This window comes from Clostridium sp. AF19-22AC, assembly GCF_003479085.1.
Taxonomy (GTDB): Bacteria; Bacillota; Clostridia; order Lachnospirales; family Lachnospiraceae; genus Faecalicatena_A; species Faecalicatena_A orotica.
The window spans coordinates 315,605-430,947 of sequence record NZ_QUGN01000002.1; the positions used below are offsets into that span (position 1 = coordinate 315,605).

The 115,343-nt window shown below is 47.0% G+C and carries 103 protein-coding genes (1 of these 103 cut by a window edge); 13 read left to right on the top strand and 90 right to left on the bottom strand.

The features are described 5' to 3' along the window. Positions 1-441, bottom strand: the 5' portion of a protein-coding gene (locus DWX43_RS03485) for a DUF4317 family protein (RefSeq protein ID WP_330582216.1). Its footprint begins 210 nt before the window's first position; 441 of the gene's 651 nt are visible here — the first part of the coding sequence; the start codon lies at positions 439-441; the stop codon falls past the left edge of the window. 284 nt (positions 442-725) lie between these two features. Here DWX43_RS03485 and DWX43_RS03490 point away from each other — a divergent pair, with 284 nt between their 5' ends. Beyond that, the gene (locus DWX43_RS03490) at positions 726-2,978 is read left to right on the top strand and encodes an excinuclease ABC subunit UvrA (RefSeq protein WP_118618798.1); all 2,253 of its coding nucleotides are present in this window, start codon (positions 726-728) and stop codon (positions 2,976-2,978) included. 23 nt (positions 2,979-3,001) lie between these two features. On the opposite strand, the gene DWX43_RS03495 is transcribed toward DWX43_RS03490, so the two are convergent. Genes DWX43_RS03495 through DWX43_RS03505 form a run of 3 tightly spaced genes read right to left on the bottom strand, consistent with a single transcriptional unit; the run spans position 3,002 to position 10,239 of the window. After that, positions 3,002-7,300, bottom strand: coding sequence for a DEAD/DEAH box helicase (locus tag DWX43_RS03495; protein WP_118618929.1), 4,299 nt, complete (start codon positions 7,298-7,300; stop codon positions 3,002-3,004). Between the two features lie 10 nt (positions 7,301-7,310). Next, a complete protein-coding gene (locus tag DWX43_RS03500) occupies positions 7,311-9,356 on the bottom strand; it encodes a methyl-accepting chemotaxis protein (protein WP_118618800.1) in 2,046 nt (681 codons plus the stop codon). Positions 9,357-9,396: 40 nt separating this feature from the next. Then, entirely contained in the window at positions 9,397-10,239 is an 843-nt protein-coding gene (locus tag DWX43_RS03505; RefSeq protein WP_118618802.1) for a hypothetical protein, read from the bottom strand. Between the two features lie 293 nt (positions 10,240-10,532). Between DWX43_RS03505 and DWX43_RS03510 the strand changes: the two genes are divergently transcribed. Next, positions 10,533-11,267: an ATP-binding protein gene (locus DWX43_RS03510; RefSeq protein WP_109730370.1), complete on the top strand. Its 735-nt coding sequence runs from the start codon at positions 10,533-10,535 to the stop codon at positions 11,265-11,267. Between the two features lie 72 nt (positions 11,268-11,339). Here DWX43_RS03510 and DWX43_RS03515 read toward each other — a convergent pair whose 3' ends face one another. The 7 genes from DWX43_RS03515 to DWX43_RS03545 form a co-directional block, all read right to left on the bottom strand. Beyond that, positions 11,340-11,987: a cytidylate kinase-like family protein gene (locus DWX43_RS03515; protein ID WP_118618804.1), complete on the bottom strand. Its 648-nt coding sequence runs from the start codon at positions 11,985-11,987 to the stop codon at positions 11,340-11,342. A 156-nt stretch (positions 11,988-12,143) separates the two neighbouring features. Beyond that, positions 12,144-13,052 carry an RluA family pseudouridine synthase gene (locus DWX43_RS03520; RefSeq protein ID WP_109730372.1) on the bottom strand — a complete coding sequence of 303 codons (909 nt, stop codon included), beginning with the start codon at positions 13,050-13,052 and terminating at the stop codon, positions 12,144-12,146. A 1-nt stretch (position 13,053) separates the two neighbouring features. Then, the gene (gene lspA / locus DWX43_RS03525; protein ID WP_118618806.1) at positions 13,054-13,578 is read right to left on the bottom strand and encodes a signal peptidase II; all 525 of its coding nucleotides are present in this window, start codon (positions 13,576-13,578) and stop codon (positions 13,054-13,056) included. Between the two features lie 11 nt (positions 13,579-13,589). Further along, positions 13,590-14,390, bottom strand: coding sequence for a YlmH/Sll1252 family protein (locus tag DWX43_RS03530; RefSeq protein ID WP_118618808.1), 801 nt, complete (start codon positions 14,388-14,390; stop codon positions 13,590-13,592). 38 nt (positions 14,391-14,428) lie between these two features. Beyond that, the gene (locus tag DWX43_RS03535) at positions 14,429-14,959 is read right to left on the bottom strand and encodes a cell division protein SepF (protein ID WP_109730375.1); all 531 of its coding nucleotides are present in this window, start codon (positions 14,957-14,959) and stop codon (positions 14,429-14,431) included. Positions 14,960-15,034: 75 nt separating this feature from the next. Continuing rightward, a complete protein-coding gene (locus DWX43_RS03540; protein ID WP_109730376.1) occupies positions 15,035-15,727 on the bottom strand; it encodes a YggS family pyridoxal phosphate-dependent enzyme in 693 nt (230 codons plus the stop codon). A gap of 49 nt (positions 15,728-15,776) precedes the next feature. Further along, positions 15,777-17,159, bottom strand: a complete 1,383-nt coding sequence (locus DWX43_RS03545) for an HlyD family efflux transporter periplasmic adaptor subunit (protein WP_181368608.1) — start codon at positions 17,157-17,159, stop codon at positions 15,777-15,779. 119 nt (positions 17,160-17,278) lie between these two features. Between DWX43_RS03545 and DWX43_RS03550 the strand changes: the two genes are divergently transcribed. Continuing rightward, positions 17,279-17,482 carry a DUF378 domain-containing protein gene (locus DWX43_RS03550; RefSeq protein ID WP_109730377.1) on the top strand — a complete coding sequence of 68 codons (204 nt, stop codon included), beginning with the start codon at positions 17,279-17,281 and terminating at the stop codon, positions 17,480-17,482. Between the two features lie 66 nt (positions 17,483-17,548). On the opposite strand, the gene DWX43_RS03555 is transcribed toward DWX43_RS03550, so the two are convergent. From DWX43_RS03555 to DWX43_RS03685, 27 genes are all read right to left on the bottom strand, one after another. Continuing rightward, a complete protein-coding gene (locus tag DWX43_RS03555) occupies positions 17,549-18,547 on the bottom strand; it encodes a hypothetical protein (protein ID WP_330582217.1) in 999 nt (332 codons plus the stop codon). Then, on the bottom strand, positions 18,522-18,926 hold the full coding sequence (locus DWX43_RS03560; protein WP_109730379.1) for a methylglyoxal synthase: 405 nt from the start codon (positions 18,924-18,926) through the stop codon (positions 18,522-18,524). The genes DWX43_RS03555 and DWX43_RS03560 overlap by 26 nt, the downstream gene beginning before the upstream one ends. A gap of 15 nt (positions 18,927-18,941) precedes the next feature. After that, positions 18,942-20,084 (bottom strand): FtsW/RodA/SpoVE family cell cycle protein, encoded by a 1,143-nt coding sequence (locus DWX43_RS03565; RefSeq protein ID WP_330405276.1) that lies wholly within the window; start codon positions 20,082-20,084, stop codon positions 18,942-18,944. Beyond that, positions 20,081-20,290 (bottom strand): cell division topological specificity factor MinE, encoded by a 210-nt coding sequence (locus tag DWX43_RS03570; RefSeq protein WP_109730380.1) that lies wholly within the window; start codon positions 20,288-20,290, stop codon positions 20,081-20,083. The genes DWX43_RS03565 and DWX43_RS03570 overlap by 4 nt, the downstream gene beginning before the upstream one ends. Before the next feature lie 13 nt (positions 20,291-20,303). Beyond that, on the bottom strand, positions 20,304-21,095 hold the full coding sequence (gene minD / locus DWX43_RS03575) for a septum site-determining protein MinD (protein ID WP_109730381.1): 792 nt from the start codon (positions 21,093-21,095) through the stop codon (positions 20,304-20,306). Positions 21,096-21,130: 35 nt separating this feature from the next. Beyond that, positions 21,131-21,775, bottom strand: coding sequence for a septum site-determining protein MinC (locus DWX43_RS03580; RefSeq protein WP_109730382.1), 645 nt, complete (start codon positions 21,773-21,775; stop codon positions 21,131-21,133). A gap of 40 nt (positions 21,776-21,815) precedes the next feature. After that, positions 21,816-24,677: a penicillin-binding transpeptidase domain-containing protein gene (locus DWX43_RS03585; RefSeq protein ID WP_118618812.1), complete on the bottom strand. Its 2,862-nt coding sequence runs from the start codon at positions 24,675-24,677 to the stop codon at positions 21,816-21,818. Further along, positions 24,670-25,194 (bottom strand): rod shape-determining protein MreD, encoded by a 525-nt coding sequence (gene mreD, locus DWX43_RS03590; protein WP_330405302.1) that lies wholly within the window; start codon positions 25,192-25,194, stop codon positions 24,670-24,672. The genes DWX43_RS03585 and mreD overlap by 8 nt, the downstream gene beginning before the upstream one ends. Positions 25,195-25,241: 47 nt before the next feature. Continuing rightward, positions 25,242-26,114, bottom strand: coding sequence for a rod shape-determining protein MreC (gene mreC / locus DWX43_RS03595; protein WP_109730385.1), 873 nt, complete (start codon positions 26,112-26,114; stop codon positions 25,242-25,244). Position 26,115: 1 nt separating this feature from the next. Next, positions 26,116-27,138, bottom strand: a complete 1,023-nt coding sequence (locus tag DWX43_RS03600; RefSeq protein ID WP_109730386.1) for a rod shape-determining protein — start codon at positions 27,136-27,138, stop codon at positions 26,116-26,118. A gap of 38 nt (positions 27,139-27,176) precedes the next feature. Then, a complete protein-coding gene (radC, locus tag DWX43_RS03605; protein ID WP_330582218.1) occupies positions 27,177-27,854 on the bottom strand; it encodes a DNA repair protein RadC in 678 nt (225 codons plus the stop codon). 119 nt (positions 27,855-27,973) lie between these two features. Continuing rightward, positions 27,974-29,578 (bottom strand): FAD-dependent protein, encoded by a 1,605-nt coding sequence (locus tag DWX43_RS03610; protein ID WP_118618816.1) that lies wholly within the window; start codon positions 29,576-29,578, stop codon positions 27,974-27,976. Beyond that, positions 29,565-30,791 carry an NAD(P)/FAD-dependent oxidoreductase gene (locus DWX43_RS03615; RefSeq protein ID WP_109730389.1) on the bottom strand — a complete coding sequence of 409 codons (1,227 nt, stop codon included), beginning with the start codon at positions 30,789-30,791 and terminating at the stop codon, positions 29,565-29,567. Before DWX43_RS03615 ends, DWX43_RS03610 begins: the two co-directional genes overlap by 14 nt. A gap of 33 nt (positions 30,792-30,824) precedes the next feature. After that, positions 30,825-31,490 carry a hypothetical protein gene (locus tag DWX43_RS03620; protein WP_118618818.1) on the bottom strand — a complete coding sequence of 222 codons (666 nt, stop codon included), beginning with the start codon at positions 31,488-31,490 and terminating at the stop codon, positions 30,825-30,827. Positions 31,491-31,615: 125 nt separating this feature from the next. Beyond that, positions 31,616-32,917, bottom strand: a complete 1,302-nt coding sequence (locus tag DWX43_RS03625) for a methionine gamma-lyase family protein (protein WP_118618820.1) — start codon at positions 32,915-32,917, stop codon at positions 31,616-31,618. Positions 32,918-32,977: 60 nt separating this feature from the next. Beyond that, positions 32,978-33,922 (bottom strand): tRNA (adenosine(37)-N6)-dimethylallyltransferase MiaA, encoded by a 945-nt coding sequence (gene miaA / locus DWX43_RS03630; protein ID WP_118618822.1) that lies wholly within the window; start codon positions 33,920-33,922, stop codon positions 32,978-32,980. Between the two features lie 18 nt (positions 33,923-33,940). Then, a complete protein-coding gene (gene mutL / locus DWX43_RS03635) occupies positions 33,941-36,028 on the bottom strand; it encodes a DNA mismatch repair endonuclease MutL (RefSeq protein ID WP_118618824.1) in 2,088 nt (695 codons plus the stop codon). Between the two features lie 115 nt (positions 36,029-36,143). Next, entirely contained in the window at positions 36,144-38,795 is a 2,652-nt protein-coding gene (gene mutS, locus DWX43_RS03640) for a DNA mismatch repair protein MutS (protein ID WP_330582219.1), read from the bottom strand. Positions 38,796-38,901: 106 nt separating this feature from the next. Then, positions 38,902-39,318, bottom strand: a complete 417-nt coding sequence (locus tag DWX43_RS03645) for a hypothetical protein (RefSeq protein ID WP_109730394.1) — start codon at positions 39,316-39,318, stop codon at positions 38,902-38,904. A 122-nt stretch (positions 39,319-39,440) separates the two neighbouring features. Beyond that, entirely contained in the window at positions 39,441-40,895 is a 1,455-nt protein-coding gene (gene miaB, locus DWX43_RS03650) for a tRNA (N6-isopentenyl adenosine(37)-C2)-methylthiotransferase MiaB (protein ID WP_182440607.1), read from the bottom strand. A 50-nt stretch (positions 40,896-40,945) separates the two neighbouring features. Further along, complete coding sequence (locus tag DWX43_RS03655; RefSeq protein ID WP_118618828.1) at positions 40,946-41,128, bottom strand: DUF4250 domain-containing protein; 183 nt, start codon at positions 41,126-41,128, stop codon at positions 40,946-40,948. Then, the gene (locus DWX43_RS03660; RefSeq protein ID WP_182440608.1) at positions 41,122-41,700 is read right to left on the bottom strand and encodes a 5-formyltetrahydrofolate cyclo-ligase; all 579 of its coding nucleotides are present in this window, start codon (positions 41,698-41,700) and stop codon (positions 41,122-41,124) included. Before DWX43_RS03660 ends, DWX43_RS03655 begins: the two co-directional genes overlap by 7 nt. Further along, entirely contained in the window at positions 41,678-41,899 is a 222-nt protein-coding gene (locus DWX43_RS03665) for a DUF896 domain-containing protein (protein ID WP_118618832.1), read from the bottom strand. Before DWX43_RS03665 ends, DWX43_RS03660 begins: the two co-directional genes overlap by 23 nt. Positions 41,900-41,961: 62 nt before the next feature. Continuing rightward, positions 41,962-42,330: a hypothetical protein gene (locus DWX43_RS03670; RefSeq protein ID WP_109730398.1), complete on the bottom strand. Its 369-nt coding sequence runs from the start codon at positions 42,328-42,330 to the stop codon at positions 41,962-41,964. Positions 42,331-42,402: 72 nt separating this feature from the next. Beyond that, the gene (locus DWX43_RS03675; protein WP_109730399.1) at positions 42,403-44,082 is read right to left on the bottom strand and encodes a polysaccharide biosynthesis protein; all 1,680 of its coding nucleotides are present in this window, start codon (positions 44,080-44,082) and stop codon (positions 42,403-42,405) included. A gap of 20 nt (positions 44,083-44,102) precedes the next feature. Further along, complete coding sequence (gene ybeY, locus DWX43_RS03680) at positions 44,103-44,588, bottom strand: rRNA maturation RNase YbeY (protein ID WP_347559295.1); 486 nt, start codon at positions 44,586-44,588, stop codon at positions 44,103-44,105. Positions 44,589-44,599: 11 nt separating this feature from the next. Beyond that, positions 44,600-45,610, bottom strand: a complete 1,011-nt coding sequence (locus DWX43_RS03685) for a PhoH family protein (RefSeq protein ID WP_109730401.1) — start codon at positions 45,608-45,610, stop codon at positions 44,600-44,602. 416 nt (positions 45,611-46,026) lie between these two features. On the opposite strand from DWX43_RS03685, the gene DWX43_RS03690 reads away from it, so the two are divergent. Then, entirely contained in the window at positions 46,027-46,512 is a 486-nt protein-coding gene (locus tag DWX43_RS03690; protein WP_118618834.1) for a hypothetical protein, read from the top strand. Between the two features lie 70 nt (positions 46,513-46,582). Here DWX43_RS03690 and DWX43_RS03695 read toward each other — a convergent pair whose 3' ends face one another. From DWX43_RS03695 to DWX43_RS03835, 29 genes are all read right to left on the bottom strand, one after another. Next, positions 46,583-46,939 carry a molecular chaperone Hsp90 gene (locus DWX43_RS03695; protein WP_118618836.1) on the bottom strand — a complete coding sequence of 119 codons (357 nt, stop codon included), beginning with the start codon at positions 46,937-46,939 and terminating at the stop codon, positions 46,583-46,585. A gap of 148 nt (positions 46,940-47,087) precedes the next feature. Beyond that, complete coding sequence (locus DWX43_RS03700; protein WP_182440609.1) at positions 47,088-48,407, bottom strand: sporulation protein YqfD; 1,320 nt, start codon at positions 48,405-48,407, stop codon at positions 47,088-47,090. Positions 48,408-48,420: 13 nt separating this feature from the next. After that, positions 48,421-48,705: a YabP/YqfC family sporulation protein gene (locus tag DWX43_RS03705; RefSeq protein ID WP_109730404.1), complete on the bottom strand. Its 285-nt coding sequence runs from the start codon at positions 48,703-48,705 to the stop codon at positions 48,421-48,423. A gap of 71 nt (positions 48,706-48,776) precedes the next feature. Then, positions 48,777-49,394: a hypothetical protein gene (locus DWX43_RS03710; RefSeq protein ID WP_118618838.1), complete on the bottom strand. Its 618-nt coding sequence runs from the start codon at positions 49,392-49,394 to the stop codon at positions 48,777-48,779. Then, positions 49,351-50,586, bottom strand: a complete 1,236-nt coding sequence (locus DWX43_RS03715; RefSeq protein ID WP_109730406.1) for an ABC transporter permease — start codon at positions 50,584-50,586, stop codon at positions 49,351-49,353. The genes DWX43_RS03710 and DWX43_RS03715 overlap by 44 nt, the downstream gene beginning before the upstream one ends. Continuing rightward, positions 50,586-51,464, bottom strand: a complete 879-nt coding sequence (locus tag DWX43_RS03720; RefSeq protein ID WP_118618840.1) for an ABC transporter ATP-binding protein — start codon at positions 51,462-51,464, stop codon at positions 50,586-50,588. Before DWX43_RS03720 ends, DWX43_RS03715 begins: the two co-directional genes overlap by 1 nt. A 141-nt stretch (positions 51,465-51,605) precedes the next feature. Next, on the bottom strand, positions 51,606-52,850 hold the full coding sequence (locus tag DWX43_RS03725; RefSeq protein WP_118618842.1) for a HAMP domain-containing sensor histidine kinase: 1,245 nt from the start codon (positions 52,848-52,850) through the stop codon (positions 51,606-51,608). Then, positions 52,838-53,509 carry a response regulator transcription factor gene (locus DWX43_RS03730; protein WP_118618844.1) on the bottom strand — a complete coding sequence of 224 codons (672 nt, stop codon included), beginning with the start codon at positions 53,507-53,509 and terminating at the stop codon, positions 52,838-52,840. Before DWX43_RS03730 ends, DWX43_RS03725 begins: the two co-directional genes overlap by 13 nt. Positions 53,510-53,598: 89 nt before the next feature. Further along, a complete protein-coding gene (locus tag DWX43_RS03735; RefSeq protein ID WP_243099239.1) occupies positions 53,599-54,066 on the bottom strand; it encodes an NAD(P)H-dependent oxidoreductase subunit E in 468 nt (155 codons plus the stop codon). Between the two features lie 169 nt (positions 54,067-54,235). Then, a complete protein-coding gene (locus DWX43_RS03740) occupies positions 54,236-55,297 on the bottom strand; it encodes an endonuclease/exonuclease/phosphatase family protein (RefSeq protein ID WP_182440610.1) in 1,062 nt (353 codons plus the stop codon). Positions 55,298-55,402: 105 nt separating this feature from the next. Then, positions 55,403-56,470 carry a helix-turn-helix transcriptional regulator gene (locus DWX43_RS03745; protein ID WP_118618848.1) on the bottom strand — a complete coding sequence of 356 codons (1,068 nt, stop codon included), beginning with the start codon at positions 56,468-56,470 and terminating at the stop codon, positions 55,403-55,405. Positions 56,471-56,586: 116 nt separating this feature from the next. Further along, positions 56,587-57,618: a sensor histidine kinase gene (locus tag DWX43_RS03750; protein WP_118618850.1), complete on the bottom strand. Its 1,032-nt coding sequence runs from the start codon at positions 57,616-57,618 to the stop codon at positions 56,587-56,589. Continuing rightward, positions 57,587-58,297, bottom strand: a complete 711-nt coding sequence (locus DWX43_RS03755; RefSeq protein WP_118618852.1) for a response regulator transcription factor — start codon at positions 58,295-58,297, stop codon at positions 57,587-57,589. Before DWX43_RS03755 ends, DWX43_RS03750 begins: the two co-directional genes overlap by 32 nt. Before the next feature lie 9 nt (positions 58,298-58,306). Beyond that, on the bottom strand, positions 58,307-60,379 hold the full coding sequence (locus tag DWX43_RS03760; RefSeq protein ID WP_118618854.1) for an ABC transporter permease: 2,073 nt from the start codon (positions 60,377-60,379) through the stop codon (positions 58,307-58,309). After that, positions 60,369-61,145 (bottom strand): ABC transporter ATP-binding protein, encoded by a 777-nt coding sequence (locus tag DWX43_RS03765; RefSeq protein ID WP_109730415.1) that lies wholly within the window; start codon positions 61,143-61,145, stop codon positions 60,369-60,371. Before DWX43_RS03765 ends, DWX43_RS03760 begins: the two co-directional genes overlap by 11 nt. Positions 61,146-61,442: 297 nt before the next feature. Next, complete coding sequence (locus DWX43_RS03770; protein WP_118618856.1) at positions 61,443-62,348, bottom strand: CAP domain-containing protein; 906 nt, start codon at positions 62,346-62,348, stop codon at positions 61,443-61,445. Positions 62,349-62,474: 126 nt separating this feature from the next. Then, positions 62,475-63,530, bottom strand: a complete 1,056-nt coding sequence (gene rsmH / locus DWX43_RS03775; RefSeq protein ID WP_118618858.1) for a 16S rRNA (cytosine(1402)-N(4))-methyltransferase RsmH — start codon at positions 63,528-63,530, stop codon at positions 62,475-62,477. Between the two features lie 91 nt (positions 63,531-63,621). Next, on the bottom strand, positions 63,622-64,101 hold the full coding sequence (gene rlmH, locus DWX43_RS03780) for a 23S rRNA (pseudouridine(1915)-N(3))-methyltransferase RlmH (RefSeq protein WP_118618860.1): 480 nt from the start codon (positions 64,099-64,101) through the stop codon (positions 63,622-63,624). Positions 64,102-64,118: 17 nt separating this feature from the next. Continuing rightward, positions 64,119-64,532 carry a C-GCAxxG-C-C family protein gene (locus tag DWX43_RS03785; protein WP_118618862.1) on the bottom strand — a complete coding sequence of 138 codons (414 nt, stop codon included), beginning with the start codon at positions 64,530-64,532 and terminating at the stop codon, positions 64,119-64,121. A 78-nt stretch (positions 64,533-64,610) separates the two neighbouring features. Then, the gene (gene gltA, locus DWX43_RS03790) at positions 64,611-65,999 is read right to left on the bottom strand and encodes an NADPH-dependent glutamate synthase (RefSeq protein WP_109730420.1); all 1,389 of its coding nucleotides are present in this window, start codon (positions 65,997-65,999) and stop codon (positions 64,611-64,613) included. Then, positions 65,999-66,889 (bottom strand): sulfide/dihydroorotate dehydrogenase-like FAD/NAD-binding protein, encoded by an 891-nt coding sequence (locus tag DWX43_RS03795; protein ID WP_109730421.1) that lies wholly within the window; start codon positions 66,887-66,889, stop codon positions 65,999-66,001. The genes gltA and DWX43_RS03795 overlap by 1 nt, the downstream gene beginning before the upstream one ends. 218 nt (positions 66,890-67,107) lie before the next feature. Further along, positions 67,108-68,289: an iron-containing alcohol dehydrogenase gene (locus DWX43_RS03800; protein WP_109730422.1), complete on the bottom strand. Its 1,182-nt coding sequence runs from the start codon at positions 68,287-68,289 to the stop codon at positions 67,108-67,110. Between the two features lie 182 nt (positions 68,290-68,471). After that, positions 68,472-69,893 carry a chitobiase/beta-hexosaminidase C-terminal domain-containing protein gene (locus DWX43_RS03805; RefSeq protein WP_118618864.1) on the bottom strand — a complete coding sequence of 474 codons (1,422 nt, stop codon included), beginning with the start codon at positions 69,891-69,893 and terminating at the stop codon, positions 68,472-68,474. Between the two features lie 11 nt (positions 69,894-69,904). Then, on the bottom strand, positions 69,905-70,744 hold the full coding sequence (gene folD / locus DWX43_RS03810) for a bifunctional methylenetetrahydrofolate dehydrogenase/methenyltetrahydrofolate cyclohydrolase FolD (protein WP_118618866.1): 840 nt from the start codon (positions 70,742-70,744) through the stop codon (positions 69,905-69,907). 76 nt (positions 70,745-70,820) lie between these two features. Continuing rightward, positions 70,821-72,491, bottom strand: a complete 1,671-nt coding sequence (locus DWX43_RS03815; protein WP_118618868.1) for a formate--tetrahydrofolate ligase — start codon at positions 72,489-72,491, stop codon at positions 70,821-70,823. A gap of 55 nt (positions 72,492-72,546) precedes the next feature. Then, the gene (locus tag DWX43_RS03820) at positions 72,547-75,009 is read right to left on the bottom strand and encodes a DNA translocase FtsK (protein ID WP_109730426.1); all 2,463 of its coding nucleotides are present in this window, start codon (positions 75,007-75,009) and stop codon (positions 72,547-72,549) included. Between the two features lie 79 nt (positions 75,010-75,088). Further along, a complete protein-coding gene (locus DWX43_RS03825) occupies positions 75,089-75,847 on the bottom strand; it encodes an ATP-dependent Clp protease proteolytic subunit (protein WP_330405281.1) in 759 nt (252 codons plus the stop codon). Between the two features lie 192 nt (positions 75,848-76,039). Continuing rightward, on the bottom strand, positions 76,040-77,314 hold the full coding sequence (locus DWX43_RS03830) for an O-acetylhomoserine aminocarboxypropyltransferase/cysteine synthase family protein (protein ID WP_118618870.1): 1,275 nt from the start codon (positions 77,312-77,314) through the stop codon (positions 76,040-76,042). A gap of 11 nt (positions 77,315-77,325) precedes the next feature. Continuing rightward, positions 77,326-78,081: a CFI-box-CTERM domain-containing protein gene (locus DWX43_RS03835; RefSeq protein WP_109730428.1), complete on the bottom strand. Its 756-nt coding sequence runs from the start codon at positions 78,079-78,081 to the stop codon at positions 77,326-77,328. Positions 78,082-78,316: 235 nt separating this feature from the next. On the opposite strand from DWX43_RS03835, the gene DWX43_RS03840 reads away from it, so the two are divergent. The 3 genes from DWX43_RS03840 to DWX43_RS27525 all read left to right on the top strand — a co-directional run bounded on the left by DWX43_RS03840 (position 78,317) and on the right by DWX43_RS27525 (position 79,150). Beyond that, the gene (locus DWX43_RS03840) at positions 78,317-78,544 is read left to right on the top strand and encodes a helix-turn-helix transcriptional regulator (RefSeq protein ID WP_118618872.1); all 228 of its coding nucleotides are present in this window, start codon (positions 78,317-78,319) and stop codon (positions 78,542-78,544) included. Then, positions 78,544-78,855, top strand: coding sequence for a hypothetical protein (locus DWX43_RS03845; protein ID WP_118618874.1), 312 nt, complete (start codon positions 78,544-78,546; stop codon positions 78,853-78,855). The genes DWX43_RS03840 and DWX43_RS03845 overlap by 1 nt, the downstream gene beginning before the upstream one ends. Positions 78,856-79,015: 160 nt before the next feature. Then, entirely contained in the window at positions 79,016-79,150 is a 135-nt protein-coding gene (locus DWX43_RS27525) for a hypothetical protein (RefSeq protein ID WP_279220777.1), read from the top strand. A gap of 163 nt (positions 79,151-79,313) precedes the next feature. On the opposite strand, the gene DWX43_RS03850 is transcribed toward DWX43_RS27525, so the two are convergent. The 5 genes from DWX43_RS03850 to DWX43_RS03870 all read right to left on the bottom strand — a co-directional run bounded on the left by DWX43_RS03850 (position 79,314) and on the right by DWX43_RS03870 (position 84,260). After that, entirely contained in the window at positions 79,314-80,045 is a 732-nt protein-coding gene (locus DWX43_RS03850) for a YebC/PmpR family DNA-binding transcriptional regulator (RefSeq protein ID WP_109730429.1), read from the bottom strand. Positions 80,046-80,250: 205 nt separating this feature from the next. Next, on the bottom strand, positions 80,251-80,598 hold the full coding sequence (locus DWX43_RS03855; protein ID WP_109730430.1) for a type II toxin-antitoxin system PemK/MazF family toxin: 348 nt from the start codon (positions 80,596-80,598) through the stop codon (positions 80,251-80,253). Between the two features lie 219 nt (positions 80,599-80,817). Continuing rightward, the gene (alr, locus tag DWX43_RS03860) at positions 80,818-81,984 is read right to left on the bottom strand and encodes an alanine racemase (protein ID WP_118618876.1); all 1,167 of its coding nucleotides are present in this window, start codon (positions 81,982-81,984) and stop codon (positions 80,818-80,820) included. Further along, on the bottom strand, positions 81,981-83,486 hold the full coding sequence (locus tag DWX43_RS03865) for an NAD(P)H-hydrate dehydratase (protein WP_118618878.1): 1,506 nt from the start codon (positions 83,484-83,486) through the stop codon (positions 81,981-81,983). The genes alr and DWX43_RS03865 overlap by 4 nt, the downstream gene beginning before the upstream one ends. Positions 83,487-83,609: 123 nt before the next feature. Then, a complete protein-coding gene (locus DWX43_RS03870; RefSeq protein ID WP_109730433.1) occupies positions 83,610-84,260 on the bottom strand; it encodes a redox-sensing transcriptional repressor Rex in 651 nt (216 codons plus the stop codon). Positions 84,261-84,501: 241 nt separating this feature from the next. Here DWX43_RS03870 and DWX43_RS03875 point away from each other — a divergent pair, with 241 nt between their 5' ends. Next, positions 84,502-86,445, top strand: a complete 1,944-nt coding sequence (locus tag DWX43_RS03875) for an ABC-F family ATP-binding cassette domain-containing protein (protein WP_118618880.1) — start codon at positions 84,502-84,504, stop codon at positions 86,443-86,445. A 69-nt stretch (positions 86,446-86,514) separates the two neighbouring features. Here DWX43_RS03875 and DWX43_RS03880 read toward each other — a convergent pair whose 3' ends face one another. The 8 genes from DWX43_RS03880 to leuB form a co-directional block, all read right to left on the bottom strand. Then, a complete protein-coding gene (locus DWX43_RS03880; RefSeq protein ID WP_109730435.1) occupies positions 86,515-87,711 on the bottom strand; it encodes an NADP-dependent isocitrate dehydrogenase in 1,197 nt (398 codons plus the stop codon). 1 nt (position 87,712) lies between these two features. Further along, a complete protein-coding gene (locus tag DWX43_RS03885) occupies positions 87,713-88,393 on the bottom strand; it encodes a GntR family transcriptional regulator (protein ID WP_109730436.1) in 681 nt (226 codons plus the stop codon). Positions 88,394-88,415: 22 nt separating this feature from the next. Next, a complete protein-coding gene (locus tag DWX43_RS03890) occupies positions 88,416-89,804 on the bottom strand; it encodes a 2-isopropylmalate synthase (RefSeq protein ID WP_118618882.1) in 1,389 nt (462 codons plus the stop codon). Positions 89,805-90,067: 263 nt separating this feature from the next. After that, positions 90,068-91,231 carry a phosphoglycerate dehydrogenase gene (locus tag DWX43_RS03895; RefSeq protein ID WP_109730438.1) on the bottom strand — a complete coding sequence of 388 codons (1,164 nt, stop codon included), beginning with the start codon at positions 91,229-91,231 and terminating at the stop codon, positions 90,068-90,070. A gap of 1 nt (position 91,232) precedes the next feature. Continuing rightward, entirely contained in the window at positions 91,233-92,315 is a 1,083-nt protein-coding gene (gene serC / locus DWX43_RS03900) for a 3-phosphoserine/phosphohydroxythreonine transaminase (RefSeq protein WP_118618884.1), read from the bottom strand. A gap of 69 nt (positions 92,316-92,384) precedes the next feature. Continuing rightward, positions 92,385-94,067 (bottom strand): biosynthetic-type acetolactate synthase large subunit, encoded by a 1,683-nt coding sequence (gene ilvB, locus DWX43_RS03905; protein WP_109730440.1) that lies wholly within the window; start codon positions 94,065-94,067, stop codon positions 92,385-92,387. Between the two features lie 12 nt (positions 94,068-94,079). Further along, positions 94,080-95,753 (bottom strand): dihydroxy-acid dehydratase, encoded by a 1,674-nt coding sequence (gene ilvD / locus DWX43_RS03910; protein WP_109730441.1) that lies wholly within the window; start codon positions 95,751-95,753, stop codon positions 94,080-94,082. A gap of 108 nt (positions 95,754-95,861) precedes the next feature. After that, positions 95,862-96,947 carry a 3-isopropylmalate dehydrogenase gene (leuB, locus tag DWX43_RS03915; RefSeq protein WP_118618886.1) on the bottom strand — a complete coding sequence of 362 codons (1,086 nt, stop codon included), beginning with the start codon at positions 96,945-96,947 and terminating at the stop codon, positions 95,862-95,864. Positions 96,948-97,484: 537 nt separating this feature from the next. On the opposite strand from leuB, the gene DWX43_RS26880 reads away from it, so the two are divergent. Then, complete coding sequence (locus DWX43_RS26880; RefSeq protein WP_182440611.1) at positions 97,485-97,634, top strand: hypothetical protein; 150 nt, start codon at positions 97,485-97,487, stop codon at positions 97,632-97,634. Between the two features lie 150 nt (positions 97,635-97,784). Here the strand turns inward: DWX43_RS26880 and yajC are convergent, their stop codons facing one another. The 3 genes from yajC to DWX43_RS03930 all read right to left on the bottom strand — a co-directional run bounded on the left by yajC (position 97,785) and on the right by DWX43_RS03930 (position 101,132). Next, positions 97,785-98,090, bottom strand: coding sequence for a preprotein translocase subunit YajC (gene yajC / locus DWX43_RS03920; RefSeq protein ID WP_025657375.1), 306 nt, complete (start codon positions 98,088-98,090; stop codon positions 97,785-97,787). A 105-nt stretch (positions 98,091-98,195) separates the two neighbouring features. Next, a complete protein-coding gene (gene tgt, locus DWX43_RS03925) occupies positions 98,196-99,332 on the bottom strand; it encodes a tRNA guanosine(34) transglycosylase Tgt (RefSeq protein WP_109730443.1) in 1,137 nt (378 codons plus the stop codon). A gap of 27 nt (positions 99,333-99,359) precedes the next feature. Then, entirely contained in the window at positions 99,360-101,132 is a 1,773-nt protein-coding gene (locus DWX43_RS03930; protein WP_242995973.1) for a L,D-transpeptidase family protein, read from the bottom strand. A gap of 163 nt (positions 101,133-101,295) precedes the next feature. Here DWX43_RS03930 and aroC point away from each other — a divergent pair, with 163 nt between their 5' ends. Genes aroC through DWX43_RS03950 form a run of 4 tightly spaced genes read left to right on the top strand, consistent with a single transcriptional unit; the run spans position 101,296 to position 106,159 of the window. Further along, positions 101,296-102,399: a chorismate synthase gene (gene aroC, locus DWX43_RS03935; protein WP_109730444.1), complete on the top strand. Its 1,104-nt coding sequence runs from the start codon at positions 101,296-101,298 to the stop codon at positions 102,397-102,399. Position 102,400: 1 nt separating this feature from the next. Next, positions 102,401-103,474, top strand: a complete 1,074-nt coding sequence (locus DWX43_RS03940; protein ID WP_109730445.1) for an ABC transporter ATP-binding protein — start codon at positions 102,401-102,403, stop codon at positions 103,472-103,474. Beyond that, entirely contained in the window at positions 103,458-104,279 is an 822-nt protein-coding gene (locus tag DWX43_RS03945; RefSeq protein ID WP_347559294.1) for an ABC transporter permease, read from the top strand. The genes DWX43_RS03940 and DWX43_RS03945 overlap by 17 nt, the downstream gene beginning before the upstream one ends. Further along, on the top strand, positions 104,276-106,159 hold the full coding sequence (locus DWX43_RS03950) for an extracellular solute-binding protein (RefSeq protein WP_118618890.1): 1,884 nt from the start codon (positions 104,276-104,278) through the stop codon (positions 106,157-106,159). Before DWX43_RS03945 ends, DWX43_RS03950 begins: the two co-directional genes overlap by 4 nt. 72 nt (positions 106,160-106,231) lie before the next feature. Here DWX43_RS03950 and DWX43_RS03955 read toward each other — a convergent pair whose 3' ends face one another. From DWX43_RS03955 to pap, 7 genes are all read right to left on the bottom strand, one after another. Beyond that, positions 106,232-107,902, bottom strand: a complete 1,671-nt coding sequence (locus tag DWX43_RS03955; RefSeq protein WP_118618937.1) for a nucleoside kinase — start codon at positions 107,900-107,902, stop codon at positions 106,232-106,234. A gap of 114 nt (positions 107,903-108,016) precedes the next feature. After that, on the bottom strand, positions 108,017-108,799 hold the full coding sequence (locus tag DWX43_RS03960; RefSeq protein WP_109730449.1) for a Nif3-like dinuclear metal center hexameric protein: 783 nt from the start codon (positions 108,797-108,799) through the stop codon (positions 108,017-108,019). Further along, positions 108,789-109,514 (bottom strand): class I SAM-dependent methyltransferase, encoded by a 726-nt coding sequence (locus tag DWX43_RS03965; protein ID WP_109730450.1) that lies wholly within the window; start codon positions 109,512-109,514, stop codon positions 108,789-108,791. Before DWX43_RS03965 ends, DWX43_RS03960 begins: the two co-directional genes overlap by 11 nt. 4 nt (positions 109,515-109,518) lie before the next feature. Beyond that, entirely contained in the window at positions 109,519-110,628 is a 1,110-nt protein-coding gene (rpoD, locus tag DWX43_RS03970) for an RNA polymerase sigma factor RpoD (RefSeq protein WP_109730451.1), read from the bottom strand. A gap of 59 nt (positions 110,629-110,687) precedes the next feature. Then, positions 110,688-112,463, bottom strand: coding sequence for a DNA primase (gene dnaG, locus DWX43_RS03975; RefSeq protein ID WP_118618892.1), 1,776 nt, complete (start codon positions 112,461-112,463; stop codon positions 110,688-110,690). Between the two features lie 273 nt (positions 112,464-112,736). Next, entirely contained in the window at positions 112,737-113,738 is a 1,002-nt protein-coding gene (locus tag DWX43_RS03980) for a deoxyguanosinetriphosphate triphosphohydrolase (protein WP_109730453.1), read from the bottom strand. A 63-nt stretch (positions 113,739-113,801) separates the two neighbouring features. Then, positions 113,802-115,343, bottom strand: coding sequence for a polyphosphate:AMP phosphotransferase (pap, locus tag DWX43_RS03985; protein ID WP_118618894.1), 1,542 nt, complete (start codon positions 115,341-115,343; stop codon positions 113,802-113,804).

A 115,343-nucleotide genomic window follows, 5' to 3' on the forward strand; every position in this document is an offset into this window, starting at 1 on the left:
GTCTGCTGCCTTGGCCGGGATATCATACCGGTCGTGGAACACAAAAACTGCATACTCATGATCTGACTGGTAGGATTCAGCTATCAGTTCATAGAAGGTTTCCATCAGCGCATCATTTTTCAGTCCGCAGGTTTTCATACCCATAAGAAGCTGCCACATGCTGCCCGGTTTCATGGCGCGATCGGGAAATCGATACCTTTTCAGATTAACATTTGTTTCCGAAAAGGGAATTGCCTTGGCAATCTTAAGGTTTTTTCCCTTTTCCTGCGGAGAAAGTTTCAGGAAATTTGTATTAAATGTCCCGTCGATTTCTCCATCCTGATCCATATAGCTCCCCGCAATTCTCGTAACAGAGGATCTTGCCTGTGTCATGCGCCGGGTTAAAGCCAGCATATCCTCCCTGTTTATCATCTCGTTGTTAATCACGTTCATTACCTCCATAGTTCTTGGTGCCTGCCCGGCACATTTATTCGAATATTGCCGCTGTATCGTATATTATCTCATATCTCCCCTCCTCTTTGCAATTCCCTGAACAATAAATTCTTAACAGTATTGGGAAATTTACGTGATGGTAACTTGACTCTCCCACTGGGGGAGGGTGTATCCTGAACATAGCAGTCCGGCGGGAGTCTTCACGCTCCTGACCTGAGAAAGCAGAGAAAGTCAGGTTATTTTTTCTATGTACTGCTATAATGAACTACAATTTACAGAAAGAAGGGAATAACATGTCTTATCAGGATCACATTATCATCAAAGGGTTAAAGCAAAATAATCTAAAAAATGTATCTTTAAAGATTCCGAAAGGAAAAATCATAGTTTTTACAGGTGTTTCAGGCTCCGGAAAATCGAGTATCGTATTTGATACGATCGCTGCGGAAAGCCAGCGTCAGATGAACGAAACCTATTCCGCGTTCATCAGGGGGAGACTTCCGAAATATAAGAAACCAAGGGTCGATTTTATAGATAATCTTTCCGCTTCTGTCATCATTGACCAGTCAAGGCTGGGTGGCAATGCTCGTTCTACTGTGGGGACCATCAGTGATATGTATTCCGCAATGCGGCTGCTGTACTCACGCATTGGGAAGCCTTATGTGGGAACTGCATCTTACTTTTCCTTTAATGATCCGAACGGAATGTGTCCGGAATGCTCGGGTATCGGTAAGATTCTGGATCTGGACATGGACCAGGTGCTGGCGCAGGATAAAAGCTGGAATGAAGGTATGGTGCAGCTTCCGGCTTTCAGTGTCAATAACTGGTATTGGAAACAGTATACACAGACAGGTCTTTTTGATCTTGATAAAAAGTGGGCGGATTATTCAGAGAGGGAAAAGAATCTTCTGTTATACGGAGCTTATGAACGCGGCGGGAAGCAGGTAAACAAGAAAATAGAAGGAATCTACAATCACCTGAACCGGCTGCTCATTAAGCGTGATTTATCGTCATCCAGCGACCGATCCCTGATGCGCCTGAATAAGCTGGTGAAAGAACGGGAATGCCCTGTATGCCGTGGGAAGCGTCTGAATGAAGCAGCACTCTCCTGCCGGGTAAACGGGTACAGTATTGATGAGATGTGTGAGATGGAATTCACCAGACTATATTCTGTCCTGAGTGAGGTCAGAGACCCGCGGGGAGAAGCAATCACAGGCAGCCTGACGGCGTCCCTGAAGCGCATGATCGAGATCGGGCTTCCGTATCTGAGCATGAACCGGGAGTCTACGACTTTATCAGGTGGTGAGGCACAACGTCTGAAACTGGTGCGTTATATGGGGAGTTCCCTCACGAATATGATCTATATCTTTGATGAGCCCAGTACGGGAATGCACCCGAGAGATGTGCACCGTATGACCGGGCTGCTAAAGAGCCTGCGCAGTAAAGGAAATACGGTCCTTGTAGTGGAGCATGACAAAGACGTCATATCAATTGCAGACGAAGTGATCGATGTCGGTCCCATGGCAGGCCGCAATGGAGGCCGGATTCTCTACCAGGGGAGTTATGAAGGACTTTTAGATTCTGGCACCCTTACGGGAAATGCCATGAAAGAATATATTCCGGTCAAAGAGTACCCGAGGAAGGCGGAGCATTTTCTGCCCGTGCGCGGGGCGGCCCTTCATAATCTGAAAAATGTATCCGTGGATATTCCGACAAATGTGCTGACTGTTGTGACAGGGGTAGCAGGTTCGGGTAAATCCAGCCTGATCCGTGATGTTTTTGCCCGGGAATATGAAGACCGGGTGGTACTTGTAGACCAGTCTCCGATTACTGCTACCGGGCGATCTACTCCAGCTACATTTTTGGGCTTTTTCGACCACATACGTAAGCTGCTTGCAGATGAAAACGGTGTGGAGGCTTCCCTCTTCTCTTTCAACAGCAGGGGCGCCTGCCCGGCCTGCAAGGGAAGGGGTGTTGTCATTACGGAGCTGGTGTTTATGGATCCGGTGACTACCGTATGTGAAGCCTGCGATGGCAGCCGGTATAGTGATGAAGCCTTATCCTACAGATATAAAGGGAAGAACATGATTGATATCTTAAACATGACAGCGGAAGAAGCGGCAGAATTCTTCAGTGACAGCAAAAAAATCCATAAGCAGCTTCAGGCAATGATCGATGCAGGTCTCTCCTATCTGACACTCGGACAGCCGCTTTCCACCCTCTCCGGTGGTGAAAGGCAGCGGGTAAAGCTTGCAAAGTATCTGGATAAGAAGGGGAATATCTACCTGCTTGATGAGCCCACCACAGGCCTGCATGCTTCAGATGTTAAAAATATCATGAAACTTTTAGATGGTTTTGTAAGGCGGGGAAATACAGTCATTGTAATAGAACATAATCTGGATGTAATGAAGCAGGCAGATTATATCATTGATATCGGTCCTGACGGCGGAACAAACGGGGGAGAGGTCGTATTTACCGGCACCCCTCAGGAAATGGCTGATAACGCGGATACGATCACAGCCAGATACCTGAGAAAATCTTTGGAGTAAATCACTGCCTCTGCTGGAAAATCCTAACGGTAAAGCACATAATTCATAATCTCCCGGCTGAAACCTGCATTAATTAGTACATCTTTCATTTCATCGGGATATTCCCGGACAGTGATTCGGTTCTTTTCGGGAAAGATGGCTTTCGTCCTGAAAGTATAGACGAACTCTTTTAGTACCTGTCCGGCATCTTTTGTATCAAAGACCCTGAGCACCTTTCCCTGCCGTTCCAGTACCATGACTGGTCTTCCTCCATGCAGGGCGACTGCGGTCCCCGGTATATTCAGAAAGGAGCAGCCCTCCCTGTGTTCCAGGACCTTCCCCCATATCTGAACCGGGTCCGCGGCATTCAGCCAGATGATCTCTTCTCCGGGACGCCCGAGTGCCCGGATAGTCCCTTCATAGTCCTCTTTTCTTATAAACTGTGCCCCTGACAGCCCTTTTATGAAATATCCTCTGCGGACACGGCCGGTAATCTCCCATATCCGCAGCAGTTCCAGTGCATTGCCCCAGTCTGCGGGGCATCCTCCGGCTGTCTGCACCATATTCTGGCGCTGGAGGAGTGAACGCCGGAAGGTTTCCCTGCACAGGACGATATTTTCCTGAAAGAATGATTCCAGCAGTTCTTCCATGCTTTCTTTTTTCCGGGGCCGGATGATATCCCATCGTCCTGCGGAGAGTGCGGCGATCCTTGCATTGACCCGCGCTCTGGGGCCAGCCTTTTTGAGTTTGTCCTGATTGAGCCACTGCCTTACCGGGACGAAACTGTCGGCACATACAAGCCCCTTCTCGGCGAGATGGATGAGAAGTTCGCGGATATCTCCTGTTACCGGAAGTTTTGATAATGCTTTCAGGAAACTTGCACCGCGCCGCCGTAATTCCCGGTAGACAATTTCTTCTTCCTCTTCCAATGTCCTGTGGCTGACGGAATCTTCAACTGTCTGCGGATCTTCCCAGTCAATGTCCTCGTACCGGCAGAAAGAAAGGGTTTTATCGGGAGACATTTTCCAGAAATAATCCCCTTCTGTGAGAAGCCTATCTAAAAGCCCCTCCCGGTATTCATGGACTCTCCTCGGAAACACGATACTCTCCCAGTATGCTGCGGGAAGAGACTGTCCGCAGAACATTTCCGCGGTCTGCTTTAACTGGTCTGTGGAGGGTGCGTTGATCCTGACCCGGTCGGCCATCAGGGCTGCATAATGTGCAGGGGGCTGTGTCACGGCCTCTGTGCGGAGATTACGCAGGGTTGCTTTTCTTGCCCGGTCGTAAAGCTTTGCATGATAATAAAGTCCTTCCGCCTCTACGATTTCCCCGTGTGCACACAGCATTTCCAGCCAATTGTCTATACAATCAGCCTGGTCCGGAATGTAGCGTTTCTGAATCTGTTCTGCGGAGAACGGGCCACGGTAATAAAGCAGCCGCCGTATCATGTGCGTGCCGGATTCCGGGTCCTGATCTGTCATGGCTTTGGCATATTCCTTGTTCTGTTCGGCTGCGATCCAGAGTCCGGGCTCGATATATTCTGCCAGCCCCCGTGCAGCCAGCTCTTCCAGCCAGCCTGATACTTCTGCGGTGACGGTGGCTGAAATGCCGGAATGACTGGGAGTTTCATACAGCTTACCTAGTTCCGGTGCAGAAATATCGCCTTCAATCATCAGGAGCGTATGGAGTTCTTCCGCGCTTGCAGGTACTTTTTTCCTTTCCCGGACACGCTTCAGTTCCTCAGCGGAAGGCTTCAGTTTTTCCATCTCGTTCAGCTCGTCATATACAGCCTGGCGAATCCCCGGCGTTGTGGGAGTATATTCATACATCTCGGCCGCTTCCACGCGCCACTGCATTGGCAGGGACATGGGGGAAGGAAGGTCCAGATATAATTCCCGCACTGCGATCCGGCCGCTTCGTACCCCGTTTAAGACCTCCAGAAGCCCGTTTATATCCCATTGGTCTTCCAGACATTCCCTCGTGGTTTCGCGCATCAGGGGGTGGTCAGGCTCACGGACCAGTGTCTCAAGCATCTCTGTACTTCTAAGTCTCTGCATCCACAGGGGCTGCCTTCCGTTTTGCCGCATCCCCATCATCAGTGCCCTTGCAGCATTATAACGGAAAGTCATGTTAAATACCGGTGTGACAGGCAGTATCGTGCGAAGTATTTCTCTGACAGTATCCGGATCGATGGAAAAAAGAATATCTTCAGGCACGGTTTCCTCCCCGTAAGAGTACAGAAGAATGCCGTCTTCCTCATCTACACAGCCGATATTGCATCCCAGAGACTTTCGGACCGCATCCTGCATAAGAAGTGAAAGCGGGGCATTGATGCGTCTTCCAAACAGTGCATGTATCATTGCCTGATGACTGCCTGTTGAATCTTTAAAATGTTCGATGACGATGGTGCGGTCATCCGGCAGTACCCCTGCGGCCTTACGCTGTCTTTCCAGAAATCCTGCGGTATTTTCCTGTGCCGCTTCATCCATCCCGAGATGCTTGAGCTCATCCTTCAATGTCCCACGCTTATCTGCGTCAGAAAGAGTCCGCATAATCCGGCCGAAGGACAGACTGGTCTTTAAATCCCTTCCCTTGAGTTCCCCTTTCCAGAATGGCAGCCGTGCCCCTTCCGCATTTGTCTGGGTCACAACCACGGTATCTTTATCCAGACTCACGATCTTCCATGCAAACGCACCCAGAATAAAACGGTCCCCGCGCTGGGATTCGTAGACGAACTCCTCATCCAGTTCTCCCACCTTGACCCCATCCTCGGTCTTAGCCGTATATAATCCCTTGTCGGGAATTGTACCGCCTGCAGCTACGGAAAGCATTCTGCTGTACGAATCGGCGAAAACACGGTCATGCAGCCTGTCATACAGGATCCTCGGGCGAACCGGGATCTCCCGTTTATGTTCATAATCTCCTGCCAGCATTTTCAGGATGGATATGACATCCTGCCTTGTCACTTCCCTGAAAGAATAGGTGCGCGCAAGGATATCCATCACCTCATCCACTGTATAGGCGGTGCCCGCAGGGGTCTTCCCAGTCGTTTCGGAGTCCTTTGTCTTGCCGGCGTCTGTATCAGAGACTGCCGCCATAGAAACCAGATGCTGGGCGAGCACATCCAGACAGAGCCTTGGCGGCCTGGCCAGTTCCACACCGCCCTCCCTTGCAATCTGGGCCGTCATGCCACAGAAGAGCGTCTCGGGTGACGTACGCGGGTACATGTACATCACACTGACTCGGCCCGGACTGTGCCCGGCTCTCCCGAGACGCTGCATGGTGCTGGAGATGGTACGGGGACAGCCGATCTGGAGGACCTGGTCAATATCTCCTACATCGATTCCGAGTTCCATAGATGAGGTGGCGCACAAAAGGCGCAGCGTACCGCTTCGCAGGGCATCCTCTGCCTCACGGCGCTGTTCTTTTGACATGCTGCCGTGGTGTACGCGTGCAAAATCTTCTCCAGCCAGCTGATTCACATAGTATGCCAGTTTTTCCGCATACCTCCGCCCTTCTGAAAATGCGATAACGCTTCTGCACTGCAGGCATCGCTCATAAACCTTTCCGGCAAGCTCTTCCCAGACAGGATCTTTCTTCCGGCCGGCAGAAGGGGTGAGGCCGTCCACTTCAATCAGGACCTCCTTGCGCATGGAAGGGGAAATGATATCAGCCGGCTCTGTAGATAAATAGGAAGCCGCGGTTTGAAGAGGCTCTATGGTTGCCGAGAGACCGATTCTTTGGAGGGGCACTTTGCAGAGATGGTCCAGTCTGGCGGCGGAAAGCATCAAATGGGCCCCGCGTTTTGTGTCAATCAATGCGTGAAGCTCATCAATAATCAGGGCTTTTGCCGTCCGAAGGACGTTTCTCCCGGTCCTGCTTGTCAGCATGAGGAACAGAGACTCCGGAGTGATGATCAGGATATGGGGCGGATGCTTGATCATCCGCTGACGGTCTTTCTGGGGCGTATCGCCTGTTCGTATTCCCACACGTATCTTCCCTGCGCCCTCCCCGCCCGGCGTGTTAGTGATACCATCCAGTGGAGTATTCAGATTCTCACGGATATCTCCGGCCAGAGACTTTAAGGGGGATACATAGATCAGATACAATTCATCCTTCAGTTCATCTTTCGAGGCAAGATCCTGCATGCGGTCAATAAATACAAGAAATGCAGATAACGTCTTCCCTGTCCCTGTCGGTGCACTGATCAGGACCGGCCTGCCGGATGCTATGGCAGGCCATGATTCCTGCTGGACTTTTGTTGGGCTGCCGAATCGCCCCTGAAACCAGGAGGCAGTCGGCGGAGAAAATAATTCCATACTGCACTTACTGTCTTTTTTCATCTTTACTACCTCAATTATCCTGCATTTCGAATTTTGCAATCAATTCTTCCAGAAGGACCGCCTGGGCGGAAAGTTCTTCGCTGGCAGCGGCACTTTCCTCTGCAGTAGCGGAATTCCCCTGTATGACGTTAGAGATCTGGGAAATTGCCCGTGTGATATGTTCGACAGAATCTGCCTGTTCACTGGAAGCTCTGGTGATTTCAGCCAGTGCTTCTGCAACTTCCCCGGCCCCTTCTTTGACATTCTGAAGGGACATGGCTGTTTCGTCTGCTATCTGTACACCGTTTTCCACGATATCCAGAGAACTGTCAATCAGCGTGCCTGTAGTTTTTGCTGCCTCAGAACTCTTGGCAGCCAGATTTCTGACCTCTCCGGCCACTACGGAGAATCCTTTTCCTGCATCACCCGCCCTGGCAGCTTCGACAGCAGCGTTTAGAGAAAGAATATTTGTCTGGAAAGCGATATCTTCGATGACTTTCAGGATGCTTCCTATCTTGAGTGAACTCTCCTGAATCTCCTTCATTGCTTTGAGCATCTCCTGCATCCGCCGGTCACTCTCCACGGCTTCCATTCCAACAGCGGCCGCCTTTTTGCTGGCGGTATCTGAATGATCGGCATTTGAACTGACCTTGCGGGATATCTCATGTATACTAGCCGCGAGTTCTTCCACAGTCCCAGCCTGTTCAGAAGCGCCCTGGGCAAGTGACTGAGCACCGTCGGAAACCTGTTCAGAACCAACTGAAACCTGTTCGGCAGCTCCCCTGATCTGTTTCAGAGTTGTATTTAGAGATTCAATAATTTGCTCGAGGGCATTCCTGATATCCTGAAAATCTCCGACATAATTCCCCTTCACAGCAACATCCAGATTTCCGTGTGAAATCTCCCCGAGTATGTAGGAAATATCCTGAATCATCTCCTTTAATGAATGGATTGCAGACCGGGTGCTGTCCGCCAGAAGTCCGATCTCATCATTGCGCATGGTCTTAAGCTCCACATTCAGATTCCCCCTTGCAAACTCCTGCATTCCTCCGCTGATCTCCGATAAAGGTTTTGTAATCCTACGGATAATCGTAATGATGATAAACACCAGCAGTGCAAGCACTACAATGGCCAGAACAGCAAGAATAGATATGAGGTGGTTGCGTGTCGCATTCATCTCAGAAACCGGCAGCGTGGCAATAGCCAGCCAGCCGGTTGTTTTACTGTCTCTGAACACAGAGGTGTACTGGTTACCCTGGTAAGTGAAATGATAGTTACCATTATAGTTTTCTTTTACCTTTTGTTTATATTCATCCGTGATATCAAGCTCGTCTACATTTTTATTTACAGCTGAAGGGTCATTGCTGTATACATATACATCATTATTTGAAATCAGTTCCATATATCCATGTTCTCCGACATGGATACCGGATATCAGTTCACTCAGGCTGTCCAGTGTTACATCCAGACCCATGAAGCCTGCTATTTCAGAATTATAATATACAGGTGTTACGATCGTAACAACGGTTTTTCCTGTTATTCCGTCAACATAAGGGTTGGAGATTGCTGTTTTCTTTTCCGACAGGGCCAGATGATACCATTCCAGGTCATCTAAACCGGCCTTTCCGTATTCGCCGGAAGGGATGACGTAGCAGTCTGTTCTTTCATCGGCGATCCATGCCTGGAGCACCTGCTCGTCCTCAGTTGCCGCCATAATATTGTTCAATTCCTGTGTAACATCACTTAGATATTCATAGTTTCCGATATCATCGGGGGTTGAAACGGCATGAAAATATTTGCCGAAAATACTGTCATTTTCATAAAGGCTGACTATGGAAATCTTTCCGCTGAAGAAATCATCGACAACAGAAACGGCATAATCAGTCTGTGCGTCTATCAGTTTAGTATTTAAGCCCGATATGGAGCCTGAAGCCATAAGGCCGGCAATGGTGATCATACCAATCAGTGCCGGTACAAGAACAGCAAGCAGACTCCAGCTGATTTTCCGGCTGATGCTGCTATGCTTCCCAGCTGTCTTCTTCGCAGGTATTTTTTTTGATTTTCTGTGACTGGACATATTTATGAACCTCTTCTTCTTTTTTGTATAGTGTGCACACTTATTTTGTCAGGAAACCGTATTCCACAGTTCCGTTCTCCCATGTGCCTGTGATGCGGTATACATACCCGGAGAGGGCATCTTTTATCACAAATCCTTCGCTGTCTTTTGTAACGGTTACCATTTCACTGCCGGGAACCTCGTCACCGTCCTGATAGGTATCCATAAGTCCGGACGGCCATCTCTCGGCCGTGATACTCTCCGGCTCTGCTGAAAAACATAATGTCAGGTCTGTACCGTGTTCCGGATCCAGCGTCATGTCGGCTATATTCTTCCAACTGAGGATAAATGCAGAATCCGTTGTAACAGACTGGGTCTGCCCGTTCTCATCTGTATACGTCCATTGAAAGCCGCCCTCCGTTATATAGGTGTAAACATTCATGGTGTCTGTCCTATATTCGATACCAAGATGCGGCCTTTCAGATGGATCCGGCTCCTGATAGATCTGGTCCACGATGTTCTGATACTGGTCGGCATCGGAAGGCTTCCCCCGTTTTGTCACTTCTATCTTCGTGACACCCGGGTACTGGCCCGGATAAGATTCCAGCATGATGCCGTTCCCGTAAATGGTCAGCAGATCCCCTTTTTTCAAGTCTGATTCCGTAATCCGGCTCCCATCGGTATCATAGATATCCTCGGGCATCGTTACACAAAAGACACTGCCCGTGTCCTGATCTACCATAACATGGGAATTTTCGCCGAAAGGAACATACATGACAAGATTCTTATTCGTTCCGGTAGTTTCAGCCCCCCTGTGAGTATGCTGCCATATTAAGATGCCTGCGGCTGCCAGCAAGGCAAACACAGCAATTCCTGCGGTCAGCCATTTTTGTTTTCGATGCATATTTATCTTCCCCCTTTCCTGAAAATCCATCCTGATTCATGCAGTATAATAGATTCATTATAGCATACAATAATCGGCCGGCACAGGCCCCAAAACAGTTTTCTTTTGTATCTTTTTGTCAGTATAATCATATGTAAATGAGATCATAGAGTTATCATTCAGACCAGATAGGCGGAAGAAGCCCGCACTTATGCAAAATAAGTATTGTATTTCGATGGCAGGGAATTTATAATAGAAAAGTCGTACAGGATTTATCTAACACGCTCCAATACATAAGAAAGAGGATTATAACGATGCAGTTACAGAGATTACTAAGCTTTACAAGAAAAGCCGTTGATGAATATGACATGATTCAGGAAGGGGACCATATCGCGGTCGGGATATCCGGCGGCAAGGACAGCCTGACCCTGCTCTATGCCCTGCATGGTCTGAAGCGGTTCTATCCGAAGCACTTTGAACTCAGTGCAGTGACCGTGGACTTAGGTTTTGAAAATTTTGACCTGAGCCCGATACAGGATTTGTGCAAAGAACTTGGGATTCCTTACCGGATCGTAAAGTCCGAGATATACCATATACTCTTTGATGTGCGCAAGGAGGCGAATCCATGTTCATTGTGCGCAAAGATGAGGAAAGGGGCACTAAATGATGCTGTTAAGGAAATGGGATGCAACAAGGTGGCATATGCGCACCATAAAGATGATATCATAGAAACGATGCTGCTCTCGCTGATCTTTGAGGGGCGTTTCCATTCCTTTTCCCCGAAAACATATCTGGACCGCATGGACCTGACTGTGATTCGTCCTATTATGTTTATTGACGAGAAAGACGTGATCGGGTTTAAGAATAAATATGACCTGCCGGTTGTGAAGAGTAAATGCCCGGTGGATGGTTATACGAAGCGGCAGTATGCCAAAGAGCTCGTAAAGCAGCTGAATGAGGAACACCCGGGAGCCAGGGAAAGAATGTTTCATGCAGTCTTAAACGGGAATATCAAGGGATGGCCGGAAAGAATCCCACATATAAGATAAAATGAAAATACCGGGAACAGAAACATAAGGGCAGGGAATGAAAGGTTCACTTCATTCCCTGCCCTGTGCTTATTATAGCTTCTTATCTGCTGCAGTAATATCCTGCTTCAATGCAATATACTGTTCGATTGCCTTCGCTGTACCTTCGATCCCAAGTTCGGAACTGCTTAAGCAGAGTTCGTAGCTCTCGGAATCGGACCACTTTTTATTCGTATAATAGTTATAGTAGCTTGCACGCTTCTTGTCTGTCTTAATGATCATATCTTTCGCCTTGGCATCCGTAAGGTCATAAATCCTTGCGATACGGCGGATACGTGCATCCAAATCTGCATGGATGAATACACTGACTACATTCTCATAAGATTCCAGTGCGTAGTCTGCACAGCGTCCGACCAGAATACACGGTCCTTCGTCAGCAATCTTCTTAATTGCATCAAACTGTGCAAGAAAAACCTTATGATTGATGGGCATATCGGAATATGTATTCCCCGGATAACCCATTGAATACGTATCCATTACCAGAGAATACAGGAAACTGTTCGTTGGTTTCTCATCGTGGGATTCAAATATCTCTTCACAAATCCCGCTCTCTTTTGCAGCTCTTGCAAGCATCTCTTTATCATAAAGCTTGATTCCAAAATACTCTGCTACTTTGTAGCCGATCTCGCGCCCCGCGCTGCCATACTGTCTGCCGATTGTAATAATTGTGTTTGTTTTCATATAAGTCACTCTCCTTTGCGTCAAACCAGGCGTTGCCATCCGTTTTCGGATAACCTTATTAGTATTATACAAGATGGTGCAGAAATTTACAAGAAAAATCCTGTTTATTGTGCAAATTCACCAGTTGATGGCGAACGTATATGCTATAGTACGGGCTTATTGACGCAATTTCCGAAGGAGTTCTTCAAAGTAGGCGGGCAGGGGGGCATCAAATTCCATGTATTCTCCTGTGCGGGGATGTTTAATTCCGAGTACTTTGGCATGGAGGGTCTGCCCTTCCAGTTTGAACGGGCATTTGACGGGACCATATACCGCGTCCCCGAGGATCGGGTGGCCAATGCTGGCCATATGCACGCGGATCTGGTGGGTGCGTCCGGTTTCCAGCTGGCACTCGATATATGTGTAGGCTCCGAACCGTTCCAGTACTTTATAATGCGTGACAGCCGGCCGGCCATTTGGCGCATGGGTACTCATCTTCTTCCGGCTGACCGGGTGACGCCCTATGGGGGCGTTGACAGTACCTGTATCTTCTTTTAAGTTTCCGTGTACGATGGCGTGGTATTTTCTTGTAATACTGTGATCTTTCAGCTGTTTAGCCAGAGACTGGTGGGCCAGGTCGTTTTTACAGATGATCAGAGAGCCGGTGGTATCCATGTCGATCCGGTGTACGATCCCGGGTCTGGATACGCCGTTGATACCGGAAAGGTTGTCCTTGCAGTGAAACATAACCGCATTTACAAGCGTCTGGCTGTAATGGCCCGGTGCAGGGTGCACGACCATTCCCTTCGGCTTGTTGACGATCAGAATATCATCATCTTCATACAGAATGTCTAGAGGGATATCTTCCGGTACGATGTCAGGTACTTCCGGATCCGGCAGGGAAACTGAAACAGCATCCCCGGTATTGACTTTATAATTGGATTTGACCTGATTTCCATTTACGGTAACAAGATGCTCCTTAATCAGCTTCTGGATGTGGGAGCGGGAGACATCGGGCATTTCGTCGGAGAGGAACCTGTCGATCCTGCTTCCGGGGACTTCTGCCGTAAAGTTCAATTCTTCCATCTTAGTTCTGTCCCTTTCTTAATGAAAAACACTTTAACTCATCTTCTTTATAGTAGAACAGGATAGAGACTGCAAATAAAATGCATGATACGACTACATAGCAGTCCGCAACATTAAAAATCGGGAAATCAATGAGCTCAAAATAGAAAAAATCTACCACATAGTTCAGCCGCATGCGGTCTATAAGGTTGCCGAAGGCACCTGCACAGATTAAAACGGAACAGATGCGCAGGATATAGTATCTGCCTGTATGTGGCATTCTGCCGTATAAAAAGCCGATCAGGGCAACGATGATGACGGCCCCGGCAGCAAATAGTATCTGCCTGTCCTGCATAATGCCGAAAGCGGCACCGCGGTTTTCCAGATATTCCAGTTTGAATACCCCCTGCCAGATGACGAACGGGGGCTGGTCCTTCAGATGTGTGACTGCCAGCCACTTCGTAAGCTGATCCAGCACGACAAGAAGGATACAGCTGAAAATTGCAAGCAGATAGCTTTGAGTTAATTTCGTATTTTTATCTCTCATGGCTCTTCCTTTTATATATATTTATGGATCGTTACAAAAATCCGGTTCTTCTTCGTGCGCGATAAAGTCCCGATATACCGGAACTTTCCCATGCCCCTGACGGAAATGATATCTCCCTCTCTTACCTGATAGCTGTTTGTTGTCATCAGGCGTCCGTTTACGAATACTTTCGCCCCTTCGATGAGTCCGGTCAGCTTTGTCCTTGAAGAAGAAAACGCCAGTGCCAGCAGGCTGTCCAGCCTGACAGAGGCAACCGTGCCTTTCAGTTCCTCATAACGGGGTGAGTAATGACAGTCCTCTAAAGTAACCTCCTTTAAAAGCACGCCTGTATGGCGCACCCGGGTAAGTTCATCCTTTAGAAAAACGCATAAGGCAGACTGTATGAAAATGTAAGCCTGCTTTCCGTCTATTATAATATCTCCCAGTTTTGAGCGTTCAATCCCCAGATTCAGGATTGCCCCCAGGTAATCCCGGTGTGTCAGCTCCTCCGCATATTTATCATGCAGCGGTTCGATGGAAAGCACACAGAACGGAAAATTACAACTGTCCGGCAGCACCTCCTGTTCTTCCCCGGAATCGGATGTCCCACGCAAATAAAGAGCATCAGGTATAAATGCTGCCATCTGACGCTCTGCTAATTCATATCCGCCGAAAGTGATATACCTTGTATATAGTTGGTCTTTCGGAAGGGAATGTAGTATATTCAGTTCATTCAGATTCAGAAAATCCGAATATGTAATGATGTCACGGTGATAAGCTGTCTTTGACAGCTCAATCAGCCTTTTTTCCAATAACTGCTCTTCTTTTAACATATCAGAATAAACTGCTTCCTCTTAGTAACTGCTTATGATTAGTATCTGCCTCTTACATTTGCCGACTCCATAGAACCGCCCAGCAGATCCTGAAGATCACCGGAAATATCTACGTTCGTAGGTGTCACAAGGAAAATGTAATTAGAAATCTTCTGAAGGTTGCCGCTGATGGCAAATGTCGCACCGGAAATGAAATCTATGATACGCTGTGCAATCTCCAGATCCATACCTTCTAAGTTCAGGATTACGGTACGTCCTGCCAGCAGTGTTTCCGTGATTTCTCTGGAGTCATCCACGGATGCCGGTTTGACAACACAGACCTCCATGTTGGCGTTCCTTCTGGATGCAGGCTGGCGCATCGGCGTTACTTTATTGCCTGCCTGTGCATATTTCTTATCTTCCTGGATATCAAAATCGTCGTACTCATCTTTTCCTTTTTTATTAAACAGAGAACGGCGTGGTTTTTCATCAAAATCGTCATCATCAAATTCATCATCATAGATATCGTCATCATCATACTCATCGTCATTCAATTTCATGATGTCTAAAAATTTATCAAACACACCCATGTTTACACTCCTATCTTATGCCTTTTTCGTGCATAATTTATTTTTAAAGCACTTTCTGTTCCGGTATACTGATGCCTAAACGGCATAGTTCCTGGCACCAAAGATTCCGGTCCCAACGCGGACCATTGTCGCTCCTTCTTCGATTGCGACTTCATAATCATTGGTCATCCCCATTGAAAGTATGCTCACATTAACATTATCAATGTTTTTCATCCCAATGTCAACAGATAATTTATGTAAATTTGCGAAAATTGGGCGGTTTTCCTCGGGATTTTCAACAAAAGGCGCGATAGTCATAAGCCCGCATACGCGCAGATGTGGAAATGTGGCTATTTTTTCTACAAATGGAATTACTTCCTCAACTTTCAGTCCGAACTTACTTTCCTCCTCTGCCACGTTTACTTCGATGAGGACTCTGGCCGTGATATTACGTTTGGCAGCCTCCTTTTCAATCGTCTCTGCGAGCTTCAGGGTATCAACAGAATGGATCAGGTCCACTTTATCTATGATGTATTTTACTTTGTTCGTCTGAAGGTGTCCGATCATATGCCAGTGAATATCGTCAGGGAGGAGGCCGTGTTTCTCATCCAGTTCCTGCACTTTATTTTCACCAAAGACCCTCACTCCCAGCTCATAGGCTTCTTTTAAGACCGGCAGCGGCTTCGTCTTACTGACTGCAATCAGTGTCACCTCACTGCGGTCACGGCCGGACCTGTCACAGGCGGCCTGAATCTTTGCCTCTACTTCCATAAGCTGTTCTTTTAACATGTTCTTTCACTCCTTATTTGATGATATAGTTGTAACACAATTTCTAATTCTATTGAAAAACGACTTCCTCGTCATCGACTGTCTCACCGTCCTGCACGATATGGTCATAATTGTACAGTCCGTAGGAATCACCCTCCTGTACAATATAATATTCATCACTCTCACACAGTATCGTTACCTGTCTGAATACAGCGTAGCCCTTGTTGATGTTATAGACCCCTTTTAACGGCTCCGTCTTTGAAAGCTGGAGTGTCTCGGAGGAATCAGGGCGTACGAGGACGGTTCCTTTGTCAAATTCCGCGGGATTCAGGTATACCGTGCCGTCATCCGTTGTTTTATAGATATTCACAGTCTGGAAAACTGTGGACCCACCTCTTTTCTGTATCATAACCCCCGACGAAGAGCTGTTCCCTCCTGTCGTGATATAACTGTCGGGAACAGCATAAAAATCTTTATCCACGACAGCACTTTTCGGAATTTTCAGCCCACTTTCATCCTCGCGGATCAATTCAACGTTCAGGAATCTTTCACCGGCGTAGCGGATCATGGAATTGTCGTAATCCAGTTTCCCATAAAAGTCCCCGCCCTTTTTCAAAATGGAAAAATCCGCCCAGAGTGCTTCACTGTCCTTGTCAATCCGTGTCTTAATGTAGGTAACGTCAGAAAGCTCCGATGCGGTATCCTTTTCAAGCGGAACGATGATGGACCAGTTCTCGCTCGTGACAAGTTTATAGGCAGGATCGCCCTTCTTTACCTGTACGTTGTCCCCGCGGACGGTATGCTTATAGTTACTTCTGTCAAAGTCTGCCTTTTCAAAAGAATCCGCAGTCACGGATTCGTACCCGTCATAGCTCAACACAATAATACCATCTGCTGGTGTTGTGAAAATATCCGCACTGCCGCCGTTCTGGGCAATCACAGCGTCCATCTGCGCGGTCTTTGTCTGGTTGGACGCGTCCAGCAGGGCATTGTCGACCTCATTTTTCAGAGAATAAACAGAGGAAAACTTCTGCGGGTTGAAATTCTCATTAAAACTTTGTGTCTTGACAACCAGCGAGGTCATCTCGTCCGAACTTAAAGCAGCACCCTCTGAATCCGTATCCGCACTGTAGTTTAACTTACCCGTGGTGACGGCATAAATGTTTGTACCGGCCTTCACCTTGCTGTTCTCGTTTTGAAAATAATTAATATAACCCGTCTTTTCCGCATCCACTACGGTCTCGCTACGTATGACAAGCCCTGTGTATGAATTGTCTTTTAAAATACTGCCTTCGCGTACCTCATATATAGAGATTTTCTTGGAAGATGCATACATGATAATCGTAACTACGAGATAGATGAACACAATGGCAAATAAAAAAATACCGATATTCATCTCCCGCTTTCTTTTATATTTTTTGAGGCTTATGGAATTGTCTTTCTGTGATGCCAAATCTAACTCCTCCGTAAAATCTTTAATTTTATAACTTTAACAGTATAACATTTTTAAATGTATATTTCCAGTTTTTGTGGCAATAATAAGAGCATTGATATTGAAAAGGAGGAAATAATATGAAGTGGTTCGATAACACTGCTCTTACCATTGTGATTATTGGAGCGGTCAACTGGCTTCTGGTTGGCATTTTTCGATTTGATTTAGTAGCCTTTCTCTTTGGAAATTTAAGCTGGCTTTCCAGAATAATTTATACGATCGTTGGCCTTTGCGGCCTCTATCTGATCAGTCTTTTTGGCAGAATCAATAACATGTCAGAATAAATGAAAGAGAAAAAAAGCAGGATCTTATGATATCACATCTGGTATCATAAGGTTCTGCTTTTTGTTTTACTCGGTATCATAACTGCCGCCTGCTGCTCCTGCTGCAAGCAGATTCGTCATATCATCATAGAGGATCGTTTTGTCATCTGCACCCATAACGATCGATATGTAAGGATTATTTTCCAGATCCTGGGAATACAGGATGACACAGGACCCGGCCTCATCAGTCGTCCCTGTCTTGCCTCCGAAAATATTGACCCCGTAAGGCGCATACGCTTCCCCCAGGGAATAATAATTCGTCGGCAGCCACTGTTCTGTACGGTAAACACCGTCCGCCCCGGTCAGTTCCCCTGTATAGGAGGGCAGCGAGATAATATCCAGAAACCGCTGGTCCTTCACACATGCATTGAACATCAGGTACAGGTCATATGCAGTTGTGTAGTGATCTTCGTCCTGAAGTCCATGTGGGTTCACAAAATGTGTATTCGTGGCCCCGAGTGCTTTTGCTTCCCGGTTCATCATGGCGGCAAATTCTTCCACGCTTCCGGCGAGATGCTCGGCTATCGCCACGGCACAGTCGTTGCCGGAGTGCAGGACAAGGCCGCACAGTAAATCATAAAGACTGATCTGGTCACCGGTACGGAGGTTACAGGTCTGCTCATCTGCCGCAAAATCAGTCGCATTGCTGCTGACTGTCACAATGTCGTCGAGATTGCCGTATTTCAGTGTCAGATAGGCTGTCATAACCTTTGTCGTACTTGCAGGAAAAAGCTTCTCGTGGAGCTGGTATGCATACAGTACTTCCTCATCTTTCAGATCGAACAATCCCGCAGCATGGAGACTGGTATCCTCAGTGAACCCAGCCAGAGGGACATCCTTGTCAGTCACGCATAAATCCTCTGCGAACAGGCTTCCCTGGTACAGGTTCTTATCGTAATTCGAATGTTCATAGGCGGCTGCCTGGTCATATGATTGTCTGAAACCACAGCCGGTTGTAGTGAAAGCCAGAATCAGACAGACTGCAGCCCCCAATTTTCTTTTAGTTTTTGTTTTTATATATCTCACGCCAGTCAAGATCTCCCCTGTCTAATGCTAATATCAATGCTTCTGCTGTGGCAATATTTGTCGCGATCGGAATATTGTACATATCACACAGGCGTACAATGTCGTTGACATTCGGTTCATGTGAGCGCGGGGTCAGAGGATCACGGAAAAAAATCAGAAGGTCCATCTCATTATGTTCGATCTGTGCCCCGATCTGCTGGTTTCCGCCCAGATGCCCGGCAAGATATTTGTGGATATTCAGATTTGTCACGCTTTCAACCAGCATACCTGTGGTCTCTGTGGCAAACAGATGGTGCTTGCTCAATATCCCCCTGTAGGCGATACAGAAGTTCTGCATTAATTTCTTTTTGGCATCATGTGCCACTAATCCTATGTTCATAGCTGCTACTCTCCTCTACTGATATTTATTAGGCTGTAAACCTACATTGAGTACAAAACCAATTCCCATATAGAAACAGACAACAGACGTCATCCCGTAACTGACAAAAGGCAGGGAAATACCTGTATTCGGAAAAATCTGTGTAGCCACACTGATATTGATAAAAGTCTGTACCCCTATCAGTGTGGCAACCCCGCCGCATATCAGGCGCCCTCCGGTGTCTTTGGCCTTTACTCCTATTAGAATACATTCTATCACAATTAATAATAACAAAATTATGACGACACAACAACCCACAAATCCTAATTCTTCTCCGATAATCGCAAAAATAAAGTCTGTCTGGGGTTCGGAGATGAAATTTCCGTTTTTAACGGAGGTAGTCGTATTACTGTTGTACCCTTTTCCTGTCAGCTGCCCGGATCCAATGGCCATAACCGAATTAATCTGCTGGTAGGCTTCATCTGTGGCATACTTCTCCGGTTCCAGCCATGCAAGGATACGCTTCTGCTGGTAATCCTTCAAAAACGGCTGGTTGGGCTGCACGACAATACTTAAAAACAAAGCGGCAGTCGGAATTACAATAGCCAGTACAGTCCCAATGAACTTATAGCTTAACCCTGCCAGAAACAAAATGATGCAGAACAGTATGGCAAGGCAGATCGTATTGGACAGGTTAGGCTGTTTGTAGATTAGTATCAGCGACGGCAGCAGCAGGGCGACCGCCTGTATAATAGTCTTTTTATTGTTAATCGCCTGTTCCCGGTCCATATAGAACTTTGCGTAGAACAGGATCATAATGATCTTAGTCAGGTCGGATGGCTGAAATTGCACAAATCCCAGATTCAGCCATCTCGTTGCTCCATTTACTTCTTCACCGAAAAAATGCACGGCCAGAAGCAGGACGATATTTAATCCGTACAAGGGCCAGTACCAGTTCATTACCCATTTGTAATCAATAAGTGAGATGACAACCATAGCAATCGTGCCAAGTATGACTCCGAGTGCCTGCTTCCCCTGTACAGACGCCTGTGCACTTCCCACTACAAAAATTCCAATGATGGAGATCGCAGTTACAAGTGCAACGAGGCTGAATTTATAATCTCTTAAGTGATACCTTTGTTTGATATTCAGAAAATGAAGTTTCAATTGAAGTTTCAATAGTTTTCTCCTGTTATCTTTATATGTATATCTGAATGTGTTATCTTTATGTGGAAATCTTCGGGCTTAACCTCCAGGTATTTTGATACCGTGTGGTATATATCTGAAGAGAACTTTTCAGCCGTCTCGGGTGTACACTGCATTCTGTCTGCCATAAGCAGAGTTTTCAATCTTTCTTTTGCAACGTGAACAGAAGGTACACTCATATAAGTTTCCCTCCTAATTCTTTTTAAATAGGCTGGAGAACTTTGCAAAGAATCCTTCCGGCTTGCTAAAATCTGTGATCGGGATGTCATCACCTAAGATTCTTCTGCATACATTTAAATATGCCTGTCCGGACATACAGTCTGTGCCGACGATTGGTTCACCCTGATTCGTTGCGATGACTACCTGCTCATCATCCGGAATGACGCCAAGCAGGTTGATTGCGAGGATTTCCGTGACATCCTCCACAGACATCATGTCCCCCCGCTTTACCATGTCCACCCTGAGGCGGTTAATAATCAGGTCGTTATTCTTGATGCCGTGTGTCTCTAAAAGTCCGATGATGCGGTCTGCATCACGGATGGCTGATACTTCCGGTGTCGTAACGATGATGGCCCTGTCTGCCCCGGCGACCGCATTCTCGAATCCCTGTTCGATACCGGCCGGACAGTCCAGAAGTATGTAATCAAATTCATCTTTCAGATCCGCGATGAGCTTGCGCATCTGTTCCGGAGAAACGGCTGTCTTGTCCTTCGTCTGTGCAGACGGGAGCAGGTATAATTCAGGAAACCTTTTATCTTTGATCAGCGCCTGTTTCAGGCGGCAGCTGCCTTCTATCACATCAACCAGATTATAGACGATCCGGTTTTCCAGTCCCATGACAACATCCAGGTTACGAAGCCCTAAGTCTGTGTCAATGACGATTACCTTCTTGTCCATCTGCGATAAACCGATTCCTATATTTGCTGTCGTAGTCGTCTTCCCGACTCCGCCTTTTCCCGATGTAATGACAATAACTTCTCCCATGTTTTTCTTCCTCCTACAACTTCTTATTCTAAAGATTAGTCTACAAGCGGATCCAGATAGATCCGGCGTCCGTCTACAACGGCTATCTTAGGCCCCCTGATATTGAGGCTTTCCTGATAGATCACCTGACGTTTTGCTTCGATGTCGCCAATTCGAAGTTGTTTGGGCTGCATGGAAAGGGCTACGATAAACGCGTCCCTGTTCCCTGACGCACCCGCATGGACGGAACCTGACAGAGAACCAACAATGACAACATTTCCTTTGGCAATCACCCTGGCGCCGAGCTCCACATCACCCAGTATGATGATACTTGAATCGGATTCCAGCACTTGTCTTTTGCTTAATGTACCTCTGTAGAACTGCCCTTCCCGTTTTTGGATATTGGTGAGCGTATTTTCCACAATGCTTTTGTATGTCATCTCATTGGTTTCATCGCGGTCTATGATACATACGATATCAATTCCCGTGATTTCAGCAATCAGGCCCAGAATTGTCTGTTCTTCCTGGTCAGACAGCTTACGGTCTAAAAATGTAACTGCCATCTTCGCCCCCTCAAAGAATTTTGCAGAATCTTTGAATTTGGCGGCGACACTTTCCAGAAGTACCTCAAAGGATACCTCCGGATTCAGGTGAACTTCGATACCATACCGGTTGCTTTTAATTGTTACCAGCCTGTCCATGTATATTCACATCCTTTATAAATAGTTCAGCCTGCAGGTATTAGTCACCTGCAATCGCTGTGCCAAGCTGTGCAGCAGAACCTGTGATTAATTCGTCTTTGTCGGCAAGCTTGAAGTTTGCCCTTACGATATCTCTGCCTATTTCTGCGGCATAGGATGAGCTGTAACCGTTCGCAATACGCACTGCCACTGCAATCTCGGGATCCTCTGCCGGTGCAAATCCAACAAACAGGCCGTGGTCCGGGTGTACCGCACTCTGCTGTGCAGTACCGGTCTTGCCGGCCATCTGGATCCCCAAATTTGTAAAGCTTGAATTATTTGCTACCATGGCGATCATACCCTGGTGCACCAGATCCCATGTCTCCGCGCTTACATTCTCTATCTTGTTGGCGGCAACAGGTTCGTACTGCTTGATGATCTTGCCGTTTACATCCGTAGTCTTGTTCAGAAGCGTCAGGTTGTATACCGTGCCTTTGTTTGCTACTGTCGAAACATAACGGTTGAGCTGGCTGACTGTAAAGTTATTCGTACCCTGTCCGATCGCACTCTGTACGGCATATTCATCCGAAATCTGCGGTTCTGACTCCGGAATCTCGATCCCGGACTTTTCACCAAGGCCGAATTCCTTCGCATATTTGGCAAGCTTCTCGATTCCGGCGTCGCTGTCATAGTTCCCCTCTGCGTCAAGGCCAAGGTCATAGCCGACTTCATAGAAGAAGACGTTACAGGATTCATTCAGAGCACCGACCACATCCAGTCCCCCGTGTCCGTAGATATTCCAGCATTTCGGACTCGGTGTAACCTTGTCGAATTCACCTGTACAGGTGATGAAAGACCCGCTGTTTATGACCCCTTCTGTCAGGCCGGCCACCGCGGAAACCATCTTGTAGGTAGAACCGGGCGCCGTTGTCTCCTGTGTGGCATTATTGTAAAACGGGCGGGAAAGTCCGGTTACCAGCTGGTTGTAGTAACTGGAATCCATTGTGTTTGCAAGCCTGTTATTGTCATATCCGGGATAGGATACACAGGCCAGTACTTCCCCGGTATCCGGGTCACTGACCACGGCAGAGCCTGTACAAGGTTCCAGCGCCAGCTGCCCCGGGGTAATCTCAAGACTCTGTATTTTCTGGTACAGCCATGTGTAGGAATCTACACTGCCATCGATCAACCCCTTGTAAGCCCCCTCATCCATAGGCAGGACTCCCTGCTCATATACCATGGCGCAAATCTGTCCGCCACTGATACCCCCTGATTTTATAAGATATTTGTAGAGAAGTTTGTCGAAATTAACATCCGAATCTAAATAATTTTGTAAAAATGTTAAAATTCCCTGGTAAATTTCGGCGGAATCAGAGTATTTCTCTTCTGAAATGTAATCAGAGAGCTTGGAAGTATCGATCCAGTTCTTGGAAATCGCGTAATTCAGGTACTTATTGATACTGATTGTTTCATCCTTAGTCCACTGTTTGTAGACTTCGTCATTCGTGTCAATGGCATCCGGCATCAGGATTCCGGTATCGGTCTGGAGCACATTGATGGAAATGTAGTCCATGAATGCCTTCATCTCATCTGACAGCGACTCATAAGAGCCGGCCTTGCTGTTGTTCATTTCATTGATGATCTCCGTGATTGCGGACTTCTTCCTCTCCGTGAAAGTGCTGTATACCTGTTTCTCCACCGGTTTCGCATCGTCCGCACCGAAATGGCTCTCATCAATGATCTCGTTGGCAATAAAAGAATTATAGGCGTCGTCGACCGGGATGATGATCTCACTTGCATCGGACGTCTTACTCGGGTCATAATTCATGACATTGCGAAGCTTCGCGAGGACGATTCCGGCCAGTTTCTCTTCCAGAAGCTGGTAGGTCTGCTCCTGCAGGTCTTTATCAATAGTCAGGTAGACATCATTGCCCGCCTCAGGCTCTTTATTGCTGACAGTATCCGTTACCTTTCCGACACTGTCCACATAATACTGTGTCTCACCTTTTGTCCCCTGAAGGACCTCATCCATCGTCTGTTCCAGTCCGGCTTTTCCGACAATATCCGTCTGGGAGTACTTTTCTTTCTGGTCTTTGTCCAGTTTGTTGTATTCTTCCTGTGAGATTTTGCCCGTATAACCGATGATGGAGGCAAAATACTTGCTGTCCGTGTAACGGCGCATGGAATCGGCCACGACATCGACGCCCTCGAGCCTGTCCATATTCTCCATAATCGCAGCAACCGTTTCATCACTGACATCGGTCGCAAGTGTAGTCGGGATGAATTTCTGGAAACTGTTAAGGCCTATGGCATATCTGAGATTTACCATCTTCAGGATATATGGCTTCTCCAGTTTTTTCACGTCCAGCCCGTAACCGTAAGTCTTGTCTGTACACAGATAATTGATGATGTCTTCCGCACTGGATGCGCGCTGTTTTTCCGTCAGCTCATCAATGGTCTTCAGGCCATATACGTCGGCGATAAAACGCAGTTTGAGCGTTTCGTTCGTCTGGGAGAATTCATAATTTCCCGCAGAATCCAGAACTACACCGAAATCACTGATTACAGAATCTCCGTTTGATTCCACGATGGTTATAATCTCATCCAGAATGCCGTTAATGATCTCGTTCTTTTCTTTTCTTGTATCGGCCGTTATGTTATCTTCTATAGTCACGGTATAAGCCAGCTCATTATAAGCCAGCAGGTTCCCGTTGCGGTCATAAATTTTCCCGCGTGTTCCGGCGGTTTCTCTTGTTTTTCGAATCTGCAGCTTATAGTTGTCCAGATAATCCTGCCCCTTTACGATCTGCAGGTAAAATACCCGGTTGATCAGTACTGCAAACATAACGCAGAACACAAGGATTAAAACAAAAAGCCGTGATTTTACGATTCGATATACTGCATCTTTCATTCGCTCAAACAAATTTACTTGCACTCCTTTTTTCTTCTGCTTCCAGTTTATGGTTCAAAAATAGAATCAGTGGATACAATCCGAGGGCGATCACAATTGTGTAGATCAGTTCAGGGATGATATTATGACTCAGGTAATAGATAAAATTAAACTCACTGCGCAGCATGAACATCAAAAGATAGATGACCAGCCCGTAAAGGAACTCACTTGCTGCAATCAGGACCAGCGGCAGTTTGATGTCTTCGTCGTAGTACACCTGCTGGAACAGGCTGTTGCCAAATCCGATCAGCAGATAGATCAGGGCATAAAAGCCAAGGATAGATCCAAACTGTATATCAATCATCAGGCCGGAGAAAAAACCTGCCAGCATTCCTTCTTTTGGACCTCTCATAAAGCCGAATGCCGCGGTAACGATAATCATGAGGTTGGGCTTTATGGATGCAAGTGCCAGATGAGGAAACAGGGTGCACTGAAGCAGGTAGCATATAATTACGATCGCCGCAGTCACACCGATTCTTTTCGCCTTCATTTTTTTCACAGGTTCGTATTCTCCTTTCTTTTTGGATTTCCGTACATTTACTTCCCTTTCTCGTCTTTGCCGGTCAGGTCGGCTTTGGTTGTTGTGATGACCAGTACTTCCTGCAGATTCTTAAAATCCACAACCGGGGTGATGTAACCAGAACGTGTCAGGTTGTTGGAATCTACGGAGATCTCGCTGATATAACCAATCAGGATGCCCTGCAGATATTTGTCACTGATGTGGGAGGTGACGATCTGGTCCCCGACCTGCACCTTATTCTCATTATTCTCCATCTCTTCGAAACGGATCTTGCCTTCATTGATCAGGGACAGGTCCCCCCGGACCATACACCTGTCAGAGGAAGTAAGCGTCATTCCACTGACATTGCTCGAATCATCAATAATAGAGCGGACGGTTGACCATGTTGGCGCGACTTTCGTGACAATACCGACAAGGCCGCTCCCGGCCATGACATTCATATCAACCTTGATGCCGTCGCGGCTTCCTTTATCAATCGTAAATGTACTGAACCAGTTCCCGGAATCCTTACTGATAACATGTGCACCTGTCTTTTCATAATCCGCATAGTTCTGGTCCAGCTTATATAAGGCCTGGAGCCTTTCCAGCTCATACTTTTCTTCCTGCAGGTTATTATTCTCCGTGATCAGTTCATCCACCTTGGTCTGAAGTGCCTTGTTCTCCTTCCGGACTTCCTGCAGCGTATCAAAATTATCACTGATATCGCCGAGCCACGTGCCGACCTGGTTGATTCCCTTCTGCATCGGGATGATTGTTACACTGGCGATTCCATTGAAAGGGGCCGCTGCTTTGTCATAGAATAAGGACAGCACCATCAAAAGGATGCAGAAAAGACTAAGTCCCACAAGGTAGTATTTACTTTTCGAAGAGGTTTGATTTTTCTTTTTCATATTATCTCAGCCACCTATAATCTTCATCTAACATAGAATATGTTAACTTTTTATAATCTTTGTTCAATATAATCTGTTTGAGCCCTCTCACCGCACAAAGTTCAGGATCAGGCAGAGTCGTCACCTTAAGGCCGGTGCTTTCCTCCAGATATGTAGAAAGACCTTTCAGGCCTGCAAGCCCGCCGGTCAGGTAAATTCCCTTCTCGTCAATCCCCCTGCGTACATCAGGCGGCGTACGGTCGAGCAGTGCTTTGATGGAACGCACACATTCTGCAAGTGGTTCCTTCATGGCAGCCCTGATTATGCCGATCGGGATATCCTCCTGCTGGGGGACCCCGGTGAGCAGGTTCCTTCCCGCCACCTTGAGGGTTGCATCGCCTTCCTGATCAAACACACCGAATTCCTTTCGCAGTGCCTCGGCCGTCAGGCGTCCGATCAGAAAGTCCAGATTGTGCCTGACAAGATTGGCGATCGCCGCATCCATATGGACCCCGCCTATCTTTATAAGCCGGTTCAGCACCATGCCGCCCGACGCCAGAACGGATAACTCTGTTGTCTCCCCGCCGAAATTAGCGATAAAGATCCCCTTTTCATTCCAGATATCAATCCCCATGCCCACGGCATCCGCTATCCCGCGTTCCACAATGCGGACCGATTTGGCCTTTGCCGTAGAATGGAAGACGAGGTCATAGAAGGCTTTCTTCTCTACTTCTGTCACATCCGTTGGAACGGCGATGACATATTCCGCCCCCCTTGAGAACTGGCGGTCCATGCCCAGCAGATTCTGAAGCAGGTACTGCATATCGTCAAAATGGGCGATCACACCGTTCTTCATCGGAAAAACAACCTGTATATTGGCCGGTGCCTTTTCATACATCGCGAAAGCCTCATCCCCGACAGAAAAGATATACTTCTTGTCCTGCATCGCAATGACATTCTTCGCTTTCCATAATTTATCTTTCTTTTTATCAAATACCTTAATCTCATAAGTGCCGAGATCGAGGCCATACACATTCCTAGCCATGCTGCATTTAATCCCCTTTTATGTCACTTAGATCTGTCCTATATCAGCTTTTTTTCCCTCATGCTGACATAACAGTTATTCCCGATTATAATATGGTCCAAAAGTTCGATCCCGATCAGCATGCCTGCCTCCTGTATCCTCTTCGTAATCAGAATATCGTCTCTGCTTGGAGCTGGGTCGCCGCTTGGATGGTTATGGAGCAGAATGATAGAAACGGCATTCTTCTGAAGCGCCTCCACAAACAGTTCGCGTGGCGAAATCACAGCCGAATTGACGGTACCTTTGGAAATATCGGTCTCCCCAATGAGCCTTGTTTTCGTATTGAGCAGCAGAAGTTTCATGCTTTCCTGCCTGCCGTGCCTCATATCTTCCATATAATATTGTGCGATGGAAGACGGAGTGGAAAAATTAAGCCCTGTCTGTGCCGTGGCCTTGGAGAGTCTCTTTGCCAGCTCGGACAGACATAAGATCTGGACGGCCTTTACTTTACCGATCCCCTTGACCCGCAAAAGCTGTTCCAGTGTCCACTGATGGATATTTAAGATTCCTTCCTGAGAGAAAACCGGGTGCAGGAGCTTCTCTGCAAGACTTAAGGAAGTCTCTCCCCTTGTGCCGGTACGCAGCAAAACAGCCAGTAATTCAATATCCGTTAAATTACTCGCCCCAAACCTCGCGCACTTCTCGTAAGGCCTCTCTTCTTCCATCATCTGTTTCATTGTACTGTTCTCTTTCATTACATCATTCCCGACTGCGATGATTACAATACAATGACTTATTTTAGCATAAATTAAAATTCATGTATAGGTCTGCATTCTTAAAATTTTGTGAAGACAGTCTATTTAGGCCTGTATTTCAGGATGACAGCCTCCGCTGTTTTTATGCCGTCCATAGCCGCGGAAGTGATGCCCCCGGCGTATCCGGCGCCTTCCCCGCAGGGATAAACCCCGGGGATATTACTCTCAAACTCTTCGTTTCTGAATATTTTTACCGGTGAAGATGTACGGCTTTCCACACCGGAAAGTACGGCATCCTCTCTGGCAAACCCGTGAATCTTGTGGTCCATGAGCCGGATTCCTTCCTCCAGGGAGTCCCCGAGGCCTTCAGGGAAAATGGCACGCACATTGGCGGGTACAAAGGCCCCCTTGATCTGGGGTTTTACATCCCCGAACTGGTCAGACACCTGATTCGCACAGAAATCCTTAAAACACTGTACAGGCACCCTGCCTTGTCCCTGTTCCCATGCACGCTCCTCCAGCATGCGTTGGAACCGGATACCGGCCAGTGGATGTGCACTGCCGTAATCCTCAGGTGTAACCGTAACAATGACGGCACTGTTTGCATTGACCCCGCCGCGGTCATTGTAACTCATTCCATTTACCGCCAGACGGCCTTCCTCCGAGGAGGCATTGACCACATAACCACCCGGGCACATGCAGAAGGTATAGGCACCGCGGCCGTTTTCCAGCTTGGCCGTCAGTTTGTAGGAAGCGGCAGGGAGTTCCCCGGCTGCCTCTTTTCCGTACTGGCACACATTCATCATGGCCTGCGGATGCTCGATACGCACCCCGACGGCAAAAGATTTCGCCTGCATGTCCAACTGCTTTTCATACAGCATGTGGAAGGTATCTCTCGCACTGTGTCCGACAGCCAGTATGAGAAGCTCCGTTTCGAGATATTCTTCTTGATTTACGATGATTCCTTTGAGCACCGGGTGGCCGTTCTGTGTATCTGGTTTCAGGTCCAGATCCGTGAGCTGCGTGTGGAAACGGATTTCTCCACCCATCGCTTCGATGCTCTGCCTCATACTCTTTACAACGTGGATTAAGATGTCCGTCCCGATATGTGGTTTCTGTTCATACAGGATACTTTCAGGTGCGCCGTGTGCCACGAATGTCTCGAGTACGAAACGGCCCCTTCCCTTTGCATCTTTTACAAGGGTGTTGAGCTTTCCATCCGAAAACGTCCCCGCGCCGCCTTCCCCGAACTGTACATTGGAAGAAAGGTTCAGCCGTCCGCTTTTCCAGAATTCCTCCACATCCTGCATGCGCTCATCCACACTGCCGCCCCGCTCCAGAATCAGAGGCCTGTACCCCGCTTTGGCGAGCAGGTATCCGCAGAACAGGCCCGCAGGCCCGCTCCCTGCAATGACCGGGCGCGAATGCAGTGATAATTCCCCACAGGAAGGTATCTCGTAGTCCTGTCTTACGACCTTAAGCACCTGCTTCTTCATTTTCCGGAGAATACTGCTCTCCTGCTTTACTTTCACATCAATCGTATACGAGAAAAAGATGTCCGGCTTTTTCCGGGCATCAATGGACTGTTTTTGTATCTGGTAATCTAATAATGCATCCTTTTTTATATGGAGGTATTTTAAAATCTTATCCTCCAGTTCCTCCCGGGAATGCCCGGGACGCAGTTTGATCTGGTTAATCCTGAGCATGAGCTGCCTCCTTTCCCGTGAGATATCCGCTGGACCATGCCCACTGCAGGTTATAACCGCCGCAGACCGCATCCACATCCAGTATCTCCCCTGCAAAATACAGACCTTTCACATACAGTGATTCCAGAGTATCCGGGTTTACCTCTTTCGTATCCACCCCGCCTCTGCATACCTGGGCATGTTCAAACGAATTGGTTTCTGTGACTTCTGTACGGAAGTTCTGGATCAGTTCTGCCAGTTCCGAAATCTCCCTGTCATTTAAGTCCCCTGCCTTTCTGCCACGGTCGATACGCGCAAGTTTCAGCCAGAGGTCCGAGAGTTTCTTATGGAACAGGCCGGTGAAAAATTCTTCCATTGTCTTTTGCGGCCGTGTGGAAATTCTTGTTTTCAGGAAAGCGAGGAACTGCTTTTGTGTAAAGTCTGGCATAAAATTCAAAACTGCCTCTACTTTTTTCTTTTCATACAGGCCGATAGCCGCATAACGGCTCACCTGAAAGACCGGGATTCCAGAGATTCCGTAATTGGCAAGCTGGATTTCCCCGGTGTCCCTCGCCTGACATTCTCCATCTGTATAGATGCTGACCTGTCCGTTCACCCTGACCCCTGCGATACTTTTATAGTATTTCTCCCTGCATTTTAGCTGCACGAGGGACGGGAGCACCGGGATCAGGTGGTGTCCAAGTTTTTTAGCCAGCGTATAACCAGAACCGTCGGAACCGGACGCGGGTGCCGCCTTGGACCCGGCAGCAAGGATCACTTTATCTGCTGTAAACTCTCCCTGATCTGTATGGATCCGGAATTTCTTTTTCCCGGGGATGATCTCCTGACATTCGGCCCCGGTGATAACGTGCACGCCTAACCGCGCGGCCTCCATCCTGAGTACATCCAGTACAGCAGATGCCTGATCCGAATGTGGGTAAAGGTACCCGTTCCTGTTTTTCGAATAGATTCCCAGCTTCAGGAAAAAAGCGATGGTCTGCTGGGCGTTGAACTTCTCCACAATATGCCAGGGAAACATCATATTTTCGGAATGATAATAGATGGGTTCCTGTGCCAGATTTGTGAAATTGCACCGTCCGTTTCCGGTTGATAAGATTTTCCTGCCGACTTTGTCTTTATGTTCCAGAATAAAGACTTCCGCCCCTTCAGAAGCGGCAGTGACGGCTGCCATCAGGCCGGATGCACCGCCGCCGATTACTGCGATTTTTCTCATATGTGCCTCCTTACGTTTTTGCTGCTTTGTTTGTCAGGCCAGATATTCTGTTAATATCAGCCGTATCGCTTCTTTTTTCTGCTCAGATAAAGTCTCCTCATCCTGAACCGCCGCATAAGGAACAGGCTGTCCCGCGGATTCCCGTCTTTTCTGGCGAGGTGGTTCCTCCGTCTGCTTCTCCTTTAGGAAACGGTGTGCGTATACATTATCCAGATAATCAGCCAGATAGGTTTCCACGCCTTTTATTTTATAAGCCTCATCCGAGAGCTGTGAGATGACGGAAATTGTAATCATTTCTGCCGCCCCGACAGCTAAATACTGGAACATGCCCTCACAGAAGCCATGTGCCATATAGTGGGTGGCAGCCCCCAGCACTGCCAGAATTCCGGAAAACCAGACCGTCTGTGTCTCCAGCTGCCGCCATGTATGTATCCTGAACAGAAATCCCCGGTATTCGTACAGGTATTTCCGGATAAATGCAAGGATATTACTGACGGGACCGTACGTCCTGTATGCATGTCCATATTCAGAGAGAATACGTTCCATCAGCCGGTGCCTGCTTTTAGACAGATTTCCCGCCGCTTTTACCAGACGGTGAAGGGTAAGATGGTTTATGATCTTTGAGAGAATCCCGATGACGCCCACGGCAGCCATGAGATAAAAAATGATATTTGTGTCAGCAATTACATTGTACAACATAAAAGACCTCCTGTGTTTCAAATGATGTCAACCTAGTTTTCTATATGAGCCTATTATAGCCCAACACGGCAGGTCTTTCCTCATAAATCGTTCTACATAATATGCTAAAATACGTGGGATGAATGTCAGTTTTCCAGAGACTTTGCGGAAACAATGCCTGCATCCACAAGGTTCTGGAGGGATTTCAGGATGCCGAGCTTCGCATGAGGCCATGTCAGCCCGCCCTGAAAATATACAGCGTAAGGCGGCTTGATTGGTCCGTCGGCGCTCAATTCGATGGATGATCCCTGCACGAATGCACCGGCTGCCATGATGACGTCACTGTCATACCCCGGCATTGCCCAGGGCTCGGGAGTCACGTAGCTGTCTACCGGCGCCGCGGCCTGAATCCCCTTGCAAAATGCAATCACACCCTCAGGGGTCCCGAGTTCAACCGCCTGTATGATGTCATGGCGGCTTTCATTTCCGTCCGGTATGACTCCAAAGCCCAGCTTCTCATAAATATTTGCCGCAAACACAGCGCCTTTTATCGCACTGCACACGACAGTCGGGGCGAGGAAGAAGCCCTGGTAAAAGGACTGCATAACGCCCAGAGAGGCTCCTACTTCTTTCCCGAGTCCCGGGGAAGTCAGGCGGTAAGCGCAGTTTTCAATCAGGTCTTCTCTTCCTGCAATATATCCGCCGATCGGGGCCAGTCCGCCGCCCGGATTTTTGATCAGGGAACCAACGATCATGTCCGCACCTACATCACTCGGCTCCCTTGTCTCGACAAATTCACCGTAGCAGTTGTCAACCATACAGATCACATCCGGTTTGATGCTCTTTACAAATGCAATCAGCTCACCGATTTTCTCCACGGAATAGCTGGGGCGGGTCTGATACCCTTTGGAACGCTGGATCGTGACCAGCTTCGTTTTTTCATTGATTGCTTCCCGGATTGCGGGATAATCGAAGTACCCATCCTCCAGAAGTTCCACCTGGCGGTATGTAATGCCATACTCTGCCAGTGAGCCTTTGGACGGACGGATTCCTATCACTTCTTCCAGTGTGTCGTAAGGCTTTCCGACCGGGGAGAGCAGCTCATCGCCCGGACGCAGGTTTGCAGCGAGGGCGAGTGCCAGTGCATGGGTGCCGCATGTAATCTGCGGACGTACAAGGGCGGACTCGGTGTGGAAGGCGCTGGCATAGACGGCTTCCAGTGTATCTCTTCCCATATCGTTATATCCGTATCCACTTGCGTACTGGAAACACCCTTCACTGACACGGTTTTCCTGCATCGCATGGAGGACCTTCAGCTGATTATATTCAGCGGTTTCATCGAAAATTTTGAAACGTTCGGAGAGTTCATCCTCGATTCTTAATCCAAATTCCAGAGTTTCCTGTTTGATTCCTAATTTTTTGTATATCTGACTGATTTCTGAATTCATTTATCTAACCTCTATTCTTTTTCCTTTTGCACCCCATACATGGGGCGGAATCATCATGCTTCAGATGATCCCGCGTATCTTCAATTCTGAAAGCATCTGATCCAGAAGTTTTGTTTCCTCATATGCATAATCCTGCTTGTTTAGCCAGATCACGTCTCTTTCCCGTTTGAACCATGTGATCTGGCGTTTGGCAAAGTGTCTCGTATCCCGCTTAATAACATAGACAGCCTCATCAAGACTCATTTCACCGTCCAGGTAAGCAAGGATTTCTTTATACCCGAGCCCCTGCATGGATACCATACCGCGGGTATAGCCGCGTTCTTTTAAGCCTTTTACTTCTTCCACCAGTCCCTCTTCGATCATCTGGTCAACGCGCATGTCAATCCGTTCGTACAGGCGTGCCCTCTCGTCACTAAGGACGAAGTAAGCGGACCGGTACGGGGAAGACTTCTGCCGTTCTTCTTCATTATGCTCCGAGATCTTTTTCCCTGTCTGATGGTGGAACTCCAGTGCCCGGATGACCCGTTTCACATTGTTTTCATGAATGCTTCCGGCGGCTTTTTCGTCGATTTCCTTCAGCATCCCATGCAGAAATGCCGCTCCTTTTTCTTCAGCGAGATGCTCCAGCTCTTCCCGGTAACCGGTATCGCTGTTATTTTCTGTAAAATCGATGTCATAAAGCAGGGCCTGGATATAAAAACCGGTCCCTCCTACAACAATGGGAATCCGGCCCCTTTCGTAAATGCCTTCCATTGCCTTTTTTGCCATCTGCTGGAAACGCACGACATGGAACTCCTCGTCTGGCTCAAGCGCATCGACAAGGTGATGGGGGACGCCTTCCATTTCTTCTGCCCGGATTTTCGCCGAACCGATATCCATATGTTTATACACCTGCATGGAGTCGGCGGATATAATCTCGCCGCCGACTGCCTTTGCAAGCCCGATGGAGGCCTTTGTCTTCCCGACAGCGGTCGGGCCTGTCAGAATAATCAATGGTTTCTTCATGTTTTCCACCCTTAATTTCTATACAATTCTCTTAAACTTCTTTTCCAGTTCCCGTTTGGTCATGGAGATGATCGTCGGCCTGCCGTGCGGGCAGTGGTACGGATTCTCAAGCCCCAGCAGTTCACCGATCAGGGAATCCACCTCCATTGTGGAAAGGCGGTTATTCCCCTTGACTGCCGCTTTACAGGACATAGAAGCCACCTTCTCATCGATCAGCTCCGGCGTCATGGTCGTGGTTACCCCGTCTGCAAGGGAGTCCAGCATCTCCATGAGAAGTTCCTTCTTGGCAATACTGAAGAGATTATCCGGTACGGCACGCACCGCATATTCCTCGCCGCCGAATGGCTCGATTTCAAAGCCAATCCTCCGGAACCGGTCCATGTGTTCCTTTAACAGCTCCGTCTCCTGCATAGAAAGGCTTAAGATAATAGGGGGACTTAAGTACTGGGACGTAAACTCCCTGTTCTTCATCTCACGCAGTGTCCTTTCATATAGAACCCTCTCATGGGCGGCATGCTGGTCAATGATGTAGAGGCTGTCGTGAAACTCAACAAGCCAGTACGTGTCAAATACCTGCCCGATCAGCTTATACTCCGCCCTGACATCGCGCCGGAGCAGTTTTTCCTCAAAGAGGTCCATCTGTTTCCCGCTTCCGGGCAGGCTTTCCACAGCCGGCGGTGCGGCCGCCTCTGGTTCGGGAGCCTTCTGTTCCCCGGTACTCTTCTGCTCTTCTATATGATAATTGCCGGTTTCACATATCCTATTCGTTTCCGGAATGCTTTTCGTCTCAGGGTTATTTTCCTTTTCCCTCCTGCTCTCAGCAGCCACACGGATGCGGTTTTCCTGTTCTTCTGCCCGGTGTATCTGGCCAGGGGCCTTGATTTCGGCAGAGGAAGTTCTGTTATGGTAGGACAAGACTCGTTCCTTCATTTTCCTGAGAAAATAATCTTCGTCTTTCGTTTCCGGAAGGGGCGCCGCTTTTTGTACGGGGGAGGAAAGTCCTGCCGCCCCTGCTTCGGCACTGGGTCTTGCCTTAGGTTTCAGCAGGAAAGGGCTGTCCTGCTCGGGAGGCTGTACGGCCTTCTTCGGTTCTGGCACATCGACGACAGGAATCAGTTCCGGCTCGAGAAGCGTCCTGTGCACACCCTCGTAGACCGTATTGTAAACCTCCTGCTGCTTCTGGAACCGCAGTTCCATCTTTGTCGGATGGACGTTGACATCAATGTCTTCCCCGTCGATCTCAAAGTGCAGGACAACAAACGGGAACTTATGCTGCATGACAAAATCCCGGTAGGCGTCCTCGACAGCCTTGGAAATCATCGCGCTCTTGATATAACGGCCGTTGATGAAAAAGTTCTCGAAGTTCCGGTTTCCACGGCTGATAAGTGGTTTTCCGAGGAACCCTTTCATGTGGAGCCCGCCCTTCTCATAGTCCATCTCAATGAGGCTGGCGGCCACTTCACGCCCGTAAATGCTGTAGATGACATCTTTGAGTCTGCCGTTCCCCGCAGTGCGGAGCTTTTCCTGTCCGTTATTGATGAACTGAAAGGAGACTTCCGGATGGGAAAGGGCCAGACGCATCAGCAGGTCCTGAATGTGCCCGGCTTCTGTCATCGCTGTCTTCAGGAACTTCCTTCTGGCAGGGACATTGTAGAAAAGCTGGCGGATCAAAAAAGTGGTTCCGTCCGGTGCACCGGTATCCTCCAGAGACAGCTCCTGCCCTCCCTCGATGATATAGCGGGTCCCGAAGGTTTCTTCCCTTGTTTTGGTAATCAGTTCCGTCTTTGTGACAGCGGCGATGCTGGAAAGCGCCTCACCTCTGAATCCGAGGGAGGCGACATGGGTCAGGTCGTCCACGCTGCGGATTTTACTTGTGGAATGTCTCAAAAATGCGTTCGGTACATCTTCCCTCGGGATTCCGCTGCCATTATCTGTGATACGGATGAAAGATATCCCTCCCTCCTGTATCTCTACAACAACTGCGGCAGCCTTCGCATCTATGGCATTTTCCACTAATTCCTTCACAATAGAGGCCGGACGCTCAATGACTTCTCCGGCGGCGATCTTATCGATTGTAATTTGATCTAATACCTGAATATGCGGCATACATTCCCTCCTTTATCTTAGGTGCCGGCCGGCGGATGATCAGACACGCCCAAGGGCCCGGCCCTCCCGTAAAAAGGCAGAAGCCATTTTCTAAGGAAGGGTCAGACCCCTTTGCCTACCAGCGGTTTTTTAATTTATTCTGTAATCTGTAAATCGCGTTTAATGCATCAATCGGTGTCAGATTGCCTACATCCATGTTCTTCAATTCTTCCAGAACATCATCGTCTTTTACCGTATCAAAGAGGGACATTTGTGCAATATCAACTTCGTCATATTTCTTTGTTTTCGGTTTTTTTCTGGAATCGTGGTCTTTCACGGCAATCTCGCTTACACGTGTTGTAATATCTTCCTCACTTAATTCTTCCACGATTTCTTTGGCCCTGTCAATGACGATATCCGGGACTCCGGCAAGCTTCGCCACCTGAATTCCGTAACTCTTGTCTGCCCCGCCCTTCACGATCTTGCGGAGGAATACGATGTCGTCACCTTTTTCCTTCACGGCGATACAGTAGTTGTTGACGTTTTCGATCTTCCCTTCCAGCTCGGTCAATTCGTGGTAATGTGTGGCAAAGAGTGTCTTTGCGCCCAAAAGCTTTGTATCTGAAATATATTCGACAACGGCCCATGCAATGGAAAGGCCGTCAAATGTACTGGTCCCGCGTCCAATCTCGTCCAGAATCAAAAGGCTTCTGCTCGTTGCATTGCGAAGGATATTGGCAACTTCCGTCATCTCCACCATGAAAGTACTCTGTCCTGAAGCCAGATCGTCAGACGCGCCAACCCTCGTGAAGATCCTGTCCACCAGCCCGATATTGGCACTGGCCGCCGGCACAAAGGAGCCGAGCTGGGCCATCAGGACAATCAGGGCGGCCTGCCTCATATAGGTAGATTTTCCGGCCATGTTCGGGCCGGTAATGATGGAAATCCGCTGTTTCTTGTCGTCCAGATAGGTATCATTAGAGATAAACATATTATTCGGAATCATCTTCTCCACGACAGGGTGCCTGCCATCCTTGATATCAATTGTCCCCTTCTCGTTAATCTTCGGGCGCACATAATTGTTCCGTTCTGCCACCAGCGCAAGGGATGCAAACACGTCCAGGGCTGCGACAGCCTTTGCCGTCTTCTGGATTCGCTCGACCTCTCCTGCAATGGTATCCCTGACAGTGCTGTAGAGGTCATATTCCAGTGCGAACAGTTTGTCCTCCGCTCCCAGAATCGTATCCTCCAGCTCCTTGAGTTCGGGGGTGATATAACGCTCCGCGTTTGCGAGTGTCTGTTTTCTTGTGTAGTAGTCAGGAACCATATCCTTGTAGGAATTTGTCACTTCCAGATAATAGCCGAAGACCTTGTTGTACTTGATCTTCATGGTCTTGATCCCTGTCTTTTCGCGTTCTTCTTCCTCCAGCTTTGCGAGCCAGTCTTTCCCTTCTGACTTCGCGCGCCGGAGTGTGTCAACCTCCTCATGGTAACCGTCGCGGATGATCCCGCCTTCCTTCATGGCCAGCGGGGGATCGTCAATGATCGCATCCCGAATCAGCATACAGAGGTCTTCCAGCGTATCCAGATCCCCTCGGATCCCGGTAAGCAGGGGGGACTGCATTTCCTCCAGAATATAATGCAGGGAAGGCAGCATCTCCAGAGAGGTCTTGAAAGCGGTCAGGTCCCTCGGGTTGGCGGAACCGTATGTAATCCTCGTGATCAGGCGTTCCAGATCATAGACAGGAGTCAGGTATTCCCGGATTTCCTCCCGGGAGATCGCCATGCTTTTCAGCTCCTCTACCGCATCCAGACGTTTGAGGATCTCTTCTTTTTCAATCAGCGGCTGTTCCAGATACTTGCGGAGGAGGCGCGCCCCCATCGCTGTTTTGGTCTTGTCCAGCACCCAGAGGAGGGAGCCTCTCTTTTGCTTTTCCCTGAGTGTTTCTGTCAGCTCCAGATTCCTTCTTGTGGAACTGTCCAGCATCATGTACTTTGCCGTTGTATAAGGTGTAATATGCGTCAGCTGGGCCAGCGAATTCTTCTGTGTCTCAATCAGGTATTGCAAAAGAGCACCGGCACTGATGATTCCGCAGTCATAATCCTCCAGCCCGAGGCCTGCAAACGAAGAAACGTGGAAATGCTCCAGCAGCTTCTTCCTGCAGATTGCATCGTCGAAGTACCACGAATCCAGAGAATAGATCGTAATCCCCAGCCTGTTTCTCAAGTCTTCCAGATCCATGCCGCTCATGTAAAAGGATTCATTGCAAATGATCTCGGAGGGCATGAATTTATAGATTTCATCCATCAGTTTTGCACTGTCTTCCAGTTCTGTTACAAAATAATCACCGGTCGTGATATCAGCAATAGAGATGCCGTATCTGTCGGCTATGTAAACGATACACATCAGGTAATTGTTCTTTGTCTCATCGAGGGCCTGTGGGGCCAGGTTCGTCCCGGGCGTCACGATTCGTGTAACCTCCCTTTTTACGAGTCCCTTGGCCTGCTTCGGGTCCTCCACCTGTTCACAGATGGCTACCTTATATCCTTTGGCAACCAGCTTATTCAGATAGCCGTCCACTGCATGGTAGGGAATGCCGCACATTGGCGCCCTCTCCTCCAAGCCGCAGCTTTTGCCAGTCAGTGTGATCTCCAGTTCCCGGGACGCGGTAACCGCATCTTCAAAGAACATCTCATAAAAGTCGCCTAATCTATAAAATAAGATGCAGTCAGGATAAGTTTCTTTTGTCTCTAAGTATTTCTGCATCATAGGGGTTAATTCTGCCACGTTATTACTTCCTTTCGCTTTTGTAATGGATAGCGGCTAAAGACGCTATCCAAAGTATATCATTTTTTAAAAAGTTGTGAAAGATAATTTTTCTCAGTAAAAAACTCTATAGCACATGAAAATGGGGCTTTGTTTCGCCATACAGCCAGTATAAAAGGTACCCGGTCAGCAGGATGCCAAGCAGGCATAAGCCCGAAAAAAGAATGGTGAAGGGGGCGCATATCTGCCCGAACAGCTGGAACGGCTGGTCCGAGTAATCCCATACATTCCATTTCAGCCATTTGTTGACTATGATTCCCGTGATGAATTCTCCTGCCGTTACAAATAATGTGCAGCGCAGCAGCTGGAGCCACAGTGGGTCCTCCCATTTGATCCAGAGTCCCTGCTGCCCGAAAAAGACAAGGCAGAGTCCCCCGAGTACAAACATGGACCAGTGTGAAAATCCTCTGAAAATCATCTCGAATGAATAATAAATTGTCCCGCCCAGTGCAAATAACACCAGATATTCGCTCACCTTCTTCACAGAAAAAACGTCCTCCTATATATCATTCCGGTCTGTTGCTGTCATTGATATATAGTTTGGACGTTTTTGCCTGAAATATAGTTGGAATTTATTCCTAATCTCCATACGGCATCCATTTTCTTTTATGATTCGCGTACCAGTTCTCCGATATAATAAAAACCTTTGCATTCTTTCAGTTCTACAGGTACGATTCTGCCAGCCAGGCTTTCATCTCCCGGAAAATGTACGAGCAGGTTATTGCTCATTCTTCCGGTCATCAGGGACGAATCATGGTCATTCACAGTTTCAACGAGAACCTCCTGAACAGTATCCGTGTATATACTGCAGACTTCGCTGGAGATATGCTGCACCTCCTTTAACAGACGGTCAAAGCGGTCTTTTACCACGTCCGCCGGAACCTGGTCTTCCATTACCGCTGCGGGCGTGCCTGTCCGTTTGGAATAGATGAAGGTAAACGCACTGTCATAGCGGACCTTTCTGACAACATCCATTGTCTCCAGAAAATCTTCCTCTGTCTCACCGGGAAATCCGACAATGATATCCGTAGTAAGGGAGATGTCCGGCACTGCGGCTCGGATTTTTTCAACCAGTTCCAGATAATGCTCTTTCGTATACCTGCGGTTCATCTTTTCCAGAATCCTTGAACTTCCGGACTGGACAGGTAGATGCAGGTGCCTGCATATTTTTTTCGAAGTTCTCATGACCTCGATCAGTTCATCGGAAAGATCTTTCGGATGGGAAGTCATGAAACGGATCCGTTCCAGTCCCTCGATTTTTTCAATCTCCATGAGGAGCTGTGCAAAGCTCATTGGGTGCTCAAGTGTCTTCCCGTAGGAATTGACATTCTGTCCGAGCAGCATAACTTCAACGACACCGTCATCGACAAGCCTGCGTATCTCGCGGATGATATCCTCCGGGTTCCGGCTCCTCTCCCGCCCTCTTACATAAGGGACGATACAGTAGCTGCAGAAATTATTGCAGCCAAACATGATGTTGACACCCGATTTAAAGGAATACTTCCGCTCACTCGGCAGGTCTTCCACGATCTTATCCGTATCTTTCCAGATATCAATGACCATCCGTTTCGATTCCATGCGGGTTACAATCAGCTCGGCAAACTTAAAGATATTGTGGGTTCCGAAGATCAGATCCACAAAACGGTAGCTTTTCTTTAATTTTTCAACTACCTCAGGTTCCTGCATCATGCAGCCGCAAAGGCCGATCAGCATGTGCGGGTTCTTCTTTTTCACCCTGTTTAACTGTCCCAGCCGCCCATAGACACGCTGGTTGGCGTTCTCGCGGACCGTACAGGTGTTGTATATTACAAAGTCTGCCTTTTCTTCATCCGGTTCCTCCACGTAGCCGATCTGCTCGAGAATGCCGGAGAGCTTCTCAGAGTCTCTGGCATTCATCTGGCAGCCGAAAGTGGTCACACAGAAGGTCAGCGGCCTTCCGGCTTCCTGAGACTGCTTTTTTAAATATTCTTTTGCCTTTGCGATAAAATAGTACTGTCTTTCCGGCTCTCTGGCCGGAGCCTCTTTTGACAGGTCAATCGTCGTATAATCAATCGTGTTCATATGTATGAATCCTCTTCTATCATTCATTCGTTATGTAGCTATGGTGCATGTCAGATAAACTGGTTCCTCCCTGCATCATATTCATAATCAATCATTTTAAGCCTGCCGGACAGTTCTGTTCTTGATATATCCATGTCATCACACAGATCGTCCAGTGTCCTGTAATAATCTCTGAGCTTTGTGTTAATGACACCGAGCAGAATGACCGGGTCAGCCGGAAGTTTGTTTAACATGTGTATATCTCCCTTTCTGTTATAATCATCTCCGGACGGATGTCATGTTCCCTGGATGGGATGGAGTCCAGACATTGTATGGAATAAGCGAGTGCGATCGTCCGGTAGTCAGGATGGCGTTTAAGATAGGCATCGTAAAATCCTTTTCCATAGCCGATGCGCCGCCGGTTCTTATCAAAGGCAACACCGGGCATGACCACCAGCACATTTTTACCGGAATCAGGATTCCCGGCAGGTCTGTCTTCATCTGGTTCCGGAATGCCGAAATATCCTTTTTTCAGATCAGCCAGACTCTCTATATAGAAAAACTCCATCCGCATAAAGGGCCCGCTGTCCGTAAGAATTTTCGGAACGGCAAGCCTCCTGCCTGATTTCCAGACATGTTCCAGTATCCCGTATGTTATGACCTCTTCCTCAAAGGAAACATAACAGTATACCTCGTCTGCCTGTTGGTACAGCGGCTGGTCAAAGAGCCTGTCCCTGATCAGGGCGCTGTATTTAAGCCGCTCATCTTCAGGAAGGGCGGCTCTCTTTGATCGGACTATTTTTCTAATTTCCTTTTTTGATTCCAAACTTCTCACCCAGATTCGTGACGCTTCCGTCTTTTTCCTCAATGTCAATTCTGTCGAGCTGGCTGCGGAGATTTCTCCGAAAGGAATCCACATACTCCTGACGAAGGATCTTCTGTTCCTTTTTTTCGGAATCAGTCAGCCCTTCAGCCTTTGATTTCCTGTATAATTCATTAATTCGTTTAATCTTTTGTTCGTCCATTTGTATCTCCTTTTTGTAAACCAACCTTTATATTACACTATTTGATACCATTCGTCTACTTGTCAGCTCGAATAATTTTCTAAAAATCCGTAAAGTGCTTCCTCTGTTTCCATATATTTCGCACCCCTGATTTCCTCCTGCACTTCCTCGGGCAGGTCTGTAAGCGGAATATTAGTAACCTCGAAAATGGTCTTCTTATCATAGAGATAGACTACTACATAGCCGTGCAGTTCACATATATAGTATCCTTCGTTCTTAGTTGCTTCACCTTTTGTCGTGACGCTCTCCGTATTTTGTTTAGGAATCTCGGACTCCACCCTGGCCTGCTGCCTGTCCAATGCAAATTTATAGCTTAACTGGTAACCAATCCCGATTGCGGAAACAAGCAGGAACACACCCGCAAAAAAGCCAATACAGTATCTCGGTTTCATAAGGATCCAACTCCTTTTTTACATACAGTATTGGCTTTTTATATAAAAAATATACAGTTTTACACTTTTTCATTATCCTTCTTTACGAGGAAGAAGGTGGAAGCGGCGGCAGATTCTTAAAAGCTTATAACCCTGCGGCAGATCCTTGATGTCCTGTTCCGTAAGCGTTCCCAGTTTCAAAATACTAAAGGCGTATACAGCCACGGCTGCAAGGACGGATATCATCGTTGCCACGACGCGCCCCGGGAACACGATAGCCAGCACAAGATGCACGGCATAAGTCACGATACCCATGATCACGGCGGCGATCAGCGGTTTGACAAAGGTCCGCTCCATCTCCTGCTTATAACCGCTCGCCTTGCCGATTGCCCTTGCATTTAAGAAACACATGCAGACGGCGAAAACGATATTGCTTCCAACCAGTGCGTAAATATTCCATTTAAAAACAACGAGCATGAGCAGTAACGCAGCGATATGTATAACAAGTGAAATCGCCGCGTTCTTTGCGGGCGTTGAAATCCTGTCCAGTCCCTGCAGAATGGAGTTGGACACGGTGGACCAGCAGTAGAATACTACGGTAACCGCCCCCAGGGAAAGGAGAAGCGCCGGTGTTTTACGGGAGTCATTAAATAAAAGTACCATAAGCGGTGAAGCCAGCACGACAAAACCTACAAAACACGGAATCGCCACCAGCATGGTAAACCGGATGGTCTGGCTGATCTTACCATGTATCAAAGTCTTATTGCCTGTCGGGACAGCCGCCGTCAGACTCGGGATGACAGATGCCGCCAGTCCGTTCGCCATAGCCATTGGAACATTAATCAGGGTATTATACTTCCCGGTATAGATTCCCTGGAGCGCCATATACTCCTTCTCGGAAAATCCCTGTGCAGCCATAATTTTATTAAAAAGCGTCAGGTCAATTAACTGGTTGATATTATAGATTGCCGTACTAAATATAACCGGAACCATAGTAAGAAGCAGGATCTTCAGGATGCGGCTGTAACTCTCCTGCCGTCTCGTCCTGTCCGTTTTAAGCTGCCGGCGGATGACATTCTTGAATGCAAATAAAGCAAAAAGCAAAAACAGGAGCCCTGCCAGTGCACCCATAATTGTACCAACGGTTCCACCTGCCGCACCGTAGGCGGGTCCTAAGAGTTCTTCGTTATTTTTTTCGGCGGCGCCTGCCCCGATTTTAAACAGCACACTTGCCCCGACCAGACTGATCACGGCATTGATGATCTGTTCAATGACCTGTGACACCGCAGTCGGGACCATGGTTCCGAGTCCCTGAAAATACCCGCGCAGCACACCCATGACGGATACAATGAACAGGCCGGGAGCCAGTACCTTCAATGCATATACACTCAGCGGGGATTCCATCAGGTGTGTGGAAATGGCATCCGCGCCGAAAAAGATGAAAAGTGCCACGACGGCGCCTATCACGATCGAAAATGCCAGCGCACACGTAAATACCCGGAAAGCATTCCTGCGCTGCCGCATTGCCATTCTGGCGGAAACCAGTTTGGAGACAACGATCGGAAAGCTTAAAGAAGAAAGGAGCAATGCAAGGGAATATACCTCAAATGCATAACCATAAAATCCGTTTCCTTCATCCCCGAGTATATTTGCAAGCGGAATCCTGTATGCAACACCTATAATTTTGGTGAGCATGGCAGCGGCGGCGAGTATGGCTCCCTGCATCAGGAAATCATCTTTTTTCTTCTTTTTATTCTTATGTGTTTCAGCCATAAAGTCCTCCGTTTATTCAGCTACCGTAATATCTGAATCTTTTCTAAGATCTCTCTCTGCTTCTGTTCCATCTGGATGCGTTCGTCCTCCTCCATATGGTCATAGCCAAATAAGTGTAACATACTATGGGCGATCAGGAAAGCATATTCTCTCTTCGGAGTGTGGCCGTATGCTTCTGCCTGTGCAAGGACCTTATCTTTGGAAATCACGATATCCCCCAGCATAAGCTCCCCGGATTCCGGATTGAAGCTGTCCCCCGGATTCTCTTCGAGGCCGGAAAAATCTCCCGGTGTGCCATATTCCAGCATCGGAAATGACAGGACATCTGTTGCCCTGTCAATCTGGCGGAACATCTGGTTCATCTCCCTGATATCTTCATCGGTTGTCAGAAGCAGATTAATCTCCGCCTCATAAGGACATCCTTCGTATTCCAGTGCAGCCTCTATGACAAGCTCTGCGGTTTCTTCAGTATCAAACGGCAGTCTGACTGCCCCTTCTTCTTCCATGTATAGACTCATTACTTTCTCCTTTTGCCGCTGTTTCTCCTGCCATCCTTATTACCCGGCCGGATACTTTTCTTTTCATATTCTTCATATGCCTTAACGATCTTCTGCACAAGCGGGTGCCTCACGACATCCTTGCTCGTCAGTGTACAGATACTGATATCGTCGATATTTTTTATGACATTAACCGCTACATCGAGTCCTGAGACTGTTCCCGGCGGCAGGTCCTTCTGTGTGGTATCGCCTGTGATAACAACCTTGGACCCAAAGCCGATACGGGTCAGGAACATCTTCATCTGTGCGGGGGTTGTGTTCTGCGCTTCATCCAGAATAATGAAGGCGTTGTCAAGCGTGCGCCCCCTCATATAAGCCAGCGGGGCAACCTCAATCAGCCCTTTTTCAGAATTCTTCAAAAAGCTTTCGGCCCCCATGATCTGATACAGTGCATCGTACAGTGGACGCAGGTAAGGGTCTACCTTGCTCTGCAGGTCCCCCGGGAGGAATCCCAGCTTTTCTCCTGCCTCGATAGCCGGACGGGTCATGATGATCCGGCTGACCTCATTGCTTTTAAAAGCCGTAATTGCCATTGCCATCGCCAGATACGTCTTTCCGGTCCCGGCCGGCCCTAAACCAAAAGTAATCATGCGGCTGCGGATCGCATCCACATACTTCTTCTGCCCGAGCGTCTTAGGCTTGATTGGTTTGCCCTGAAGTGTATGGCAGATCAGGTCCCTGTCGATCTCCACGATCCCTTCTTCCTGGTCTTCAAAGACAAGGGATATGGCATAGTCTACATTCTGTTCCGTAATCACGTTTCCGCGCCGGGATAACTCAGTGAGCTGTTCCAGTACCCTCTTTGCCTTTTCGGCGGCATGTCCCTCTCCTAATATTTTTGTCTGTCCGTCACGGGCGATTAATGTGACGTGAAATGTGCGCTCCATCTTTTTCGCATATGCATCAAACTGGCCGAATACATTTTTCTCGTGTTCGGCCGGTATGTCAATCATCAGTTCTGCCAGACTCATCCTGTTTTTTCCTTTCCATATATATTCTATGTGTATTTTAACACTATTTTTCTTAATTGGAATACCCTTTTCCAGTATTTCCTAAGAAAAAAGAATTAAATTTACTTTTAATTATTTTCATATTCATTTTATTGTATAACTTTTTCATCCGGATATGTATGATTTCAAAAATTTGTCATAAATCAGGTTGATACCGCTGGATGAAATTTTCTATGAGAAAAAATTAATTTCTAAGATATGTACAGATTGAAAATACTTTCATCGGTGCTAATAAACTGTAACCTTTAATTAATACAAATAATATATCAGATAATTTATTGTGCTTTCATATTATTGAATAACAATATATAAAATGGTATAATAAATATAAGTAATAAGTAAAATGTTTATTGTAAATGAAAAGGGAGGGCAAAGAAATGGGAACTGAAGTTTTAATAAATAAAAAGTATGATTATATTTGCCGCTATCGTCCTAAGGCTTCCGGATCTGGCAGGGATGAATGCAGGGAAATATATCTATCCCGGCAGCAGGCCGCATTATTAACCCTCCTGCACAGGACAAAAAGTTTTCCAGTATTCAGGCTCATGAATATGTATGATACAAGCCATGTATACGCCGAAATGTCAAAAGACCCGTTTTATGTCACCAGTGACATGGAAACGGATGAAGAGATACTCGAATCCTCAGAAGATCTGAGGTATCTGTGCGGGCTAGGACTTTTGGAAATGGATTTCGGCGGGAAGGATAAGATTTATGTCTATCATTCTTTGGAGGATGGGGAATTTTTTAAGACAATCTTACAGAAATACAGCAAAATATCACATGTACACCCACTCATCCACAGAGGCGTTGTCCGTCTGACAGAAGACGGCAGGACGACAGAACTGATCTGCAGAAGGTAGTCTGCCCCTGCCATGCAAAAAGACATCTGTGTTTCGAAAAAGCACAGGTGTCTTTTTGCAACTAATTTCCTTAGATCATAAGATCCTTCTTTTCAAGAATCGCTTCTACTGCCGCACAGGCCGGGCAGTCACAGTATCTTGCCCCGGCAGCCTTAATCTCGCGGGCGTGTGCCGCTACTTCTTTTGCCTTATCCGCCCCGAACACCTGGGCCCCTGTTTCAGACTCTGCAAATCCGATCAGATTGTCGACCGGCATGATACCCTCTTCCAGTTCTTCTATATACTTTCTGGTTTCTGCGGCCTCCCCTTCTGTACCGACGGCATCCAGCCATGCCAGAGCCGCAGCCTTTGTCTCACTGCTGCATGTCGGTGCGTCCACTAATTCGTGTGTCTTCTCAACAACGTAGTTCAATACTTCCTTGTCCATAATTAACACTCCTTTTCTTCCAGAACTTTTCCTATATTTTACCATACTTATCCGGGTAACGCAATTTGAACCTCTTTCCTATTCAAAACCCTATTCAAAACAAGAGAACCAAGCGTTACCATGCACGTCTGGTTCTCCTTTATAGGGATCATTCCTGTGTTTCTTCTGTTCCATCCGAAGTCTTATTCTCAATCTGCATGATTTCGGTGTCCTTCTCCTGTGTGATCCGCTCATTCAGGTATAAGATGCCTTTTGCTGTTGCCGTGTCCTGACCGATATGTATTTTCACACTGTTATCTTTCATCTGGACATCCTTCTCTTCCAGATCTTTGGAGAACAGGCTGAAGTTTTCACTCAGCTGTTTCTGGAGGTCTTCTTTTGTGTGTGGTTTCTCTTTGGAGGTGTATGATCTAACAATCTTACTGCCGTAAGATACAGGGAGGTAGAAATTCTCACCTAATTTCAGCTGGTGCTCCTTTGTGTACATCTCCCATTCTTTATAATCATTCTTCAGTGTGCCGACTGAGAGTATCCGGAAACCGATTTTTAGATAATACAAGCGTCTCTGGGACTTCTCATAGTATTTCTTTTTATATTTTGTGCTGATTGTATCCTCGTAAGCCATCTGTGTATCCGCAAATATATCCGCATCCGAAGTCTGGTACTGGTAGTCGATGACTTCGCCTGCATCGTTCATGACCTCGATCCTGCCGGACACGAGGATATCGCCTTTTGCGACGGTATCTCCGACATGCACCATCGGGACTCCCGTCCGGGTGATGATACTGGTAATCACGCCGTCTTTCGTTGCAACCAGGTCTTTCGGCTCCTTCGGCTGAGCCTGGCTGCTCTCGGTTTTTGGGACTTCCGGGGGAGTGGAATCGGAGGAGGCACTTTTAGGGTCCGCATCCTCTCCATCCTCCCGGAACGTATCTTCATTTTCCTTGATCTGGATACGGAGCCGGCTGCCGTCAATGGATGCAGATACCCAGACGATATCATCGTACTCTTTTCGGATTTCTTTTACGATCTGTGCACAGTCAACCTGTTTTTTCGGCATATGAGGAGTGACCTCTTTCGTCTCGAGGAATTCAAGCAACGTCTCGTTTGTCCATTTTTCGTTTCCCTCAAAATGAATGTCCCAGATAAAGCTGGAATACAGGTATAAAAGCCCGAGACAAAGGAAGAAGCTGATAAAAAACAGCTTCCGCTTCCGGTACCTCTGCAGAAAAAAAGGAAGACCGGCCCTGCCTGTCAGTACCACTTTTGTATGCGTCTTGCGGACGATCGGTCGAAGCTTTCGAAAACCTTTGAGGCTCATATACATCTCATACGCATTGCCGCAGGGAGTCAGTCCCCATATATAAATTTGATGGTGGCTGCACAGATTTAAAAAGCGTTCGGGGGAATATCCCTCGACGCGGACCTTTACATAGCCATGTACATACCGGATGATTGACTGTATCACAGTTTTTCTTACCTCACTTACAATATTCTAGCGAACAAATTCTGCCTGTAATCTTCATTTCATCGTTGGTATAATACTCTATTTGAAGGTTTTTCCCCTGAAGCCGGATCTGGCACCCTTTCGTCTGGACACGGATCAGGACATCCGTGTATTCAATGATGCCGCGGTAATTTTCGATGCAGACTTCCTGACAGCCCACGATTGTGACAACGGCTGCACCGAGGACTACATCCTTTGGCATACTTGCAGCAGATGCCAGTTTTTCTTTGAATTTTTCGTTATCTAAATCTCTGCCCATATAGAAATGCCACACATACGCCCTTTATTTGAAGTATATGTGCGGCACAATTGTCCTATTCTTATGAATTCTTATTTCCGGCTTCTGATGCGGACTGCTGCGGCCATCAAAATAACACCCCCGGCAAGGAGCCAGTATTTTTCGGTATAGCTGCCCTTCGTCATCGAGAAGGGATAGAATACCTTCAGATATTTAGAGCCTGCCCCCATTGCGGTGATATAGTAGAATACAGGGATCATGTAACCCGCAATCAGGTTATCCGTCAGGCTGTAAAACAAAAGTCCGAGCCCTCCCATAAAGATCATTTCCGCGAGTGTCCCTGCATAGTATGCCGGTGCCTCCATCTGGCAGCCATTTATGTGGAGAATTAAGAGGTATACGCCGAGATATAATGCGAGGACAAGCACGGCCTCTATGGCCCGGATGCTGTAAACAGTGCTTATTTTTGTATATTTCGACCGGATCAGGTCTCTTAAATCCGGATTCTGCTCGGGAAGGAAGACAGGGGGGATCAGGATAATCCCGATCAGGGCCACATACATTTCCAGAACCTTGGCAGTGTCCGCCAAAGGCAGGTTCTTTACCCCCAGTACGAGCGGGGAAAGGCAGAGCAGGATGCCTGCTGTGACGGCATGGACGGGCAGGTTATGCCTTATGTTCTCTCTTGCGATTTCCAAATAATTTGCCACGGATATCAAGCCTCCCTTTCCTCTTTAATGAATAGATCCAGACAGTAACTGCAGCGAGCAGGATGGAAATTCCTGCGTACAGCGCCCTGTTTGCAGCCAGCTGGCTGAAACCTGCATGAAAACCTTCATAATTAAACGGTGTGTTGTGTCTGGGAACGAGATCCCAGCCGTATATTCCGCCGTGCATGGCTGACATGGAACTAAAGACAGACAGAAACCACCAAATAAGCTGTACCAGTACACCCAGAGCCGTATCCGTAAGTTCCGTCAGAACCATTCCCACGGCAGTGGAGATCATGGCAGTCGGCATCAGCCAGCCAACACTGTATTTCACGAATGCCAGATAATCCAGACGGATACCTCCTCCTGCAGCTTTGATACATTCGGACAGCGGTATGCAGGAAATGAGAAGAACCGGCAGCATCAGCATTACAATCATGGAAAAGTAACGGCTGAAGATAATCACGGCTGAAGAGGCCTTTCTTGATGCGATCAGCGCCTGCATGCGGGAACGCCTGTCACGCATGCCCCGCGTGGCTGCCAGAAATACGGGCAGTATCCCGAGCATAATTCCCATGTAATCACTAAACAGTCTTGCATATGCACCGGTAAAATGATCTTTTTCTGTCAGGTCATTATATTGCTGCAGTGCCTGTTCATAAGTCATTGGTGTTTTTGCATTTGTTTTAAGACTCTCTTTACTGTAATTGGAACCTCCTCCAAGCATATCGTCTGTTTCTTCCATTAATGCACAGAACCGTTCAAAAGTAAGCCCGTCTTTTGGCTTGACCGGCGAACTGCCGTATACGATCTGGCTGTCTCCCTGGGCCGCTGTCATCGCATCGTCGATCTCCTGATCTGTGGACAGCCCTGTTGTTTCAGTAACAATCTCATGGATCCTCTTTAACTCCTTTTGACTGGGCTTGACTGTTTTATAAAACCCGATCGGGTACGTTGTAAAGGAGCCGCTCCTGTACTCACTGACCAGATATCCAAGCGTTGCCTCCATTGTGGCCTGTTCATCACCGCCTGCGACCATGCCGTAGTCTTCCTGCCCCGGTTCCGGTTTCTCGGCAAATTCCATGCTGCCGAGCTGGGAGTTGAAAAAAATAAGCAGGATCAGGATGATCAGCCAGTAGATCATGCTTTTGGCCGTCTGTTTACATTCTTTTATGAATAGATGTCCAAACATCAGGCCTCACTCCCTTCTCCGTTCATCAGATACATGTAAGCATCTTCTACACCCGCATCACAGCTTTCGGCCGAAGCGAAGGGCTTCTTCTCTGCGATAAAACGGATCATGACATTGTTTCCAAGTGTCAGCATGCTGGTTACGATGTATCTTTCTTTTAATTGCGGAAGTTCGTGTCTGCTGATCTGGGCAGTATAAACTTTTCCGTCAGCCATTTCAATCAGGCCGGAAACGGTTCCCTGATAAAGGATTTCCCCATTATTTAAGACGGCTATCTGTTCGCAGGTTGCTTCGATGTCCCCTACAATATGGGTAGAGAGAATGACGATGCGCTCTTCTGCAATCTCACAGAGAAGATTCCGGAAACGGACTCTTTCCTCCGGGTCCAATCCGGCCGTCGGTTCGTCTACAATAAGAATTCTTGGGTTATGCAGGATCGCCTGGGCGATACCGAGGCGGCGTTTCATTCCGCCGGAAAGTGCCTTTACTTTTGTTTTTCTGTCATTCTGGAGATTCACCTTCTCCAACAGATATGGAATTCTCTTTCTGCGTTCGGCTGTACTCAGTCCGGAGAGAACGCCCAGATAATCCATTGCCTCATAGACGCTCATATTCGGGTACATGGAAAAATTCTGGGGCAGGTACCCGGTCATCTTACGGATTCTGGCAGAGTCTTCTACCGGAATTCCACAGACTGTAATCCGTCCGTCTGATTTTGGCAGCAGTGTGGCAAGCACCTTCATAAGAGTCGTTTTTCCGGCGCCGTTTCGCCCGAGCAGTCCGAACATTCCCTGTTGAATGGTCAGATCAACCTCCTTTAAAGCCTGTTTCTTTCCATAATATTGATTCAAATGTTCAATCTTAATTTCAGCAGACATTCTTTGATTAACCTCTCTTTCCTGAAGATCCCCGGACTTGTTTTGTCTTAGTCCATTTCATTTTTATGTGATCTTCTTGTCTATGAAGCTATCATACCGAAGAAATGTCTATATTTTCTCTATGAAAACTTAAGATTCTCTTCATTCATTCTTACTGGAAAATGAAGCTGTCACAACCGCACCGCCTTCTATGGAGTTGGCCAGACTTAACTCACCGCCGTGCTTGGCACAAAGCTGCCTGCAGATATGGAGCCCGATTCCAAAATGGGGATTCTCACCGTCATTCTCTTCCGGCAGTTTCCGGTGCTCCCTGTGGTAAGGAAGGAGGGCCTTTTGAAAGTCATATTCTGTAAATCCGCTTCCGTCATCCTGAACGACCAGATACAACATCTCTTCTCTTTCTTCATATTGAAGTGTGACTGTAATCCGTCTGGATGCAAAGCGGATGGCATTTGACAGCAGATTTTCCAGAACCTCCAGAAGGAGATTTACATCGACAGCCGCTTTTTTTGAGGGCAGGGTTTCAGTTTGTCCGCTAAGAATAATTTCCACATCGCCGATCTGGTTCAGTGCAAAGATAACCTCTAAAATTTCACTCTGGATCTGCCCGGGCGTATAGAGTTCTTTTTGTACCGGAATCTCATCAAGGCTGCGGATTCCTTTCATTGTCCTGCTGTACTGTTCCAGACGGCTTAAATGCTCTGACATCAGTCTGAGCGTCTCTAACATTTTCTCCTGACTGATTTTCCCCTGTGGCAGGTAGCGCTCCAGAAAGTCGGAATATCCTTTCAGAACGGTTAGCGGCGTCCTTAAGTCATGGGCAAATGCGGCATTGAGCTGTTTCTGGTTCTCTACCAGCTCCCACATCATTTCCTTATTATGTATGAGTTCAAGCCGCATTTCGTCGAAGGAACGGCAGAGCAGCCCCATCTCATCCCTGCTTTCATATGTCAGGTCAAAATCCAGATTATTCCCCCGGACCTGTTCTGTGCCTTCTTTTAGAATATTCAGAGGTTTTTTCAATCTTTTCTTATAAAAAAGCAGGCTTGCGGCAATAGACCCTGCTACTCCATAGACAAAGGGACTCCACACACGTATCGTGTCGAGCAGGAGCATCCAGAGCCCGTCGTGATTCTGAAAACCGGTGTAATTGTCCGTCCAGAACGGCCACTCCGACAATTTGATGGTAAAGAACCATAATTCGCTGTCACCGCTGTATCTGCTCCAGATCATGCTTTCATACCGGTAGCAGGCCGTTATCGTCAGATAAGACAGTACCGCCCCAGCCGCGGCAAACACGAGGATATATGCGGCGATTGCGCTTCGAAATGACATATTGCGTATTTTATGGCTGACCACAGATGTTTTTTCTTCTAACCAATCCATTTGTACCCCACTCCCCATACCGTTTCTATGTATGTTTTCTTTGTGAACCCGGACAGCTTCAGCCGGATGCGCCGGATATGCTCAGTCACAATGCTGCTGTCACCGCAGCCGTCGTAGCCACGCACTTTCTCATACACCTGTTCCTTGGAAAATACCTGTCCACTGTTCATGGACAAAAGCTCCACAATATTGAATTCTGTTTTTGTCAGGTTCACTGGCCGGTTATCGTAATAAACACAGCGCTCCTCATAGTGTATGGCCAGAGCCCCCTGTACTCTGACAGCCTGTGTCTGATTCTTCCGATCCTCCCGGCGCAGGTGTGCCTCAACCCTTGCACCCAGTTCCTCGATACTGAACGGCTTAACGATATAATCGTCACCGCCCAGAAGGAGTCCCCGTATCCGGTCCTCCTCCTCAATCTTGGCGGTCAGAAAGACGATCGGGCAGGATACATGGCTGCGGATCATCGTACACACCTCAAATCCGTCAATCCCGGGAAGGTTTACATCCAGCAGGATAAGGTCTGGTTTCATGGACAGCCTGCTGAAAACCTCGGTTCCGTTCGTGGCTGTGATCACCTGATATCCCTGTATTTCAAAATAATCTTTTAAGAGCTGGAGGATTCCAGGCTCATCATCAACTGCTAAAATTTTTTTCATATAATATTCATCCAACTTTCTACAGAGTTCGTGTTGTTATTATACTAATAAATTCTCTACAAAAAGTCTACAAGGAGATAGGACTGGAATTATTTAACCAATTTTAAAACATCTTTTGCAGTCATGTTTGAGTAGAGTTTTCCATCAATGAGTATGTTGGGGGCGGTCCGGCATTGTTTCAGGCATGGCCTTGTCTTTATACATACTTTGCCGTCTTTTGAGATGCCGTTTTTTTGGGTCTTAAGTTCCCTGTTTAGAGTTTTTAGAAGTTCCTGTGAACCTTTGTCTGTGCAGGCTTTTCCTGTGCAGACTACGATTTCATGCTGGTAGGCTGCCTCCTTCAGTGAGGGGTAGATTTTGACCAATACCTGGATGACAGAAGGGCTGACCCCGGCGGCTTCGGCCGCACGTCGCTTTAACTCCGAGGTGATGCAGCCGTTGACTTCCTGAAGTTCCCTCAGCATCTGTACAATATTATCCTGATCGCTTTTGTTGTCCATCTGGCTGTAATACTGCAGTATTTCTTCTGTCTGCCCTGCTTTCTGAGAATCATTCATTTCTATTAACCTCCGTTTCTCTTCCATTTTATCAGTATTACCTGAAACTGTCAGCCTTAATCTTAATACAGTCAAAGACCCCGCAGGCATAGATAAACCGCAGGGCCGGATGTCCTGCGGTTTGTTCTTGATGGTTGACCTCTGTTTTGCAAAAGGAGCCATAAACATATTAATTTAAAAGTGTCCCTTCCATCCGCACCGGCTGGTGGTCTGTGTATTCAAAGTCAGTATTGATATTCTCTACCTGATTAACCTTTATATTATCTGATACGATAAATCCGTCCAGGACATAGACCTGTGAGTCCTCGTAGTTTCCGCTGTAAGGCCCGTTTAACAGCCTGCATGTGGGTACGTTGTCGGAAACGGCGAAGGAGAACCCGTCAGGGATATCTTCCGTGCCGACAATACCGGGAACCCAGTTGTCTTTGTTGTGGATCGGGTATTTATCCATGCCCTCGAATGTCTGGTTGAAGTCTCCACCCGCAATGACATAATTACCTTTTTCATATTCGGCTTCCAGTTTTTCTGCAAGCATCCTGCTCTGTGCAATCTTTCCTTCGCCGCTGTCATAAGCCTCGAGATGGAAATTGATCAGGACGAGTTCTTTGTCTGTGCCTTCAAGCGGGACCCTCGTCTCGAGCATACAGCGCTTCAGATTACAGGTCTTGACCGGCCAGCTGAAGGACTCCGGAAGTGCGATACGGGATGCAGCCGTGACTTCCAGACTGGTCATGGTGACAAGGCCGCTTTTTACTTTTCCGATCGGTGGCAGCGGGTACGGAACATAATCACACTTAAAATTGCATGCGAACATTCCGGTTAACCCGAGTGCATCCTCATAGTATTCCTGCTCGTCAATATGGTAGGAACGTTTGGAATCCCGGTCTACTTCCTGAAGGAAATAAATATCCGCGTCCTGTTTCTCTAAAATGGACGTGATCCCCTTTAGATTATTTTCTACTAATTCTTTGCTCTCCGGCTGCACTTTGGTACCGCCGTCCATAAAAAAATCTTCATCTTTACTTAATCCCGCATAACCGGTATTGTATGTAAGTATTGTAAATGAATCCCCAATATCCAGCGAATCTGTTCCATTTCCCGTTTCAACGGCTTCAACCGCCTTCGGACGGTATTCCCGTATCGTCAGATATCCCACTAAAACTGCGAGAATCAGTATGACAGCAAGTACAATTCCTCCTGCTATTTTCAATCCTTTTCTCTTCTTTTTCATAAAACCGCCTCTCTCCATACTTTGTTTAAGGATAAAAATGATGTATATACCTTGAACTTATTTTAACTTAAACTTAACATTTTGTATAGTAGGAGGAGAAAACATTCACAGAAACCGTTTTGCTATTCTTAAAAATTCTTCATTCGTCTGGAGAAAATCATACATTGGATTATTTTTCATTTCAGACATCAGTCCCGAAAGCAGCTTTTTTTCTGAGTTCTGTTTTTGTGACGCATCGATTCCAGAAATATCAGGTGCTATATCCCGGAACAAAACGGTGCTTTTCATATCCCAGGGAGTCCGAATAGCAAAGAGCATTCTTTTTAGGAGAGAGACCGCTCTTTCTTCATCTTTTAGAAGGACTGCCGTGTGAAACTTGAGCACCTGGCTGCTGTACTCCCATAGTCCGAAGGTTTCGGCAGTCTTTTCCCATGCTTTAGCAGCATATCCGGCCATCTCATGATCATCTTTTTTTACGGCACATTCGCCCAGATACATCAGAATGATCATGATTTCACTCAGTCTCATTTGCAGCAAATGTTCCAGTATTCTGGCCGCGTCATCCATCTTCCCCTCCTTCATATAAATCGAGGCTTCCTGCTGCTTCTTGTCTATTCCCAACCGTTCCGGGACCAGTTCCAGCATTTCATGGGCCTTCTGGTAATCTCCCCGCAATTCATACTTGGAAGAAAGCATAAATGCAGAAGAAATCCGGATTTTTTCATCTCCGTCTTCCACTGCACGATGATACAGTTCCATGATCTGGTCCGTATACTGGCCTTTTTCGTCAGCAGGCATTCCCGCCATGATTAGGGCACCGTCCAGCAGGAGGGCCGATTTATGTACCAACGGGGCGCAGCGGGGATATGCCCGCAATTTTTCGTGTAAAAGTGTAAAACCGGCATCGAGCCCGCTTTCGCTGATGGCCTGTGATAATTCTTTGCAGAAAGATTCGATTTCCTGTTCTGAGAGTTCCTCATGGAAACAAAACAAAGTATTCATATCTACCTGCAACAGGCGCGCCAGCGGCGGAAGTAGTGTAACATCCGGATACGACGAACCCTTTTCCCACTTATTTACGGCAGGGGTGGATACACCCAGATATTCGGCAATTCTCTCCTGGGTCAGCCCCAGTTCCTTCCTTTTTTCACGGATAATTGTATTAATCGGCATAATTTGTCCTCCCAAACTTTTTATCTTCTTCCTGACAAAATAATTATATCATTTAAGGAGGCACTTTTACAATTTACCACCGGGCAACTAACCGGAGGCAGAATTTAACCTGTGGTTTACTTCGACACACGGGGAAATGCTAATACGAGTTCAAATCCAGTCTTATATTCCGGGTTTGTGCCGACACGGATCTTGAGCCTTTTCGCTAATTCTTTAACCAGGTAGAGCCCCATGCCGGTTGCTTTTTTCCGCTGCCTGAGATTTCCGCCGGTAAATCCTTTATCGAAAATGAAGGGGATATCATATTCAGGGACTCCGATACCGTTGTCGCGGATATGCAGCATGGTTTCATTCCTGGACGGGGCCCACTCTGTATACAGTTTAAGAGTATTTTTCTCTTTCTCCGGGTCTGCATATTTGATGCTGTTGCTGACAGCCTGTCCGATGATGAAAATGAGTCCCTTTCTGTCCGATAAAACCCCGATGTCCTCTGTTTCGTTTTGTATCAGGAAACCCGCTTCATCCAACAGGGCCCTGTATTCAGACAGAGCCTCCGTACAACAATCCCTTAAAGATACCTTTTCGAACAGGAAATCCGAATGTACGGCCTTCAGTCCTGCATAGTACAGGACCTGGTCAATATCTTCCTGCAGCTGGCTTCTTGCATACTCCAGCTTATGGAAAACACCGGTGGACATCTCCTCTTTTCTGTTATCGAGTACAAACGTCATTAATGCCAGCGGCGTCTTAACCTCGTGTGCCCATGTTTCCATATAATCTTCATATTCCTGAATATCACTCTTCTGCTTCTTGTTTTCGCGGTATTCGCTCTGAAGCCTTTTCACCAGAGCCTGTGCAATCGTATAATCTGTTCCGCCAAAAGCGGTCAGAAAGCTTTCATCTTCCGCCAGCTCCCGGTTTTCCAACAGCTCCATATAGGCTTTTTCCTTTTTTGAATCACTGCTGTAAGCGATCCACAGAGCGATGCTGAACATGAGAAAAGACACAAAGAGCATGGCACCGAGCAGGATCAGGAATTTGCCCGGACTAAGCAGCCATAAGAAAATTATGAACAGAAAATCGGTACACACAAGCAGTGCCAGCCAGATGCTATAGTTATAACAGTAATGAAGCAGTTTCTTCAGCATGCGGATCCTCCTGTTTTTGCTCAATAAAATATCCAGTGCCGCGCACAGTAACGATTCTATAGTTCAGCGCCAGCCGTTCCAGCGTCTTTTTCAACCGGGTCATGTTGACCTGAAGTGCATTTTCATCTACATATTCGGAAGTTCCCCAAAGCGTCTGAAAAAGCTCCTCCTTCGAAACAATTCTGCCCAATGGGGATAACAGCTGTTCCATGATCTTTCCCTGGTTTTCAGGGAGTACATAGGATGTCTGATTTGTATATATCGTATAAGTATTTAAATCCAGACGGATTCCGGGCACTTCCAGAAAGTGCTCTTTGTCCTTGTATCTTCTGAGCAGATTGGCAATCCTCGCCAGCAGGCGGTCCCTGTGGCAGGGCTTTGGCAGATATTCATCCGCCCCAAGCCCCAGGGCATGCAGTTCGTCCTTCATATTGTCCCTGCTTGTCAGAACGAGTACCGGTACCAGACTTTTCCGGCGGATGAATCTGCATACCTCGAATCCGGTCTGCCCCGGCAGATTGATATCCAGCAGCACAAGGTCCGGATTGTTTGCAAGTATTTCCGAAGCCGTATCCGAAAAATGGTTCAGGCTTACCGTTTCATAGCCGGCCCCGGAGAGAAGATACTCCAGTTCTTCCCTCATAAATTCCTCGTCTTCTGCTATTACAATCCTGCTCATATAAATCTCCTACTCTTCCCTCTTATTCTCAATCATACCAAGAAGCTGCCTGCGGCTTAATCTCGTTACGGCAGCAATATAAATAAATTCTACCACAACAAGCAGGATTATCATAGCGCAACCCAGCTTTAAAAGCATGGGCACCTCCGTTTTCATTTCCATTGAAATAAAGCCTGCAAACAGCGCCTGTATACCGAAGAAACTGCTGACTGCCGCGGTCAGGACGGGCAGGCCGAAATACCATTTGATCTGTTTGTCTGCGCTTTTGCATAATGCCTTGTACGAACTCCCGAGGCGGATCAGGACATGGTAACGCCTGCCTGTTTTCCGCTGGTGCATCAGGAATTGTACTCCCATGACAGTATTGGCTATGATCAGGAAAATGACGGCAAGGTAGATCGTAATATATCCCAATGCGATGAAATAGAACAGCTGCCTGCCCATATTCTGTAGATAGCTTTCATATTCAAGGGAAGTCTGATTCAATCTTTCATTAATACCCATCATGGCCTGCATCAGCCCCTCTTTCTGAACAAGGTTCTCTTTTAAGACCGCATTCCAGTAAGAATCGGAATTTCTGGTCACAAGGCGGTCATATACGCTGTCCGGGATAATGACTCCGAGGGCAAGTGTAATGGAGCGGTCCACAACTAAATTTGTCTGGTATACCTGATCCTTCAATTCGAAAGGGATACCATTGAGCTCTATAACAGGATTTTGGGAGAGTGCCTCATTTAAAAGGTCCAGCCGTTCTCCGAAATAAAAGTCCTGGTCACTGTACAGCGCGGCCTGATTCCCGGAAAGCTCAATAGGGGCTTTCCCGTCAGTCTCAAGGATCTGGTTGTATCCGGACAGGGAAATAAAATAAGGCGTTGTAAAATATTCAAGGCTCTCTGACAGGCTTTGCACGTTTTCTGAATTTCCAAGTGAATTTACTGCACGGCGAAAACCTTCTCCGGAGAATGTGTTTTCATCATCAGGCATCCCCGTCTTTACTTCGAACAGTTGCGAAAATTCCGCATCTAATCCTGTGTTTTTCAAAATCTCTTTGACGGATGGTTCCTCGTCTGATGTCTCCTTGTCAGGAACGCTTTGGCTGTAATCTATGAATGTGTAATCTATATGGTGTGCCTCACTGCCGGATGCTTCGAGGCTTACAGACATGCCATAGCCAAAACAGCAAAGTGCGGCCAGAATGAGCAGGGAGGACACTGCCAGGGAGGCCGGGCGCAGAAAAACATTTTCCTGCAGCTGGCGGAATGTAAATGTCGACAGCCCCCTGTTTGTTTTCTTTAATCTGAAAGTCAGTTCCAGAAGAAGTCCTGATCCATGAAACCAAAGGAAGGTCCCTGCAATTCCCAGTACAACTGTCATCCCAAACCTGAGAGGCGACTCCCATGCGTTTCCACGGATCGCCGTATAGTAAGCCACTGCCAGAGAGAGGATTCCGGCAATGACCTGTACATACCCGATTCCGCGTCTCTTCCTCTTCTGTTTTTTCTCCTGTGTATCTGACAGCAGGCTGATGACTTCTTTTTTGACGACAGAACCGCTAAATAGCAGCATTGCAAAAAATTTGATGGTAAAGAATCCGATAAAGGTCCATAAGACCGCCTTCCATGACAATGTAAAGCGATGCCCTATGATTCCCAGTCCAACCACTTTCGCAGTAATCAGGCTGATCATTTCTGAAAGAAATATGGCAATCGGGATACCAATCAGCAGCGAAAAGATGCTGTTGAAGATATCTTCCGCCATCATCATGGCAAAGAGCTTTGAGCGCCGCATCCCCATCATCAGATACATTCCCAGCTCATGGCTTCTTCTTTCGATCTGGTACTTTCCTGCAAAATAAACGAGAAAGAACAGTAAGAAGAGCGAAACACCGTAGAGTACCGGAAGAAGCCGGTAGATCTTATTTACCGCATCACTTTCCATCCGGAGCAGAAATTTCATGACATCCTGGTTTTCAAGAGACAGGATAATGTAAAATGCAATGATAGAAACAATCAGTGAGAGGAAGAATAAACCGTTTTCTTTCCGGCTCCTCCTGCCGTTTTTCAGGACAAGTTTAAAGAACATTTGCGCTTCCCCCTCCCAGCTGAGCCATGACACTTAGAATGCGCTCGTAAAAATCCTGCTGTGTCTCCTTTGGATATTTTCTCCTTAATTCATGGAAAATCCTTCCATCCTGAATGAAAAGGATACGCGAGCAATAGCTTGCCGCATTGCAGTCATGCGTAACCATGAGGATGGTTGAGCCATCCTGCTGGTTCAGTAAAGACAGTTTTTCCATCAGCGATCTGGCATTCTTAGAATCCAGAGAACCCGTCGGTTCATCCGCAAGAAGCATGTCCGGATTCAGAATCATTGCTCTGGCCGCCGCGATACGCTGTTTCTCTCCCCCAGACATCTGTGACGGGAATTTGTCCAGAATGTCCTCAATCTCCAGATATTCCGCCAGTTGTGCCAGACGGGCCGCCCCCTCTTTTTCCGGCACATTCTGGATTGCAGGCGGAAGCATAATATTTTCCCGGCCGGTAAGATTATCGAGCAATTCAAAATTCTGAAACAGGTAACCGATACGCTTTCCCCGGTATTCCGCGAGTCTCTTCCCCTTATAGGCACTGATGTCCTCCCCGTTTAAAAGGATTTCGCCTTCTGTCGGGTGCACCGCGGTCGCAATACAGTTCAAAAGAGTCGTCTTTCCAGAGCCGCTGCTTCCCATGATCCCTAGAAACTCACGGTCCAACACCTGAAATGTAATTCCGTTTAACGCTTTTGTCACGTTACCATTCTTTCCATAGTTTTTCTTTAGTGATTGGATGTCCAGTAATTTTTCCTTCATTTAAATCCTTTCCCCTTTCTACTATATCTGTCAGTCTGCTGACTGTTTCATTTGGTGGATCTCTATTCATAGTATACAGGATTCCTGTGCAGGAAAACACTTACAGTCTTTGTAAGGATTCAGGAAAAATACTATTGAAGGTACTGTGTGTGTCCAAAGAAGGGAATAGTCATGTGAACAATTACCTGCCGTACAAAAAGCGGAACAAGGTTTTCTGACCCTGTTCCGCTTTGATCGAGATACTGTCACACTGTGAGCCTGCCGGGCAAACCTGTAACAGAATTTTTCAAACACGCTCTAGTATGTAAACAACTGTGTCCAGTAATTGCGCCCGGCTGCATTCTGATAATACCCCACACCGATTTTCGTGAATTTGGGATTCAGGATATTCGCCCTGTGCCCGTCACTGTTCATCCAGCCTGTCATAACTTCCTGCGGAGTGCGCTGTCCCCATGCGATGTTCTCACCGGAGCCCTGAAAGCTGACCCCCTGTTCTGTGAGTGCTGTACTGAAAGAACTCCCGTCTGGCCTTGTGTGCGAAAAGGATGTTTCTGTCTCTTTTGCCCTCACAAGTGCCGCCGCCTCGATTTTGCTGTCAATCGCAAGAGGGGTGAGGCCTGCTTTTACTCTTTCGGCATTTACTAAATCTGCTACCTGCTGTATGAAAGTACGGTCCTGTGAATCTGTTTTCGGCTGGTTGTCATCCCCCTCCGGATGATTGATATCTCCGCCGGGTTTGTCGGCGTCTTCTCCCGGCCCGTCTATATCCTGATCCGGCTGGCCTGTTCCGCCGCCCGGCACTTCATTATCCGTTCCGGGCTGATCCGTATCCGGAAGATTCATGTCAGGGGTATCTGTCCCCGGCTGGTCAGTATCGGGCAGATTGTTATCCGGAAGATTACTGTCCGGAATGTCCGGCTGGTCTGCATCCGGAGTATCCGTGTCCGGTAAATCCGGTGTATTTTCACCCGGAGGAGCAAAATCCGGCGGGCATACCTGCCAGTAGATCCCCCCTATGTTACCGCCCAGACCGTTTAGCTTGTCTTTCAGGCTGTTCAGATCATCTCCCTGGATGATGGTTACCCCGTAGCCCGGTGCCACTTTCTGACTGCCTGTGCCTGTATCTGCTGCCTGCGCCGGGAGAACGGTACTTCCTGCGACCCCGATTGCTGTTGTAATTGCTAAAACTGATAGCTTTCTCATTTGAACCTCCTGTTATTTTTATTATTATGTAAGTATTACATAGATATTACATAATTGTTACAAACAGGATAATAACATGCAATGTCAAAAATTGATACAAGCAATAACTGGTACAGATTCCTGATATTACATATTTGACCTGACGGCCCACCTCATCTTTGTGGAACGGGCCCTGCTGTTTCTTGCACACTCCTCGGCGGACGGGCGGATGACATCCTTTGCAATCTCGCTGTAGAGGCCCTCTCTCTGATACTGTTTGAATGACTTCTTCACAAGCCGGTCTTCCCCGGAATGGAAAGTCAGAATGGCTGCGCGGCCCCCGGGTGCAAGGATGTGGGGCAGCTTATCCAGAAACTCATAGAGAACTTCGAATTCACTGTTCACATCGATGCGGAGTGCCTGAAAAGTCCTCTGGCAGGATTTTTTGACTGCTTCCTTTTTTTCGGCTGCAGGCAGAAAATCAAGTGTCTGTGCGATAATATCCCGCAAATCCTTTGTGGCGGCAATCTCCCTGCCCTTTTGTATCTCAGTCACAACCGCTTCGGCAATCAGGGCAGCATAAGGTTCATCCGCATTTTCCGTCAGCATCCCTTCAAGCTCCTGTACATCAATTGTACGCAGACGTTCTGCCGCGGTAATTCCCTTTTCCGGGTTCATCCGGAGGTCAAGAGGACCGTCCGTCTTATAGGAGAATCCTCTTTCGGGATTATCGATCTGCATAGAGGATACACCCAGATCAGCCAGCACAAAATCAAATAAACCGGTCTCACTGGCAATCTGGTCCACATTCGCAAAATTCAGAAGCTTTACTGTAAGGATGTCCGGGCCATATCCCAGATTTTCCAGACGTTCCTTCGTTTTGGCTGATTCGATCGGATCGACGTCCAGCGCATAAATGTGTCCTTCATGCTCCAGACACTTCAGCATCTCCAGTGTATGTCCGCCGTAACCTAGCGTGGCATCCAGCCCCCGCTGCCCCGGTTTAATCTCCAGAAAGTCAAGGATTTCCCTGACGCAGATGGAAATATGCATTCCGGCAGGGGTACTTCCTTTTTGGATAACCTTTTCAATCGTGTCTGCATATTTTTCAGGCTGCAGTTCTTTGTATTTTTCCTTATAATTTCTCGGATGCGTACCCTTGTACCGGGGACGCCTTTTATGTTTTTGTTCTTGATTGTCCATGATATTCCTTTCCTGAGAGCAAAGTACGGTTTTACTCAAAGCCGCCCCTGTTATATGCGCGTGTGATTACATAAGAAGGCTAAAACATCCATTATTTATGGTATGGTTCTTTTTGGATAATCCGGTAACTCCGGTAGATCTGTTCTAAAAGGATTACACGCATCAGCTGATGTGGGAATGTCATTTTTGAAAAACTCAATGCGTAATCAGACCTTTCCAAGACCGCTTTCCCCAGTCCGATAGACCCCCCTATGACAAAAATAATATGGCTGATACTGGAAATTCCCAGCTTGTCGATCTTATCCGCCAGTTCTTCCGAAGTCAGCTGCCTGCCCTGAATTTCGAGGGTAATGACATAGGCGTCGTCCCTGATATACTTCATCAGACGCTCCCCTTCTTTCCCGCGGATCTGTTCTTCCACGGTTTCACCCGCCTGGTCAGGGGTCTTTTCATCCGCCACCTCTATGATTTCCAGCTTACAGTATTTGCTCAGTCTTTTGCTATATTCAGCGACTGCGTCTTTTAGATATTTTTCCTTTATTTTTCCTACGGTTAAAACTGTAATTTTCATATGGTCAGCCGTCTTCCTTATGCCGGATTTTCCCGGAGATATTCTTCTACAAGATCAACAGCATCTGCAATACACTGGTCACAGCTGCAGATTGGCCGGTCTGAGCCGATTCCTTTTAACTCGCGGCAGAGGATGGAGCGGTTCTTCTCTTTGAATTTTTCAGCATAGTCCTTAACTTTCCTGTAGGTATCTGCCTTTGTTGATTTCCCTTTGTCAAGGTCACCTACGCTGTTGTTCAGACCGATGATCATAAACAGTCCGGACAATGCCCCGCAGACTTCCATCATTCCCATTCCGAAACCAAATCCTTCTGAAATACGGAACATTTCCTCCTCGGAAACCCCAAAGTCTTTGCAGAAAGAACAGGCAACGGCCTGACAGCAATTGTATCCTTTTTTATGATATTCTAATGCAAGTTCTTTTTTTGTCATCTTTTCCTCCTGATAAAAGAACTTCTCCATAGCCGTCTGCAGAATGTCCCGCAGTCTTTACAGCTATGGAGAAGCTTTCTATTTGTGATTCAAATATTCGTCGATTCCTTTTGCACCGGCTTTTCCGGCACCCATTGCAAGGATTACTGTTGCAGCCCCTGTTACGGCATCACCGCCGGCATAAACGCCTTCCTTGGATGTCTGGCCGTTTTCTTCCTCTGCTACAATACATTTTCTTCTGTTTACTTCGAGTCCCTTTGTTGTAGAAGAGATCAGCGGGTTCGGTGAAGTTCCGAGTGACATAACAACGGTATCTAATTCGATCTCGTATTCAGAACCCGGTATTTCAACCGGACGTCTTCTGCCAGATGCATCCGGCTCGCCCAGTTCCATCTTAATAACTCTCATGCCTTTTACATATCCGTTGTCGTCCACAAGGATCTCTTTTGGATTCGTCAGAAGGTCGAAGATTACACCCTCTTCTTTTGCATGGTGTACTTCTTCCACTCTGGCCGGAAGCTCAGCTTCACTTCTCCTGTATACAATATGTACTTCAGCCCCTAGTCTTAATGCAGTTCTGGCAGCATCCATTGCAACGTTTCCTCCGCCGACTACTGCTACCTTGGTGCCGGCAACAATCGGGGTATCATAGTTGTCATCGAATGCTTTCATGAGGTTGCTTCTCGTCAGATATTCGTTTGCGGAGAATACGCCGTTCGCATTTTCTCCCGGGATTCCCATGAACATTGGAAGTCCTGCTCCTGAACCAACAAAAACAGCCTCAAATCCTTCTTCCTCGATCAGCTGGTCGATGGTTGTGGATTTACCGATTACAACGTTAGGCTCAAACTTAACACCTAATTCTTTTACCTTTTCAATCTCCTTGGCAACAACTTTCTGCTTCGGAAGACGGAATTCAGGAATACCATATACGAGTACGCCGCCGAGCTCATGGAGTGCCTCAAATACAGTAACATCATACCCCATCTTGGCAAGGTCGCCTGCACATGTGAGTCCTGACGGGCCTGATCCAATTACTGCAACTTTATGGCCGTTTGTCGTCTCAGGGCATTCCGGCTTGATATCATGCTCCAGCGCATAATCTGCCACGAATCTTTCCAGCTTTCCGATAGAAACAGGTTCGCCTTTGATTCCGCGGATACACTTTCCTTCACACTGGGATTCCTGCGGGCATACACGTCCGCAGATCGCAGGGAGTGCTGAAGACTTACCAATCACTTTATAAGCCTCTTCGATATTGCCTTCCTTTACTTCCTTGATGAATCCGGGAATATCAATCGCAACCGGGCATCCGGCAATACATTTTGCGTTCTTGCAGCCTAAACATCTGACTGCTTCTTCCATTGCTTCTTCCTTATTATATCCAAGACAAACTTCTTCAAAGTTTGTTGCACGTACTTTCGGGTCCTGCTCTCTGACAGGCACTTTCTTTAATACATCAGCCATTAGTTGTCACCTCCGCAGTTTCCGCAGCCACCATGATGAGTGTCTCCTTCTTGTAATTTCAGCATAGCACGGCCTTCTTCAGACTTGTACATCTGGCTTCTTTTCATAGCCTGGTCAAAATCAACGAGGTGTCCGTCGAATTCCGGTCCGTCAACACATGCGAATTTAATTTCGTCTCCTACCTGAAGACGGCATGCACCGCACATACCTGTTCCGTCTACCATGATCGGGTTCATGCTGACAATTGTAGGAAGCTCCAGCTTCTTTGTAAGCAGGCATACAAACTTCATCATGATCATCGGTCCGATTGCAACACAGACATCATACTGTTTTCCTTCATTCTTCACCAGATCTTCGATTACAGCCGTAACCATTCCTGAACGACCATAGGAACCGTCATCTGTTGTAACATAGAGATTGCCCGCAACCTCTTCCAGTTCTTTTTCAAGAATCAACATATCATGTGTCTTGGAACCAACGATGACATCTGCATCTATTCCGTTCTCATGCAGCCATTTTACCTGTGGGTAAACCGGTGCAGCACCTACACCACCGGCTACAAATAACATCTTTTTGTTCTTCAGTTCTTCAAGATCTTCGTGAATAAACTCAGATGGACATCCCAGAGGCCCAACGAAATCACGGAAACTGTCCCCTTCTTTTAAATCTGCCATCTTAGTTGTAGATGCTCCAACTTCCTGGAACACGATTGTGATTGTCCCCGCCTCTCTGTCGTAATCACAGATTGTAAGAGGGATTCTTTCTCCTTTGTCATCCATCTTCACAATCACGAACTGGCCTGGCTGGCAATGGCTTGCAACACGCGGTGCGTGTACATCCATAAGATAGATTTTATCAGCCAGTTTTTCTGCTTTTAATATCTTGTACATCTTATTCCTCCTTGTAAAAAATCACCCTTTCCTTATAATACGCTATAAACAAAGGATTGGCAAGTATTCTTTCAATGAATTCACGCCCCGGAGGGCTTTTTATTTCATAGGGCGTACTTTCCTAATGAAATGAAAAAATACCGCCTGAAATGCAGGTCCCCTGCATTCCAGACGGTATTTTTTCAAGAATCCTAAAGCCTGCCTGTTAATTTCTTTTCTTAGAAATCTACCTCTGTTCCGTAGTAGATGCAGTTAAACAGTCTTTCCATTTCAGCCGGTGTTATGCTTCTTGGGTTGGAGCCTGTGCAGGCATCTCCTACTGCCAGCTCGGAGATCTTTGCGATCTTCTCTTTGAATTCTTCTTCGATAATTCCAAATTCTTTGAGAGTCTTCGGAATGCTCATCTGTACATTGAAGTCGTCAATTTTTTCACAGAGGCTGTTGATTAATGCCTTTTCTGAAGCACCCTGAAGGCCCACCCTGCGGGCGATCTCTGCATAGCGTTTAGCCGCTACCGGGTCTTTTGCATTGTATTTGATTACATATGGCAGGTACATTGCATTGGCGCATCCGTGTGTGATATGTCCGGTTGAGAATGCAGCGCCTGTCTTGTGTGCCATAGAATGTACAATACCAAGCAGTGCATTGGAGAATGCCATACCTGCCAGACACTGGGCTGTGTGCATTTCTGCCCTTGCATCCATGTTTCCTCTGTAAGAAGCCGGCAGGTAATCAAATACCATCTCAATTGCCTGAATTGCAAGCGGATCTGTGAAAGCACAGTTTAATGTAGATACATATGCCTCGATTGCATGAGTCAGTGCGTCCATACCTGTGTAGGCAACCTGTTTTGCAGGAAGTCCTTCAACCAGTTCGGAATCTACGATTGCAACATCTGGTGTGATGTTAAAGTCAGCCAGAGGGTATTTCACTCCTGTCTGGTAGTTTGTGATAACAGAGAATGCAGTAACTTCTGTCGCTGTACCTGATGTTGACGGAATTGCAGCGAATTTCGCCTTCTGTCTCAGTTCCGGGAAGTTAAACGGGATACATAAGTCTTCGAATGTAACTTCCGGATATTCATAAAATGCCCACATTGCTTTTGCTGCATCTATTGGTGAACCACCGCCCATTGCTACGATCCAGTCCGGCTCGAATGCCCGCATAGCTTCGGCGCCTTTCATAACGGTCTCTACAGACGGGTCCGGCTCTACACCCTCAAATAACTGAACTTCCATTCCTGCTTCTTTTAAGTAATTGACTGCCCTGTCAAGAAATCCCTGACGCTTCATGGAACCGCCGCCTACTACAAGGATAGCCTTTTTTCCTTTCAGGTTTTTCAGTTCTTCCAGACAGCCTTTTCCGTGGTAAATGTCTCTTGGTAATGTGAATCTGCTCATTTTATGCATCTCCTTTATAAGTACGTTATTTTTTTAACGTTTTCATTATAGCACTGTTAAACTTTTAACGCAACCATAGTAACATAAAAATCACGTTAAATTTTGTACAAAAATACCGCTGTGTTTTTGTTTATTTTTTAACACAACGGTACTTCTTTCCATATATTCATTTATACAGCATTCTATTCACTGATTTCCAGTACGTAATTTCTCTTGGTAACCTGTGTGTATTTGCCGGAATTATTATTTTTGAGAACGGCAGAGAACATAGTCTGTCCCTCAGGCATATCTATCGGGCCGGTATATTCTTCAGCACTCACAGCCGGATCTGTCGGATCAGTATTGTCCATCGTATAATATGCCGTGTATCCTTCCGGCACGGTAATGGTAATCTGCCCTGCTGACTCATACTGTCCCGTGGAAGGGGTGACAGATGGCGCATCCTCGATCGGGAGTTCGATGACATATGTTTTCGAAGCGGTCAGGCTCGGGATCTTCTTCTTGTTCACGGTGATTGCCTTTATAACGTTTGTTCCTTCCTTATTCAGCAGGATCGGTTCCGTATATTTCTTGCTGGAAGTATCTGGTTCGGAACCATCATCTGTATAATAGATTGTCCCGTTATCCGTACTTAAGGTTACCTGCTGTACTTCCTCATATGTGCCTTCCTCCAGGCTGAATTCCGGCTCAGTGGAAACATAATCCCTGACCCCGTCCAGGACTTCATCGTATTCGCAGTCATCCAAAAGCTCTGAGACTTTGATCAGCTGCTTTGTATCCACATAGAAACTGATCGCAGCCTTATAGATCTCGACATTGGAGGGCTGTGAGCCGATCGCTGTTAAAAATACTGTTTCTGCAGCCTCCAGATCATCCTGCTGGATATAGACCTTTGAAAGCCCGGTATAGGCCTCCGCCTTTTTGTTATTTTTTGAAATTGCTTTGTTATAATATGTCTCAGCAAGTGAATAATCACTTGACTGGAGGGCCTGATTTCCTTTTCTTATCTGTCCCTCATAAGAATTCTGGTAATAGGCAAAACCAAGCACACCTCCCAGAATAATCAAAAGCAGGATAATAATAAGCGCCCTCTGGCGGCGTTTTTTAGCAAGCCGCTTCTTGCGTGCGATCTGTTGGCGTCTCTTTTCCTCTGCTTCACTCCTCTGGCGTAGATTACCTGTTGTTTGTCTGCGTATAGAACCGGTATCGGGACGTGTCTGCCGCATGTTCCCTGTTGTACCCCTGCCCGTCTGCCTTATATTTCCTGTCGTATTCCTGCCTGTCTGCCGCTGGTTCCCTGCCGTATTTCTCCCGGCCTGGCGGCTCTGCCTCATGGCGGCATTCCTCTTGGCGCGTATCTCGTCCAGCTCCCCCTGACTTAATACCCTTGTTGAATTGCTGTATTCCCTTGACCCCTCACGGCGGTATCTTCTGATATCGTCCGTTCTTATCTGTCTTGTGGCGTCTTCAATAGATCCTTTTACTTCCTGCGCGAGGACATCTTCCAGAGGGTTATAATCCGGTACAATCTGAACTTCCATACCGCAATCCGGACAATACAGCATATCGTCCGGAATCATGGCACCACAATTTGTACATCTCATCTTAACTCCTCCTACTTACGCGCAGTTTCCACACAATTGTTCATCAACATCGCGATTGTCATTGGTCCTACCCCGCCCGGTACAGGCGTTATGGCAGACGTCCTGTCTGCAACATCCGCAAAGTCAACATCTCCGCACAGTTTATTACTTTCATCCCTGTGCATCCCCACATCAATGACAACAGCCCCGTCTTTTACATAATCTGAATTGATAAACTGCCGTTTTCCGATAGCCACAATCAGTATATCGGCGCGTTTAGCAACCTCTTTTAAGTTCTTTGTCCGGGAATGTGCAACAGTGACAGTCGCATTTTCACGGAGAAGCAATGCAGCCATCGGCTTGCCGACAATGTTGCTTCTGCCGATTACAACACATTCCTTTCCCTCAATTTCAATTCCGGAACGCTTTAAGAGCTGTATAATCCCTGCCGGAGTACAGGACAGAAATCCCTTCTCTCCGATCCACAGCCTTCCTACACTGACCGGATGGAAACCATCCACATCTTTATCCGGCGAAATTGTCCGGATAATCCTGTCTTCATCAATATGGGAAGGCAGCGGCAGCTGGACCAGAATCCCGTTTACACCTTCGTCATTGTTCAGCTGTTCCACAAGATCTGTCAATTCTTCTTCTGTCACGGAATCCGCAAGTTCATATGCCCTGGACTCTATACCTATATAAGAGCAGGCTTTCTTTTTATTATTTACATAGACTGAAGAAGCGGGATCGCTTCCGACCTGCACGACAGCCAGACAGATATTGGTGCCTTGCGCCTTCATTGACTGGACTTCTTCTTTTAACTCATCCTTTATCTGCTTAGAAATCAGTTTTCCATCAATAATCTGTGCCATTTCATTCTCCTTTATTCACGCGGCCAGCGAGCCGGGCGGACATGCCGGCAGTGATATTCTACTCTGACTGGTTTTATTAAAACAGGCCGGTAATCTTACCATCCTCTGTCACATCAATGTTGTTTGCGGCAGGGACTTTCGGCAGTCCGGGCATTGTCATGACTGCGCCTGTCAGTGCTACAACAAATCCGGCACCGGCACTTACATATACTTCACGGATATGAATATCAAAGTTTTCCGGCCGTCCCAGCTTTTTCGCATCATCCGACAGGGAATACTGGTTCTTTGCCATACATACAGGGAATGAACCGAATCCCATTGATTCGATTTTTGCGAGCTGTTTTTCAGCCGCGGGTTCATATACTACGCCGCGCGCACCGTAGATCTCTTTCGAGATTTTTTCTATTTTTTCTTTCAAAGTCAATTCATCCTCATACAATGGATGGAAATGGCTTTCCTTGTTTTCCAATGTATCCAGAACTTTCCGGGCAAGTGCAATACCGCCCTCCCCGCCTTTTTCCCAAACCTCGGAAAGTGCAAATTCACATCCGCGTTCCTCGCAGAATCTGCGGATATATTCGTTTTCAGCTTCGGTATCCGTTACAAATGAATTCAAAGTAACGATTACTGGCACATCGTATTTCTGTATATTTTCAATATGTTTTTCCAGATTCACAATCCCTTTTGCAAGTGCTTTCAGGTTCTCTTCACCTAAGTCGTTTTTGGCAACCCCACCATTATACTTCAAAGCACGTACAGTTGCAACTAAAACTACTGCGTCCGGTTTCAGCCCGGCCTTCCGGCATTTGATATCCAGAAACTTCTCAGCTCCAAGATCGGCTCCGAAACCGGCTTCTGTGATCGTAATATCACTGATCTTTAGGGCCATCTTCGTTGCACGTACGCTGTTGCAGCCGTGTGCAATATTGGCAAATGGCCCGCCGTGAACAAGGGCCGGTGTATGCTCCAGGGTCTGGATGATGTTCGGTTTGATGGCATCCTTTAAAAGTGCAGTCATGGCGCCTGTTGCCTGAAGATCGTCTGCGGTCACCGGATCACCACTGAAATTATAAGCAACAATAATTCTGCCCAGACGGCGTTTCAAGTCTGTAAGGTCATCTGCAAGACAAAGAATCGCCATGATTTCTGAAGCAACGGTAATTACAAAATGATCTTCCCTGACCATCCCGTCCATTTTATTTCCTAGTCCTACAACCGTATTGCGCAATACTCTGTCGTTCATGTCGAGACAGCGTTTCCAGACTACCTGCCGCGGATCAATGCAAAGTGCATTGCCCTGCTGTATATGGTTATCCAGCATAGCAGCAAGCAGATTGTTTGCGGACGTGATAGCATGGAAATCACCTGTAAAATGAAGGTTCAGGTCTTCCATCGGCACGACCTGCGCATATCCGCCGCCGGCGGCTCCGCCTTTGATTCCGAAACATGGTCCCAGGGAAGGTTCCCTTAAGGCAATCAGCGCTTTTTTATTCAGTTTTGCCATTGCCTGTCCAAGGCCGACTGTTGTTGTTGTCTTGCCTTCCCCTGCCGGGGTCGGGTTGATTGCAGTCACCAGAACAAGCTTGCCGTCCTTTTTGTCTTTCAGTTTATCCCAGAGCCCGTCAGACAGTTTTGCCTTATACTTCCCGTAAAACTCCAGATCATCTTCCTCAATCCCAATACTTGCCGCCACATCTTTTATGTGCAGCATCTCTGCTTCCTGTGCAATCTGAATATCTGTTTTCATTTGTTTATCCTCCTGTATGTTATAATTTCGTGCTTCTGTCCATGACTCCGGCCATCTACACATTTTCTTCTATGTATTGTTCAAATTCTTCCGGTGACATCAATATCTTTCTTGGCTTTGTGCCCTCTTCCTCGCCTACGACGCCTGCTTCCGCAAGCTGGTCCATGATGCGGGCGGCTCTGTTGAAACCAATTTTGAACATCCGCTGCAGCATACCAATTGAAGCTTTATCTTTGTCTATAATCAGCTTTCCGGCCTCTACAAAATAGGTATCCCTCTCGCTGCCGGAGTCTGCCGCTCCCGGCAGTGAACCGGAGGCTCCCACCGTACCGGAATTGACATGTTCCTCAATCTCCTCACTGTAGGACGCATTGCCATTGTGCTCGATCAGATAGTCGACCACCTTCTGCACTTCTTTATCCGATACAAAAGATCCCTGTACTCTGACCGGCTTTGGGTATCCTGTCGGGTAAAACAGCATATCCCCCTTGCCCAACAGCTTTTCCGCACCGTTCATATCAATGATGGTGCGGGAATCTACCCCGGATGAAACCGAGAAGGCAATTCTGGAAGGCATATTTGCCTTGATCAGTCCTGTGATAACATTCACGGACGGACGCTGTGTTGCAAGGATCAAATGAAGTCCCGCAGCTCTGGCCAGCTGTGCAAGCCGGCAGATTGCGCCTTCCACTTCCCCGGGCGCTACCATCATGAGGTCTGCAAGCTCGTCTACGATAATCACGATCTTCGGCATCTTCTTTGGCACACCGTCGCCGGGTTCCATCTGCTCTATTTTATCATTAAATCCTTTTAAATCCCGGACATTATAATCTGCAAAAAGCTTGTACCGCTTTTCCATCTCGGCCACAGCCCAGTTCAGGGCTCCTGCCGCTTTTTTCGGATCTGTCACGACAGGGATCAAAAGATGCGGGATCCCGTTGTATACACTCAGTTCGACAACCTTTGGATCGACCATGATCAGTTTGACATCATCCGGGCTTGCCTTATAAATGATGCTCATGATCAGCGTATTGATGCAGACCGACTTACCTGATCCGGTTGCCCCTGCAACAAGCAGATGGGGCATCTTTGCAATGTCTGCAACTACGGTTTTCCCTGCAATATCCTTACCGACTGCAAATGAGATTCCCGATTTGCTGTTCTTAAATTCTGAAGTGTCAAGCAGGTCTCTTAACATGACGGCTGTGTTTTCGTTGTTCGGCACTTCAATGCCCACGGCTGCTTTCCCCGGGATTGGGGCCTCGATTCTCAGGTCCGTTACCGCGAGGTTCAGTTTAATATCATCAGAGAGCCCTACAATCTTGCTGACCTTAACACCCTGTTCCGGCTGGAGTTCATACCGGGTAACGGATGGGCCGCAGCTCGCATTGGTTACATGAACCTTTACCCCGAAATTCTGGAGTGTCTGCTCCAGCTTCAAAGCAGTTGCCCTTAAGTGGGCGTCAGAATCCCCGCTTGTCTTCTTGCCCCGGTTCAATAACGAGATTGGCGGCGTTCTATATACTTTGGGCGGCTTCTCTTCCTGCGCCTTGACTGCAGCCTCCACCTGGTCCGCTTCGGCGGCCACGCTCTGGGCGCTCTCCTTGGTCTTTTGCTTCTTCGCGGATTCTGTGGTCTTCACAGGCTCCTCCGGAATAATCTCTTCCACGGGTTCCGGGTTCTCTCCTGCCACAGGCTCCGGCCGGTTGATGACCAGATTCTCAAATGGCGAAGGGATTGGTGCAGTCCCCGGCAGTTCTTCCTCCAGAGTCAGTTCTTTCATCTCAGGAGACTTCTTCCCTGACACTTTGTCCGATAATGTGGTAGCAAAAGAAACACCGGACACTTTATGATCCTGTCTCTTTGCTTTTTCTGTATTCTTTCCGGCAGCGCGTTCCTGACGGCGTTCCATACGCTTCGTGGAGGAGACCTCTTTTCTCCGCCTTGCATCGTCATACGCCTTCCTGCCTGTATGGCGCAGAGGTGTCAGCAGTGACTTTTCCGTAATCAGAATGATACAGATTACCATTACGATAATGATGATCACATAACTTCCGACAACACCGGTCAGCGGACACAGGAGTTTTACAATGCAGCCTCCTAAAAGGCCGCCCGCATTCCTGTGCTCACTGGCAAGTTTATAATAGGTTAAAAGACCTGCTTTTGCGTCATAGGGATTCATAATCAATTCCAGAAATGCTGTGAGCATCAGCAGAAGGACTGCCGACGCGCCCACTTTTATGTAAGCGTGTGCATTGCCTTTATTGGATATCGTAAAGGCAGCCACAGCAAACAGGATAAATGGCAGAAGATACGCCATAAATCCAAATAATCCAAACATTACCGACGAAACTGCCTCCCCCGCAATCCCGCCGAGACCAAAGTTGCTGATGACTAGCAGGATGCATGCTGCCAACAGGACAAGAATCAGAATCTCATCTCTTATTGCAGCATTCCCCTGTGTCTTCTTTGGCTTGCTTCTTGTGCTTTTTCTCTTTTTTGTTGACTTTGCAGCCATTATACTTCCCCCTTGGCTTTTTAAACATACTGTTATTAGTATATCATTTTTTCAAAAGCCTGTCATTAATAAATTTTCTTTACAGCGGAGGCAGTTCCAGTGAACCTGCTTTTTGATCCCCTTCTATCATTTCATGCAGCTTCTTAAGTGCCTGGCTGATTCCTCCTACTTCGTCGATGATCCCTTCCCGTACCGCGTCCCCGCCTTCCAGAAGTGTTCCGACATCCTTTACAAGCTGTGTGGAGTCGAGCATTAACTCCTCGAGGCGTTCCTGTGTGATTTTCGAATGGGAAGAAATAAACTTCGTGATTCTGTCCTGTGTCTTTTCCATATTTCTGTAGCTCTGGATCACACCGATGAACATGCCGGAGGAACGGACCGGATGGACGATCATCGTGCCGCTCGGGACAATAAAGGAATAGTCAGCCGATACTGCAAGCGGCCCGCCGATGGAATGGCTCCCGCCAAGTACGAGTGACACAGTTGGCTTGCTTAAAGACGCAATCATTTCAGCAATTGCCAGACCTGCTTCCACATCTCCCCCCAGAGTGTTGAGAAGAATCAGAATTCCTTCTATATCATCGTTGTCCTCCGCTTCGGCGAGACGCGGGATCAGGTGCTCATACTTTGTCGCCTTCGTATTCCCGGATACCGCCTCATGGCCTTCTATCTCACCGATGATTGTCATGAGCTGGATGTTATGTCTGCCGCTTTCTTTTCCAAGGCGCAGAGTCCCGGTCTCTTTAATCTCCTCATTCTCGCCGGCCTGATTCTGCTGGATTTGTTCTTCCTTGTTCATTTCGTCCTGATTGACCTGGTTTTGTTTATTTTCCTGCATGGTAAATTTCCACTCCCGTCATTTAAGTATTCGCTGCAAAAAAGTATTTAGCGCTTCACTTATTATGTGGAAGAACACAGGAATTATACATAATCTGCAAGCTTTAAACGGAATCAGAAAACTGTATTGAAGCAGTGGTTTTACAGCAAAAAATGGTATGGATGCAAATTGTATACATCCATACCATCCTGTTTAAAGCAATGCCTGCTCTACATCCGCAATGATATCATTCACATTTTCAATTCCGACGCTGAATCTGATCAGATCCGGCTGAACACCCGCTTCCATCAGTTCCTGGTCATTCATCTGGCGGTGTGTATGGCTAGCAGGATGAAGGACACAGCTGCGTGCATCTGCGACATGTGTTACGATCGCAATCATTTTCAGCTTATCCATCATCTCAACTGCCGCATCTCTTCCGCCCTTCAGGCCGAATGTCAAAACACCGCATGTTCCGTTCGGCATATATTTCTGTGCCAGGTCATAGTATTTGTCTTCCGGCAGTGACGGACAGGAAACCCATGCCACTTTTTCGTGATTCTTAAGGTACTTTGCAACAGTCAGCGCATTCTCGCAGTGACAGGGCACTCTCAGATGAAGTGTCTCCAGCCCGATATTCAGAAGGAACGCGTTCTGCGGAGACTGGATGGAACCGAGGTCTCTCATCAGCTGTGCGGTTGCTTTCGTGATGTAGGCACCTTTCCCGAATTTCTGGGTATATACGATCCCGTGATATGTCTCATCTGGTGTTGTCAGGCCCGGAAATTTATCTGCGTATGCCTCCCAGTCAAAATTGCCGCTGTCCACGATTGCACCGCCTACGCATGTTGCATGTCCGTCCATGTATTTCGTTGTGGAGTGTGTCACAATATCCGCCCCCCACTCGAACGGGCGGCAGTTAATCGGTGTTGCAAATGTATTATCAATGATAAACGGTACGCCGTGGGTATGTGCAGCGTTCGCAAACTTCTCGATATCCAGCACAACAAGGGCCGGATTGGCGATTGTTTCACCAAACACGGCCTTCGTATTATCCTGAAAAGCTGCATCCAGTTCTTCCGGTGTGCAGTCAGGGTCCACAAATGTAGCCTCTACTCCCATCTTTCTGATCGTGTGGGCATACAGATTATATGTACCGCCGTAAAGCGCGGATGCACATACAATGTGGTCACCCGCCCCCGCGATGTTCATAATTGCATAAAAATTCGCCGCCTGTCCGGAGGAAGTCAGCATCGCAGCCGCACCGCCCTCAAGATCGCAGATCTTGGCGGCAACCGCATCATTTGTTGGATTTTGGAGCCTTGTATAGAAATATCCTGACTCCTCCAGATCAAAAAGACGCCCCATCTGTTCGCTGCTTGTATATTTGAATGTTGTACTCTGATAAATAGGAAGAACTCTCGGCTCCCCGTTTCCCGGTTCATAACCGGACTGTATACATTTTGTCTCAATCTTATAGCTGCTCATTTTCTTTCCTCCTATGAATATAAATATTTCTTTTCCAGTTCGTGTACCATATCACTGTAAAGTACCTTGCATTCCTCTCTCTTACCGGCCTCGATCAGGCTGACACAGGGACTTAAGTACTCTTCCCAGATACCTTCATATATCTTTGCGGAATCCTTCTGGCGGTCAATTCTTTTGACTATCGTCGGTGCGATATTGTAATATTCTTTTACAGTATTCATGCCGTCTTTGGAATTCATCATATACTGGTCGCGGTAGTCCCGAAGGAGTGTCAGTTCGTAGCAGTCATCCGGCTTATCCAGGCTCTTGCAGACTGCTGTTGTAATGTAGCACAATCCTTTTTTAAATCCGCCCTGTATCTGTTCGCGGGTAGAAAGTCCGATCTTGTTATCCGGCATCTTCTGGTTCCAGAGTTCAATCATTCTGGCCGTGAATTCTTTCGTCTTCAGGCTGGTGATCTCACCCAGCAGCGGTACGAAAAAGGACACCATGTTCATATTGTAGTCCAGACAGACAATGCCGCGTTTTCTCTTAGAAGGTTCCCCGTCAAGCAATTTTGCCACGTGATCCGGAATATAGGCGGCAACTTCATCCAGCTTCTCGTCAGATTCTTCGAAAGCTTCCCTGATCCGTCCCAGAAGTGCACTGTATTTGTTCATCAAAGTATCCATATCCGACTCATAGGTCTTCTTATGGAACTTTTTTGCATATCCGGCAGTTTCTCCGAATAATGCTATCATCTCTGACTGTAAATTTTCCTGTTCCATTGTATCTCCTCTTAATAACGTATACTTGTTGTTTTCATTCACAAAATATTCGATTCTTTCAATACATTACAGAATATTATATCATATCCCGGGGTTGCTATCAATAAAAAAAGAATTTCGCTTGCGAAACAGATTTGCATGCTTTACAAATAGTTTGGGAAAGGAAAAAGTGTTACAAAATATAAGAAATATGTTATAATCGGCAGTATATTATCTTAATAAAGGTGGTGTGCGAGTGGCTATTAAAGATAAATATAAATTTGACAGTAAAATTCATGTATTTAGGGCAACAAAAAGAATGAGTCAGCAAGATCTTGCTGACCTTGTGGGGGTATCAAGACAAACGATTATTCAGCTTGAGAGGAACAAATATAATCCGTCCATGCTTTTAGCATATAGTATCGCAAAGGTCTTTGATGTAAGCATTGAGGATTTATTTGACTTTGAGGAGGTATTACGATAATGACTTTTTATGAATTGATGAATAGCATGGCATTTGTGTGGTTTCTGTATGTACTTATGATTGTAAACACGATACTATTTATAGTATATGCGGTTTCTAAGGAAGGTAGAGATGAGCACGGCAGAGCTATTCTTGGAACAGCATGTTTTTATGGTGCTATAGCTTTATTCATCTTTATGAATATAACCAGTTACTATATGTATCATGTCATAGAGAATATTATCATTTTTGCAAATACCTTGCGTTTAATGTATAATGGCTTTTTGATGGTTGTATTGATTTCTATTGCTGTACTAAGAAAAATAAAATAGAAGTGTCTTAATTGCCTATTTGCAATATCTAAATGCAATTAGGCAAATATTTATAACTATATGTAAGAAATATTTGACTATTGGTGAAAAATAAATTATAATATAGTTACAAACGTGTAGCATCGTAAAAAACAAATTGTCTGAAAAGGAGGGATATGTAATGGATAACTTATGGGTATACATTTTAATCATTGTGCTTATTTTAGGTGGTGGGTGTTCATTGGCTGGTACTTGGTGGAGTAAAAATAGAAACAAGAAAAAGGAAGAAGAAAAAGATAAAGCCATTCCCAAATAATCGGCGATACATATTGGCCGTTTGGGGTGTCCGTCTATAAATACAGAGAAAAAACCGTAGGTTATGTATCACTTATAGTGAATTACATATAATCTACGGTTTTGTATATTTATCATAGTGCTATATCAAAGCTCTTTTGTAAATGGTAAAATCTAAACGATAATTACTCGTCCCAGTTGTGATATACATCCTGTACATCATCATCTTCATCCAGCAGGTCGAGAGTCTTCTGGATATTCTTGATATCCTCTTCATTTGTCAGTTCTACATATGTCTGTGGAATCATAGTAACCTCGGCGTCTGCCATAGCGATGCCTTCTTCTTCCAGTTTCAGGCGGACCGCACTGAAATCTTCCGGTGTGGTAAGAATCTCGAAGCTGTCCTCATTCTCAGTAAAATCTTCAGCGCCTGCATCAAGTGCAACCATCATCAGCTCATCGGCATCCATGCTGCATTCTTCCTTGTCTACAAGAATCTGTCCCTTTTCGTCAAACATAAAGGATACACAGCCAGGTGTTCCGACATTACCGCTTCCTTTTGTGAATGCATTCTTTACATTAGAAGCTGTACGGTTCTTATTATCTGTCAGAGTTCTTACGATGATAGCTGTACCGTTTGGTCCGTAGCCTTCATATGTAATATGCTCGTAGTTGTCCCCTGCACCTTCCCCGGCTGCTTTCTTGATATTTCTGTCAATGGTATCGTTCGGCATGTTGTTGGATTTTGCCTTTGCGATGACATCGCGCAGTCTGCTGTTATTATTAGGATCTGGACCGCCGCCCTCTTTTACTGCTACTGCAAGCTCACGGCCAAGTTTTGTAAATACCTTCCCTTTTGCAGCATCATTTTTTTCTTTCTTATGCTTAATATTCGCAAATTTAGAATGTCCTGACATTTCTAATCTCCTCTTTCCCTTTTCTTATCTCAGATGTAACTGTTCAGAACCCATGAACAGTTATGCCGTGCAGTAAAGTGCACGGCACAGTTTGAACAGTAACAATTTTATCACTCTTTATACAAAATTTCAATTCTTTCTTGACATTCTTTAAGTTTCTTTTCCATCCGCATTCCGGGCACTGCCTAAACGTTTACGTTCTCTGTTATGTAGGAAGTTCCAGACTGATTCGGATAGCATCGTTTACCTTCCTCATTAATCCGCTGTCCACATGACAGACAAACTCTTTGAGCCTTTGTTTATCGATTGTACGGATCTGTTCCAGAAGTATCACGGAATTCTTGACAATGTGATATTTTTCTGCACTGATCTCTATGTGGGTAGGGAGTTTTGCCTTATTCATTCTTGATGTAATTGCCGCACAGATCACGGTCGGGCTGTGTTTATTACCCACGTCATTCTGGATAATCAAAACCGGACGGATGCCTCCCTGTTCTGAACCTACCACCGGACTTAAATCCGCATAATATATATCGCCTCTTTTTATAACCAATTCACTTCACACTCCGATTCTCATACTTTAACCTATGAACATGCGGGTGCACGTAAGTTTAAAAACACGGTGCTTCGCAATGTCATATGGGGATACCTGGCAGTATCAGCTTTCCTGTTCCTTATTTGAAAGCATACTTGAGTATTCCCGACTTTTTCGGATGTATGCAAGTGCACGAATTTTTTCCATACAGTTCAATGCTCTGCATGGACTGACATATCAGGAGAGATACTCTACCTGTTCTACGATCTCTCCGCCCCTCATATAAACACGGGGAATTCTCCTGCCGAGACAGCAGACGAATTCGTAGTTGAACCTTCCGCAGATGCTGCTCAGTTCCTCTACAGGAATGTGTTCCTCACCGTCGTATCCAACCAAAACCACCTGGTCCATAAACTTCACGTCCGGTATGTCTGTCACATCGACCATAAACTGGTCCATGCAGACGCGGCCCAGTATCCGGGCACGTTTTCCACGGATCAGGACGTCCGCCTTGTTGGACAGTCCCCTGGAATAGCCGTCCGCATAACCGACCGGAACGGTCGCAACTTTCATTTTTCTTTCGGCTGTAAACGTTCCCCCGTAACTGATGGAAGTCCCGGCTTCTATCTCCTTGACGAAAATCACGTGGCTGATCAGTTCAAGTGCCGGTTTTAAATCGACCACCTCACGGCACACCTCTTCGGAAGGATACATCCCGTATGTGGATATCCCCGCCCGGACCAGATTATGCTTCATGTCAGGGAAATCTATGATCCCTGCACTGTTGTCACAGTGATAATATGTAATATGGACCCCCTGTGCCTCAAGGGCATTCTTCATCCAAATAAACTTCTCGTGCTGTTCTAACGTGTAGCTCTTATCCGTCTCATCAGCTTTTGCAAAGTGTGTGAATGCACCTTCCAGCTCCACGTAGGGCAGACGGCTGATTTTTTGAATTTTTTTTACACTGTCATGGTCTGGCAGAAAGCCAAGCCGTCCCATCCCAGTGTCTATTTTGATATGGAATCGTGCGGTTTTTCCGAGACGGTCAGCTGCTTTTGCAATCTCTGATGCTGTTTCTTCCATGTAAATTGTGGCACGGATGTCGTATTCCAACATCTCCTCATACTGTTCCGGAAAGATACAGCCAAGAACTAGAACAGGCTTCTTAATCCCAGCCTTTCTTAGTAAAACAGCCTCCTCCAGAGTTGCCGTTGCAAATCCCCAGACATCGTTATTTTCCTCAAGCATTCGGGCAATCGGTACCGCACCGTGTCCATAACCGTCTGCCTTGACAACGGCTATAAGCTGTGCGCCGTCCCCAATCCGCAGTTTCATCTGTTCCATATTATATGCAACTGCATCCAGGTCTACCCTGACAAATACTCTGCTGTATTGTTTCATTTTCCCATACTCTCCTCTGTCTTTTTTGTGCAGGAAGCAATTCCCGCGATCAAATCCTCTGCCAGTACACTGTAAGAACCCTTTGCGGCTTTTGCCTCATCGCCGCCACAGGCATGCAGGTAAACGCCCAGTACAGCCGCCTCATAAGGATCCATATGTTGTGCAAGAAGGCCGGCAATTACCCCCGCAAGGACATCGCCGGAACCGGCTTTTGCCATAGAACTGTTTCCCGCAGTATTTACAAAATTATGTTTTTTCCTCTTAGCCACAACCGTCCTTGCATCTTTCAGGACACACACAACACCATATTTTTCTGTAAAGGCTTTTACCTTTTCAAAACGTTCTTCCTGAAGTTCCGCTACCGAACAGCCGAGAAGGCCGGACATTTCCTTCATATGCGGTGTCAGGATAAGAGGTCTCTCTGTCGTTATCAAGAGTTCGGGATGACAGCTTAATATATTCAGTCCGTCTGCATCAGCCACACAGGGGACCCTGACTTCTTTCAGTGTCGTTTCCAGAATACTTTCTGAAAGCCTGCTCTGCCCCAGACCGCATCCAATACATACCACGTCCGCCCAGCCAAGCAGGTTCTTTAGTTTTTCCTCTTCAAATTCAGTATATGTTGAGATGATGGCTTCGGGGAGCAGCTGCTGCAGAATCACGCGGTTATCCTCTGAGGTATAGATCTGAACAAGTCCCGCCCCGCTTGTATAAGCAGCCTTTGCACTTAAGTAGGCGGCACCGGACATGCCCTTGCTTCCTGTAATCATCAGGACCTTCCCGTAAGTGCCCTTATGGGAGTTCGGCCGTCTGGGCGGCATAAGGTCCGGCAGATCTTTTTTCTCATAGGTATAACAGATATCATTTTCCTTTTCAAATAATCCGCATTGGATACCAATATCAGCCACAACTGTCTTTCCTGCATACATATGCCCGGGATGGAGGATCAGTCCCAGCTTTTCACACTGGAAGGTAACTGTCAAATCTGCCTGAAAAGCACAGCCAAGCACCCTGCCCGTGGCAGAACAGATCCCGGACGGGATGTCTACGGCCACTTTCTGCCCGCTTAAAGCATTCATTTTTACGATAGACTCCAGATAGTCCCCCGTGATTTCTCTATTGAGTCCTACCCCGAAAACTGCATCCACTATAGTAGTATATTCCTGACGGCATACAGTTGTTACCATCGGCACGCCACATTTTTCTGCAATTTCCTTCTGCCTGCGGCAGTCGGCACTCATGGAGGATTCATGGCCCACAAATACGGCCGTAGCATCATATCCTTTTTCTTTCAGCAGCCGGGCAACGGCAAAACCATCCCCGCCATTGTTGCCGGAACCGCAGAATATAAGTGGTTTTTCCAGATTGATTTGTTCCCGCTCCATAGCTTCCACAACTTTTAAGGCGGCCCGCTCCATTAAAACCAGGGACGGCAGGCCAATCTCATTGATGGTAAAGCTGTCCGCTTTCTGCATCCATTCCCCTGTAGGCAGATATCTCATATGCTCTTCCTCCTTGTTTACTTTCAAATTTCCCAAAATACGCCGAAATGAAATGACGTGTAAAAAAGGCACCGCCTTCGTTACACGTCCTGAACGTCTTTGTTAAACTCAAATTTCTACTGTTTACGCTTTGCTGCCGTGTTCCTCATTATAGCTTGTGATATTGTAGGAAAGTTTCATCAGACTATCTGAGAGGTGTACACTCTCTACAATGACATCATCCGGAAGGTTTAGATCCGTATGTGCAAAGTTCCAGATAGCTTTAATTCCATTTGCTACAAGCAGGTCTGCTACTTCTATTGCTTTTGATTTTGGAATCGTAAGCGCTGCAATTTCTATTTCGTTATGTTTTAAAAAGTCTTTTAATTCATCCATCATGCGGACCGGTATGCCGCGGATAGAAACACCTTCGAGTCTCGGATTCACATCGAACAGTCCTTTCAGACTGAAACCACTCTTCTCAAAAGACGCGTAATTCGCAAGTGCCTGCCCGAGATTGCCGGCTCCAATTATAATCATATTATGCTGTCTGTTTAAACCGAGGATCTTCCCGATCTCTGTATAAAGATACTTTACGTTATATCCATAGCCCTGTTGTCCAAAGCCGCCGAAATTATTTAAATCCTGACGGATCTGTGAAGCAGTGACACTCATCTTCTTGCTCAGGTCATTTGACGAAATCCGCTCAACCCCTGCATCCAGTAATTCTCCCAAATATCTGTAATATCTTGGCAGCCTTCCTATTACCGCACGTGATATTTCTCTCTCTTCCACAGTTATCACCCTCCAAACTTAGTCTAGTACATCGTTTTGTAATGATCTATGCTCTTCATAATATGATACATAGGTACTTACAAAACAATGTACCGAATTTTATTATATAGAATTGTGTGGACAAAGTCAATTTTTTAGTTGTATTTTACTTTATTTTCGCTATAATGAAATAAGTATGTATTTCCTTATTACGGCCAAAACGCTGTAAAATAAGGCACACTTAAGATGCAGGAGGTTAATTATGATACTCGCATGTCATAATCTTAATAAATCATTCGGAGACCAGCTGATCGTAAAAGACGGGTCTTTCCATATAGAAGACAGAGAAAAGGCCGCACTTGTCGGCGTAAACGGGGCGGGCAAATCCACCATTTTAAAGATGATCGTGAAGGAAGAGCCCATAGACAGCGGTGAGGTTGTTCTGACAAGGGGGAAGACGCTTGGCTACCTTGCACAGCAGCAGAAGCTGGAAAGCGGACGTTCCATTTATGAGGAGGTCAAGACCGCTAAGGCCGATATTATTGCAATGGAACAGCAAATCCGCACGATCGAACATGAATTGAAGTCATTAAACGGTGAGGAACTTGAGAAGCGGCTGGAAACCTATAACCGCCTTATGTCACAGTTTGAAGCACAGAATGGATATGCCTATGAAAGTGAGATCACCGGCGTCTTAAAAGGTCTTGGTTTTGGTGAAGAAGATTTTAATAAGATGACGGACACCCTTTCTGGCGGGCAGAAAACCCGTGTCTCCCTCGGTAAGCTGCTGCTGACCAAACCGGATATCCTGCTCCTTGATGAACCGACGAACCATCTGGACCTGAATTCCATCACCTGGCTGGAAACCTATCTTCTGAACTACCCGGGTGCTGTTTTTATTGTATCCCATGACCGTTTCTTCCTGAACCGTGTCGTGACAAAGGTAATCGAAGTTGAGAATGGGGCTGTCCGCATGTATGCCGGGAATTACAAGGCGTATGCGGATAAGAAACAGCAGATCCGGGATGCCATGCTCAAAGAATACCTGAACCAGCAGCGTGAAATCAAGCATCAGGAAGCTGTCATTGAAAAGCTCCGCTCCTTCAACCGCGAAAAGTCTATCAAGCGTGCAGAGAGCCGGGAAAAGATGCTGAACAAGATGACGCTTGTGGAAAAGCCACAGGAGCCCGCTAAAGAGATACACTTTTCCCTGGAACCATCCTGCATCAGCGGAAATGATGTTCTGTCCGTGGAAGAATTATCCAAATCTTTCGATCATCAGATCCTGTTCCAGAATATCAGCTTTGATATCAAACGAGGGGAACACGTGGCTGTTATCGGGGACAACGGGACTGGAAAGACAACCCTGCTCAAGATACTCAATCAGGTAGTTTCGCCGGATACCGGGTCATTTACTCTGGGTTCCAAAGTGAAGATAGGCTATTATGACCAGGAACACCATGTACTCCATGACGGAAAGAATATTTTCGATGAAATCTCGGATGATTACCCGACCCTCACGAATACGCAGATACGCAATACACTGGCTGCATTCCAGTTTACCGGGGATGATGTCTACAAGCTTATTGGCGATTTGAGCGGCGGTGAAAAAGGCCGCGTTTCTCTTGCAAAGCTTATGTTGTCCGAGGCGAATTTCCTGATTCTCGATGAGCCGACGAACCATCTGGACATCACATCCAAGGAGATTCTGGAAAAGGCCCTGAATGAATATACGGGCACCGTCCTCTATGTATCACACGACAGGTATTTTATTAACCAGACGGCCGGGCGGATTCTGGAACTTGTCAATCAGACGTTCGTGAACTATATCGGGAATTATGATTATTACCTTGAAAAGAAAGAAGAACTGACTGCGGTTTATGCATCTTCCACCGACTCCCCGGCATCTGTTTCAGACAATACCGCATCATACGGGGAGGATATCGGATCTGCATCAGATGGGCGTTTAAGCTGGCAGGAACAGAAGGAACAGCAGGCGAAAGAACGTAAACGGCAAAGTGATTTGAAAAAGACCGAGGACAGGATCGCAGTTTTGGAAGAAAGAAATGCCAGGATTGATGAGCTGATGACACATGAGGATGTCTATTCCAACTCTGTGAAATGTCAGGAGCTCGCCGTAGAGAAATCTGGAAATGAAGAAGAGCTGGAACTGCTTTATGAAAAGTGGGAGGAACTGGCCCAATAAAAGAGGAACACCTGACACACGCAAGTGCCGGGTGTTCCTTTTTTGCAGCCCCTTCGGGGGCTGTACATTCTATAGGTGTGCTGCGATTGCTTTGATGAAGTCCTCGCTGTTTAATACTGTAGGATTCTCAATAGTGGTAATCAGGGCCAGATCCTTTGTCATGCTTCCTGCTTCAATCGTGTCAATTGTGGCCTTTTCCAGTCTGTCTGCAAATTCCATCAGCTCTTTGTTCCCGTCCAGTTCACCGCGTTTTCTGAGTGCGCCTGTCCATGCAAAAATAGTGGCAACAGAATTTGTGGAAGTCTCCTCCCCTTTCAGGTGTTTGTAATAGTGGCGCTGAACAGTTCCGTGGGCAGCCTCGTATTCAAAGTATCCTTCCGGAGATACAAGTACGGATGTCATCATTGCGAGGGAGCCGAATGCAGAGGATACCATATCACTCATAACATCACCGTCATAATTCTTGCAGGCCCAGATATAACCGCCTTCTGATTTCATAACGCGGGCAACCGCATCATCGATGAGGGTATAGAAATATTCGATCCCCGCAGCCTTGAATTTATCATCAAATTCAGCATCATAAATTTCCTGGAAAATATCCTTGAAGGTGTGGTCATATTTCTTTGAGATCGTATCCTTTGTTGCAAACCACAAATCCTGCTTTGTATCCAGTGCATAGCTAAAGCAGCTTCTTGCAAAGCTTTCGATGGACTGGTTCAGGTTATGCATTCCCTGCACGATACCCGGTCCGGCAAAGTTATGTACCAGCTCTTTTGTCTGTGTCCCGTCTTCGGCAGTATAGACTAATTCTACTTTTCCTGCACCCGGAATCTTCATCTCTGATCCTTTATACACGTCACCGTATGCATGTCTTGCAATAGTGATTGGCTTCTTCCAGTTTCTGACACACGGTTCGATTCCTTTAACAACAATCGGAGCACGGAAAACGGTTCCATCGAGGATTGCCCTGATTGTACCGTTCGGGCTCTTCCACATTTCTTTCAGGTCGTACTCATCCATCCGTGCGGCATTCGGAGTGATTGTTGCACACTTTACGGCTACTTTATATTTCTTCGTCGCATTGGCAGAATCAATGGTTACCTGATCGTCTGTCTCGTTTCTGTGTTCCAGTCCCAGGTCATAGTATTCTGTGTTGAGTTCAATGTATGGTTCAAGAAGATTGTCTTTGATCATCTTCCAGAGGATACGTGTCATTTCGTCCCCATCCATCTCAACTATAGGTGTCGTCATCTTAATCTTTTCCATCTTATCTGTCTCCTCCTAAAATTTCTTCGTAACCTTGTTTCTTCAGGTTCTGTATGACATGCAGAATGTGCTCGTTAGCGAGCTGCTCTGCAAGGTCTGCATCTTTGTCACGAATTGCACGTAAAAGCTGCTTGTGTTCCCGGATCGACTTGCGGGCGCGTTCTTCTGCCACAACAGATGTCTTTCGTGCCAGCTGTACATATTTGTGGAAATCCAGTAATACATGGCTTAATATACGGCTGTCGGATGCCTCATAGAGAATCGCATGGAACTTACCGTCCAGCTCTGCCATCTGTTCTGCACTGCCGCCCCCTTCTCTTTTCATATGGAATTCAGAAAGAAGCATAATCTCATCAAGTTCATCTAACTGTTCGTCCGTAATATTTTCTGTTGCCCATCTGGCACAGAGTCCTTCCAGCATGGAACGGATCATGTAGATATCACTGACGTCCTTCGGTGAAATGCCCGTTACATATGCCCCCTTATTGGGAATGATGGAAACAAGCCCTTCCAGCTCCAGCTGTCTTAAAGCCTCCCGCACGGGTGTCCTGCTGACCCCTAATTCTTTCCCAATCGTGTTCTCCCTTAATTCATCGTGTTCCTTATATTTTCCTTTCAGAATATCATCCCGGATTCTTTGAAACACGCGGCTGCTTAAGGAATTGTCCTGATAATCTCCCATTTTGTTTTTATGTCCTCCCAGGTCAGAGTGTTATATGCAGTTCACTGCATACACTGTCTATTTTGGCAATTAATTCTTCATCTGTCAAGACCGTAACCCGACCTTCTTCATATTCTTTGTCGACCCACTGTTTTATTTCTTTCACAATTTGCGAATTTTTATCGACCTGACGGTCACCCGAAAGTTTATAATAAGCATTGATCCAGTATGCAATCCCTGCAGCGCCGGATGTGTTGGAAACCGAAACAAGCGCCGGCCGGTTCAGGTATTTTTCAGTATCGAAAATATTATAAATTTCTTCATTCTTCAGCATACCGTCTGCATGGATTCCCGCACGTGTAACATTGAAGTTCCTTCCAACAAATGGTGTTCTCGAAGGAACACGGTAGCCAAGTTCTTTCTCGTAATATTCGGCCAGCTCAGTAATCACTGTTGTATCCATCCCGTCCAGTGTCCCGCGCAGCTGTGCATATTCAAATACCATTGCCTCCAGCGGTGTATTTCCGGTGCGCTCCCCGATTCCGAACAGGGAACAATTCACGCCGGATGCCCCGTACAGCCATGCCGTTGTAGAGTTGTTGACCGCTTTGTAGAAATCGTTATGGCCGTGGAATTCGATCAGTTCACTCGGAACCCCGGCATGAGTCATTAATCCATAGATGATTCCCGGTACAGACCGCGGTATAACGGCACCCGGAAAATTCACTCCGTATCCCATCGTATCACAGGCACGGATTTTCACCGGAATCTGATATTCTTCCATCAGCTTCATCAGTTCCAGACAGAACGGGATCACAAACCCGTAAATGTCAGATCTGGTGATATCTTCCAGATGGCATCTCGGCCGTACTCCCGTCTCCATACATTCCCTGACTACAGAAAGATAATGTTCCAGCGCTTCTCTCCTTGTCATCTTGAGCTTGTAAAAGATATGATAATCGGAACAGCTTACGAGGATCCCTGTTTCCTTCAGCCCAATATCCTTAACAAGCTGGAAATCCTTCTTGCTTGCCCGGATCCAGCTTGTCACTTCCGGAAACTGATATCCCTTTTCCAGACATTTATAAACAGCATCCCTGTCCTTCTTGCTGTACAGGAAGAACTCGCTCTGTCTGATCTTTCCCTTATGGCCTCCGAGTTTATGTAAATAATCAAAAATCGTCACGATCTGTTCTGTCGTATAAGGAGCCCTTGACTGCTGACCGTCACGGAAAGTCGTATCTGTAATCCAAATCTCGTCCGGCATATTATGCGGCACGATCCTGTCATTGAAAGCGATCTTCGGAATCTCGTCATAATGAAACAAATTCCGGAAAACATTCGGAGTATCCACATCCACCAGCGGATACATATGTTCTTCCAGTTCCAGCAAATTCGTATGCTTGTTTAAAAATACCTTCCTGTTCTCCATTTTTAAATACCTCCTGGTCTAATCAAACTGCTTTATTCACAAAGGCAATGAGCCCTCGATACATATTGTATATTTGCATCCTTGTATAATTGTATACAATCTTCTTTTTCCTGTCAATAAAAAAGTGGAGAAAATGGAGAATTTTTACTACAAAAAAGGAAGCACCCGGAAAGAACTGCCTGATTATTAAAAATCAAACGTCTCCTTCCGGTACCTCCTGCCTTATTGGAAGTGTCTGGCTGTGCAGTTTTCTTTCCTGTACACTACAGGATTACACGCACCTTCAGAACACCCTCGATCCTGCTTAATTCCTCTTCTACTTCTTTGCTGACATCTCCATCGATATCCATCATAGTATAGGCATATTCTTTCCTGCTCTTGTTTGCCATCAGGGAAATATTCATGTCTGCCTTAGCAAGAAGAGCGGTAAACTGTCCCAGCATGTTCGGTTTGTTATGGTGGAGGATCGTGATTCTGGAGCCGCCTTCTTTTTTACCCATATCGCAGTCCGGATAATTTACAGAATGTGTGATATTGCCGTTCTCCAGATAATCGATGGTCTCCTTGACAGCCATCTTTGCACAGTTATCTTCCGACTCCTCTGTGGACGCGCCAAGGTGCGGGATTACAATTGCACCCTTTACCCCTGCGACCTCCGGTGTCGGAAAGTCTGTTACATAGCCCTTTACCCTTCCGGATACAAGTGCATCTACCATATCCTCGCCATTTACAAGAAGGTCTCTTGCAAAGTTCAGGATGACCACATTTTTCTTCATCAGGCTGATTGTATCTTTGTTGATCATGCCCTTCGTATCATCCAGCGCCGGAACATGGATGGTAATGTAATCACATTCTTTATAGAGCTCATCGACCGTTTTTGCGTGGTGAATACTTCTTGAAAGCTTCCATGCGGCATCTACAGACACATACGGGTCATATCCGTATACATCCATCCCCAGATGTGTTGCAGCATTGGCAACAAGGACACCAATTGCCCCGAGTCCGATTACACCGAGTTTTTTGCCTTCCAGCTCTGTCCCTGCAAAAGCTTTTTTCTTCTTTTCTGTTATTTTTGCGATATCGCCGTCTTCTTCATTTTCCTGTACCCAGTTAATTCCGCCGATGATATCACGCGCTGCAAGCAGCATACCTGCAATCACAAGTTCCTTTACACCGTTTGCATTTGCGCCCGGTGTATTGAAAACGACAATCCCCTTCTCTGCACATTTTTCGAGAGGAATGTTGTTGACCCCGGCTCCTGCACGGGCTATCACCTTCAGATTCCCACTGAATTCCATCTCATGCATAGATGCACTCCTTACGAGTATCGCATCTGCCTCCTCAGGCTTTTCGGTTTTTACATAACTTTCATCAAATTTCTCCAGTCCTACATGAGCGATTGGATTCAGACAATTATACTTATACATCTTACAGATTCTCCTCCTCGAACTTCTTCATAAATGCAACGAGTGCTTCCACTCCTTCATATGGCATGGCATTATAAATACTTGCGCGCATTCCACCCACGCTTCTGTGCCCTTTCAGGTTCTCAAGGCCTGCCGCTTTCGCCTCCTTCACAAACCTGGCATCCAAATCAGCATCTCCTGTCACAAACGGGACGTTCATCAGGGAGCGGTCTTTCTTCTCTACCGTGCCTTTAAACAGTCTGCTCTGGTCGAGGAAATCATACAGAAGGGCTGCTTTCTTTTCATTGCGTTCCTTCATAGCTTCCAGGCCGCCCATAGCCTTCAGCCATTTAAATACTTTTCCACAGATATAGATTCCATATGCCGGCGGAGTGTTATAGAGGGACTTCGCATCTGCGTGTGTCTTATATGTAAGCATTGTCGGTGTGCCCGGCAGTACATCCTCTGTAATCAGGTCTTCACGGATAATGACAATAACCATACCGGCCGGCCCGATATTTTTCTGGACTCCGCCATAGATAATTCCATATTTTGTGACATCAACAGGCTCTGATAAAAAGCAGGAAGATACATCTGCAACAAGAGTCTTACCCTTTGTATTCGGAAGCTCTTTGAATTTTGTTCCATAGATCGTATTATTCTCACAGATGTAAACATAATCTGCATCTTCTGAAACAGGAAGATCTGAGCAGTCCGGGATATAAGAAAATGTCTTGTCTTCTGAAGAAGCGATTTTATTGACTTTCCCGTATTTTGCGGCCTCACTGGCAGCCTTCTTTGCCCACTGGCCCGTCACAATATAATCTGCGACCCTGTTCTTCATCAGGTTCATCGGGATCATGGCAAACTGCTGGGAAGCACCGCCCTGAAGGAACAGCACCTTATAGTTGTCAGGAATATTCATAAGCTCCCTGAGATCAGCCTCGGCTGTACCTATAATTTCCTCGAAAGCCTTTGAGCGATGACTCATTTCCATTACCGACATTCCGGTCCCGTTGTAATCTAACATTTCTTCTGCTGCTGACTTTAATACTTCCTCCGGTAATACTGCCGGTCCTGCTGAAAAATTGTACACTCTACCCATTTCTAATTTCCTCCTGAACATATTTATCAAATCCAACATCCCGGCATGTACATGCACGGCGGGATATGTTTAACGGTGGTTCATATCGTTCTCGTCAAAAGCCTCACTGATTGCGGCTCCTGGTGCTACCATAGGCCATACTTTATCGTCTGAATCAATCTGGCAGTCGATCACGATTGGTTTTTTCAATTCCATTGCTTTTGCAAAAGCTTCTTTAAACTCATCCTGTGTTGTCACACGGATGCCCTCTGCACCCATAGCCTCTGCAAGCTTCACGAAATCTACGGCGTCGTTCAGCACAGTTGCGGAGTAACGCTGTTCGTAGAACAGATTCTGCCACTGGCGCACCATTCCGAGGACATGGTTATTAATCACGACCTGGATAACAGGAATCTGGTATCTGGCTGCCGTAGCAATCTCATTCATATTCATGCGGAAACAACCGTCCCCTGCAATATTTACAACGAGCTTATCCGGGCACCCCATCTTAGCACCGAGTGAAGCGCCGAGTCCATAACCCATCGTGCCAAGGCCCCCTGATGTCAGGAAGGTGCGCGGTTTTGTATATTTATAAAACTGTGCGGCCCACATCTGGTGCTGGCCTACCTCTGTAACAATGAGGGCGTCACCCTTTGTCTGCCTGTAAATTTCTTCTACGACAAAAGGTCCTGTCAGCATATCTGTATGATAACTGAGCGGATATTTCTCTTTATATTCCTGAATCTTCTTCATCCAGTCCGGGTGGGACTGCTGTGTCAGTTTCGCATTTACCCTGCTTAAGACTTCCTTTAAGTCTCCGACAACGCCGTCAGTGATAATGACATTCTTATTCATCTCGGCCGCGTCGATATCAAACTGGAGAATCTTCGCGTTTTTAGCAAACTTCTTTGTATTTCCCGTGACACGGTCACTGAACCTGGCCCCGATTACGATCAGCAGATCACATTCACTGACCCCGTAATTGGACGTCTTCGTACCGTGCATGCCAAGCATGCCTGTGTACCGCTCATCGGTTCCCGGAAATGCGCCTTTTCCCATAAGGGAATCTGTAACAGGTGCATCTGCTTTGTCTACAAACTCTTTCAGTTCTTCGCTGGCGCCGGAAAGTACGGCACCGCCGCCGACAAAGATGAACGGCCTCTTTGCCTTGCTGATCAGGGAGACAGCCGTATCAACGTCCTTCTCACAGATATCTTCTGCATCCATAGGCTGTACAGGCTTAATTTCTACCGGTTTGTAATCTGCCTTATTACTGGTTACATCCTTTGGTATATCGATCAGGACAGGTCCCGGCCTTCCGGTCTGGGCTATCTTAAACGCCTTGCGTATGGTCTCTGCCAGTTTGCTTACATCTTTTACAATATAGTTATGCTTTGTAATAGGCATGGTGATCCCGGCAATATCGATTTCCTGAAAACTGTCTTTACCAAGAAGTGATACCCCTACGTTACAGGTAATTGCCACAACAGGTATGGAATCCATATAAGCAGTCGCAATCCCTGTGACCAGATTCGTAGCCCCCGGTCCACTGGTGGCAAAGCACACACCGACTTTTCCCGTGGCTCTTGCGTATCCATCTGCCGCATGTGCAGCTCCCTGCTCATGGGATGTCAGGATATGCCTGATTTCATCACTATGTTTATATAATGCATCATATACATTCAAAATTGCTCCGCCCGGATACCCAAAAACAGTATCCACGCCCTGCTCTTTTAAACATTCGATTACAATCTCTGCTCCATTTAAATGCATGGTCAGAACCTCCTAATTTTTCTTTGGTACTTCCAGAATCGCTCCTCTGTTTCCTGAGCTGACCATGGACGCATACCTCGCAAGATATCCGGTCGTGATCTCAGGTTCTTTCGGCTGCCATTTTGCTCTCCTTGCCTCCAGCTCTTCAGCAGAAACATCCAGATCCAGTGTCAGCTCCGGAATGTTGATCTTTATGATATCCCCTTCTTCCACAAGCGCGATCGGGCCGCCTACAGCCGCCTCCGGTGATACATGGCCAATGGATGCACCTCTGGATGCGCCACTGAAACGGCCATCCGTGATCAGGGCAACAGAGGAACCGAGGCCGTAGCCTGCAATGGCAGAAGTCGGGTTCAGCATTTCCCGCATTCCCGGTCCGCCTTTTGGTCCTTCATAGCGGATTACAATGACGTCACCTGCATTGATCTTCCCGGTCTTGATTGCTTCCGTTGCTGCTTCGTCACTCTCGAAGATCCTTGCCGGCCCTTCGTGCACAAGCATTTCCGGAACGACTGCGGAACGTTTTACAACGCTTCCGTCAGGAGCAAGATTTCCTTTTAAGACAGCAATTCCACCAGTCTCACTGTATGGATTTTCAATCGGGCGGATAACCTCAGGATTATGGTTGATGCATCCCTCAATATTCTCACCAACGGTTTTTCCTGTTACGGTCAGACAGTCTGTATGCAGCAGTCCTTTTTTATTCAGTTCGTTCATGACGGCATATACACCGCCTGCCTCATTTAAGTCTTCAATATATGTAGGCCCCGCCGGTGCCAGATGGCAGAGGTTCGGAGTCTTTTCACTGATCGTATTCGCAAACTCAATCTCAAAATCCATACCAATCTCATGGGCAATAGCCGGGAGGTGCAGCATACTGTTCGTAGAACATCCGAGTGCCATGTCCACGGTCAGTGCATTGAGGATTGCTTCCTCTGTCATAATATCTCTCGGACGGATATTCTTTCTTACAAGCTCCATGACCTGCATACCTGCATGTTTTGCCAGCTGGAGCCTTGCGGAATATACGGCCGGAATCGTTCCGTTTCCTTTAAGACCCATTCCAAGTGCCTCTGTCAGGCAGTTCATGCTGTTGGCTGTATACATTCCCGAGCAGGAACCGCATGTCGGACATGCTTTGTTTTCAAATTCGCATAAGTCTTCTTCAGACATTGTTCCTGCAGCATAGGAGCCAACTGCCTCAAACATACTGGAGAGACTGGTCTTGCTGCCCTTTACATGGCCTGCAAGCATCGGACCGCCGCTGACAAAAATAGTCGGTACATTGATTCTTGCGGCTGCCATCAGAAGTCCGGGCACATTCTTATCACAGTTTGGAATCATGACGAGCGCATCAAACTGGTGGGCCATCGCCAGAGCCTCCGTAGAATCCGCGATCAGATCTCTTGTAACAAGGGAATACTTCATTCCCACATGCCCCATGGCGATTCCGTCACATACAGCGATTGCAGGAACCATGATCGGAGTTCCCCCTGCCATAGCCACGCCCATCTTAACCGCTTCTGCAATTTTATCCAGATTCATATGCCCCGGGACAATCTCGTTATAAGAACTGACAACACCTACCAGTGGTCTGTCAAGCTCCTCCTGTGTCATTCCCAGTGCATTGAACAGGGAACGGTGGGGAGCCTGCTGTGCTCCTTTTGTTACTGTATCACTTCTCATCTTAAAAACCTCACTTTCTACTTATGCCACAAAAGCTTCATATATGTTATGTTTCGTTACAGTTCATACTATGTTTCCTGATATCTGCCAAATACGCATTCACCTTTATTAGTGAATATAAGAACAGATTCTGTCCCCCATCTCAGAAGTCGAAATCTGCGTCTTTCCTTCAGACATAATGTCTATTGTGCGGTATCCGTCTTTTAATACCTGTGAAACCGCATTCTCTATCGCTTCTGCCTCCTGATCCAGATCAAAAGAAAAGCGAAGCATCATCGCTGCAGACAATATTGTAGCAATTGGATTTGCAATCCCTTTTCCTGCAATATCCGGTGCAGACCCGCCGCTCGGCTCATATAGGCCAAACTTCGTCTCATTCAGGCTTGCCGATGCGAGCATTCCGATGGACCCTGTCACCATGCTGGCCTCATCCGAAAGAATGTCTCCGAACATATTCTCAGTCAGAATTACATCGAACTGCCCCGGGTCCTTTACGAGCTGCATCGCACAGTTGTCGACGAGCATATTCTCCAGCGTCACTTCAGGATAGTCCGCTGCAACCTCCTCCACAACTTTTCTCCAGAGTCTGGAGGAATCCAGTACATTTGCCTTATCAACACTCGTCACCTTTTTGCGCCGTTTCATGGCAATATCGAAACCGCGTTTTGCAATTCTGCGTATTTCGTTCTCATTATATGTAAGCTCATCCGTGGCGGTCATGACGCCGTCTACTTCAACAGTCTTTCTATCTCCAAAATACAGACCTCCGGTCAGCTCGCGCATAATCATCATGTCAAATCCGCCGTCTGTAATCTCTTCCTTCAGGGGACAGGCCCCTTTCAGTTCATCATAGAGTACTGCAGGACGCAGGTTGGCGAACAGGTTCAGCTCCTTGCGGATCTTCAGAAGTCCTGCTTCCGGCCTTTTGGAAGGCTCCAGCTGATACCAGGGAGAAGTCTTGGCATCTCCGCCGATAGACCCCATCAGTACCGCATCACTCGCTTTCGCCGCCTCAATCGTTTCATCCGTCAGAGGCACCCCATGTACATCGATAGAAGCCCCGCCCATTAAAAGCTGCGTATAAATACATTCATGTCCGTATACTTCTCCCGTTTTATCCAGTACCTTCATAGCCTCCGTCACAATCTCCGGCCCGATACCGTCTCCTTTAATGACTCCAATATTCAGTCTCATATCAAACAACACCCTTCTACAAGAATTAAAAATACTATTTTTAATAATACCGTATTTTTCGGCACGTTTCAACCCTTTAATTCGTAAAAGTGTAAATGGGGGGTGGGAATTTTGTAGACTGATGTACGCTTTCGAGGGAGGACGGGGGTGTTTACGTGGACGGTATTGGGGGTTAAACGGGTCTAATGAAACAGGCGCAGGAAATGCAGGCACCGCCGGCATGCGACCAAACGCCTGATGCGTTTGCTCTGTAGCCGGCTTGAAATCAGGCTTGGTGAGCCTGATTTCATCCTGCATTTCCTGTGCCTGTTTCACAAGGCCCGCTAATCCCCCAACAACACCCCCGTAAACACCCCCGCCCTCCCTCGAAAGCTGCGCTCATCCAACCGCAATAAAACACCCCACCCGGAAGGATTTCGGCGGAAAAACGAGGCCAGATATTTCATTCCTAAAATTTACAATGCTTTCAAATTAAGTCCAACAGCGCTCCTGCCCCACATCTCCTCCCCGCGGAGCAGGGGGAGGAAGTTTTCTGGCTTGAATAACGCAGCCCATCAGGGCCTGCGGGATGCTTTCGGGGGACAGGCCGTTTGCGAAGAGGCACTAACAGAAAAAGAACGGGATTTCATGGAACCGACAGCCATTCACCGGGTAATCTTGATGATTACCCGGCTCAGGCCGTCTTGAAAATTGTTTTGGTAAACAATTTTCATCCATGAAATCCCGCTCTTTTTCTGCAAGTGCCTCTATTCGCGCACTTAAATGCCCTCCCGAAAGCATCCCGCAGGACCTGACGGGCGACCCCTTTTCAACCAAATTAACAACCTCTCTCCGTACTTACTCCGCAGACGGCTTCTCGATCTGTGCGATTGCAGCTTTCTGCATTGGTATACGGCAGTTTTTGTTATTTCCGAATTCTACGATTACGTCATCATCTGTGATATCGATTATTACACCGTAAAAACCGCTTGTTGTTAATGCGGTATCGCCTACTTCCATTGTTGAGAGCATTGCCTGCACTCTCTTCTGCTCTTTTTTCTGAGGGCGCATGAGCAGGAACCACATACCACCGATGATTACTACATAAATCAGGATGATACCACCCATTCCTGTTGCTCCGCCTGCAGCTAATAAACCATTCATCTTATTTCCTCCTAATTACTATCTTCAAACAATAAGTCTACTATACACAAAAATGGATGATTCTTCAAGTATCTTTTAGAATTTCCGCATATTTTTATGAATTTTTTATATGTCTTTTCCGTTTTTCATACCTTCGAGTTTCTTTTCCTTATATGACTTGTATTCTCCTGCTTCGATCGCTGCACGGATTTCTTCCATCATGGTATTATAAAAATACAGGTTGTGCAGGACGCAGAGGCGCATACCAAGCATCTCTTTAGCCTTCAGGAGGTGTCGGATGTATCCCCTGCTGTAGCTTCTGCAGGCCGGACACTGGCAGCCTTCTTCAATCGGACTGTCATCCAGTTCGAACTTTGCATTAAACAGGTTCAGTTTTCCGTGGTTGGTATAGACGTGGCCATGCCTTCCGTTTCTGGTTGGATACACACAGTCAAAGAAATCCACGCCTCTTTCTACTCCCTCCAGGATGTTAGCCGGGGTCCCGACGCCCATCAGATAAGTAGGCTTCTCAACCGGAAGGTAAGGAACGACTGCCTCCAGAATGCGGTACATCTCCTCATGGCTCTCTCCTACGGCAAGACCGCCGATGGCATATCCATCCAGTTCCATTTCCGTGATCTGCTTTGCATGTTCGACGCGGATATCCTCGTAAATGCCACCCTGGTTAATTCCGAAAAGCATCTGTTTCTGGTTGATCGTATCGGGCAGGGAATTTAAACGGTCCATCTCGGTCCTGCAGCGTGCAAGCCAGCGTGTTGTTCTGGCCACGGAATCTCTCATATATTCTCTGTCTGCGATACTGGACGGACATTCATCGAATGCCATCGCAATGGTGGACGCAAGGTTGGACTGAATCTGCATACTTTCCTCCGGGCCCATGAATATCTTGCGGCCATCAACGTGGGAATGGAAATGAACACCCTCCTCCCTGATCTTGCGGAGGTCTGAAAGTGAAAACACCTGAAATCCGCCGGAATCCGTGAGAATTGGCTTGTCCCAGTTCATAAACTTATGAAGGCCGCCCATTTTTTTCACAACCTCATCTCCCGGGCGCACGTGAAGGTGATAGGTGTTCGATAATTCTACCTGTGTCTTGATTCCTCTCAAATCATCTGTGGAAACCGCACCTTTGATCGCTGCCGCTGTTCCCACATTCATAAATACCGGCGTCTCAATGACCCCGTGGACCGTATGAAAACGGCCCCGCTTAGCAAGACCGTCTCTTTTGATTAATTCGTACATAGTTACCTCGTTGTATTTTTTTCCTGATTAGTAATGAATAATAACCGGTGTTCCTACTGAAAGCATACTGTACAGGCTTGCTGCCTGATCGGGCGGCATGTTAATGCATCCGTGGGAACCGATTGACGTATACAGGGAACCGCCGAATCCCGGCTGCCAGTTTGCATCATGGAAGCCGATTCCGGTCCATGTAACGCGCATCCAGTAGCTGACAGGGGTTTCATATTCTGGTTTTCCTGTATCCGGCTGAATCTCTCCGACCAGTGTCTTATCCAGCTGCATCTCCAGAATATTGTAAACACCTGAAGGAGTCTCCTTTTCCGGGGTAGGAAGCCCGGTGACGACATCCGTTTCCAGTGCAATGTTCCCGTCTACAATATACCACATATGCTGTGTGGACAGATCGACCTCGGCATAGGTATTGCCCCAGTCCTGTGCGGCATGGGCAGCTGCGGTCTGGTAGTAGGCAGGCTCTTTAGATACGGTCTCCCCGTTCTTAATGCTGTTAACCAGTGCCTCGAATTCTGTGTCTTCATCAATTGACCAGCCGTATGTCCCGCCGGACACCTCGGCAGTCTTTCCTGTCGGAGTCGTGATCGTTCTGGCAGTCCCTACAGTATCATATTTATCACCGAAGCCTGTCAGCCAGTTTCTGACTTCATCCTCATTAAATGTCACCTGCATGTTATCGTCCACAGTCAGCCAGGTTGAGATCAGGGCCTTATCTACCACTTCCGTCTCTGTCATCGTATAGGTAATGCTTGCCTGTACATACTTGTTCATGGCATCGCATGCTTTCTTGACTTCTTCTGAATCAGATGTAAACTTCGGCTCAGCGTAGCACTCTTCTTTTTCCATATCCAGATCTGTCTTAAATTCAGAAATATAGGTATGCACCTTTTCCTTCAGCACGTCCATATTTACTGCAGTGCCGATGACCTCAGGCTCGATGACGTACTTCTCACCGTTGAACTTCGGGTAGGCTGACTTCGGGGCTGTCTGCTCCGCCGTTACTGCCTGCAGACTGCCGACCGCCTGATTGAGCGCTTCCTCATCATAAGACACTTCAATCGTAACCTTCGCCGAATTTTTAGAAAACAGTGCCGCCGGCCATGCAAAACCATTCTGCTTTTTCAATGCCTTCTGGATATCGTTATTCTCCTTGTATGTAAGGGAAATATCCGTTCCATCTATTGTATCCGACTTATTGTCTTTCTCATGAACCGTCAGACTGTAATCCTTCACCTGCTTTTTCAGATACTCTTCTACATCAGATACTTTTTTACCAGAAAAATCATGACCATTGATTTCCGTATTAATATAGAAGTGACTCATAAAGAAAACAGAAGTACCAACATACGCTGCAATCAATACAGCGGCTATGCATCCAAGGATGATCCAGAGCTTCTTCATACTTTTTTTATTTCCGCCTTTCTTTCTCCCGGGCTTCTTATTCTTTTTCTTTGGTTCCTCCTCATCTGGAAAAATATCATCCAGATCTTCCTCTTCGTCGAAAATGTCTACTTCCACCGGAACTGGTTTCTTCTTTGCTTTTACGGGGACAACATCCGGTATAACCTGGGTCTTTGCCATATCATCTGATGAACCGTCCTGTTCTTTAAGTTCATCCGCGGCATCCTCTTCCTCGTCAAAGAAGTAATCTTCATCATCTTCGCCGGGTTCATCATCCAGATAATAATCATCATCTGACTCGTCTATTTCATCAAAGTAGTAATCTTCGTCAAAATCTTTATCTTCTGAGTTGTAACCATCTGATTTTTTCATGTCGCGTTCGCTCATCTAGTATTACTCCCTCTTTTTTATCAATATCTAGTCCACATTATATTACGAATCCTGGTAAATGTACAGTAAAAAAGTATGAACTTAAAGATAAATTAAGGATTGCACGTTTATATAACTTCTTATATAATAAGTCTATGTGCAAAAAGAAAGGAGTACTACCATGAGTGGATCAACATTTGGCAAACTGTTTCGCGTAACAACCTGGGGTGAATCACACGGTGCCGCTATAGGTGCGGTTGTGGATGGATGTCCTGCAGGGCTTTCCTTATGTGAAGCTGATATACAGGAATATTTAAACCGACGAAAGCCGGGACAGAGTAGATATACAACAAAAAGACAGGAAACGGACCAGGCAGAGATACTTTCCGGGGTTTTTGAAGGAAAGACAACAGGCACTCCCATCTCTATTATAGTCCGCAACCAGGACCAGCGATCCCGTGATTACGGGAATATCGCGTATACCTATCGTCCTGGGCATGCGGACTATACTTTTACCCAAAAGTACGGATTCCGTGATTACCGGGGCGGCGGCCGGTCTTCCGGCAGGGAGACAATCGGACGGGTTGCCGCAGGCGCTGTTGCTTCCTTATTATTAAAAGAGATGGGGATCAGCCTGACTGCCTATACGAAATCAGTCGGTCCTGTTACAGTTCCATCTGATGCGTATCATTTCGATGAGATTACAGAGAATACTCTTTATATGCCGAACAATCAGGCTGCCAAAGAAGCCGCCGGACATCTGGACCTCCTGATGAAGAACCAGGATTCATGCGGAGGCACGGTTGAATGTATGGTGGACGGACTTCCGGTGGGACTTGGCGAACCGGTATTCGACAAACTGGATGCGTCTCTTGCAAAAGCGCTTATGTCCATCGGTGCGGTGAAAGCGGTGGAGATCGGTGACGGTATTTCTGCCGCGGCTTCATCCGGAAGCAGGAATAACGATGCGTTTGCTGTCAGGGATGACAGGATAATAAAGGAAACGAACCATTCCGGCGGTACTCTGGGCGGCATGAGCGACGGTTCCACACTCCTGGTACGGGCGTCCTTTAAGCCGACACCGTCCATTTCACAGATTCAGCATACAGTAACAGAGGAAAAAGAAGAAACAGAGCTTTCCATCCACGGACGGCATGACCCGATCATCGTACCGCGCGCGGTCGTGGTAGTGGAAGCTATGACAGCCCTTACAATCGCGGACCTGCTTCTGGAAAACATGAGCAGCCGCCTGGATAAAGTAAAAGCCTATTATACGGAGGATTAGAATGTCTAACAAATTAATTGATATTGTAAATATTACAAAATCATTCGATGAGAATGTGGTTCTGGACCAGCTGAATCTGTATATTCGTGAGAACGAATTTCTTACACTTCTGGGGCCAAGCGGCTGCGGAAAGACCACTCTTCTGCGGATTCTCGGCGGTTTTGAGACACCGGATTCCGGAGATATTATTTTCGACGGCAAGAACATCAATAATCTGCCGCCGAACAAAAGGCAGCTAAACACTGTGTTCCAAAAATACGCCCTGTTCTCCCATATGTCCATTGCAGAAAACATCGCTTTCGGCCTGAAGATCAAAGGAAAGTCAAAGGGATATATTCAGGATAAGATCCGGTATGCCTTAAAACTCGTCAATCTGGAAGGCTATGAAGACAGGACACCGGACTCCTTAAGCGGCGGCCAGCAGCAGCGTATCGCCATTGCGAGGGCCATCGTGAATGAGCCAAAAGTACTCCTGCTTGATGAACCGCTCGGTGCTCTGGATTTAAAGCTGCGTCAGGATATGCAGTACGAACTGATCCGCCTGAAGAACGAGCTGGGGATTACTTTCGTCTATGTTACCCACGATCAGGAAGAGGCTCTTACCATGTCCGATACGATCGTTGTCATGAATCAGGGGTATATCCAGCAAATCGGAACTCCCGAGGATATTTACAATGAACCTCAGAATGCCTTTGTTGCAGACTTTATCGGGGACAGCAACATTCTGCCTGCCACCATGGTGGAGGATAAAGTTGTGAAGATGCTGGGAGCCGTCTGGCAGTGTGTGGACGTGGGCTTCGGACGCAACAAGCCGGTAGATGCGGTGATCCGTCCGGAAGATATTGATCTCGTGAAGCCGGAAGAAGGCATCATCGAGGGTGTGGTCACCCACCTGATCTTTAAAGGTGTCCACTATGAGATGGAGGTCCTTGCCAATAATTATGAACTTCTTGTTCACAGCACGGATATGTTCCCTGTCGGGACAGAAGTTGGTATCAAAGTAGACCCATTTGATATTCAGATTATGAAAAAACCAGAATCTGAAGACGCGGAGGCTGTTGGAATTGAAGAATAGAAAATTACTGACCGGCCCTTATCTTTTCTGGGCTGCATCATTTATCATCATCCCTCTTCTGATGATCGTTTATTACGGACTGACAAATAAAGAGGGCTCATTTACACTGATGAACCTTGCCAGGATCACAACACCTGAGAACTTAAAAGCACTGGGACTCGCTCTTCTTCTGTCCTTTATCAGCACCCTGATCTGCCTTGTGCTGGCTTACCCTCTGGCCATGATCCTTTCTGAGAAAGATGTCAATCAGACAAGCTTTATTGTGCTGATCTTCATCCTGCCTATGTGGATGAATTTCCTTTTAAGGACACTTGCCTGGCAGAACCTGCTGGAGAAAAACGGAATCATCAATATGATTCTGGAATTTTTCCACCTGCCGGACCAGACACTGATCAACACGCCTTATGCAATCGTGCTCGGCATGGTATATAACTTCCTGCCGTTTATGGTACTTCCCATATACAACGTCCTCGCCAAGATAGACAAGGATGTTATTTCTGCTGCACGTGACCTGGGGGCCAATAATTTCCAGACTTTTTCCAAGATCATCTTCCCATTAAGCATACCGGGAATTATCAGTGGAATCACGATGGTATTCGTACCTTCCCTGACGACGTTCGTCATCTCCGACCTGCTCGGCGGAAGCAAGATACTCCTGATCGGAAACGTTATCGAACAGGAATTCAAGCAGGGGAGCAACTGGAATGTAGGTTCCGGCCTCTCTCTTGTATTGATGATATTTATCATCGCAAGTATGGCGCTCATTGCCAAATATGATAAAGACGGGGAGGGAACTGCATTTTGATAAAAAACGGACTGAAACGCTTTTACTTAATCTTAATTTTCATCCTGCTTTACGCTCCCATCGTCACTTTGATGGTGCTGTCCTTTAACAGCTCAAAGTCCCGGTCCAAATGGGGCGGGTTTACAGGAAAATGGTATGTTGCTCTGTTCCAGAATCAGGATATTATGAATGCCCTGTACACGACATTGATTATCGCCCTTGTATCTGCGCTGATTGCAACGATCATCGGGACGGCGGCGGCCATCGGGATTCAGGCGATGAAGCCTAAATTCCGTACGTTTATGATGGGTGTAACCAATATTCCCATGCTGAATGCGGATATCGTAACAGGTATCTCTCTGATGCTGCTGTTTATTGCATTCAGGTTTTCACTGGGATTCATGACGATTTTACTGGCACATATTACCTTTAATATCCCTTATGTCATACTGAGTGTCATGCCGAAGCTCAAGCAGACAAGCAAGCATACTTATGAGGCTGCAATGGATCTGGGGGCCTCACCGGTATATGCCTTTTTCAAGGTTGTATTTCCGGACATCATGCCGGGTGTATTTTCCGGGTTCCTGCTTGCATTCACGATGTCGCTGGATGATTTTGTAATCACCCACTTCACAAAAGGGCCCGGGGTGGACACGCTGTCAACGAAAATTTACAGCGAGGTAAGAAAAGGAATCAAACCGGAGATGTATGCCCTTTCCACGATCATGTTTGTAACTGTCCTGATTCTTTTGATTCTGGTCAATGTCACACCAGAAAAAAAAGCATCTTCCTCAGGCCAGAAACAGGAAATCAAAAAGAAACACCGCATCTCCCGGTTCATTTTCCGGAAGGTGGTGCCGACTGCAATCGTCATTGTAATCATAGCCGGCGGCTTCTTCTATGGTTCACAGAACAGTGATGCAGGCAATAATCAGGTGATCGTATATAACTGGGGTGAATATATCGATCCGGAAGTTCTGACTATGTTCGAGGAAGAGACCGGAATCGATGTAGTCTATGAAGAATTTGAGACAAACGAGATCATGTATCCGAAGATCCAGTCGGGAGCGATCGCCTATGATGTCGTCTGCCCGTCAGATTATATGGTGCAGCGTATGATAGAAAATGACCTGCTCGCAGAGATCGATTTTAATAATATACCGAACCTGAAGTACATCGACAGTACTTATATGGAACAATCGCGCCAGTTTGATCCGGAAAATAAGTACTCTGTCCCATATCTGTTTGGTACTGTCGGAATTCTGTATAATAAGACGATGGTTGATGAGCCGATCGACAGCTGGAGTGTACTCTGGGATCCGAAATATAAAGACAGCATCCTGATGCAGGACAGCGTCCGCGACGCATTCGGAGTGACCTTGAAATACCTCGGCTACTCACTGAATTCCACGGATTTGGATGAGCTTAATGAGGCGAAAAATCTGCTGATTAAACAGAAGCCGCTCGTGCAGGCCTATGTTGTGGACCAGGTACGTGACAAAATGATTGGAAACGAGGCCGCCATCGGTGTAATCTATTCCGGAGAAGCGCTTTATACGAAGCAGGAAAACCCGAATCTGGAATATGTAATTCCAAAGGAAGGGTCAAACCTCTGGATTGACTCCTGGGTTATTCCAAAGAATGCCAAGCATAAGGAAAATGCAGAGAAATTTATTGATTACCTCTGCCGTCCCGAGATTGCTAAGATGAACTTTGATTACATCACCTATTCTATCCCGAATTCAGAGGGACGCAAACTGATCGAGGAAGACTGGATGAGGGAAAGCAAGGTTGCCTTCCCCGATCCGGAGGATCTGGCAAACTGCGAGACTTTCAAGTTCCTTGGGGATGATAATGACGCCGTCTATAATCAGCTCTGGCGTGAAGTAAAGTCTAAATAGTTTCTTCGGATAAAACAGGAGGAGGCTGTAAATCAAGTGAAAACCTGATTTACAGCCTCCTCTTATTGACCGTTACACATTAAAGCAGCCACCGCCTATGAATTCCCTCAGAAGGGAGTTGGTCGGCACTGGTTCGCTGCCGATTCCGACGAAATAATCGAAGAATTTCAGAAGCCTCTTGGCCTCCACATATTCGGGACAGTCTTTTCCCATCCCGAACAGCAGCGGTTCCACATACTGCTTTAGTACGGCCAGCTCATACAGAAGGGACGAATTAAACATAACATCCGCCTCTTCCTGATACGGGAAGATATTTTCCTCCTCTCCTCTCCTGACAGACGGCCACATGGCAATGGTATTGCGCGCGGATGTGCCGCGCGTCCTGGCATCTCTTACGATGCGGCGAATCAGCCGGCCGTCTGTTGACGGGATCCGGTTGTGTTCGTCAATATTAAGCTGGGTCAGTGCGCTTATATAGATCCTGAATTTGTTATCATTGTTCAGTTTCTCTGTCAGCTTTGGATTCAGGCAGTGAATTCCTTCAATGACCAGAATATCCTGTTCATCCAGCTTTTTCGGCTTTATATCATATGTGCGCTTTCCTGCCTTGAAGTCAAAGATGGGAAGATAGACCTCCTCACCCTTAAGCAGGGCCTGCATGTCTTCGTTAAACTGCTTCACATCTATTGCTTCGATACATTCGAAATTATAATTACCGTTCTCGTCTTTCGGGGTCATTTCACGGTCCACGAAATAATTGTCCACGGCTATGGGGTGGGGCCTCATCCCGTTCACCATCAGCTGAATGGACAGGCGGTGTGAAAATGTCGTCTTACCGGATGACGAGGGGCCTGCAATCAGCACGAACTTCACATCCGGCTTATCGGCAATCTGCTTTGCGATCTCCCCGATCTGGCGTTCCTGATAGGCCTCCTGTACGAGAACCACTTCTCTCATATCATGCTTGGTCACCATATCATTCAGGGCACCAACCGTATCGATACTCTGGAGGTCTCCCCATTGGATTGATTTTTTCAGCACTTCAAAAAGTTTTGGCCTTGGCACAAACGGTTCAACTTTCTCCGGTTCCTCCCTTGTCGGCATCTGGATGATAAAGCCATCGTCATAAAGATGTAACGAATAATACTTCAGATAACCGGCATCAGGCACCATATACCCGTAATAATAGTCTTCAAATTCGTTCATGCTGTAAATATTTACCTTGGAAACACGTCTGTACTCGAACAGCCGCTCTTTATCATACATGCCATGTTTCCTGAAAAGATCAATAGCCTCGGTTGTATGGATGGTCCGCTTTTCTATTGGGATACGCCCTTTTACGAGCTCTTTCATCCTCTTGTCAACCTTTTCTAAAAATTCCTGCGTCAGATTAACATCGCCTTCCAGGGTACAGTAATAACCCTTGCTGGCGGAAAAGTGAATCCTGACACTCTTCACCTTGTCATGGCCGCCGACGTCATGTACAGCCTTTACGAGCATGAAGCAGAGACTTCTCTTATACGTTTCGTGCCCGATTGGATCCCCTGTTGTCAGAAATTGAATCTCACAGTCTTTCTTTAGTGTCTTATCCAGTTCCTGAAGCCGGAACTGGTTCACAAAGACAAGCACGATCTGATGTGCATATCTCTCCTGAAAATCCTCAGCGATCTGCTGGTAAGTAACCCCTGCCTCATATTCTTTTGTCTCATTCCCTACCCGTACTGTACACAGCTTTTTGCCCATAATCATTCCTTTCCGCAGAATCTTCTGCCCTTATAAGTTTCCCGCACGGAATTTGCAGTAAATGTACAGCGAGGTACCGTACATTTACTTAACATCTATATAGTATATGCAGTTTCAGATAACCTGAAACGGATGAATAACAGGTGCCGCTATTACGTCCAGACACGGCAGCTTTCTCTCAAGGAAATGCTTCATATCATCGAGGAAAATATATTCCGTCCCGTAATGTCCGGCATCGATTACTGCAAGTCCCTGCTCCACTGCATCCAATCCATCGTGGTGTCCAATATCCCCTGTTACAAGTACATCGGCCCCCTTTTCAACAGCCGGTCTGACAGCACTCTTCCCTGAGCCGGGGGAAACGGCCAGCCGTGAGACCTCTTTCTCCATATCTCCAAAGACCTTGACAGACCCAAGGTTAAGATGATGCTTTACGTACAGGCAGCACTCCTTTAGTGTCATCGGCTTCTGAAGCTTTCCAAGCCTCCCGATCCCCTCCGGTTTATCCTCTGTTCCGGAAGTGATATCCAGTACTTCTGTATCTTCCAGCTTTAAGATGTCTTTCGCAAGCTCTGCCATGCCAAGGACATCATAATTCGTGTGCATCGCATAATAGGGAATATCATACTGGATCAGCTTCAGGATTCTCCTGCTGATAAAGTCTTCATCCGTTATGCTTTTTAAGGGTGAAAAGATCAGCGGGTGGTGTGTAACCAGCATATCTGCCCCGGCTTCTTTCGCTGCCTCTATTACCCGGTCCGTGGCATCCAGTGCCAGATACACTCTGTTTACTTCCTTTGTGCTCCTTCCTGCCTGCAGGCCTACGTTGTCAAAATCCAATGCCGCACTCTTTGGGTACGCGGCCTCAATTACCTGTATGATTTCTTTACATTGCATAAAATTCCATCCCTTTCCGCGCATACTCCAGATCCTTTTCCAGTTCTCTTCTGCGCTCTTTTGAATGTGGACTGTCCAGATTTTCCAGATCCCTGATAATCCTGCTTTTTAATGTAATCTCCCTTTCCAGAAACTGTTTCAGCACAGGATGCCTGTCCTGAAGCAGAAGCTTCCCGTAGCGGATCTCGGTCTCCGTCCAGACGGGAGGCGTTTCCCTCTTTTGACGGAGGGTGCTGCCCGCAGATGGCTGTACCTTCATCATCGGATAGTATTTGCCGTCCTCAAACACCATATCTTCTTTGATAAACAAAAAACCTTCCTCTAAAAGAAAGGCTCTGACTTTTGCGATTTCCGACTGAGGCTGCAGGATGCACTCTTTCAGGCTCCCTGTTATGTCAGGATGCGCCTTTAGGATCTTCATGACCAGTCCTCCCCCCATCCCGGCAATGACAGCCGTCTTTGCTTCTCCGGGTGCGAGTCCGGCCAGTCCGTCTGAGAGCCTCAGCTCGATTCTGCCGGAAAGACCACATTCCGTCACATGCTCCTTTGCCCGCTCCAGCGGCCCCTCGTTAATGTCCATTGCAACAGCTGAAGGAACCATACCATTCTCTATAAGATAAATGGGGATATAAGCATGGTCCGTGCCTATATCCGCCATTTCATATCCGGCAGTCACCAGACCGGCAACTGCCTGTAATCTCTTTGATAATTCCATATGCTTAATCCAAATAGTCTCTCAGCTTACGGCTGCGGCTTGGATGGCGCAGCTTTCTGAGTGCTTTCGCCTCAATCTGGCGGATACGTTCACGGGTGACATCAAACTCTTTGCCGACTTCCTCCAGTGTTCTTGCCCTTCCGTCATTCATTCCAAAACGGAGGCGCAGGACCTTCTGCTCTCTGTCTGTCAGAGTATCCAGAACTTCATCCAGCTGCTCTTTGAGCAGTGTCTGTGCGGCTGCCTCTGCCGGGACAGGTACATTGTCATCCTGGATAAAGTCTCCCAGATGGCTGTCTTCCTCCTCACCGATCGGGGTTTCTAAAGATACCGGCTCCTGAGAAATCTTCAGGATCTCACGTACACGGTCCACAGGCATGTCCAGTTCCTTTGCAATCTCTTCCGGCGTGGGTTCACGTCCTAACTCCTGAAGTAACTGTCTGGACACACGGATTAGTTTGTTAATTGTCTCTACCATATGCACCGGGATACGGATCGTCCTTGCCTGGTCTGCAATTGCCCTTGTGATTGCCTGACGAATCCACCATGTTGCATAAGTACTGAACTTATATCCTTTATGATAATCAAACTTTTCAACAGCTTTGATCAGACCCAAGTTACCCTCCTGAATCAGGTCCAGAAATAACATTCCTCTACCAACATAGCGTTTTGCGATGCTGACTACAAGACGAAGGTTCGCCTCTGCCAGTTCCTTTTTGGCATCCTCATCACCGTCTTCCATTCGCTGTGCCAGTTCGATTTCCCTCTCCGCACTCAGCAGCGGTACTTTACCGATCTCCTTCAGATACATGCGCACAGGATCTTCAATGCTGACCCCGTCCGGCACAGATAAATCAATGCTCTCCATATCAACTTCATCTTCTTCAACAATGATGAGCTCATCATCTACATCGTCATCATCTCCGCTGATACGCAGCACATCAATATTATTTGACTCAAGATGTTCAAATACCTTTTCCATCTGCTCTGCGTCTAATTCCATATCATTGAAAAAGTCATTGATCTCCTGAAGCTCGAGAATGCTTTTCTTTTTCTTACCTAACGCAACAAGTTCTTTTAGCCTCTCGTCAAATTTCTGTGTGTTTTCTTCCATGTGTCCATCCTTCCTTCCCCTATACACACGGTATAGGGCTATCTTGTTTTATTTTATCCTTATTCAATAGAAATATGCAGTTTCTTTATATCATCGAGTTTTCTCTTCTCTTCCATCAGCCTCTGCAGGCCCGCCATATCTGTCGGTTCCAGATGCATCGTGCGGTAATCTATGCTGTTCGCCTTGACACGGAGGATTGTCTCCTTTAACGCCTGTTCCTGTTCTTCCTTCGTGGAAAGCTCTCTGATCTTTGTATGGAACAAGGAAGCCGCTTCCCGATGATCTTCCTCCTCGGTAAAGTGATTCAGTATCTTTGCCGGATTCAGTTCCCCTGTATCAAACTGCTGATAAAGCAGTTCTGCTACAGTCCGATACAATGGTTCCGTGAAGTCTTCTGGGCTTATGTATTTTTTTATCAGGCTGAAAATCCCCGCATCCTCGATCATCCATGTCAGAAGCAGCTTCTGGGATACAAGGATTCCACTTTCCTTCGGCTTCTGTCCGGACGGAGCTGACTTTGGACGCGCGGCAGGTTTGGCCATGCCTTCTGTAACAGCGGTCTTCGTCACAAGTTTTTGAAGACTTTCCGGGCTTACCTTGTATGCCTTTGCTACAGCCTCCACATAATTGTTGCGCTCGAGTTCATCTTCAAATCCGATCAGGCGCTTCGCCGTTTCTTTAAAAAAGGCTGTCTTCCCTTCCGGGGATTCCATATCATAGTCTTTGGAAAGAATCTCCAGACTGAACAGGAATCCATTTCTTGCCCCGCCGATTCTCTTCTCAAATTCTTCGGCTCCCAAATTCTTAATGAATTCGTCGGGGTCCTTATAAGGGTCCATCCTGATGACTTTGGCAGAAATACCCGCCTGTTTCAGGATCGGTACTGCGCGGAGTGCGGCCTTCGTTCCCGCTTCATCGCTGTCATATGTCAGATAGACTTCCTGCACATACCTCTTAATCAGTGAAGCATGTCCCGTCGTCAGAGCGGTTCCCAGCGATGCGACTGCATTCGTAAATCCTGCCTGATGAAGGGAAATTACATCCATATACCCTTCGCACATGAGGAAATACGGTTTGCGCGAGGTTCTTGCACGGTTCAGTCCGTAAAGATTGCGGCTCTTATCGAAGATAACTGTCTCCGGTGAATTCAGGTACTTTGGTTTTCCATCACCCATCACCCGGCCGCCGAATCCGATCACCCGGTTATTCACATCCATGATCGGAAACATAACACGGTTCCAGAACTTATCATATACGCCGTTCCTTTCATCCGTGTTGATCAGGCCTGCCTGCCGGATCAGATCCTCACTGTAGCCCTTCCCCTGAAGGTATTTGAACAGGTCATTGCTATATTTGTTGGAATAACCAAGCCCGAAAGCTTTGATTGTTTCATCTGACAGCTCTCTGTTTTTCAAATATGTATATCCAATCTTCCCCTGTTCTGATTTCAGCTGCACATAGAAATACTGGGCGGCAATCTTATTGATTTCCAGAAGTGTCGCACGCAGGTCGGCTTTTTCCTTCGCTTCTTTCGAGTACTCCATCTCGGGGAGTTCGACTCCCGCCCTGTCGGCAAGGACCTTCAGAGCCTCCACAAAAGAGAAGTTCTCATATTCCATCAAAAATGTAAAAACATTGCCTCCGGCTCCGCAGCCGAAGCAGTAATACATCTGTTTCCCCCTGCTGACAGAAAAGGAGGGCGACTTTTCATTGTGGAACGGGCAGAGTCCAAAATAAGAGCTGCCTTTTTTCTGCAGCCTTACATACCCGGATATCACATCCACGATGTCATTCTTCATCCTCACTTCTTCAACCAATTCCTCCGGATAATACATGCATTCCCCTCCTGCTTATACAACTTAGGTCCGGTCCTTTCGGGCCTTAGTTGTAAAGTACATCCTGTCGACTTAGGTTCGGTCCTTTCGAACCTTAGTGACATGGATGTTTCCTCGCTTATACAACTTAGGTCCGGTCCTTTCGGGCCTTAGTTGTAAAGTACATCCTGTCGACTTAGGTTCGGTTCTCTCGAACCTTAGTGACATGGATGTTTCCATTTATCCCCTACTTTATATATATTCGACAAAACTTTATGATTTCCTTTATTTTTTTTAATTTTTCCAGGCTTCCGGCACAAAAAATTCTTCGTATTTTTTTACCGCATAATTATCGGTCATCCCTGCTATGTAATCGCAGACTACCTGTTCCTTACAATTGCCCGGCCTCCCGATCGCCTCCAGATACTGCTCTGGCATCTGTTCAAGGTGGCGGATATAATAATCATACAGCTGTTCAATCAGACGGACCGCCTTGTCTTCCTCGCCCTTCGCCTTTGGATTCATATAGACGTTCTCGAACATGAATCTGCGCAGGCCGATCATAGCCTCTTCTACTTCTTCCGACATGATAATGGCCGGTTTATCCATGCTGTTGATGATCACGTCATGCACCATTGCATTGAGGCGTTCCTTGCTGGTAGCCCCCAGTACTTTCCGGTATCTGGACGGTATATCTTCCTCTACGAGAATACCTCCCCGGATCGCATCGTCAATATCATGGTTGATATAGGCGATCTTATCCGACAGTCTGAGTACCTGACCTTCCAGTGTATGCGGATGCCCCGATGTCGGATGGTTCAGAATCCCGTCACGCACTTCCCACGTAAGGTTCAGTCCCCTTCCCTGCTTTTCTACACATTCCACTACCCTGACACTCTGTTCATTGTGGGAAAAATGATAGACATGGTTCAGTGCCCGTTCACCCGCATGGCCGAACGGTGTGTGGCCGAGGTCGTGGCCGAGCGCGATCGCTTCTACAAGGTCTTCATTCAGTCTGAGTGCCTTTGCAATCGTTCTGGCATTCTGTGACACCTCGAGCGTATGCGTCAGCCTCGTCCTGTAATGATCACCTTTGGGCAGCAGAAACACCTGTGTCTTCTGCTTCAGACGCCGAAACGACTTGCAGTGCAGGATCCTGTCCCGGTCCCGCTGGAATACAGGGCGGATATCACACTCTGTCTCCGGGCGCACCCTCCCTTTCGAATTCCTGCTGAATGCCGCATAGGGACTTAAATACTCCATTTCACGTTCTTCTAGCTGCTCTCTGATTGTCATAGGCCACTTCCTCTATATATAATATATTCTGCGTTTCGGGTTTATTTCCTTTTTCCTTAATACCTAATCCTCTTTCAGTCGTTTTTCAATCGCCTTTACCACGGTTTCAAGCACCTTGATGCGTGCATAATACTTGTCATTGCCCTCGACCACAATCCACGGTGCATACTCTGTTGATGTCCTGATCAGCATTTCGTTGACTGCTTCCTCATACAGGTCCCACTTTTCCCTGTTGCGCCAGTCCTCATCCGTAATCTTCCACTGCTTTTCCGGATTCTCCTGACGTGCCCTGAACCTGCGCTCCTGCTCGTCTTTATCAATCTGCATCCAGAATTTCAGGACGATTGCCCCCGCATCCACAAGGTCTTTCTCCATGTCATTCATTTCCTTATAGGCCCTCTGCCACTCCTGCTTCGTACAGAATCCTTCGATGCGTTCTACCATGACGCGTCCATACCATGTTCTGTCAAAGATTGAAATATGCCCGGCTTTTGGCATCGCCCTCCAGAAACGCCATAGATAATGATGTGCCTTTTCAATATCGTTCGGGGATGCGGTCGGGTTCACGACAAATCCCCTCGGGTCCATCTTCGCGGTCAGGCGCTTGATGGCGCCGCCTTTACCTCCTGCATCCCATCCCTCGAATCCAAGCACGACCGGAATCCTCCTGCGGTAGAGTTCCCCATGCAGAAGACTCATCTTCTTCTCCAGTTTTTTCAGTTTTTCCTTGTATTCCTTCTTTGTAAGGCTCAGGCTCAAATCCGCTTTTGCAAGAACGGATTCGGTAAGCTCCTTCTGGTCAATCCCTGGTACGGCAGTTTCAGCAGTGGTCTTCCCTTCCTCGTCCATCTCCGCGATCGCCTCGGCAGCCTTTTCTTTTGCTTTCGCCTTCTTCACATTCTCAATCTGCTCTTCCAAAGCCTTGATTACAACTGTGTAGATCTTAACCGTGGCAAATCTTCTGTCCATCGCCTCGATGATCGTCCAGGGGGCATAATCGGTGTCTGTAATATGCATCATTTCTTCCATCATCTGTACATATTCCTGATACTTCACATTGCGTTCCAGATCTCCCTGGCTTACCCGCCAGGCAGTTTCTTTCGATGCCCTTAACTTCTGGAAACGCTTTTTCTGTTCCTTTTTATCAATATCAAGCAGAAGTTTAATCATGACATAGCCGTCGTCCGTCAGCTGCTTTTCAAATGAGCAGATCGACTGGTAAATATCCGGGATGTCCTTCTTCTTCGTGCTTTTGTCAAAACGTTCAATCAATACCTTGCGGTACCAGCTTCCATCGAAAATGGCGATTCTTCCTTTTTCCGGTGTTTTCGTCCAGAAGCGCCATAAAAACGGATGCATCCGTTCTTCCTCACTCTCTTCCTTAATCGCAAATACTTTGAAACCACGCGGGTCCAGACTCTGGATCAGTTCTCCTATCTGCAGCCCCTTCCCGGATGCCCCAAAGCCTTCAAACACAATCATCACGGGGATATTCAAAGTCTTGCACTGTCTCTGCAGCTCGCCCAGCCTTGCTTCCAGCAGGGGCATCTTTGCCTTGTATTCTTCTTTTGTCATGGATTTGGTAAGATCAACTTTTTCTAACAT

Excerpts from the sequence above, each read along its gene's own strand:
- DWX43_RS03490 (WP_118618798.1), top strand. The coding sequence starts at position 726 with ATGTCTTATCAGGATCACATTATCATCAAAGGGTTAAAGCAAAATAAT.
- DWX43_RS03495 (WP_118618929.1), bottom strand. The coding sequence starts at position 7,300 with ATGAAAAAAGACAGTAAGTGCAGTATGGAATTATTTTCTCCGCCGACT.
- DWX43_RS03500 (WP_118618800.1), bottom strand. The coding sequence starts at position 9,356 with ATGTCCAGTCACAGAAAATCAAAAAAAATACCTGCGAAGAAGACAGCT.
- DWX43_RS03505 (WP_118618802.1), bottom strand. The coding sequence starts at position 10,239 with ATGCATCGAAAACAAAAATGGCTGACCGCAGGAATTGCTGTGTTTGCC.
- DWX43_RS03510 (WP_109730370.1), top strand. The coding sequence starts at position 10,533 with ATGCAGTTACAGAGATTACTAAGCTTTACAAGAAAAGCCGTTGATGAA.
- DWX43_RS03515 (WP_118618804.1), bottom strand. The coding sequence starts at position 11,987 with ATGAAAACAAACACAATTATTACAATCGGCAGACAGTATGGCAGCGCG.
- DWX43_RS03520 (WP_109730372.1), bottom strand. The coding sequence starts at position 13,052 with ATGGAAGAATTGAACTTTACGGCAGAAGTCCCCGGAAGCAGGATCGAC.
- lspA (WP_118618806.1), bottom strand. The coding sequence starts at position 13,578 with ATGAGAGATAAAAATACGAAATTAACTCAAAGCTATCTGCTTGCAATT.
- DWX43_RS03530 (WP_118618808.1), bottom strand. The coding sequence starts at position 14,390 with ATGTTAAAAGAAGAGCAGTTATTGGAAAAAAGGCTGATTGAGCTGTCA.
- DWX43_RS03535 (WP_109730375.1), bottom strand. The coding sequence starts at position 14,959 with ATGGGTGTGTTTGATAAATTTTTAGACATCATGAAATTGAATGACGAT.
- DWX43_RS03540 (WP_109730376.1), bottom strand. The coding sequence starts at position 15,727 with ATGTTAAAAGAACAGCTTATGGAAGTAGAGGCAAAGATTCAGGCCGCC.
- DWX43_RS03550 (WP_109730377.1), top strand. The coding sequence starts at position 17,279 with ATGAAGTGGTTCGATAACACTGCTCTTACCATTGTGATTATTGGAGCG.
- DWX43_RS03560 (WP_109730379.1), bottom strand. The coding sequence starts at position 18,926 with ATGAACATAGGATTAGTGGCACATGATGCCAAAAAGAAATTAATGCAG.
- DWX43_RS03570 (WP_109730380.1), bottom strand. The coding sequence starts at position 20,290 with ATGAGTGTACCTTCTGTTCACGTTGCAAAAGAAAGATTGAAAACTCTG.
- minD (WP_109730381.1), bottom strand. The coding sequence starts at position 21,095 with ATGGGAGAAGTTATTGTCATTACATCGGGAAAAGGCGGAGTCGGGAAG.
- DWX43_RS03580 (WP_109730382.1), bottom strand. The coding sequence starts at position 21,775 with ATGGACAGGCTGGTAACAATTAAAAGCAACCGGTATGGTATCGAAGTT.
- mreD (WP_330405302.1), bottom strand. The coding sequence starts at position 25,194 with ATGAAGGCGAAAAGAATCGGTGTGACTGCGGCGATCGTAATTATATGC.
- mreC (WP_109730385.1), bottom strand. The coding sequence starts at position 26,114 with ATGAAAAAGAAAAATCAAACCTCTTCGAAAAGTAAATACTACCTTGTG.
- DWX43_RS03600 (WP_109730386.1), bottom strand. The coding sequence starts at position 27,138 with ATGGCTAGGAATGTGTATGGCCTCGATCTCGGCACTTATGAGATTAAG.
- radC (WP_330582218.1), bottom strand. The coding sequence starts at position 27,854 with ATGAAACAGATGATGGAAGAAGAGAGGCCTTACGAGAAGTGCGCGAGG.
- DWX43_RS03610 (WP_118618816.1), bottom strand. The coding sequence starts at position 29,578 with ATGCTCAGGATTAACCAGATCAAACTGCGTCCCGGGCATTCCCGGGAG.
- DWX43_RS03615 (WP_109730389.1), bottom strand. The coding sequence starts at position 30,791 with ATGAGAAAAATCGCAGTAATCGGCGGCGGTGCATCCGGCCTGATGGCA.
- DWX43_RS03620 (WP_118618818.1), bottom strand. The coding sequence starts at position 31,490 with ATGTTGTACAATGTAATTGCTGACACAAATATCATTTTTTATCTCATG.
- DWX43_RS03625 (WP_118618820.1), bottom strand. The coding sequence starts at position 32,917 with ATGAATTCAGAAATCAGTCAGATATACAAAAAATTAGGAATCAAACAG.
- miaA (WP_118618822.1), bottom strand. The coding sequence starts at position 33,922 with ATGAAGAAACCATTGATTATTCTGACAGGCCCGACCGCTGTCGGGAAG.
- mutL (WP_118618824.1), bottom strand. The coding sequence starts at position 36,028 with ATGCCGCATATTCAGGTATTAGATCAAATTACAATCGATAAGATCGCC.
- miaB (WP_182440607.1), bottom strand. The coding sequence starts at position 40,895 with ATGAACACGATTGATTATACGACGATTGACCTGTCAAAAGAGGCTCCG.
- DWX43_RS03655 (WP_118618828.1), bottom strand. The coding sequence starts at position 41,128 with ATGTTAAACAAACTTCCGGCTGACCCGGTCATTCTGCTCGGTGTCATT.
- DWX43_RS03665 (WP_118618832.1), bottom strand. The coding sequence starts at position 41,899 with ATGGACGAACAAAAGATTAAACGAATTAATGAATTATACAGGAAATCA.
- DWX43_RS03670 (WP_109730398.1), bottom strand. The coding sequence starts at position 42,330 with ATGAAACCGAGATACTGTATTGGCTTTTTTGCGGGTGTGTTCCTGCTT.
- DWX43_RS03675 (WP_109730399.1), bottom strand. The coding sequence starts at position 44,082 with ATGGCTGAAACACATAAGAATAAAAAGAAGAAAAAAGATGATTTCCTG.
- ybeY (WP_347559295.1), bottom strand. The coding sequence starts at position 44,588 with ATGGAAGAAGAAGGGGCAGTCAGACTGCCGTTTGATACTGAAGAAACC.
- DWX43_RS03685 (WP_109730401.1), bottom strand. The coding sequence starts at position 45,610 with ATGAGTCTGGCAGAACTGATGATTGACATACCGGCCGAACACGAGAAA.
- DWX43_RS03690 (WP_118618834.1), top strand. The coding sequence starts at position 46,027 with ATGGGAACTGAAGTTTTAATAAATAAAAAGTATGATTATATTTGCCGC.
- DWX43_RS03695 (WP_118618836.1), bottom strand. The coding sequence starts at position 46,939 with ATGGACAAGGAAGTATTGAACTACGTTGTTGAGAAGACACACGAATTA.
- DWX43_RS03705 (WP_109730404.1), bottom strand. The coding sequence starts at position 48,705 with ATGGGCAGAGATTTAGATAACGAAAAATTCAAAGAAAAACTGGCATCT.
- DWX43_RS03715 (WP_109730406.1), bottom strand. The coding sequence starts at position 50,586 with ATGTTTGGACATCTATTCATAAAAGAATGTAAACAGACGGCCAAAAGC.
- DWX43_RS03720 (WP_118618840.1), bottom strand. The coding sequence starts at position 51,464 with ATGTCTGCTGAAATTAAGATTGAACATTTGAATCAATATTATGGAAAG.
- DWX43_RS03725 (WP_118618842.1), bottom strand. The coding sequence starts at position 52,850 with ATGGATTGGTTAGAAGAAAAAACATCTGTGGTCAGCCATAAAATACGC.
- DWX43_RS03730 (WP_118618844.1), bottom strand. The coding sequence starts at position 53,509 with ATGAAAAAAATTTTAGCAGTTGATGATGAGCCTGGAATCCTCCAGCTC.
- DWX43_RS03735 (WP_243099239.1), bottom strand. The coding sequence starts at position 54,066 with ATGAATGATTCTCAGAAAGCAGGGCAGACAGAAGAAATACTGCAGTAT.
- DWX43_RS03740 (WP_182440610.1), bottom strand. The coding sequence starts at position 55,297 with ATGAAAAAGAAGAGAAAAGGATTGAAAATAGCAGGAGGAATTGTACTT.
- DWX43_RS03745 (WP_118618848.1), bottom strand. The coding sequence starts at position 56,470 with ATGCCGATTAATACAATTATCCGTGAAAAAAGGAAGGAACTGGGGCTG.
- DWX43_RS03750 (WP_118618850.1), bottom strand. The coding sequence starts at position 57,618 with ATGCTGAAGAAACTGCTTCATTACTGTTATAACTATAGCATCTGGCTG.
- DWX43_RS03755 (WP_118618852.1), bottom strand. The coding sequence starts at position 58,297 with ATGAGCAGGATTGTAATAGCAGAAGACGAGGAATTTATGAGGGAAGAA.
- DWX43_RS03760 (WP_118618854.1), bottom strand. The coding sequence starts at position 60,379 with ATGTTCTTTAAACTTGTCCTGAAAAACGGCAGGAGGAGCCGGAAAGAA.
- DWX43_RS03765 (WP_109730415.1), bottom strand. The coding sequence starts at position 61,145 with ATGAAGGAAAAATTACTGGACATCCAATCACTAAAGAAAAACTATGGA.
- DWX43_RS03770 (WP_118618856.1), bottom strand. The coding sequence starts at position 62,348 with ATGAGAAAGCTATCAGTTTTAGCAATTACAACAGCAATCGGGGTCGCA.
- rsmH (WP_118618858.1), bottom strand. The coding sequence starts at position 63,530 with ATGGACAATCAAGAACAAAAACATAAAAGGCGTCCCCGGTACAAGGGT.
- rlmH (WP_118618860.1), bottom strand. The coding sequence starts at position 64,101 with ATGAAAATTACAGTTTTAACCGTAGGAAAAATAAAGGAAAAATATCTA.
- DWX43_RS03785 (WP_118618862.1), bottom strand. The coding sequence starts at position 64,532 with ATGACAAAAAAAGAACTTGCATTAGAATATCATAAAAAAGGATACAAT.
- gltA (WP_109730420.1), bottom strand. The coding sequence starts at position 65,999 with ATGGCTGATGTATTAAAGAAAGTGCCTGTCAGAGAGCAGGACCCGAAA.
- DWX43_RS03795 (WP_109730421.1), bottom strand. The coding sequence starts at position 66,889 with ATGTACAAGATATTAAAAGCAGAAAAACTGGCTGATAAAATCTATCTT.
- DWX43_RS03800 (WP_109730422.1), bottom strand. The coding sequence starts at position 68,289 with ATGAGCAGATTCACATTACCAAGAGACATTTACCACGGAAAAGGCTGT.
- DWX43_RS03805 (WP_118618864.1), bottom strand. The coding sequence starts at position 69,893 with ATGAGATGTACAAATTGTGGTGCCATGATTCCGGACGATATGCTGTAT.
- folD (WP_118618866.1), bottom strand. The coding sequence starts at position 70,744 with ATGGCACAGATTATTGATGGAAAACTGATTTCTAAGCAGATAAAGGAT.
- DWX43_RS03815 (WP_118618868.1), bottom strand. The coding sequence starts at position 72,491 with ATGAAAACAGATATTCAGATTGCACAGGAAGCAGAGATGCTGCACATA.
- DWX43_RS03820 (WP_109730426.1), bottom strand. The coding sequence starts at position 75,009 with ATGGCTGCAAAGTCAACAAAAAAGAGAAAAAGCACAAGAAGCAAGCCA.
- DWX43_RS03825 (WP_330405281.1), bottom strand. The coding sequence starts at position 75,847 with ATGCAGGAAAATAAACAAAACCAGGTCAATCAGGACGAAATGAACAAG.
- DWX43_RS03830 (WP_118618870.1), bottom strand. The coding sequence starts at position 77,314 with ATGAGCAGCTATAAGATTGAGACAAAATGTATACAGTCCGGTTATGAA.
- DWX43_RS03835 (WP_109730428.1), bottom strand. The coding sequence starts at position 78,081 with ATGGAACAGGAAAATTTACAGTCAGAGATGATAGCATTATTCGGAGAA.
- DWX43_RS03845 (WP_118618874.1), top strand. The coding sequence starts at position 78,544 with ATGACTTTTTATGAATTGATGAATAGCATGGCATTTGTGTGGTTTCTG.
- DWX43_RS27525 (WP_279220777.1), top strand. The coding sequence starts at position 79,016 with ATGGATAACTTATGGGTATACATTTTAATCATTGTGCTTATTTTAGGT.
- DWX43_RS03850 (WP_109730429.1), bottom strand. The coding sequence starts at position 80,045 with ATGTCAGGACATTCTAAATTTGCGAATATTAAGCATAAGAAAGAAAAA.
- alr (WP_118618876.1), bottom strand. The coding sequence starts at position 81,984 with ATGAAACAATACAGCAGAGTATTTGTCAGGGTAGACCTGGATGCAGTT.
- DWX43_RS03865 (WP_118618878.1), bottom strand. The coding sequence starts at position 83,486 with ATGAGATATCTGCCTACAGGGGAATGGATGCAGAAAGCGGACAGCTTT.
- DWX43_RS03875 (WP_118618880.1), top strand. The coding sequence starts at position 84,502 with ATGATACTCGCATGTCATAATCTTAATAAATCATTCGGAGACCAGCTG.
- DWX43_RS03880 (WP_109730435.1), bottom strand. The coding sequence starts at position 87,711 with ATGGAAAAGATTAAGATGACGACACCTATAGTTGAGATGGATGGGGAC.
- DWX43_RS03885 (WP_109730436.1), bottom strand. The coding sequence starts at position 88,393 with ATGGGAGATTATCAGGACAATTCCTTAAGCAGCCGCGTGTTTCAAAGA.
- DWX43_RS03890 (WP_118618882.1), bottom strand. The coding sequence starts at position 89,804 with ATGGAGAACAGGAAGGTATTTTTAAACAAGCATACGAATTTGCTGGAA.
- DWX43_RS03895 (WP_109730438.1), bottom strand. The coding sequence starts at position 91,231 with ATGTATAAGTATAATTGTCTGAATCCAATCGCTCATGTAGGACTGGAG.
- serC (WP_118618884.1), bottom strand. The coding sequence starts at position 92,315 with ATGGGTAGAGTGTACAATTTTTCAGCAGGACCGGCAGTATTACCGGAG.
- ilvB (WP_109730440.1), bottom strand. The coding sequence starts at position 94,067 with ATGCATTTAAATGGAGCAGAGATTGTAATCGAATGTTTAAAAGAGCAG.
- ilvD (WP_109730441.1), bottom strand. The coding sequence starts at position 95,753 with ATGAGAAGTGATACAGTAACAAAAGGAGCACAGCAGGCTCCCCACCGT.
- leuB (WP_118618886.1), bottom strand. The coding sequence starts at position 96,947 with ATGAGACTGAATATTGGAGTCATTAAAGGAGACGGTATCGGGCCGGAG.
- yajC (WP_025657375.1), bottom strand. The coding sequence starts at position 98,090 with ATGAATGGTTTATTAGCTGCAGGCGGAGCAACAGGAATGGGTGGTATC.
- tgt (WP_109730443.1), bottom strand. The coding sequence starts at position 99,332 with ATGTACGAATTAATCAAAAGAGACGGTCTTGCTAAGCGGGGCCGTTTT.
- DWX43_RS03930 (WP_242995973.1), bottom strand. The coding sequence starts at position 101,132 with ATGAGCGAACGCGACATGAAAAAATCAGATGGTTACAACTCAGAAGAT.
- aroC (WP_109730444.1), top strand. The coding sequence starts at position 101,296 with ATGAGTGGATCAACATTTGGCAAACTGTTTCGCGTAACAACCTGGGGT.
- DWX43_RS03940 (WP_109730445.1), top strand. The coding sequence starts at position 102,401 with ATGTCTAACAAATTAATTGATATTGTAAATATTACAAAATCATTCGAT.
- DWX43_RS03955 (WP_118618937.1), bottom strand. The coding sequence starts at position 107,902 with ATGGGCAAAAAGCTGTGTACAGTACGGGTAGGGAATGAGACAAAAGAA.
- DWX43_RS03960 (WP_109730449.1), bottom strand. The coding sequence starts at position 108,799 with ATGCAATGTAAAGAAATCATACAGGTAATTGAGGCCGCGTACCCAAAG.
- DWX43_RS03965 (WP_109730450.1), bottom strand. The coding sequence starts at position 109,514 with ATGGAATTATCAAAGAGATTACAGGCAGTTGCCGGTCTGGTGACTGCC.
- rpoD (WP_109730451.1), bottom strand. The coding sequence starts at position 110,628 with ATGGAAGAAAACACACAGAAATTTGACGAGAGGCTAAAAGAACTTGTT.
- dnaG (WP_118618892.1), bottom strand. The coding sequence starts at position 112,463 with ATGTATTATCCGGAGGAATTGGTTGAAGAAGTGAGGATGAAGAATGAC.
- DWX43_RS03980 (WP_109730453.1), bottom strand. The coding sequence starts at position 113,738 with ATGACAATCAGAGAGCAGCTAGAAGAACGTGAAATGGAGTATTTAAGT.
- pap (WP_118618894.1), bottom strand. The coding sequence starts at position 115,343 with ATGTTAGAAAAAGTTGATCTTACCAAATCCATGACAAAAGAAGAATAC.